Genomic DNA, 115,343 nt, shown 5'->3' with positions numbered 1-115,343 from the left:
AACTCTAGTTTTTTGAGACCATTATAATGCCCTGTTTTTTCTGTCCTGGCTAGGATTTCATCTCTAGCTTGTTTTAAAGTTTTGCCGTTTTTCAATAAATTTGCCATTTTGAACTCCTTTATTTAATTTCTTTCAAGTGGAACAATCGGTGTTTGTCTAGTCTTGTCGCAAAGCCCTTGGGTATCACGAAAGTGGTCGCATCTGATTCTACGATCGCAGGCCCTACGACTTCATTTCCAGGCAGTAATTTTTCCATTTGCCACACATCTGCATCCACCCATTTTTTATGCCGATAGAATTTTCTAACGCCTATTTTGGCTTCTTTTGGGGGCGTAGCACCATGCTCTTTTTCAACCGGAATTACAGGTTTTTGCGTAGCCACAACACCACGCATGATCACGCCGGTCACGCTAAAGCCAAGCTCTGGAGAACACGCTGATTCAGAATAAACGCGAGCGTAGGTTTTTTCATATTCTTTGACAATCTCTTCCCAATCAGCCACGCTTGCAGCTTTTGACACAGGAGAAGTGATCTCTAAATCATTCAATTGCCCCATATACTGCATCCTGTATCCAGGTCTTAAGATCACATCTTTTTCAGAGAATCCATTGATCTTGAACTCTTCAATCACTTTAAGGGTCAATTCATCCCATGCGTCTTGAATGATCTTGCATGCTTCTATTTTGGACTTGTCTGAAGAATACTGCGGAATGGCAATATCCACGCTCTTATCGTATCTGTATTCAAAATCAGCGCAAGCGCAACCAAAAGCGCTAAATCCAGCCGCCCACGCAGGCACTACCACATCCTTAAACCCTAAACCTTCTGTATAGCCATAGGTATGCACAGGCCCCGCGCCACCATATGAAAAGCACACAAAATCAGACGGGCTATACCCTTTAGCGCTAATATTGGATCGCAAGTATTCTTTAAGCTCCAAATCAAGCAACTCAATCACACCCGCAGCCGCATCTTCTACGCTAATGCCTAGCGGATCAGCGATTTGTTCTTTAATGTGTTTTTTAGCCCTATCCACATCTAATTTGATCAAACCGCCTAAGAAATTATCTGGGTTCAAATAGCCTAAAACAATATGGCAATCGGTTACTGAAACCGTGTCTAACCCGCTGTCCTTCCAACAAGTGCCAACTCTATACCCCGCGCTGTCAGGCCCTAGTTTAACCGATTGGCTGTGCGGATCAATGCGCACAAAACTCCCCGCACCAGCACCAACGGAATCCATAGCCACAAGCGGTAGAGATAAAACAAGGCGTGCCATATCAGGGTCAGAAGCGATGTTAAAATTGCTCTTAACGATAAGCGCCATATCAAAGCTCGTGCCGCCAATATCGCTGCATGCAATATTGTCATAACCCAGCGTTTCGCCTAGCAATTTAGATCCAATCACGCCTCCAATAGGGCCACTCACAATAGTCCTAGCGAGTTCTTTAGCTTTCCAGCTAATGGTGCCTCCATGCGTTGCCATCACACGAAGATCAAATTTAGCACCATGCTCTTTGAATCGGTTGCTGACTTTAGAGAGGGTTTGTCTGCTTGGCTCAGCCGCATAAGCTTCTAAGATAGTGGTGTTCATTCTGTGGCTTTCTTTTCTTTGAGGGTAGTAATCCACAGAAGCAAATACAGGAATATTTTTACCCAATTTTTCAATTTCTTTTAACGCTATATCCCTAACGATCCGCTCGCTTTCAGCGTTTTTATGAGATTGCAACAAGCAAATCACAATGGCTTTCGCGCCCGCTTCTAAAAGCTCCTTAACAGCAACTTTAACCTCTTCTTGACGCACTGGGATAACCACTTGCCCCTTGACATCGGTTCTTTCTGTAACGCCTCTAATCCTTTTTAAAGGAATCAGCGGATCATCATACTTGTGCGTGTTGATATGCAACCTTATCTTCTAGCGCATACCCCAAGTAGGATTGCAACGCTCTGCCCATAGAATGCATTTGCTCAAAACCCTTATTGCAAATTAGGCCCACTTCCATTCCGCGCCTTTGGACGACCCGATTGAGCATCGCCGTGCCTGAATACACGCAAGTGACCAACTCTGGATAAACCTTACTGACATCTGATTTCCAATGCGATAAAGCGTCTTGCGAGCTATTATAAATAGCTAAACTCTCATCTTCTGGGTTGCTTTGGGCTTTACCAACTACGAAACTGCCATTTTCTTTCACAAAAAATGTGTCCGTCATGGTGCCACCGGCATCAATACCCATCACCTGAACTCTTGCGTCTTTCATTTTTTAGACTCCTTGTATTAAAGTGTTGCTCAAGGCAACCTATTAGAAGTATAAGGCTGATTTTTAAATGGAAATCATTTATTTCAAAGTTGTTTGTAATAAGGGAAAATTTGGTGTAATAAAGTGAAAAGTAGTAACAAATTCATTCAAAACGCTACCGATATTCATCTTAAATTGCCCAAAAATATCATATAAATATCATATAAGAAGAAAAATATTAAACTGATATTAAATCAAAAGGCGAAATTCAATTCTAAAGTGCCGATCTGATGGTGCTTAGGCTGGGATTGAAAGGTTTTACTAATATCAGTGATCGTAAAAGCCACCCTGAGGCTGCGCCACATCATCGCCGCTCCTATTTCACTGGCATAAACAAAGTATTCCAAATTAGCAATGCCCCTAGTTTCAGGGCTATTGCCTTGAATGAATATGTTAAGGGGTTGGAAGCGCCCAAAAGCCCCTACAAAAAAATAGATGGAAAATTTATCGCTATAAGGCATGCCTCCATCAAAAGCGGTATTGACCTTATTGACCCCATAATCAGTGTCCAAGTTATACCCAGCCCTAAAGAGCGAGCCGAGTTGGAAATAATCCCTCGCATTACCCAATTCCACATTAAACCCAGGCATTAACTCCATAGAAAAAAAACGAGTCTTTAAAAGGGGGACTTTTTTGAGCAATTGGTAGTGCAATTCAAAGATAAATTCGTTTTTGAGCTGTGTGTTCCAGCCATAAAATTGGGGGTCATGGCCCCATTTATGAATGAGATGCTGCGTTTGAGCGGCCAAAGAATCTTGCCCTGTCGTGCCTAAAGAAAGCGTGAATAACTCCATGAAAGTTTTATGGCGGTTATACACATTCAAATTCACCCTCAAATACCCCCCATAAGGGTGGTTGTCATGCAAATGCACCAGTTTTCTGTTTTCAAGTGAAGGGGTGTACATGTCTTGGGCGAGAGAAATGCCAAAACGAGTAACCCTAGGGCTTTTATTGAAAAACCCTAAATACGAAGTCCATTTCATCGCTTTATTTTTAGAAAAATCAAACTCTTTAGTAGAAAAGCCTATTTGGTTGCCTGCGGTATAATACTCATCAATGTAAGGGTTGATATAACCATCATTTTCAGTCATCAAATTGATAGAATAGCGTTTAGAGGGCGTTAATGGGGTTGAAGGGGTGGGAATAATCTCTTTTGCCCATGCAAACGTTCCTAATAATAAACATAAAATAAATTTGAAAAACAAAACACTTCCTTAGGTTATTATGGGGGTTATTGTAACGAAATAAGGCTTAATTACAAGAGCGTTTAAAGGGTAAAAAAAGAAAACTTTACCCATTGAAAAGAGCATGGTTTTAGGCATAAGAAAAACTCACACCAAAAAATAAAACACCCCGCACACCACTAAGCCTACAAAAATTAAAGTCAAAACGCAATAGCCCATAATATCCTTAGCGCCCAAACCCGCAATGGCTAACGCAGGCAAAGCCCAAAAAGGCTGTATCATATTCGTCCAAGCGTCTCCCCAAGCGATAGCCATAGAAACCACGCCCGGATCCACCCCTAAGCTTTGCCCAGCAGGGAGCATGATAGGAGCTTGAATCGCCCATTGCCCTCCGCCAGACGGAATAAAAATATTGACAATCCCCGCGCTCAAAAAAGTCATGAGCACGAAAGTTTTTTCATTAGCGATGTGCGTGAAGGCTAAAGAAAGCATTTGCGCTAAAGAATGCCCCCCCACGCTATGGCTTGCCATCATTCCCATAATCCCAGCGTAAAAAGGGAATTGGAGTAAAATCCCAGCCACGCTCCTAGCGGAATGATTGATCGCTTTCACATAAGCTAAAGGGGTTTTATGGAGCAAAATCCCTAAAAAAAGGAAAATCGTATTGACAATGTTTAAACTAATCCCTCCCCCTTTAAAAAAATAAACACCAAGATACCCAAAACCCAAAAAAACCAAAAGATAAGAAAGCAAAGCGCTGTTTTCTAAAAAATGCGCGATCGTTTTGTCTTGTTGGTGGTCAATGAGTTCAATCTCTTTGTATTCGTCTTTTAAAAGCTTTGAATCAATCTCAACGATTTCTTCTTTTTTAGGGTGGATCATTGCCATTAAAAAGGGTAACCCTATAAGAATGATCCCTATAATGATTAAATTATAAGAAGAAAAAATCGTCTGACTGATAGGAATAGCTTTTTCAATCACCCCAGCGCTTATTTTGGACAGACTTTCATTTTGGGTGGCAACGCTTAAAGGGATAGAGCCTGATAAACCCCCATGCCAGATGACAAAACCCGAATAAGCGCTAGCAATGAGCAACCTGTAATCCACCCCTTTAACATTTTTAGCGATCTCTTTTGCAAAAATCGCACTGATCACTAAGCCAAAACCCCAGTTGATCCAATTAGCGATTAACGATAAAGAAGTAACCAACCATAAAGCCGTGTAATACCCTTTAGGCAAAGACGCCAAGTATTTTAAAAGTTTTTGGACTAATTTAGCGCTAGCTAGAGCCTGACCTAGCACCAAAATAAGGGCCATTTGCATAGAAAAACCTAAAAGCGTCCAAGCACCATTCCCCCAACTAGAAATGACAGACGAAGCGTCCTGCCCTGTCAAACAATAAACAAGAGCAAACACGACAAACGATAAAAGAGCGACCAAGACAAAGGAGTCCGGCAAACATTTAGACGCCAAAAACACGCACGCTGAAGTCAAATGCCTTAATAAAAACATAAACACCCCCTTTTATAAGCTATAGATGCACTTCAAATTCAGCTTCTGTTTTTTCTTTCACTTGATCAAGGCTGACCCCCTCTTGCAATTCCACTAATTTCATGGCGTTATTGGAAAACTCAAACACTGCTAAATCCGTTATCAATTGATGCACCACGCCTTTTCCCGTTAAGGGCAATGAGCATTCTTTTTTCACTTTAGACTCCCCGTATTTGTTACAATGCTCCATGATGACAATCACTTTTTTAGCGCCATGCACCAAATCCATAGCCCCTCCCATGCCTTTTATGAGCTTTTTAGGGATCATCCAATTAGCCAAATCCCCATTTTGTGAGACTTCCATCCCCCCTAAAATCGCTAGATCAATATGCCCCCCACGAATCATCGCAAACGAATCCGCGCTGTTGAAAAACGAAGCGCCCGGCACCACGGTTATGGTTTCCTTTCCTGCGTTGATAAGATCCGCATCAACGCCCCCTTCTAAAGGGTAAGCGCCAATCCCTAATAGCCCGTTCTCGCTTTGGAAAACGATATTCATCCCGCTCACTTCATTAGCCACAAGCGTGGGCAAGCCTATCCCTAAATTCACATACATGCCCTCTTTCAATTCCTTTGCCGCTCGTTTAATGATAGCCTCTCTCATTTCGCGCTCCTTGTCGTGATTTTTTCTATCCGTTTTTCAAATTTCTCGCCCTTATAGATGTGTTGCACATAGATTCCTGGCAAGTGTATTTCATCTGGGTCTAATTCCCCAGCTGGGACAATTTCTTCCACTTCAGCGACGCATATTTTTGCCGCCATCGCGCACAAGGGGTTGAAATTTCTAGCCGTTTTTCTAAACACCAAATTCCCAAGAGTATCGCTTTTATAGGCTTTGATAAGCCCATAATCGCCTGTGATCGCTCTTTCTAAAATATACTCCTTGCCGTTAAACTCCCTTGATTCCTTGCCTTGAGCGATCAAAGTCCCAACACCGGTTGGGGTGTAGTAAGCGGGTATCCCAGCCCCTCCAGCACGCAAGTTTTCAGCCAGAGTGCCTTGCGGTGTCAAAACGACTTCAATTTCTCCATTCAGCATTTGCGATTCAAAAATCTTATTCTCCCCCACATAGGAAGCGATAATCTTTTTAATCTGCTTTTTTTCCAAAAGAATACCCAACCCAAAGTCATCAACGCCGCAATTATTGCTCACGACAATCAAATCCTTAATGCCTTTCTTATAAATGTAATCAATGGCGTATTCGGGTATCCCGCACAGCCCAAAACCGCCCACTAAAATAGTATCCCCATCTTTTAACCCGCTCAACGCTTTGTCTAAATCGGTTATAACCTTGTTCATCTCATTCTCCTTATTTTTGTTCCACTACCACTGATAGCCCTTGCCCGCCGCCCACACACAATGACGCGCAACCCACGCCATGACCACTACGCTTCATCTCGTGTAAGAGAGTAACCAATATCCTAGCGCCGCTCGCGCCAATAGGGTGGCCAATGGCTATTGCGCCTCCATTCACGTTCACGATATTGGGGTTTAATTCAAGCTCTTTTAACACGGCGATGCTTTGCGCGGCAAAAGCTTCATTGAGTTCAAAAAGATTGATGTTATTGAGATTCATTTTGACATTTTTAAGGTTGTTTTTAATCGCAATACTAGGGCATATACCCATTATATCCGGACTGCAACCACCCAAACCAAACCCCTTAATAGTTGCCATGGTTTTTAACCCCAATGCTTGTGCTTTTTTAGCACTACATAAAATGATAATACTCGCGCCATCATTGATCCCTGATGAATTCCCTGCCGTTACCGATCCGTCTTTTTTGAAAGCGGGTTTGAGCTTTGCAAGGGATTCTAGTGTCGTGTCTCTAGGGTATTCGTCTTCTTTAAAAACCACCACGCCTTTTTTGTTCGCTATTTCAATGGGCGTGATTTCTTCTTGGAATTTCCCTGCATTAATGGCGGCTCTTGCTTTGAGTTGCGATTGGAGCGCGAAACTATCTTGATCTTCTCGGCTTATGTGGTATGCTTGAGCGACATTATCAGCGGTGATTCCCATGTGGTAATCATTGAACGCGTCCCATAATCCGTCATGTATCATGGAGTCTATCATGTTCGCATTCCCCATTCTTTTCCCATCTCGCATATCAAACGACAAATAGGGTGCTTTGCTCATGTTCTCCACGCCACCGCACACCACCACTTCATCGCGCCCAAGCATGATGCTGTCATGCGCTAATTGGATAGCTTTCATAGACGATCCGCAAACCATATTGACGCTGAAAGCGTTTTTGTCATTAGGGATGCCAGCGTCTAGTTGGATCTGCCTGGCGATATTTTGACCCAAACCAGCACCTAAAACATTGCCCAAAATGACAGAATCCACATCGCTAGGCTCAAGAGTACTCGCGTTCAAAGCGTCTTTAAGCACGCAAACACCCATTTCTCTAGCACCCACGCTCTTTAAAGAGCCTAGAAAACTCCCCACTGCACTCCGCTTTGCCGCCACTATAACCACTTCATTCATGTCTTTGCCTTTAAGTTGATTTACTCATCATAGTATCACTTTTAAGTGATTGACACCCTAACAGGTTTGATTTTGTTTTAGGTTTTGTTTTGGATTGAGGGAGATCCGTTTATTTTTTTCACAAAAATATTATTTTAGCGTTCAATGATTATTGCATAAGTTTTGATATCCAACACAGATTAGTTTAAAACTATAATTATTAGCTTTTAAGCTATAGCCTGTCTTAATGATAGACTATATATTTATTAAAAACTAAAAGTTTTATTAGTGCGCAAATTAGTATAAATACCTATATTTTCATCTTTATCTTCTACTAATAAATAATGATGGCTTTGCTGATACTTGGTTTTATACTGATTGGTGATTATCCAATAAGGTTTAAGCAAACTCCCTAATCTCTTTCTCTAAAGCGTTAATAAAAACGCTTGAATAGGATTTTTCTTTAGGGAATTTGGCTAAAAAATCATTCAATAGCCCAAGGTATTGCTCCTTATTTAAAGCCCCTTTTAGCACTTCGTATTTTAAAAAAAGCCAGTAAGTGTTAAGCACATCGCTTTGGCAATAGCTATCAATAATCTCTTTTTTCTCCTTTTGGCTTATCTTAGGGTTGTAATAAATCGCATGCACTAAATCCCCGCTCACATCAAATTTACCAGGAATATTCGTCATAGAACAAATGCCATTTAGATTCAACCCCCTAACGGATCCATAATGGCTCAAGCTATCCATTAAATCCAAATGAAACTGCTCGCTATAACGCACGCGGTAATTTTCCCATTTGTTTTCTTGGTTGTAAAAAGCGTCTAAAGTTAAATTGTATTTAAGGGCTTTGAGCGTGAGTAGGGGCATATCAAAACCTCTGCCATTGAAGCTTATTAGGCGCGGTTGCTTTTCGTTAAAGTATCTAAAAAAGTCCTCTAAAAGCTCTTTTTCGCTTGTAAAACCCTCTTTATTCTCGTGTTTTTGACCAAAATTCCCCACTTTGATAAACTGCCCGTAATCATCGCCAATGACTGCTGCAATAGAGATGATTTCATGCAAATAAAGAGGCAAAAACTCGCTCCCGCTTTTTTCTTTTTGCTTTTCAAAACTCCATTCACAGATTTTTAGCGCATCATTTTCTTCTAATTGAAAATGCTCTTTACACAAGCTCACGCTAGGAATGGTTTCTATATCAAACACGCACAACATCACACGCCTCTTTCGCATTTTAATATTCTTGTCTCGCTTTTATTATATAACAATTAGTCTTATAGCGCTATAGTGCTGACTTTTAATCTAAAAACGATATAACTAAAAATTAAAAGGCTTTAATGTGGAGCATTCAAACCCAATGAAAGAAATCACTATCGCCCTTGTGGGCCAGCCTAATGTGGGGAAATCGTCCCTCATCAACGCTTTGAGTAACGCCCATTTGAAAGTGGGGAATTTTGCCGGGGTTACCGTGGATAAAATGGAAGTGGGCTTGATCCATAAAGAGCATCAAATCACTATCATTGATCTACCTGGCACTTACGCGCTCAATGACTTCACCACTGAAGAAAAGGTTACTAAAGATTTTTTAGAAAAAGGGCAATACGATCTCATTCTTAATGTGGTGGATTCCACCAATTTAGAGCGTAATTTAGCCTTAAGCGTGCAGCTATTAGACAATAAAAAAATGCTTCTTGTGCTTAATATGTGGGATGAGGCGCAAAAAGAAGGCGTTAAAATTGATACAGAAAAGCTTTCTAAAGAATTAGGGGTTGTGTGCGTGCCTACAAGCGCAAGATCCAAAGAAGATCGCTTGAATACCGAGCTTTTATTAGACGAAATTGTCAGACTTTATTCTCAAAACACTATAAACAATGAAAACATAAAAGTCCCGTCTCAAAGCTTTAAAGAGTCTTTAAAATACAGCCAGAGCGCTCAAAGAATCGCTAAATCAGTGATCAGTGAAAACCAACAAAACGCGAGCTTTGAACACACTTATAAGATTGATAAGATTTTAATGCATCCGCGTTATGGGATTTTCATTTTTTTAGGGTTTATGTTTATCATTTTTTCCTTGAGCTTTTTAATAGGGGGGGGAGTGCAAAAAGCGCTTGAAACAGGGTTTAAATTTTTGAGCGATGGCATCAAAGAAAATGTGGCTAATGAAGATTTAGCGTCTTTGGTGGGCGATGGCATTATTGGGGGAGTAGGAGCGACGGTTTCATTCTTGCCTTTAATTGTGGTGTTGTATTTTGGGATTTCTTTACTAGAGACGACAGGCTATATGAGTAGGGTAGCGTTTTTACTGGATGGGATCTTGCATAAATTTGGTTTGCATGGGAAGAGTTTTATCCCTTTAATCACCGGTTTTGGCTGCTCAGTTCCCGCTTACATGGCGACAAGAACCTTACAAAATTATAACGAACGATTGATCACGCTTTTTGTGATCGGCTTTATGAGTTGCTCGGCAAGGCTGCCTATTTATGTGCTGTTTGTAGGCTCGTTTTTCCCTTCTTCAAGCGCGGGGTTTGTGCTGTTTTGTATTTATATTTTGGGGGCGGTTGTGGCGTTAGTGATGGCCAAATTACTCAAATTAAGCGTGTTTAAAGGACAAACCGAATCTTTTATCATGGAAATGCCCAAATACCGCTTTCCCAGTTGGAGAATGGTCTATTTCAGTATCTACACCAAATCGCTTTCCTACCTAAAAAAAGCCGGGACTTACATTTTAGTGGGAGCGATTTTAATCTGGTTTATGTCTCAATACCCTAAAAGCGATGCGGCCATGAAAACTTATAAACAAGAAAGCTTGTTAGTGGATAAAAACACCGCTCTTTCAAGCGAAGCTAAAGAAGAAAAATTAAAAGAATTAAAAGCAGAATTGGATAAAAAGAATTTAAAAAATAGCATTGTAGGAAAAGGTGGGGCGTATTTAGAAAAAGTCTTTAGCCCTATGGATTTTGATTGGCGTTTGAGTGTGTCGCTTGTAACCGGATTTATGGCTAAAGAGGTGGTGGTTTCTACTTTGGGCGTGTTGTTTTCTTTAGGGGATCAAAATGAAAAATCTGACGCTTTTAGAGGGATCTTAAGAAAAGAAGTCAGCGTGCCAAGCGGGATCGCTTTTATCGTGTTTGTGATGTTTTATATCCCTTGTTTTGCAGCGACCATTACTTTTGGTAGGGAAGCTGGAGGGATAAAGTTTGTAGCGTATTTATTCATCTTCACAACCGTTGTAGCGTATGCGTTTTCCTTGATAGCTTTTTATGCGACTCAAATTTTGGTTTAAAGGCTAACCATAAAGGGTTTAAAAACCCTTTATTTGTTTAAAATTCCCCCCATTAGAAATATTAAAAAATTTTTATTTTTCTTTATATCCCAATCCTTTCTATCAACATTCGCATTAATCGGCATTTTTGATAAAAAAAGTCATTAATATTATCTAAATAATAATTTTTTAAAAATTTAAGCTAAAACTAATAATGGTTATTATAAATTTCACATTGTTGTAAAAAAGAACATTTTTCATAAAAGGTGGTAAATGAAAAGAATTTTAGCCTCTTTGGTTGTTTTGAGTCATAGCGCGCATGCTGTCAAAACTCATAATTTGGAAAGGGTAGAAGCTTCAGGGGTGGCTAATGATAAAGAAGCGCCTTTAAGCTGGAGGAGCAAGGAAGTTAGAAACTATATGGGTTCTCGCACGGTGATTTCTAACAAACAACTCACTAAAAGTGCGAATCAAAGCATTGAAGAAGCTTTGCAAAATGTGCCGGGCGTACATATTAGAAACTCTACAGGTATTGGAGCTGTGCCTAGCATTTCCATTAGGGGGTTTGGTGCGGGAGGCCCAGGACACTCTAATACGGGAATGATTCTAGTCAATGGGATCCCTATTTATGTCGCACCCTATGTTGAAATTGGCACGGTTATTTTTCCTGTAACCTTTCAATCTGTGGATAGAATCAGTGTAACTAAAGGTGGGGAGAGCGTGCGTTATGGCCCTAACGCTTTTGGCGGTGTGATCAACATTATCACCAAAGGCATTCCTACCAATTGGGAAAGTCAAGTGAGCGAGAGGACCACTTTTTGGGGCAAATCTGAAAATGGGGGGTTTTTCAATCAAAATTCTAAAAACATTGATAAAAGCTTAGTTAATAACATGCTTTTTAACACCTATTTAAGAACGGGGGGTATGATGAATAAGCATTTTGGAATCCAAGCTCAAGTCAATTGGCTCAAAGGGCAAGGGTTTAGATACAACAGCCCTACCAACATTCAAAACTACTTGCTAGATTCGTTGTATCAAATCAATGATAGCAACAAGATCACCGCTTTTTTTCAATATTACAGCTATTTTTTAACAGACCCTGGGTCTTTAGGTATAGCCGCTTATAATCAAAATCGTTTTCAAAACAACCGCCCTAATAACGATAAAAGCGGGAGAGCGAAGCGATGGGGAGCTGTGTATCAAAACTTTTTTGGGGACACGGATAGAGTCGGTGGGGATTTCACTTTCAGTTACTATGGGCATGACATGTCAAGGGATTTTAAATTTGATTCTAACTATTTAAATGTCAATACCAATCCTAAATTAGGCCCTGTTTATACCAATCAAAATTATCCAGGATTTTTTATTTTTGATCATTTAAGGCGTTATGTGATGAACGCTTTTGAGCCTAATTTGAACTTAGTCGTCAATACCAATAAAGTTAAGCAAACTTTTAATGTGGGCATGCGCTTTATGACGATGGACATGTTCATTAGATCCGATCAAAGCACATGCGAAAAATCGGATATTATCAATGGGGTGTGCCATATGCCCCCATATGTTCTTTCTAAAAAGCCTAGTAACAATCAAGAAATGTTTAACAACTATACAGCGGTATGGTTGAGCGATAAAATAGAACTTTTTGATTCTAAATTGGTGATAACTCCAGGGCTTAGATACACCTTTTTAAACTACGATAACAAAGAGCCAGAAAAGAACGATTTTTCCGTATGGACCAGTAAAAAACAGCGTCAAAACGAATGGAGTCCCGCCCTTAACATCGGCTATAAACCTATGGAAAATTGGATATGGTATGCGAACTACCGCCGCAGTTTTATCCCCCCACAACACACAATGGTAGGCATTACTAGGACTAATTACAACCAAATTTTTAATGAAATTGAAGTGGGGCAACGCTATAGTTATAAAAATCTATTGAGCTTTAACACCAATTATTTTGTGATTTTTGCCAAGCGTTACTATGCGGGAGGCTATAGCCCACAGCCTGTGGATGCCAGAAGTCAAGGGGTGGAATTAGAATTGTATTACGCGCCGATTAGGGGTTTGCAATTCCATGTGGCTTACACTTATATTGATGCACGCATCACTTCTAACGCTGATGATATTGCTTATTATTTTACAGGCATTGTCAATAAACCCTTTGACATTAAAGGGAAGCGTTTGCCTTATGTGAGTCCTAACCAATTCATATTTGACATGATGTATACTTACAAGCACACGACTTTTGGTATCAGTAGCTATTTTTATAGTCGCGCTTATAGTTCCATGCTCAATCAAGCCAAAGATCAAACCGTGTGTCTGCCCTTAAACCCAGAATACACAGGGGGGCTAGAGTATGGTTGTAATTCAGTGGGGTTATTGCCCTTGTATTTTGTGTTGAATGTTCAAGTAAGCTCGGTTTTATGGCAAAGCGGTAGGCATAAAATCACAGGGAGTTTGCAAATCAATAACCTTTTCAACATGAAGTATTATTTTAGGGGAATTGGCACAAGCCCTACAGGGAGAGAGCCAGCACCAGGGAGATCCATTACAGCGTATTTGAATTATGAGTTTTAAATTAATTTCAAGCTATCCTTTTATAGCTTGAATGTTTGATATTAAACCATTTTAAAACTCGCTACTAAATTTTCGGTCAATAGATTAAACCCATCTACCAGAATAAACACTAAAATTTTAAAAGGCAGAGAAATCATTACAGGCGGGAGCATCATCATGCCCATCGCCATTAAAATAGAGCTGATCACCATATCAATCACCAAAAAAGGCAAGTAGAGTAAAAAGCCGATTTGAAACGCTGTTTTCAACTCGCTTATCATAAATGCCGGGATTAAAACGCTCAAACTCACCTCATCAGGGGTTTTAGGGTTAGGGAGGTTTCTAATCCTAAAAAAAAGGGCTAGATCCTTTTCTCGTGTGTTTTTAAGCATGAATTCCTTGAAAGGCAGAGCGCTTTTTTCAAACGCTTCGGTGTAAGAAATTTTTTTATCCATATAAGGCTTAATCCCTGTATCATAAGCCTTTTTTAGGCTAGGTTCCATGATAAAAAAAGTCAATATCAAAGAGAGCGAAACTAAAATTTGAGTGGGTGGGGTTTGTTGCGTGCCTAAAGCGGTCCTTAAAAAAGAAAACACCACGATCAAACGGGTGAAACTCGTCATCACTAAAATCAATGACGGGGCTAAAACTAAAAGCGTGAGTAGGGCGATGACATTAAGGGTGGTTACAAGCTGTTTAGGATCATTAGGAGCGTTTAAAGAGAGATTGACGCTGGGTAGCGCGCTATCAGCGCTCATTAAAGGGCATATTAAAGGGCAAATGAGGATTAAAAAAATGAAAAAACGCAAAATTCTAGCCTTAAATCTTTGATGAAACAAAGCCAAATTATAAGATAAGGCATGTTAAAATTCCCTAAAAAAAGGATTTTAATGCTTTCTGTCATCATACTGGCCGCTGGTAAAGGCACTCGCATGCATTCTAGCCTGCCTAAAACTTTACACACGATTTGCGGGGAGCCTATGTTGTTTTACATTTTAGAAACGGCTTTTTCAATCAGCGATGATGTGCATCTTGTCTTGCACCACCAACAAGAACGCATTAAAGAAGCGGTGTTGAAGCGTTTTAAGGGCGTGATTTTTCACACTCAAATCGTGGAAAAATATTCAGGGACAGGTGGGGCCATCATGCAAGAAGATAAAACGCCTATCCCCACTCAACATGAGCGGGTTTTGATTTTGAATGCGGACATGCCCTTAATCACTAAAGACGCTCTCGCCCCTTTATTAGAAAGCCATAATAACGCTATAGGCTTACTCCATTTGGCTGACCCTAAAGGTTATGGGCGCGTTGTTTTAGAAAACCATCAGGTTAAAAAGATTGTAGAAGAAAAGGACGCTAATATCAAAGAAAAAGAAATTAAAAGCGTGAATGCTGGCGTGTATGGGTTTGAAAGGGAGTTTTTAGAAAAATACTTACCCAAGCTCCATGACCAAAACGCCCAAAAAGAATATTATCTCACGGATTTAATCGCTCTAGGAATCAACGAAAACGAAACAATTGACGCTATTTTTTTAGAAGAAGAGTGCTTTTTAGGGGTGAATAGCCAAACAGAAAGGGCGAAAGCTGAAGAAATCATGCTAGAAAGACTGCGAAAAAACGCCATGGGCTTGGGGGTAGTGATGCAATTGCCTAATAGTATTTATTTAGAAAAAGGCGTGAGTTTTAAGGGGGAGTGCGTTTTAGAGCAAGGGGTGCGTTTGAGTGGGAATTGTTTGATAGAAAATGCACGCATTAAGGCTTATAGCGTGATAGAAGAGAGCCAGATCATTAATAGTAGTGTGGGGCCGTTTGCCCATGCGCGTCCTAAAAGCGTGATTTGTAATAGCCATGTGGGGAATTTTGTAGAAACTAAAAACGCTAAACTTCAAGGCGCTAAAGCAGGGCATTTGAGCTATTTAGGGGATTGTGAGATAGGGAAAAACACCAATGTAGGGGCTGGCGTGATCACTTGCAATTACGATGGTAAAAAGAAACACCAAACGATCATCGGTGAAAATGTCTTTATAGGGAGCGATAGCCAACTAGTTGCCCCCATAAATATCGGCTCTAATGTCTTAATCGGCAGCGGCACCACCATCACTAAAGACATTCCTAGCGGTTCGTTGAGCCTTTCACGCGCCCCTCAAACCAACATTGAAAACGGGTATTTTAAGTTTTTTAAGAAATCTTAAAGAGTTTGAAAAATCGCTTTTACAGAAAAAATTGCAATGTTTTAAAAAGTTCTCTTTTTATTCTCAATTATTTACCTTAATCCTGTAATTTGTGTAGAAACAAAACACTTATTGAGCTTTTTGTGATATTTTTATGATCTATAACAATGATTCTAATAGGATTGTGGTATAAATATTCTTATCAAGGTGCGCCAAACATGCCTTGAATCTCAATTTTATGAAAGGATTTGTTATGAATGGATTAAGAACATTTAGTTGTGTAGTGGTTTCATGCGGTGCAATGGCTAATGTGGCTGTAGCTGGTCCTAGAATAGAAGCAAGGGGTGAATTAGGCAGATTTTTAGGAGGAGCTGTTGGGGGTGCAGTGGGTGGTGCAATGGGAGTAGCTGTCGGAGGTGCAGTGGGTGGAGTCGTTGGTGGTCCTGCTGGTAGCACTTGGGGTGGTCGCATTGGTGGAGCTTTTGGTGGTGGAGTAGGGAGAGAATTTGGTCGTGAAATAGGCGATAGGGTAGAAGATTATATCCGTGGCGTTGATAGAGAGCCGCAAGCTCCAAGAGAACCCACCTATGATCGTCATTTCGTGTATGATAGGTAGCTTTGGGCAAGAAAGGAGAGAGCATGAATGTCAAAAATCGTTTGAGCGATTGGGAATATCAATGGGCAGTGGCTCTAGTCTATACGATATGTATCTCCATAAACGCTAGGATTTTTTATGACATAGATGGTTCAGCTAGCGATTCGATTTTTGACCCTAAAAATAGCTATTATATGTGGCTAGTGGGTCTAATAGCGGCTTTGTTGTCTAACCTTTTATTTGACCCACGAGGTAGGGATTGTTATAAATCTTTCCCAGTAAGATACCCTAGGTTTCTCAAAGCCATTTTTAAGGCTAGGTTTTTTGGCGCGTTTTATAATGTTGTGTGGGGAGCAAGACTAAGGGATTTTTATATGATGCTCTTAACGATGCCCTTTATTGCCGCTATCCATGAGGTTTCGGCGTATTGCGGGCATCCTAGCAACTTCCTTGTAGAGGGTTTGGTCATTCTTGGCCTTGTGTGTGTTTTTGGGATTTGTTCTAGGCTTTGCGCTAAATTAGGGTGGTGATTTAACCCAAATGTCATTAAATGGAGGGGTATAAAAAAATTAAAAAACTTTAAAAATCATTCTCATTAATAGAGCAGATCCAACTTGAACTTTTCTTTTTCTTAAGTTTTTTATTGATACAATGCCAAATTTAAAAGAAAATGATTTGATTTAAAGGAAAAATTTTGATTACGGTGGTTAAACGAAACGGGCGCATTGAGCCTTTAGACATTACCAAAATCCAAAAATACACTAAGGACGCCACGGACAATTTAGAGGGCGTGAGCCAAAGTGAGCTGGAAGTGGATGCGAGGTTGCAATTTAGGGACAAGATCACTACTGAAGAAATCCAACAAACTTTGATTAAAACCGCTGTGGATAAGATAGATATTGACACGCCTAATTGGAGCTTTGTCGCCTCAAGGCTTTTTTTGTATGATTTATACCATAAAGTGAGCGGTTTTACAGGGTATAGGCATTTGAAAGAGTATTTTGAAAACGCTGAAGAAAAGGGCCGCATCCTTAAGGGCTTTAAGGAAAAATTTGATCTAGAGTTTTTAAACAGCCAGATTAGGCCTGAAAGGGATTTCCAATTCAATTATTTGGGGATTAAAACCTTGTATGATCGCTATTTGTTAAAAGACGCTAACAACAACCCTATTGAATTGCCCCAGCACATGTTTATGAGCATTGCGATGTTTTTAGCGCAAAACGAACAAGAACCCAATAAAATCGCTTTAGAATTTTATGAAGTTTTAAGCAAGTTTGAAGCGATGTGCGCGACCCCCACTCTAGCGAACGCTCGCACCACCAAACACCAGCTAAGCTCATGCTATATTGGCAGCACGCCGGATAATATTGAGGGGATTTTTGACAGCTATAAGGAAATGGCATTGTTGTCCAAATACGGCGGAGGGATTGGTTGGGATTTTTCTTTGGTGCGCTCTATTGGGAGTTATATTGATGGGCATAAAAATGCGAGCGCTGGCACGATCCCTTTTTTAAAGATCGCTAATGATGTGGCGATTGCGGTGGATCAATTAGGCACACGAAAGGGTGCGATTGCGGTGTATCTGGAAATTTGGCACATTGATGTGATGGAGTTCATTGATTTAAGGAAAAATAGCGGCGATGAAAGGCGAAGAGCGCATGATTTGTTCCCGGCTCTTTGGGTGTGCGATTTGTTTATGAAAAGGGTTTTAGAAGACGCGATGTGGACTTTGTTTGACCCTTATGAGTGTAAAGATTTGACTGAGCTTTATGGGCAGGATTTTGAAAAACGCTATTTAGAGTATGAAAAAGATCCCAAAATCATTAAGGAATACATTAACGCTAAAGATTTATGGAAAAAAATCTTAATGAATTATTTTGAAGCCGGTTTGCCTTTCTTAGCCTTTAAAGATAACGCCAATCGGTGCAATCCAAACGCTCATGCAGGAATCATTCGATCGTCTAATCTATGCACGGAGATTTTTCAAAACACCGCACCCAACCACTACTACATGCAAATAGAATACACCGATGGCGCCATAGATTTTTTTGAAGAAAAAGAGTTGGTAACGACAGATAGTAATATCACTAAATGCGCTAACAAGCTCACTAGCACGGATATTCTTAAGGGCAAGCCAATCTATATCGCTACTAAAGTCGCTAAAGACGGACAAACGGCGGTGTGTAATCTGGCGAGCATCAATTTAAGCAAGATCAACACTGAAGAAGACATTAAAAGGGTTGTGCCGATCATGGTTAGGCTTTTAGACAATGTGATTGATTTGAATTTCTACCCCAACCGCAAAGTCAAAGCCACCAATTTACAAAATAGAGCCATAGGGTTAGGGGTTATGGGTGAAGCGCAAATGCTCGCAGAACATCAAATCGCTTGGGGGTCTAAAGAGCATTTAGAAAAAATTGACGCTTTAATGGAGCAAATCAGCTACCATGCGATTGACACGAGCGCGAATTTAGCGAAAGAAAAAGGGGTTTATAAGGATTTTGAAAATTCAGAATGGAGTAAGGGGATTTTCCCCATTGATAAAGCCAATAATGAAGCCTTAAAGCTCACCGAAAAAGGGCTTTTTAACCACGCTTGCGATTGGCAAGGTTTGAGGGAAAAAGTCAAAGCCAATGGCATGCGTAATGGCTATTTAATGGCGATTGCTCCTACTAGCTCTATTTCTATTTTAGTGGGCACAACCCAAACGATTGAACCCATTTATAAGAAAAAATGGTTTGAAGAAAATTTGAGCGGGCTAATTCCAGTGGTAGTGCCTAATTTGAATTTAGAAACCTGGAATTTTTACACATCAGCCTATGATATTGACGCTAAAGATTTGATTAAAGCAGCGGCCGTACGCCAAAAGTGGATCGATCAAGGCCAAAGCATTAATGTGTTTTTACGCATAGAAAACGCCAGCGGTAAAACCTTGCATGAAATCTACACGCTCGCTTGGAAATTAGGACTCAAATCCACTTATTATTTGCGCAGCGAAAGCCCTAGTATAGATGAAAAAAGCGTGTTGGATCGATCGGTGGAGTGTTTCAATTGCCAATAATATAAGCTTAAATAAGCTAATCTTTGCTAAAATGAGATTCAAAATTATTTAAGGAAGATGAATGCTTTTTGCTATGATTGGTTCAGGGGGGTTTATCGCTCCCAAGCACTTGCAGGCTATTAGAGACACGGGGCATTTTTTGGATTGCTCTTTTGATATTCATGATAGTGTGGGGGTCTTAGATGAGTATTTCCCGCAATCAGAGTTTTTTACCAATATTGAAGATTTTGAAAAGCATTTAGAGCAGTCTAAGGCTATGGGTAAAGAAATCAACTATTTGAGCGTTTGCACGCCCACGCACACGCATTTTGATCACATCCGTTTCGGGTTAAGAAACGGCATGCATGTGATTTGTGAAAAACCCTTAGTTTTAGACCCTAGCGAAATACAGGAATTAAAAGATTTAGAGGTGAAACACCAAAAAAGGGTGTTCAGTCTTTTGCCTTTGCGCTTGCATTGCGACACGCTGGCTTTAAAAGAAAAAATTAAAAGCGAATTAGACAAAAACCCTGAAAAGGTGTTTGACATCACGCTCACTTATATCAGCGTTCAAGGGAAATGGTATTTTTCTTCATGGCGGGCGGATGTGAATAGGAGTGGGGGGCTAGCCACTCAAATGGGAGTGAATATCTTTGATGCTTTATTGTATTTGTTTGGAGGCGTTAAAGACAAGGTTATCAATAGAGAAGAGCCTGATTGCGTGTGCGGGATACTCTTTTTAGAGCATGCCAAAATAAGATGGTTTTTTTCCATCAATCCAGAACACATGGGAGTGGCTAAAGAAAAAGTTTATCATAAAATGATCCTAGAGGGTGAAGAAGTCAATCTCACGCAAAGCTTTGATAACCTGTATATAGAAAGCTACAAACAGATTTTAGCTCAAGGGGGGTTTGGTTTGGATGACGCTGCGGCGTCTATCAAATTGGCTTATGAATTGAGAAACCTCTCTCTTAGCGAACCCAATGATGATTCGCATGCTTTGTGTTGTAAAAACAAAACAGACCAATAAAAGCATGACTTTTAAAAGCGTTGTTTAGGGGGGTTGGTTATTAGCGTTTGATTAGAATAGGGTTATTTTTAATTTTCTTTTAGAGAGGTTTATAGGGGGGTTTTACTTTTTTAAGGGTTTTTATGGATATTTATGCGTTATACATAACGATAGGGCTTTTTACTGGCATTCTATCAGGGATCTTTGGCATTGGTGGGGGGATGATCATTGTCCCTATCATGCTCGCAACCGGGCATTCTTTTGAAGAATCCATCGGCATTTCCATTTTGCAAATGGCGCTTTCATCGTTTGTTGGCTCTGTTTTGAATTTCAAAAAAAAATCGCTTGATTTTTCTTTAGGCTTGTTGATAGGGGCAGGGGGGCTGATAGGGGCGAGTTTTAGCGGTTTCATTTTAAAAATCGTTTCCAGTAAAATTTTAATGGTTATTTTCGCTTTTTTAGTCGTGTATTCTATGATCCAATTTGTTCTAAAACCCAAAAAAAAAGATTTGATAGCGGATACTAAACGCTACCATTTGCAAGGTTTGAAATTATTTTTAATTGGCGCGCTCACAGGGTTTTTTGCTATCACTTTAGGGATTGGTGGGGGGATGCTCATGGTGCCTTTGATGCATTATTTTTTAGGGTATGATTCTAAAAAATGCGTGGCGTTAGGGTTATTTTTTATCTTGTTTTCTTCCATTTCAGGAGCTTTTTCTTTAATGTATCACCACATCATCAATAAAGAAGTGCTTTTAGCAGGGGCGATTGTGGGCTTAGGCTCAGTTATGGGCGTGAGCATTGGGATTAAATGGATCATGGGGCTTTTGAATGAAAAGATGCATAAAGCTTTGATTTTAGGGGTGTATGGTTTGTCGCTATTGATTATTTTATACAAAATCTTTTTTTGATGATTTTATACCACTACTATTTTAAGACCCCTAAGAGTTTCCCTTTAGAGTATTTGCATTTGTGCGCTAATGAGAGCCATTTATTAAGGCTGGACTTTGATGCGACCCATTTTTCTCATAACACCCCTATGAATGCCCCATTAAAACTCAGCGTTCAAGCCTTGGAGCGCTATTTTTTGGGACAACTTTTTGAATTTGATGCGCCTTTAGATTTGATAGGGACTTCTTTTCAAAAACAAGTTTGGTCTGCGTTATTAACTATCCCTTATGGCAAGACAAAAAGTTATGATGAAATCGCAAAGCTCATTAATAACCCTAAATCTTGCAGAGCGATTGGCAACGCTAATCATAATAACCCTATTTCTTTGATCGTGCCTTGTCATAGAGTGGTGCGTAAAAATGGCGCTTTAGGGGGGTATAATGGGGGCATAGAAGTCAAAAAGTGGCTGTTGGAATTTGAAAGCAAAATTTTAAATGAGCGAGCTAAAAATTTTTTAATTTCTTAAAAAATGGGGTTTTGGTTATTCTATGGTAAAAATCCTTTTTTTAAGGGAGTAGGGGGGTGTTTTAATTTTCTTCCCAAATGCTCGCCGCTTCTTCTAAACGCTCTTTGTCAAAATGCGTGTAAATCCTGCTCGTATTCAAGCTCGCATGCCCTAGAGCTTCTTGAACTAAAATCAAATCATGGCGTTTTTGATAAAGCAAGGTCGCAAAAGAATGCCTTAACATGTGCGCCCCATTTTTCTCCCGCCTGAGTCCTGCAAAATTGATGATGCGTTCCACTTGCTTATACAAATACGCTTGCGTTAAAGCCATGCCTTTTTGGTTGCAAAACAATAAATCGTTTTTAACAGGATACAATTCCCTTTCTGTGAGCCATTCTTTTAAAAGGCTCTCAATGTGGAAAGCTTTGAGCATCACCGCTCTGTATTTATCGCCCTTACCTTTAATCAAAATCGTATAACAGCCATTTTCTAAAGTAAAATCCTTTATTTTAAGCTGTAAGGCTTCGTTAGAACGCATGCCTGTAAAAACGATGATTTTAATGAGCAGGCGGTTTCGTGCGCGCACTTTAGCGGACATTTCTATTTTATCAATGCCCTCTAAAAATTTTTCTAATTCTTCATTATTCAAATGAGTAGGGAGCTTGTTGCCTGCGCTTTGATTGACTCCACTGATGTTTTTAAGCGTGATATTATAGATATAAGATTTTTCATTTCCATCTTGATTTTGCTTGTCTATATAGCTAAAAAGCCCTAACAGGGCGATCCTGTAATTTTTCTTAGTAGCTAAACTCAAACCCCCGGTATAAATACTCAAAAATTCAGCCAGCATGACTTCATCAATGCTTTTGAGCGATTTTAAAGAAAGCTTTTGAGCGTATTCGTAAAATTTGAGTAGGGGCAGTGCATAGGTATTGATACCTAATAATCCGGCACTGCGGGCTTTTTTGCAAATTTTTTCTAATTGGCTTGAATTGATGAACGCATGATTGAATTCGTTCAAGCATTCAAAAACCTTGTTTTGGTCTTTCACTTGGGAATTAGACAGGCTTGTGCATTTGTAACGCAAAAAGCGCCCAATCCATAGCAAAAGATTTTCTACAGGGTCTTTTAATTCTTCTAGGGGGTGCTTCATTTAGGGTTTGTTAATAGAGTTATAAAGTTCTTGTTTGCTTTCAAAAAATAGAATTTCTAATTCTTTTTCCCTATGTTTATGTTTCACATTTATATGGCTATGCTCAAAAGCTTTAAGAATTAGTGGTGTTAAACCTTCTTTTTTAAATTGATTTTCTTCTTTTGTGGAATAAGATAGATTATTGTTGTATTTTATGGGAACAAGTTCAATCAAACATTGTTTGTCTTCTTCATTTAAATTGTATTTAATTTCAAAAACAATACGATTGTAATATTTAGTGTTATCACTTATAAAATCTTCTCGAATAAAATCTATATTAACACACTCACAACCTATATGAATAGATAAATTATTATTATCATTAGTAAAAAAAAGATGGAAAGCGTAAGAAAAATTTTTAGGATACCTACTGTCTTTGAGATAACTCTTTAGATTAAGATTGATATTATAAGAGCTATCTTTGAAAAATATAGATAACAGACCGCTATCTAAAAGAGAGTTTTTATAGTAAAAAATTTTATTAGATGGGGTATAGCCTTTATTGTTTAAATATGCTATTAAAAGTTCAGTACCACTTAATTTAGAAAAAAATATTTCGCTATCTTTTTCACTACTAATAATAGGCATAAAACACCCATTATCTGCATTTTCCATTTCTTCAGATCCTACAACCATGATTCCTTTATTTCTTTATCAAAAATTCATTTAGTTATGAAAACCGCACTTTTCAAACTTTTAAATCTAACCATTATACCACGCTACGCCACTAACTACAATATAAAATTCCAAACAAGATTAAAATCCCCCTTTTAAATAAAAATTCTTTTTATCCCTTTGATTTGACAAAGCGAGCGATGCGTTCAATCCCCTTTTCAATCTGCTCTTCTGAGCATGCAAAAGACAAACGAACATAGCCTTCCAATCCAAAAGCCTTTCCAGGCACTAACGCCACGCCTTCTTTTTCTAACAATTCATGGCAAAATCGCATCGAATCCCCCCTACAAAGACCGCCAATGTTGATAAACAGATAAAACGCCCCATCAGGTTTTAAAGCATTCAACCCTCCAATCGCATTGATTTTTGCGTGGGCTAAATCACAGCGCTTCTCAAAAGCCTGACGCATCGTTTCAATTTCCTTATCCACCAACCCATCAAGTGCCACAATAGAAGCCATTTGCGTGATAGAATTGATATTGGAAGTGCATTGGCTTTGCAAGTTATTCATCAATTTGACTAATTTTTTATCCTTGCTCGCCGCATAGCCCATACGCCAACCTGTCATCGCCACTGACTTGCTCAAGCCATTAATGGTAATGGTGCGTTTTTTCATCTCTTCACTCACCGCTGCGCAAGAAACAAACTCCCCATTATAAACAAGCTTTTCATAAATTTCATCGCTAAGCACCCAAACTTTGGTCTCTTTTAAAACTTCGCCCAAAGCCTCTAATTCCGCCTTGCTATAAAGCATGCCGGTAGGGTTTGATGGGGTGGTGAGAATGAGCATTTTTGTTTTGGGGTTTAAGGCGTCTTTAAGCTGTTTGGGAGTGATTTTAAAATGGCTTTTTTCATCGGTTTGAATGAATTGACTCACCCCTCCGCTGTATTTCACAAGCTCAGGGTAAGTTACCCAAAAAGGCACAGGGATAACCACCTCATCGCCCTCCCCTATTAAGGCTTGAATCGCATTGAACAAGCTTTGCTTAGCGCCATTGCTCACCAGAATTTCACTCGGTTCATAATCCAAGTTGTTTTCTTTTTTCAATTTAAAAGCGATCGCTTTTAACAATTCAGGGATACCAGCCACTGGAGTGTATTTCGTAAAGCCGTCATTTAGGGCTTTTATAGCCGCATCTTTGATCGCTTGTGGGGTGTCAAAATCAGGCTCGCCCGCTGAAAAACTTAGAATATCTTTTCCTTGCGATTTTAATTCTTTAGCGAGCGTGCTGATAGCGATCGTTGCGGATTCTGAAAGGGATTGGACTTTAGAAGAATAGGGCATGCTTAATCCTTATTAAATTTTTGGATTATCATAACATGATCAAAAAGGTTTTAATTCTAATTTTCAAAAAACTTTCAAAATGTTTCAAAAGAAAGCGGTGGTCTATGCAAGAAAACTCTAATTGAAAAACTTCAATTAGAGAAAAACAAGCGTTTTAAATCAGAAATTGTAACGATACCCTACGTAAAGGCTGTATTGACGGCGGTAAGTGAAGCTCAAGTTCCCATGGTTAAAATAATAAACATTGATAGTGGGAATCTTCACGCCAAAGTCAAATTCTTGATGCCGGCCAATATGGGTGCGGATCCCTAAATTAAAAAGGAACTGGAAAATCGCCGGATCAAGGCTATAGGAAGTGTGCTTATAAGGGCTTTTAGTTTCCAAAAAGGCCCCTGTCGTATTACCCCAAGAGTTGCCCGCGATTTGAGCCCCAAAAAAGAATCCAAAACTCGCATCCTCTTTATTGATGACATTATACAAAGTGTCAATACCCACACCATAAGTGAACATGTCAGACAGATTGCCCATTGTCCCTACTTTGGTCGCGCATGGCTCATTGAGTTTGCACACCCCACCATTATCTGATGTCAAAGCGTTCGCCCCAAACACGGCATGCCCATAATCCATAAAGCCGTAATAGCGTGCACCAAACCATCTCTTCTCCCCAAAAAACTGCTTATAACCCACAGTAAGCCCTAAGCCTTGCATAACGGCCAGATAGTCGGTTTTACCCACAGGGAACTTAGGATAGTTAAATTCACTGCTTTTGGGGGGGTTTTTAACGCTTTGTGAAGCCTGACCGACTTGATAGCTAATCCCCAAATACCAAGCGTTTTTCTCGCCTTTCACTGCTTTATAATCTTTTGGTTTTTCCAATTGCTTTTGCACTTCTGTGCTACCTTCTGCTGCCAAAAGACTATTACCTAACACTACCGATAAACAGAGCGTTTTAAACACTACAAACTTTTTCATACAACATTTTTCCTTCTAAAAGTCTACATTTCGTATAATAATAACATAATAATCTATAAAAAACCTAAATTCTTAAGAAAAACACCCCTAAAACTTAAAATTTTAAATTTTCTAAGGGGTTTTAGCGGTTTGGCTCTGCGATTTTTTCTGTTTTTGGGGGGATTTTGGGATAAACTTTAAGAAAAAAGGGTAATCCTTCTTTCTTTATAACTTTCAAGCGCTTGTTGCGCAATTTTTAGTATCCATCACTCAAACCTCTTCTTGCTGATCTTTTCAATCAAATCCACGCTTTTTTCAGAGAGTTTGATGACCCTACAAAGGAGTTCAAAAATGTATTTTCCGCGCCGGCGTAATGATTCGGGTTGTTTTCAATCAAGCTGTCTTTATCGGTAGTCTTTTGATAGCGTTCGATCACCCAGTCAATCGCGCTTTTGCCATTCACCACATAGTCAAAGGCTTTTTTGGGGATTTGAGTGATGGTGATATTTTGGTTATAAAGGATGCAATCCCCTTTTTTATCCTTTTTCATTTGAACCACATCATAATAGCCCTCCACTTCGGCGTTCTCTAGTAGGTTATGTTTAACGCTCTTGTGCATTTCCCCATTCTCATAGTTCAGGTGCAATTCGGCCAATTCTTTGCCAAGAATAGAGAGTTCCTTAAAATCTTCGCTCAAAGCGATGCGCGGCGCTTCTTTGGCGAGGGAATTTTTGTATTTTTCCAAATAGCCTTTATGGTGGAAAATCGCATAAATGTAATAAAAAATCTCTTCTTCAGTGATAGCATTATCTTTATAATGCCTCCTAAACAGGTTGAGCGCATAGCCGCTGATAGCATAATGGCGATTCCCCAAATCATCATAATAATACAAGGGATAAGCTTGGGTGTTCGCCATTGTTTGGAAATCAGTAATCTCGTTTGCAATCAAGCAAGAAAAATTTCTTGAAGCCATTGAACTGGTATTAATCACCACATTATGCGCGCTTTTATCCGGGAAAATTTTTTTCATTAAATAAAAACTCCAAGCAAGCTCTCGCTCATAGTAAAAATATTGTTTATTAAAGGGGCGATACAAACTAACAGAGATTTTTTCTTGTGAAAAATCATCAAGTTTTTTCCCTTTTATCAGTTGCATTTTAAGATTTTGAACCCAAGCAATCTTCGTTTTATCGGTGGTGATTTCTTGGTCGTTGAGGTGTTTATAAAGTTTGTCTGATTTGACGCCTTTGGCGCGTTGTTTGAAAGCTTCCCTGAAATGCGCATTAAAGCGCTTCAAATCAGCGTTATAGGTGTCAATGCAGTTTTGCACCGATTGTTTTAAAGCGTTTGGCGAAAAGTTATACACCCAAGGATCATGCCCGCTCACCACACCAATAGAATTGAGATCAAAAATGCTGTCGTTTTGGAGTGTTTTATCTCTTTTTAAAGGGATGAGTTTGTCAAAAGCGTCATTCCTTTGGTTGATCCAATCGCCTTTATTATTCGGAATGATGGTTTCAAAAGCGATTGCCTCTAGGTTTAAAAAGTTAGCGAGCCGATTGAGTTTTTCTTCTCTTTTTAAATAATCCCCAATATCGTAGTAATGGATCGTGCTATTTTTCACGCTTGTGTCTTTGACAAAAAAGATAATCGCTATCGTCGCTCTTGATCCGCTATCAAAAATTTTCCCTCCTTCTTTTTTAAAAGTCTCCCCTGAAGTCCTAGCATTGCCCCTCAAATTCAATACATAAAGATGCGAAAATTCTTTGGCCACGCATTTCCTGAACCCGTCCGCGCTTTTAGAGTCAATAAAACTCCCGTTCACCACAAAGCCTACCACCCCCTTATCTTTTAAAAGATCGCTCGCCATGCGCATACTTTGAATGAGCGTGTCTCGTGTGGTTGCCCCCACTCTGGCGGTGGAATTTTTGCCATAAGTGTCATAAACTAATTTTTCAAGCTTAGGGTGGGTTAGGTTTTGGTTGTTATCGTTTTCGCTTTTGGCACCGGCTGAATAAGGCGGGTTGCCGATGATGACTCTGATGTTTTGCTTTTCCATAGTGGTTTTGATTTCTTGGTTTTCTTTCAAATCTTCAAAGCCAGGGATTACCCCCTTAGCGCTTTTTTCTTCCAAATAATCCAGGCTGTCCGTGAGCGCGATGTTTTTGAAATTTTTTAACGAGCTGTCCCTATTTTGCGCGGCTTGAGTGATATTGATTAAAGCGATGTAATAAGATAAAAGCACGATGTCAAAAGCGAACAGATTTTTTTGAAACTTCTCTTTTAAGGCTTCGTCGCTAATGAGATTATTTTCTTTTGAAAGCAACCGGGCGATAAAACTCCCGGTGCCGGTGAATGGGTCAAAAATCGTGATGCTTTGATCGTTAAAATCCGTATTAAAATGCTTTTTCAAAATGCCGTCAGTGGCCCTTAAGATGAAATCCACCACCTCTATAGGCGTATAAACGATCCCTAGTTTTTCGCTTTGCTTTCTAAAGGCTTCTTTAAAGAAAGTGTTGTAGAGGTTTTTAATGAGTTCTTGTTGGCTTTTTTGGCTTTTGGCACGCATGGCTTCTGTTTTCACGCTTTCATAGAGGTTTTTAAGATCTTTAGTTTCCCCTTCTAGCCCTAGATCGGAGAGTTTTAAAACCATTTTATCTAAGGCTTTTGCGATAGGGTTTTTAATATTGTCCCCAAAAAGCGCATCAAAAATGGGCTTAGTGATGATATGAGAGGTGATCATATCTAAGGCTTCATATTCTTTGATGCTTTGGTGGACATTGCCTCTTAAGGAATCCAAAAAGCCGTGGAAAATTTCAGGGTTTTTTTCAAAAATATCTTTCAAGCGATTATTCAAGGTTCTTGCGATATTGCCCGTTTTTTTGGCGAAATTTTCCCAATAGTTCCTGTCCCCTAATTTAGTGGGCATGACGTTATACACAGCGTCCGCTAGATCTTGCAATAAGATAGCGTCAAAAAGGGTTTTTTGGGCTTGTTTGGGATCGGATTGCTCGGTTTTATCTTTTTGCAACTCTTCCTCATCGTCTAAATTGCTTGCATCATCGCTCCCAAAGATTTTGATTTTTTCTTTGAAAGTGGCTTCATCAACGAGGCTTGAATCATGGCTTCTTAAAGCTTTTATCACTTTCCAAATGTTTTTGAAATTGGTGTTTTTGACGGCTTCATCCAAGTTCTCAATTTCACTCTCTTCTAAAGCGATAGGCAAAATGATATAGCCTCTTTTCTTGTTTTTGGCTTTTCGCATCACCCTACCCACCGCTTGGATAATATCCACCATAGCGCTTTTGCCATCAAAAAAGATAACGCTATCAAGCGCTGGGACATCCACCCCTTCACTCAAACACCTGGCGTTACTTAAAACCTTACAAGTGTTAGGTTTAAACTGGTTCAAGTTTTCTAATTTGTCAAGCCTCTCCTTACAATTCATGGTGCCATCAACATGATCGATTTTGATTTCTAGGTTTTTAAAACTCTTTTTCTTCAGCTCTTCATCATAGCATTCCATGATCGTTTCAAAGGAGTCTTTGATATTCTTGCTCGTTTGTATGCTTTTACAAAAGCTTATGGCTCTTTGAGAAAAAAGGTGTCTCTTTTGTTTTTCAAGTCGTTGTCTTCTTTGTTTTCATCGTCTAAAGCGATCACATCCTGCTTGGCTAGCCCTTTATGCGTGCCAACGATCTTACACACAAATTCGTTATTAATAAGCTTTTTATCTAATTTAGTGCCTTCGGCTTTGAGCTGGCTGATCTTTTTATTCACGCTGTTAGTAACGCCGCTTAAATTTTCTGAACGCACCGCTAAAATGATGACTTTGTAATCGGTTAAGAGATCTAAAGCGATCGCTCTTTCAAAATTGAGCGTATAGATTTCTTCGCCAAAAGTATCCGCATCATCCATGGAATAGATAACGTTATCGCTCTCTTTGGCTTTAGCTTTAGAACTTTCGCTATACACTTTAGGCGTGGCGGTCATATACAGGCGTTTTTTAGCTTTGATATTTTCATCGCTGTGGCAAAGCGTGAAAGCGTTTTTATCGTCCCTTTCATTACTAGAATACATAGCCCCTACCGTTCTGTGGGCTTCATCGCAAATGATGAGATCGATTTCGCCCAAACCCGCTTCTTGCGCTTCTTTAATACGCAACGCGCTTTGATAAGTTGAAAAGATAATGAAGCGCTTGTTTTCTTTTTGCGCTTTTTCATAAACGCTTAAAATGTTTTCAAGGCGGGTGGAGGACTTTATAGGGAGCTCAGAAAATTTAATATCGTCATTGTCTTCGTTCTTACTTTGCCCGACTTTATCATCGCTGCACACGATAGAAGCGTAAAAAGGCTCGCTTTTTTCTTGCGCGTATTCTCTAAAAGTTTGAGAAAGCAAAGCGATGCTTGGCGCTAAAAAAAGCGTGATCTTGGGATCTAAAGCTTCCATGATTTTTAAAGAAGTGTAGGTTTTGCCGGTCCCGCATGCCATAATGAGCTTGCCTCTAGCGTTTTTGGGGTTAGAAAAATACTCTTTAGTCTTTTCAATCGCTTCTGTTTGGTGGGAACGTGGCTTTTTCTTATCGCATAAGGGGATTTCGTCTTCGGTTTTTGTGGGATCAAACTTTTCCCAATCAATGCGAGAATAAATGAAATCCTCTTCAGTGATTTCATCAATGTCAATCCCCATTCCTGTGCTTCTGATTTGTTCAATTGCTTTAAGGGCTTCAGAGGTTAAATGAGAACTGGAGATGATGATCCCTTTTTTAAACCTAACCTCCCCCACCCCGCTTTGCAATTGGGTTAAAAAAGGTGAAATGTCGTTATATGAGATGCTATTTTGATGGAATTTGCATTGCACGGCGATGTATTCTTTGTTTGAGGTCGTAATGACTATATCAATCCCCTTATCGCGCTCCTTCCCTCTTAATTCCCAATCGTTCCAAAGATCAATAGACTCGTATTCGTTAGCGCTGTCATGCTCTTGTAAAAATTGCTTAGAAATTTTTTCAAACAAGCTCCCTTTATGGCGAAGGTTAGGTATGGCGTGCAGTTTTTCTTTAATGAGTTCGTAGGCGCTGATTTCTTGCATTTTTCATTCCTTATAATAGTGTTATAAAGTTTTACATTATATAAAAAGATGTTGGAAAGTGGGGTTAAAAAGGCTTTTTATTCAGCGCTTTTTAAAGCTTTAGCGATGAGTTCTAAAGGGTGTGAAAAAGAGGGGGTGTTAGGGTCATCTAAAGACTTTAAGGCGTTGTTAAGCTGCATGTGGCATGCCCCACATTCTGCGCTCAAAATTCTAGCTTTGGTGTCTATGATTTCTTTAGCCCTAAGAAGCCCCACTTTTAGAGAAAACTCCGCCTTTTCGGTTTGCATCGTAATCCCCCCAAAACCGCAGCAATTGTCTGGCATTTCTTTAATTTCATAATGCGAATTGAGCAAGTTGCGCACTTCTTTGTGAGCGTTTAGGGTTTTTTTAGCATGGCAAGGGTTATGATAAGTGATAACCTCTTTTTTACCTTTAGGGATTTTTTCTAAAAGGTTTTTTAAGGGGGTGTGTTTCTCTAAAAACACGCTCGCCAGATAGATTTTAGGCGTGATCTTTTCCAAGCGCTTCACATACAAATCCTTATCTGTTTCGCCTAAAAACACCTTGTAATAATCATTAATAAGCATGCTCGCACATGTGGCTTCAGGCACAATGATCGCATCCACTTCATCTAAATAGCTTTCAAACCATTCTATGTTTTTTTTCACTAAAAAAAGCGTGGTGTTTTTATCGCCGGTGAAATACGCAGGCGCTGAGCAGCATTCTTGCTTAGGGATGATCGCTTGAATGTTGAGTTTTTCTAAAATATACAACAAGCTTTCCCCCACTTGCTGGTAATGGTAATTGCTCAAGCACCCTATAAAGATCGCCACTTTTTGAATGGGGTTTTCTAAAGGCTTCATTTCTGCATGCTTTTGTAAAAAACTTTTTTGATTTAAGGGAGGCAGAGCGCTTTTTTTAAAGCGTTTGAATAAGCCTTTAAACGCCACTCTAGGCTCTAAACTATCCCCTACTTGCTTAAAAATACAAGGGGCTAAAAAATGCGCCACCGAAAACACCCTATCCATTTTTTTGCGGTTTTTTAAAAGGGAAAAATAGGATTTTTTATACCAAGCGATGCCATGCTTTTGAGCGATTTTTTCTCTGGCTTTTTCTATTAAAGTGTCTATGGGCAAATGAAAGGGGCAAGTTTGAACGCAAGCGGTGCATAAAAAACAAGTTTCTAAAAGGTGTTTTAAATTCGTGTCTAATTTGAGCTTGTTTTGAGCGTTTAGGCGCATCAAATCCAAAAAGCCTCTAGGCGAAGTCGTTTCGTCTTTATGAATGCGGTATATGGTGCAACCTGGCACGCATTTAGCGCATTTAACGCAAGCGTCCCCTACTTCTTCAAAAATATTTTCATTCATAGCGTTTTACTGAAATGTTTTTCGCCCCCACGCAAATACGCGTCAAACTCCATAGCCATGTTTCTTACGAGCATGCCCCCTGTTTTGGTCATCTCAAAGCCTTTAGCGTTAAAAGAAAGCAAGCCCGCTTCTTCATAAGGCTTTAATTTTTCTAATTCTTTTTTAAAATGCGCTTTAAAATCAATAGAAAATTTTTCTTCAATCTTAGAGTAATCCAGTTTTAAATTGCTCATCATCTGCATGATCACTTCTTTTCTTAACACATCTTCTTGACTGAGCGCTACACCCCTTTCTACCGGTAAATGACCCAAATCAAGGGCTTTTTCATACTGGTGCAAGTCTTTATAATTTTGCGTGTAATAATCGCCCCCTTCGCCAATGCTCGTAACGCCAATACCAATGGTTTGAGTGAATTTCTTAGTGGTATAGCCTTGAAAATTACGGTGCAACTCCGCTTTTTGAAGGGCCAGATACAACTCATTATCGCTTTTAGCGAAATGATCCATGCCTATCATTTGGTAGTTGGCTTTTTCTAAAAAACTAATAAGGGATTCTAAAATCTCTAGCTTGTCTCTAGGGCTTGGCAATAGGGTTTCATCAATTTTACGCATCGTTTTTTTCACCCAAGGCACATGCGCGTAATTAAACACCGCTAATCGGTCCGGATTTAGTTTCAAAACTGACTCCAAGGTTTTTAAAAAACTCTCTTTAGTCTGGTTGGGTAAGCCATAAATCAAATCAAAATTAATGGATTTGATGCCGTAATCTCTAGCGAGCTTCACGGATTCTTGAACCATTTCAAAAGGTTGGATCCTGTGAATGGCTTTTTGGACTTCAAAATCAAAATCCTGCACCCCAAAACTCAAGCGGTTGAACCCCCTATCAAACAAGGTTTGCATGTGTTCTTTAGTGAAATGCCTAGGGTCAATCTCACAACTCATTTCAATATCTTTGCTGAAATTAGGGAAAACTTCTTGAATGCTTTGCGTGATTTCATCTAATTGAATGGGCGAAAAAAAGGTCGGCGTGCCGCCGCCATAGTGGAATTGCGCCACTTCTCTGTTAGTGTCCATCGCATTTTTTAAAAGGGCGAGTTCTTTTTTAAGGTAGCTGATATAGCGGACTTTTTTCTCTTCTAAACTGGTGTAAATGACAGAACATGCGCAAAAATAACACGCGCTCCTGCAAAAGGGCAAATGCGTATAAAGCGATAAAGGCATGGGGTTTTTGAGGTTGTCATGGTTAAAAAACGCCGTTTTTAAGCTCTCTTCATTAAAATTTTCTTTAAACTCCACCGCCGTGGGGTAGCTGGTGTATCGCGGCCCGGGCTTGGAGTATTGTGAAAATTTTTCAAAATCAATGGTTTGCATTAAAAATTTTCCTCATCGCTATTGTCAAAATTTTCAAAATTATTCTCATTAAAAGGGGGTTGTTTGAACATGTTGTCAAAATTAAAAAATAAATTAGGGTGTTCTTTTTTGATTTGTTTGACAAAGTTTAAGGTGTTGATATTGGGCAAATTCCCGTCTTTTTGGCGTAAATTTTCTAACAATTGCAAAGAAACTTCGCGCACGTCTTCAAAATCAATCGGCGCTTGGGTGATAATATCCCTTTCTAATTCCGCCCTAAGCCTGGCTTCAAAAGCCTTTCTGGCGTTTTCTGCCAAAAGAGAGATCACATTGTCCGGCACTAAAACGTAATCTTTATCTTCTTCATCAGAAATAAAATAGGCTTCATTTTTTTTAAACGCCCCTTTTTCTAATTCTAAAAGCATTTCATTAGCGCTGATTTTTTTGAGAAAGGCTCTGTTTTTTTGGGTGGTTAGGCTATGGATAAGTTTTTGTGATTTGGTTTTAGAAACTCGTTTTTTAGGTAATTTTTCCACTTTATATCCTTTTTAAGCTGATTGTATCCAATTTCGTTTAATTCTCATTATAAATCGTTTTTAAATACTCTATTTTTGAAGTCAAATTGAGTAATACCATATCAGCTAACACCAATGAAAGCAAACTCTCGCACACCACACTCCCTCTAATCGCAATGCAAGGATCATGCCTGCCCTTTAGCAAGCATTCGCATTCTTGATTGTTAATATCTATGGTTTGTTGAGGTTGGAAAATGCTTGGCGTGGGTTTGAAATGCGCTCTAACAATAATTTCTTCCCCATTGCTCATGCCCCCTAAAACCCCTCCGCTACGATTGCTCAAAAACCCCTTTTGATCCATTAAATCGTTATACTCTGATCCTTTTAGTAAAGAGCTTTTTACCCCCTTGCCTATTTCAACCGCTTTCACCCCGTTAAGCCCCATCATCGCTTCAGCGATTTTAGCGTCTAATTTAGCGTATAGCCCTTGACCTAAGCCAATGGGGAGTTTTTGATTGGTTTTTGTGCCCCTTGCCCTGATCAAAGCCACGCCCCCTATGCTATCGTGGTTTTTGATAGCGTTTTGAATGGCTGTTTTTTGCGCTTCTTCTTGTTCTTCATCTAGGGCAAAAATCTCGCTTTTTAAGGCGTGATTGAAATCATAATTTTTGGCTTTAATGCCCCCTATTTCTATAATCCCGCTTTCACAAACAATACCGATTTCTCTTAAAAGCATTTTAGCAAACGCCCCAGCAGCCACTCTTATAGCGCTCTCTCTGGCCGAACTCCTCCCCCCACCCCTAAAATCTCTGATGCCGTATTTATGAAAATAAGTGAAATCCGCATGGCTAGGCCTAAAAAGGTTTTTAATGTTATCATAATCCTTACTCCTAGCCCTTTGGTTGTGGATTAAAAACCCTATGGGCGTCCCTGTGCTAAAACCTTCAAAAACCCCGCTTGTTATTTCCACTTTATCGTCTTCTTTTCGTGGTGTAGTGAAAACATTCCTCCCCCCTTGGCGGCGCTTCATTTCATTTTCTAATAACGCATAGTCTATTTTAATCCCGCTAGGCATGCCGTCTAACACCCCCCCTATCGCATCCCCATGCGATTCCCCAAAAGTCGTGAGCCTTAAAAAACGCCCCAAAGTGTTCATTTTGCTTCCTTCAGTTTTTGAAGCGCTTGATAAGCGCATTGCTGTTCGGCTTCTTTTTTGCTTTTGCCTTTAGCGGTTGCGTATATTTTATCTTGAATGTATAGAGCCATTTCAAATTCTTTATGGTGATCGGGGCCTTTTTCTTTGAGCAATTGGTAAGTGGGGACCACGCAAAATTGCGCTTGGGTTAATTCCTGTAAAGCGGTTTTATAGTCCATAAACAAATGCTCCAAATCCAAACGCTTGTAAGCGCGATTGAGTAAATTTTGTATGATTTTTTGCACCTTAGCTAACCCCGCTTCTAAATACACCCCAGCCATTAAAGCCTCAAAAGCGCTTGACAGGATAGAGGGTTTTTCTCTCCCCTTAGAAATTTCTTCAGAAGAAGAAACGCGCAAATAATCTTGTAAAGAAATCGCTTTCGCTAATTTCGTAAAACCATGCGCGCTCACAATAGAAGCCCTTAATTTAGAGAGTTTGCCCTCATCGTATTGATAGAATTTATGGTATAGCAACTCCCCTATCACCAAACCCAACACTGCATCGCCCAAAAATTCCAAGCGCTCATTGTTTAAAGCGAGCTTGCATGATTTATGCGTTAAGGCTTGCTCCAATAAACGCTTGTCTTTAAAAGAATACCCCAAAGCTTTTTCTAGCGTTAGATAAGGGTTATTAGGCGTTACATAAGGGCTGTTTTGAGAGCGTTTGTTTTTCATCGTTTTTCCCTTTAAGTGGTCGTTTTGACCCGTTTTTGCGCCTCTAATTTAGCGAGGCTATCGCAGCGTTCATTCTCGGCATGCCCGTTATGCCCCTTGATCCAAACAGCCACAATCAAATGCCCTTTAGAAACTTCTAAAAATTCTTTCCATAAATCCACATTTTTGACTTTAGAAAAATTCTTTTTTTGCCAGTTAGTTAGCCACACATTGATCGCTTGGCACACGTATTGCGAATCGCTATAAAGCGTGATATGGCATGGGCATTTCAAAATTTTTAACGCTTCATTGAGCGCTCTTAATTCCATGCGGTTATTCGTGGTGAAATGTTCGCCCCCACTGACGATTTTTTCTTTATCCTTATAGCGTAAAATCGCCGCATACCCGCCTGGCCCGGGATTGCCTAAAGAAGAACCATCGCAAAAAATTTCAATTTCTTGCATTTAATCCACTCTCATAGCTTTCTTTAGAAATTTTAAGCACCATATCCATAAACGCTAACTGGTAACACACAGGACACCTATGGCTTTCAAAAGGAAAGATTTGTTTGCAATGCTTGCAGCGGTATTCAAAAGTCAGACTCGCTTTCATAGGGCTATTCAATAGAGCGCGTAAAACCTCTAATTCAAAAACTTGGCAAGGTTTGTTGTCCAAAAGCAGCCCTTGAGATCGCGCAATGTCTTGCAAAAGGGCGTGTTTTTCTAAAATAAAAGCAGGGATATTCATATCCCATAAAAGATCGATCACATTTTCTAGCCGTTCGGTTGCATCAATCTCTTGCCAAAAAAGCTTTTCATCATAAGATTTTAAATAATTTAAAGCGATTTTTTTCAAATCTAACGACGCCTTTGAAACATGCAAGATTTTAGCCGCATCTTCTTTGTTCTCTATTAAATGCATGAGATAAAGGTAATTTTTAATCGTTTCAATTTCAGGCACTTCTAATTCTTCCAAACATTCCAAAGTCTCTAAAGCCTTTGAATAATCTTTTTCTAATTCATACGCATGCAAAAGTTTCAACAACGCTCCCACATTCCTTGGGGAAAAGCGCAAAATTTCTTTCACGGTGTCTTTTGTTTTTTGTAAATACCCCACACTAAAATAATTTTCAGCTAATAAATCTAAAACAGCGATTTTTTCTTCATCTTTTAAGGAGCGATTTAAAAGCCCTTTTAAGATTTCAATACTCATTTGTACATCCGCTTTAGAATACGCTCTGGCTAAAAACATCAAACTGGAAATTTTAGCATGCTTTAAAAGCTTGTCTAAATTCTCACTGCTCGCGTAAGCGTTTTGATTTTGGGCGAATTTTTGTAAAAATTTTTTGTTTCTCTTTCGGGTGAAATACGCCCTAGCCTGTTCTAATAGAATGACAAGAGCGATAATGAAAGTGAATAAAGCGATAGAAAATAAAGAATCTTTATAGAGGAAATTGAAGTGTTGCACAATCTAAAAATCACTCTCTAATCATCACAATCCTAGACTTAACGCGCAATTTTTCAAAATGCTCTTCTAAAATCTTATCTTTAGATTCTTCCACTAATTTTTGGGCGATGAATTGCTTGGCCTGACTGAAGCTCACTTCGTTTTTACCCTTTTTTTCTTTGATATAAAAGGTGATGAACTGCCCCCCACCCCCATTCATAACGGGCGTGAAAGAGCCTTGCTCATGCGAAATAAAGACTTGAGCGATTTGAGGGTTTAGGGTTTTCATCTCTATTTTTTCATTAGCCTTACTCACCCCTGGAATTTCCAAATTAGGGTCTGCCATAGCCCTTTCTAAATCTTCTTGACTCGTTGAAGTGTAGCGCACAGTTTCTATTTCTGTGGGGATACTGAATTGCTCCTTGTGTTTGTTGTAATATTCGCGCATTTTGGTTTCAGAGCTAGTATCCACATTGGTGAGCAAAATATTACGCAACAATTCTTGCATTTCTAAATGCTCCTTAAGCTGATCTCTATAGAGTTTATAATGCCCCTCAGCCATAAGCATTTGTTTGAAATGGTCTAAATCCATGCCTTGCTGTTGCGCCATCATCGCCATTTCTTGGTCTAGCTTGTCATCATCTACATGGATTTTCAAGCGCTCAATTTCTTGGTTTTTAATGCGCTCAGCGATCAAACGATCCCTGGCTTGAGCTTTGCTCACTTTAGATTTTTTTTGCTCTTCTTGGATTTGATACAGCGTGATAGGCGAGCCATTAACGAGCAAAGAAATGCCCCCTACGACCTTATCTTCAAGGGTGTTGTTGGTAGCGTTATTAGGATTACCAAAAATGGAATTGAATTGAGAGCTAGGGCTTGTTCCCTTATTTTTTTCAAGAGTTTGAGAGGTTGTCTCTTTTTCTTCAAGTTTTGGCGCGTTATTTTGAACGCCTTGATTTTGCGTGCCTTGATTTTGAACCCCTTTAGCGCCCTCTTTGATTTTAGAAGGCGTTATTTTTTGAGCGGGATTTTTGGAATCCCCATGATGGACTTCTGCTCTGGGCTTTCTTTTGGCTTTTATTTCTTTCTTTTCTTCGGGGTTTTTCTTTTCTTCTTTTTTATTCTTCAAATCCTTATTCTTCAATTCTTGGCGGATTTTTTTATCCAAAGAAGACTCTTGCTTCCTCCCTTCTAAGGCTTCCACTTTAGATTCCGGCTCTGCATAAACGATCCCAATAAACAACAAAGCCTTCAAAACATAAGAAAAAATTTTCCTCATCAACCCAATTTCTCTTTCAAAATAGCATTCACCACGCTAGGATTAGCGCCTTTTAGATTTTTCATCGCTTGCCCTACAAAAAATCCAAAAAGCTTGTCCTTACCGCTTTTGTATTCAAGCACCTTATCAGCGTTGTTTTTAAGCACCTCTTCTACCACTTTAACAATCGCTTCTGTGTCATTGACTTGAGACAAGCCCATTTGTTCAATGAGCGCATCCACATCGCCCCCATGCTCTTCTAAAAGCCTGTCTAACACATCTTTAGCGCTCTTACCTGAAATCTTGCCCTCATCAATGCGTTTGGCTAAAGCGCCTAACACATGAGCGCTAACCCCGCAATTTTCTAAAGTGGTTTCGGCTTTCAAGCGCCCTAATAATTCCACGCAAAGCCATGTCACGCTTGTTTTAGCCTTAACCCCAAGATGGAGCATGCTTTCAAAATACTCCGCCAATAACGGATCGCTCACCAATAAATTCGCATCGTCTTCTTTAAGGTTAAAATCTTTCATGTAGCGGATTTTTTTTGCGCTAGGCAATTCATTGATCTTTTGAGCTTCTTTTAAAAGTTTTTCATCAATAAAAACAGGATACAAATCCGGATCTTTAAAATAGCGGTAATCCGCCGATTCTTCTTTATTGCGCATAGAAAGGGTGATCCCTTTGGCGGTGTCAAAAAGGCGCGTTTCTTGAACCACCTCTTCATTATAGCGCCCCTTCTCCCACGCTGTGCTTTGGCGCTCTATCTCGTATTCAATCGCTTTAGCGATGAATCTAAAGCTATTTAGGTTTTTAATCTCCACCCTCGTGTAAAGCTTTTCATCGCCTTTGGGCCTAATGGACACATTCGCATCGCACCTGAAATTCCCCTCTTGCATGTTCGCATCAGAAATCCCTATAAAACGCACGATGGCATGGAGCTTTTTCAAATACGCTATGGCTTCTTCACTATTTTTCATGTCCGGCTTACTGACAATTTCTAATAAAGGGGTGCAAGCACGGTTCAAATCCACCAAAGAACAGCTACTCTCATGGATATTTTTACCAGCGTCTTCTTCCATGTGGGCTCTTTCAATACGCACGATTTTCGCGCCCTCTTTAGCGTCAATCTCTAATTTCCCATCGCTCACAATGGGGACTTCAAACTGCGAGATTTGATAAGCCTTAGGCAAATCAGGGTAAAAATAATTTTTCCTCGCAAAAAGGGAATACTGGTTGATGTTGGCTTCAATGGCTGTGCCTAATTGGATGGCTTTTTTAACCACTTCTTTATTCAATACCGGCAAAGCTCCCGGTAAGCCCAAACACACAGGGCAGGTGTTAGAATTAGGGGATTCTCCAAAACTTGTAGAGCAAGAGCAAAAGATTTTGGTTTTGGTGTTGAGTTGGACATGGACTTCTAACCCGATTACAGCTTCAAATGGCATTATTTGTCCTTACTCTTTTTATTGCTCACAATGGCAAAAGTCAAGTCGTTGATTTCGGTATGGGCTTTAATGAAATCATTGATCTCTTTCAAACTCATTTTTTGGATTTGATCCAAGAGTGTTTGGTTGAAATTTAAAGGCAAACCTAAATAAAAATAATTGTAAGTGGTGTTCAAGCGGCTAGAGATCGTTTCATTCCTTAAAGGCTCAGAGCCTAGTAAAAACTTTTTAGCGTCGTCTAATTCCTGTTGCGTCATGCCTTTTTCTATAAATTCTTTGACTATTTTTTTAACTAAAGCAACGCTTTTAGCTTGAGTGCTGAGCTTGGTTTGCAAATACCCGCTCGCAAAATGCGCGACCTTAGAAAAATTGGAGCGGATATACACGCTATAAGCCAAGCCCTCTTGAACCCTGATTTTTTCCATCAAACGAGAGCCAAACCCCCCCCCAAGCACAAACATCATGACTTTAGATTTCGCTAAATCCTGTTTTAGATCCTTGATTTTAAAGGGCGCACCAAAATACACGAAAGCCTGCTCAGTGTCTTTATAGAGGACTTTTTCGCTTTTTTTATCGCTCGTTTCAAAATAAGGCTCTTCATACGCTTTACCTTGCGGCAAGAAATTAAGAGCGTTATTCAAACGCTTAAGAGTTTGATCGATTTTCAAATCGCCCCCAAGCACCACTACGAGCTTATTGAGCTCAAAAACCTTAGCAAATTGCTGTTTCAAATCCTCTAGCTTGATTTTTTGGAGACTCTCTTTAGTGCCTAAAGCCACGTTAGCTAAAGGGGTGTTAGCAAAAAGTTCTTGCTTTAAAGTCAATTTAGCCAAATAATCAAAGTCGCTTTCTTTTTGTAAAAGCGCGGCCAACATTTGGGTTTTGACTTTTTCTAAAGTGTTTTGCGTGAAATTAGGGGATTTTAAAAGCTCTTTTAAGCGCGTAATGGCTTCATCTTCGTATTCTTTTAAAAATTCTAAAGTGATTTGCAAATCTTCTGCGCTAGTATCCACATTCAAACTGATCGCTTTTTGCTCTAAAAGTTGCGCAAACCCCACCGCGCCAAGCTCTTTAGTGCCTTCGTTTAAAACTTGCGCGAATAGTTTCGCCAAACCCAACTGGTTTTTATCGCTTAAGCTCCCACCCCCCCTAAAGGCTAAATGGATAAACCCCATAGGCAACAAATGGTTTTCTTCATAAATCACAGGGACTTTAGCTTGATTGATTTCTTGGTGTGTCAAAGCGCTCGCTTGTAACCCCATAAAAACTCCTAATAATAAAGTGATCAAAATTTTTTTCATGCTGTTTATACCTTTGCTTTAGCCGGATAACGCTTTAAGATTTCATAGGCGGTGTTTCGTTTAGCCGCCACGCTCCCAATGTCTTCAATAAGCTCTATCATTTCCGCTTCATTCATGCAAAAACTCGTTCCAGCCGCTTTCACTACATTTTCTTCCATCATCACACTCCCTAAATCATTCGCTCCAAACAATAAGGCTAACTGCCCTATCATAGAACCTTGAGTAACCCATGAACTTTGTATGTTTTGAATGTTATCTAAAAAAATCCTACTGCATGCCAAATAGCGTAAATACCGATTGGAACTCGCTTTTTTAATGCTTGGGATTTCTTCTTTTAAGGGGGTGTTGTTGGGCTGAAAACTCCATAAAATAAAAGCCCTAAAGCCGCCGGTTTCATCTTGCAAATCGCGCACTCTTTGTAAATGCTCCACTACATCTTCTTCATTATCCACGCTCCCAAACATCATGGTAGCCGTGCTTTTAATCCCGCAAAGGTGTGCCATTCTATGCACTTCAATCCACCGATCGCTGCTCAATTTTTTAGGAGCGATCACATCGCGCACCCTATCGCTTAATATTTCTGCTCCCGCTCCTGGAATGGAGCTTAACCCAGCGTTTTTCAACCTTTCTAAAACTTCTTTTAAAGACAATTTAGAGATTTTAGAAATGTAATCAATTTCAACCGCGCTAAAACCATGAATGGTAATGGTGGGGAATTTTTGGGCGATATGGCTGACTAAATTTTCATAATAGTCTATTTTGAGCTGCGGGTGCACCCCTCCTTGAAAAAGGATCTGCGTGCCGCCAATAGCGAGCAATTCTTCAATCTTTTGATCAATTTCTTCATAACTCAACACATAGGCGTCTTTTTCTTTTAAGGTGCGTTTGAACGCGCAAAACTTGCAATCCACAAAACAAATATTGGTGTAATTGATATTCCTATCCACAATAAAAGTCGTCAAGTTTTCAGGGTGCAAGCGTTGCTTCACCCTCAAAGCCCTTTGCCCTAATTCTTTCAAGGGCGCGTTTTTCATTAAATCCAAAATTTCTTCTCTGTTGATGCGCATTTTAAAACCTTGTTCCCATAGAAAATTCAAAGTGTTGCGTGTAATCGTCCATGTTAGGGTTGAAGCATAGCCCTTTACATTTCTTGCCATTGCCATCGCCCCATTGGTTGAAAAACGCTATAGGGAAAATCAACACCAAAGGCCCCATGGGCGAAATCCATTCAATCTGTAAGCCTGTAGAAGCCCTCCAAGTCGCCCTTTCAAACCCAGCCCCTATCACGCCATAATCTTTAAAATTCGCTGTCGTGAGGGGAGCGTTATAGAAGAAACTCCCCCTAGTTGGGGTTTTAAAGGTTAAGAAACCAAAGTCAAAAAACCACGCTAAACGCATTTTAGCCGCTTTTAACACCCCATAGCTCAATTCAGTAGAAGCGGTGAAAATCCCATCGCCTCCAAGCCACAAGCCAAACTCATCTTTAGGCGTAACTGAGCCGTTCCTAAAGCCTCTCACCGTGGTTACGCCCCCCATATAGAAGGTGGAGTTTAAGGGCAAGTAATCATCGGTGTTATACCTAAAGATATAACCCCCTTGCGTTTTAAAGCGAGCGATCAAATCTATCAATAAATATTTTTGCAAATGGTGGTAAGCGGCGAATTTACCATAGACTTTAGTGTTACGGACATTCCCGCCTAACCCGTTCCACGAATTGAGCGTGCCAGAGCTTGGCAAACCAGACATCGTCGCATAAGAGCTAAAGATAACCCCATTTCTAGGGAAATAATAATCATCAGTGTTGTCATAACTCACATCAAGAGTGAAAGAGCTGGTAATAGGCGTATGATAATCCCTATCCCAAATACCTTTTATTTCTGGTGAAGTGGTGATCGCTCCAGGACTAGAACAGCTTTCAGGGACCAATGGAGTTCTACCGCCTGATAAGCGGTTGATAATCACCGATGCGGGTGTGGAACATTGCCTTGGAGAGACCACTTCATTCACAGAGGAATAGTAGCGGTTGTATAAGGGGCTGCTGAAACCAAGGAGCTTGGTAACATTCAAGTTATACCCTAAGCTCACATGGGTTCTGTTACCCAGCATGCGCCCGACATTCACCCCAAAGCCTCCGCCTTGTTGGATGTATTGGTAGCTTATCCTGTAATCCGCATAAAGATTGATCGTAGAGCTATACCAGCTATCAAAAATCCTTGGATTAGTCAAGCTCAAATTCCCGGCAAACATACGCCCCGCTCCTCTTGGCATGCCCGGATAAGATCTACCCCCCCCTGTAGCGATGTTAGCATACAAGCTCATGCTTTGGCCGGTTCCAAAAAGGTTTCTTTCGCTCACGCTCCCATTAAGCATAAGCCCTCCATAAGAGCCATAACCTAACCCAAATTGCAACTGCCCAGTGCGCCCCTCTTCTACGCTCACTAACAAATCCATAAGCGAGCTATTAACTCTTTTTTCTTCAATTTTGACTTTAGAGAAAAACCCTAAACGCCTTAAAGAATTTTCGGAATTTCTCAGTTTGGTCAAGTTGTATTTATCTTTAGGCCCTAGTAACAATTCCCTTCTGATGATCCTATCGCTCGTGCGTTGGTTCCCTGAAATGATGACATCATTGATATACACCATATCGCCCACTTCAATACGATAAATGACTTTCACAAGCCCGTTTTTTTCATCTTTATCCAAGTCTGGCTTCACCACCGCAAACGCATAACCCTTATCGGCGATTTCGGTTTTTAAAATTTGCGCATCCGCTCTTAAATGCTCAATATTAAAGACATCTTTTCTTTTAACTTTAAGGGCTTTTTCTAAGGTTTTTAAGGGGACTACCGGGTTGTCAATCTCTATTAAAATGTCTGAAATCCTGTATTGGATCCCCTCTTTGACTTTATAATGAAGCTTAGCGTCATGGGTAGAAAAATCCGTTTTCAAAAAAGGCGAAGAAATATGAGCGTCTAAATAACCCCTACGCATATACACATCTTGGATACGCAAAGAATCGTATTCTAATTGATCTAGACGCAATTTTCCGTCATTCAAGCCCCACATCCAGCCCATGAAATCTCGTTGCTTGTTCGCGCTCAAAGACTCAATCATGCGGCGTTTTAATTTCGCGCTTCCCTCATAAATGGATTGTTTGATATAAATACTATCCCCCCTATTCACATCAAACACGATTAATAACGCGCCCTCACTGACCTTTTGGGTGCGCACCTCCACCACGCTCCCATAATAGCCCTGACCTTCTAAAGCCGTTTTTAAAGCCGTTTTAGCATGCTCTAATTTTTGCTCATCAAAGGTGTCGCCCTTTTTGATCCCCATTTGGGATTTTAAGCCGTCTTTTTCCTTTTCAGTCCCATAACCCTTGATTTCTACCCCGGCAATCCTGGCTTTTTCATCAAAATGAAACTCTAATATACCGCTTTCAAAAGTGGCATAAACGTCTTTAAAATACCCTTGATTGAACAAAGCCAAAACAGCGGTGTCTATTTTTTTAGAATCCACCATATCGCCCACACGAATCTTTACAATTTCATTAGCGAGCATGTCAGACATGTAAGAAAGCCCGACATAAGAAATGGATTTGACTTTCATTTCTTTAGGCGTTTGATTGGATTGAGAAGTTTCTTTTAGAGCTTCATTTTTTGGAGCTTCTTGAGAGGCTTCTTTTGGTGGAGTCAAATCGTTTGGTTTAGAGCCGTCATTTTCTAAAGCTTCAACGCTGGTATTGATACATGCGAAAACAAGAGAGGATAGAATAAATTTTTTAATACTGATTTCCTTAATAGATTTTAGCTTGAGTGTTGTTAGTAGCATTATTATAACTAATCATTCTTAAAAACGCTAAAAATTATTAAAATTTTTGTATAAAATTATACAAACTATCCCTTTCTACCGCAACAAAACCAGCGTCCTTGATTTTAAATACCAAATCTTCTTTTTCTAAACCATGCCGGCTCTTCGCGCCTGCCGCGCTTTGAATGCTCTCTATTTCTATCGTGCCGTCTAAATCGTTAGCGCCAAATTCTTGAGCCACTAAAGCCAAATTCAAGCCCAAAGTCGCCCAATAGGCTTTAATGTGGGGGATATTGTTTAAAAGAATGCGAGATATAGCGATGGTTTTTAAGATTTCTATCGCGCTAGGGGATTTTTCCACTTTCAAATAATTGTTTTCTTTTTGATACAACAAGGGGATAAAAGCGTTAAAGCCCCCCTCTTTATTTTCTACTTTATTTTTAGGGCTTTGAGTTTTTTTGATCCTTAACATGTGATCGATGCGATGGATTTTATCTTCAATATGCCCAAAAAGCATGGTAGCGTTACTCATTTTGCCTAATTTGTGCCAATAAGCATGGATTTCTAACCACCGAGAAGAGCCCACCTTACCACTACAGATTTTACGCCTAACTTCTTCATCAAAAATCTCCGCCCCCCCACCAGGCATGGAATCTACCCCGGCTTTGAGCATGTCTTCTAGCACCAATTCAAAAGGTTTGTTGAATTTAACGCTTAAAAAATGCACTTCTGCGGCGGTCATGGCTTTTAGGTGTAAGTTAGGCATTTCTTGTTTGATGGTTTCAAACACTTTTAAATACCACTCATAAGAGTAATTAGGGTTATGAGCGCTCACGATATGGACTTCTTTAATCCCCTTGTTGTAGGAATTTTTAACCTTTTCTAGGATTTCTTCTAAGCTCATTTCATAAGGGTTAGGGTTTTTTCTGTGGGCTGAAAAAGCGCAAAATTTGCAAGCGTCCGCGCAAATATTACTGGGGTTTAAATGCCTATTGACATTAAAATACACGATTTTTTGGTGCATGTTTTGGCGCATGTGATCCGCTACTTCCCCTAGCGTGTATAAATCATAATCATAAAGCTTCACTAATTCTTTACTTTCAGTAACTTGATTATCTAATACTTTTTCTAAAAAGTCCATGGTTAAATTGCCCTTTCATTTTAAAGATAAACATTGTAGCATTTTTAGATTGAAGAATGCTTTTTATATATTATATAAAAATATCCCTTTTAATCCCTCCCTATTGATACCAACCCCTTTTTTTACCTAATTCTCATTAAATAGATTTTTATGATAAAATCTAAGCTTTATCAAGCCATTAGCCGGTGTTCTTTCTCATTTTTATAAATTTTTAAAAATTTTCATACTCTTGTTTACTTTTTCATTATCATTTATGCTATAATTATGGGACAACTTAAACCAACACAAAGGAGATACTATGTTATCAAAAGACATCATTAAGTTGCTAAACGAACAAGTGAATAAGGAAATGAACTCTTCCAACTTGTATATGAGCATGAGTTCTTGGTGCTATACCCATAGCTTAGATGGCGCAGGGCTTTTCTTGTTTGACCATGCGGCTGAAGAATACGAGCATGCTAAAAAGCTCATCATCTTCTTGAATGAAAACAATGTGCCTGTGCAATTGACTAGCATCAGCGCACCTGAGCATAAGTTTGAAGGTTTGACTCAAATTTTCCAAAAAGCCTATGAACATGAGCAACACATCAGCGAGTCTATTAATAATATCGTCGATCACGCCATAAAAGGCAAAGATCATGCGACTTTCAATTTCTTGCAATGGTATGTGTCTGAACAGCATGAAGAAGAAGTGCTTTTCAAGGATATTTTGGATAAAATTGAGTTGATTGGTAATGAAAACCATGGCTTGTATTTGGCTGATCAGTATGTCAAAGGGATCGCTAAAAGCAGGAAATCTTAATTTTAGGGTCATTGAGTGCAAAAACTAGCCGTTTTTGATTTTGACTCCACGCTAGTCAATGCTGAGACGATTGAGTCTTTAGCGAGGGCGTGGGGGGTTTTTGATGAAGTGAAAACAATCACTTCGCAAGCCATGAATGGCGAGACAGATTTTCATAAAAGTCTTATTTTAAGGGTTTCTAAACTCAAAAACATGCCCTTAAAACTAGCCAAAGAAGTTTGTGAAAGTCTGCCTTTATTTGATGGGGCGTTTGATCTCATTAGCGCTTTAAAAGAGAAAAATTACAAAGTGGTTTGCTTTAGCGGAGGCTTTGATCTAGCGACGAATCATTACAGGGATTTATTGCATTTAGATGCGGCTTTCAGTAACACGCTGATCGTGGAAAATAACGCCTTAAACGGCTTGGTTACCGGGCATATGATGTTTTCACACTCTAAAGGCGAAATGCTCCTCGCTTTGCAACGCTTGTTGAATATCAGTAAAACGAACACTTTAGTCGTGGGCGATGGAGCGAATGACTTGAGCATGTTCAAACATGCCCATATCAAAATCGCTTTCAACGCTAAAGAAATTTTAAAACAGCACGCCACGCATTGCATCAATGAGCCTAATCTAGCCCTAATCAAGCCTTTGATTTAAAAAAATTTTTTTGTAAAATTCCTTTAAAAGGATAACCATGTTTCAGCCCCTATTAGACGCTTATATAGACAGCACCCAAATAGAAGAGACAACCCATAAGCCCCCATTAAATGCAGCCCTAGCCAATTGGTGGCCTTTGGATAAAAGAGAAAGCAAAGGGTTTAGAAAAAAATTTATTTTATATTTCATCTTAAGCCAACGCTACAAAATCACCCTCCACCAAAACCCCAACGAACCCTCCGATCTCGTCTTTGGCAGTCCTATTGGATCAGCCAGAAAAATCCTATCCTATCAAAACACTAAAAGAGTGTTTTACACCGGTGAAAACGAAGTCCCTAATTTCAACCTCTTTGATTACGCCATAGGCTTTGATGAATTGGACTTTAGAGATCGTTATTTGAGAATGCCTTTATATTATGATAGACTACACCATAAAGCCGAGAGCGTGAATGACACCACCGCACCCTACAAACTCAAATCTGACAGCCTTTATACTTTAAAAAAGCCCTCCCATCATTTTAAAGAAAACCACCCCCATTTATGCGCAGTAGTGAATAATGAGAGCGATCCTTTGAAAAGAGGGTTTGCGAGCTTTGTCGCAAGCAACCCTAACGCTCCTATAAGGAACGCTTTCTATGACGCTTTAAACGCTATTGAGCCAGTTACTGGGGGAGGGAGCGTGAAAAACACTTTAGGCTATAACGTCAAAAACAAGAGCGAGTTTTTAAGCCAATACAAATTCAACCTGTGTTTTGAAAACACTCAAGGCTATGGTTATGTGACTGAAAAAATCATTGACGCTTATTTCAGCCATACCATTCCCATTTATTGGGGGAGTCCTAGCGTGGCGAAAGATTTTAACCCTAAGAGTTTTGTGAACGTTTGTGATTTTAAAAACTTTGATGAAGCGATTGATTACGTGAAATACTTGCACACGCACCCAAACGCCTATTTAGACATGCTCTATGAAAACCCTTTAAATGAAATTGATGGGAAAGCTTACTTTTACCAAGATTTGAGTTTTAAAAAAATCCTAGATTTTTTTAAAACGATTTTAGAAAACGACACGATCTATCATAATAACCCTTTCATTTTCTATCGTGATTTGAATGAGCCTTTAGTATCTATTGATAATTTGAGGGTTAATTATGATGATTTGAGGGTTAATTATGATGATTTGAGGGTTAATTATGATAATTTGAGGGTTAATTATGATGATTTGAGGGTTAATTATGATGATTTGAGGGTTAATTATGATAATTTGAGGGTTAATTATGATGATTTGAGGGTTAATTATGAGCGCCTTTTACAAAACGCTTCACCTTTATTAGAACTCTCTCAAAACACCACTTTTAAAATCTATCGCAAAGCTTATCAAAAATCCTTACCTTTGTTGCGTGCCATAAGGAGATGGGTTAAAAAATAAGGCGTATTTTAAGACTGATTGAGAAATTGGAGCGCTATTTTAAAATGCACTAACGCTTCTTTTTTGAGTGTGGGGTTTTTGAGCATGTTCTCTAAAGCATGGGTGCTTAAAAAATGTTTGGTTTTTAAAGACACGATGCGCCCAAAGGATTCTTCTTTAGAAAGGTTTAAAAGGCGTTTGGGCAAAATCTCGCCAAATACCACAATGACTTTTGAAGCGCTGTTGTCTAATTGCCAGATCAAATGGGGCAGGCATGCGTTGATTTCTTCTTCTAAATTGAGGCTGTTAGAGTCGCATTTAAGGAGCGATAAAATACTGCAATCTTTTAAGGGGTAGTTAAAAACCTTTTGGATAATGCTCTCTAACATGGCTGCTTTTAAATTGTTTAAGAAATGTAATTGGCTATCCAACATGGGGGTGAGCGTGATAAAAGCGAGCTTGGAAGTGGGGTTAAAAAGTCCGATCACCGGTTTTGAATGTTGATGGCGTTTGCACAGATTGCAATTTTCTATACCCTCATGAACTTGTTTGTTAAGGGGCTTATTTTGGGGCTTGGTAAGGCTGGTATTGGTGTAAGTTTCGCCCAAAAGACGCTCCATATAAAGGGAGCGTAAAGTTTGGAGGCGTGAAAGTTGCAAAGCGTTTAATCTTTATGCTTTTTGAAAGCGTGAGGGCTTAGCATGTTTTCTGGCTTGAAAATATCGTCCAGTTGCTCTTTAGTTAAGATTTTCTTTTCTAAAGCGATGTCATAGATAGAACGATCGCTTTTTAAGGCTTCTTTGGCGATCATAGCAGATTTTTCATAGCCGATATGAGGGTTTAGCGCGGTAACAATGCCAATGCTGTTAAAAACATAATCGTGGCAAATCTTTTCATTAGCCGTGATGCCTTCCACGCATTTAGTCGTCAAAGTTTCAATCGCACGCCCTAAAATCACAAAGGAATGGAAAAGCTTGTAAGCGATAACCGGCTCAAACACATTGAGTTGCAATTGCCCTCCTTCTGCGGCTAACGCCACGCTCAAATCGTTCCCAATCACCGCAAAGCACACCTGATTGACCACTTCAGGGATCACCGGATTGACTTTACCGGGCATAATAGAGCTGCCCGGCTGCATTTTAGGCAAATTGATTTCATTCAACCCGGCTCTAGGGCCTGAGCTGAGTAGCCTCAAATCGTTACAAACCTTAGAAAGTTTCACCGCAATACGCTTTAACACCCCACTCACTTGCACATACGCCCCCGTGCTTTGAGTGGCTTCTATCAAGTTATTAGCCATGACAAAGGGGCGGCCCGTTACTTCTTGGATTTTCTTTTCAATCAGACTGCGATAATCCGGGTGCGAATTGATCCCTGTGCCAATGGCCGTGCCGCCTAAATTAAGCTCTCTTACCCAATTCCTAGCGTCTAAAACCTGCTCAATATCCCTATCAACCATCAACGCATAAGTTTCAAACTCTTGGCCTAAAGTCATAGGCACAGCGTCTTGAAGCTGGGTGCGCCCCATTTTAATCACATGGGAAAATTCCTTAGCTTTTTGAGCGAAAGCGTCCCTTAAAGCCTTCATGGGAGCGACTAAATTGCTCAAGCGCTCATAAATCGCAATTTTTAACGCGCTAGGATAGGCGTCATTAGTGGATTGAGAGCGGTTGACATGGTCGTTTGGGTGGCAAAATTGATACTCGCCCTTTTGATGCCCCATGTATTCTAAAGCCAAATTAGCAATCACTTCATTCATGTTCATGTTCGTGCTTGTGCCAGCCCCCCCTTGAATCATATCCACAATGAATTGATCATGGTATTTGCCATCAACCAACAAATCGCACGCATGGCAAATCGCAATTTTAAGCTTTTCATCAATCAAGCCTAATTGCGCGTTCGCTAAAGCAGCCGCTTTTTTGACTTGAGCGAAAGATTTGATAAAAACAGGATAACTGCAAAGCTTGTCGTTGGTGATGAAAAAATTTTCACTCGCTCTTAAAGTCTGGATCCCATAATAAACCTCGTCGCTAATTTCCATTTGCCCAATGAAATCATGCTCAATACGCATAAAAGCTCCTTGTGTAATAATTGAAAAATATTCTAGCTATTGTAACCAAATCTTGGATTATTTTTCTTTTAAGCGCGCAACTTTTGCCCCTAAAGCGTTGATTTTATCCTCTAATCTCTCATAACCCCTATCCAAGTGGTAAATCCTATGCACCCTACTCACGCCCTTAGCCACTAAGGCGGCTAAAATGAGAGCCGAAGAAGCCCTTAAATCGGTCGCCATCACATCGCTTCCGGTAAGCTCTGTGGATCCGCTAATGGTAGCCACATTTGTTTTTAGGCTGATATTAGCCCCCAAGCGTTGCAACTCGCTTGCATGCATGAAGCGGTTTTCAAAAAGCGTTTCTTCAATGATACTAGTCCCCAAACACTGCGTGGCTAACGCCATGAATTGCGCTTGCATGTCTGTGGGAAAGCCTGGGTATTCTTTCGTGGTGATTTCAAAGGCTTGGCGTTTTTTGGCCGGATAAATTTCTATAGAATTTTCTTGAATATCTAGCGAAAAACCAATTTCTATGAGCTTGTCCGTGATCGCTTGAAGGTGGTTAGGGATGATACGATTGATTTTAAGCTGGTTGTTAGTGATAGCCCCCACGCACAAATAAGTGCCTGCTTCAATCCTATCGGGTATGATTTGAATGTCTTTTAAATTCAAAGCGTCATTTTCTACCCCCCTAATCTTTAGCTCACTGCTGCCAACGCCCTCAATTTCTACCCCCCCACTCTGTAAAAACATGCACAATTGAGCGATTTCTGGCTCTTTAGCGGCGTTAATGATGCGCGTGATCCCTTTAGCTAAGCTTGCTGCCATGAGGGCGTTTTCTGTGCCTGTAACGCTGATTTTATCAAATAAAATATCATTCCCTTTCAAGCCTTTAGGGGCTTTTGCATGGATATAGCCTTGCTCAATTTTGATTTCAGCCCCTAATTGTTGCATCGCTTTTAAGTGTAAATCCACTGGCCTTGCTCCTATAGCGCACCCACCGGGCAAACTCACCAAGCATTCTTTAAAGCGCGCTAATAGTGGGCCTAAAACCAAAATAGAAGCGCGCATTTTACGCACCAAATCGTAAGTGGCTTCGGTGTGGCTCAGGGATTTAGCGCTGATTTGAAGCGTATGTGGGTTAAGCCATTCTAATTCTGCACCTAAATTTTGCAACAATAACGCCATCGCCTTTATATCCACCACTTGGGGCAAGAATTTGATTTTGACTTCTTGGCGGCTTAAAAGCGTGGCGGCTAAAATGGGGAGCGCAGAGTTTTTCGCCCCTGAAATTTCTACCCCCCCTTTTAAAGGGACTTGTCCTACAATCTCTAAAAAATCCAATTCTATCCTTTTTCTTTTTTATTCTTAAGGGCTAAGCCGGTAGCGTTAGCGATTTTTTGTCGGTAATTAGGGTTAGCGTTTTCTAATTCTTGCCCAAAATTAATAGCGTCTTCTAATTCAAAAAATTCTGAAGCGACTAATTTTTGGATCGTTTCTAGCCACAGAGTTTCTTTGTCTTTAGGGCAGATTTTAAAACGCTCATTGAAGCGGTTTTTCAGTTTTTCTAAAGCTGGCACGCTTTGAAGGTTTTTGATTTGTTCGTTTAAATTTTCCAAAGAAAGGCTTTTATTAGGAATATTTTGCTTTAAAGGGGGGCGAGTAAGCCTCCAAACAAGCCCCCCTAAAAACACAGGGATCAAACATACAAAAAGGATCAAATACATGCAAGCGTAATAAGTCAAATTGCCCATGTTGATAAGATTTATAAGCGTTTTTTATAATAAGCGTTACTCGCTTCAATATAGCCTTCCACGCTCCCGCAATCGTATCGTTTGCCTTTGAATTGGTAAGCGATGATGCGTTTTCTTTTGGCTTGAGTGAGTAAAGCGTCTGTGATTTGGATTTCATTGTTTTTACCCGGTTTAGTCTCGCTTAAAATTTCAAAAATATCCGGAGTTAAAATGTAGCGCCCTATCACGGCTAGGTTGCTTGGGGCGTCTTCTTGGCTTGGTTTTTCCACCATGTCTTTAATCTCATACACCCCCTCTTCTAACCATTCGCCCCTAATCACGCCGTATTTTGAAACTTCTTCTAACGCCACTTCTTCAATGGCTACAATGGAGCATTGGTATTTTTGATACAATGAAGTCATTTGCTTTAACACGCTAGGATAATCATGGCTTATGCATAAGTCATCGGCTAAAATCACCGCAAAAGGCTCATTGCCTATGAGGGCTTCCCCGGTTAAAATCGCATGCCCTAAGCCTTTCATTTGCTTTTGGCGCACATAGGAAAAACAGCATTTTTCTATAATATTACGAATGCTTTTTAGGGCGTTTTCTTTGTTAGTGCCTTGGATTTGATGCTCTATTTCATAGCTCGTGTCAAAATAATCTTCTAAACTTCGTTTATTCCTGCCTGTAACGATCGCCATCACTTCACAGCCCGCTTCCATCGCTTCTTCTACAGCGTATTGGATTAAAGGTTTATCCACAATGGGCAGCATTTCTTTAGGAATGGTTTTAGTGATCGGCAAAAAGCGCGTGCCATAGCCAGCGGCAGGAAAAAGGCATTTTTTAATCATGGTTTGTCCTTTGAATTAAGAGTTTGTTCTAAAAATCCATCAATAGGGATGAAATTCCCAAAAATTTCTTGATAAATCAAGTAATTGAGCATGACCCTAAAGCCATACATGCGAGTCTCGCTATAAGGCATAAGCTCCATGCTAAGCCATGGCTCAAAATGATTTTTTTCTTTAAATCGTTTGGAGCTTTCTAACCACCTCCTTAAAAACCCAGGCCCAGCGTTATAAGCGTAGGCGACAAAAAGGGGGTGGTTGAATTCTTTTTTCAAATGGTTCAAGTAATAATTCCCAAATTTGAGGGCGATATTGGGGTTAAACATGTCGTTTAGATCAACATTATCCATGCCAAGGCTTTTAGCGAAAGGCCCTACATTAAAGGGCATGATCTGCATAAGCCCTAGAGCAAAGGAGCGAGAGATTAAAGCCGGGAGCAAGAAACTTTCTTGCCTAGCGATCGCATACGCCATAGCCTTTTCATCTGTATTTTGCCATTCAATAATGCCTTCATAAGGGGATAAATAATAATAAATCTTGTCTTTATTGCGTTGGCTTAAAAGATAGGTCAATTCAGGGGCGCTTTTTTCATAATACAGGCTTTTTAGCATCGCATTAAACGCGCTCTCATCTTTCAAACTCAAGGTTTTTTCCTTAAAAATTTGCCACGAAAAAGGATCGTAAGTGTTAAAAGGAGGGTCTTCTTGACTTAAATTTTGGATGTGAGAAATGATGCGGTAACTGGGCGTGGTTTTTAATTTTCGGCTCGCATAAAGACTATAGAGGTTTAAAGCTGGGCTTTGTGAAAGGCGCTCCAAAGTTTTTTTCTTTTTAGAGACTAAATACTGCCAAAAAATCGCTCTGTCTTTTGAAAAATCATCATCTTTAACCACCGCTTCTGAGCGTTCAAAATACTTGAGTGCTTTAGAGGGTTTTTTGCGCAAGATTTCGTTAATCCCTAGGATAAAAAAGGTTTGCGCGTTGCTTTGGGTGGCGTTACTTTTAGCCAGAGCGTCTTTAAAATGATCCAATTTAGGATCTAAGATAACCTGATAGATCAAGCGGTTAAACGCCGGGTAATCTTCATCTAAAAGGCGGTTTAACTCTTTAATAGGGATATGCTCTTCAAAAATTTGGAGCTTTTTTTCATAACTCAAATGATTGAAAAGCGCGCTAAACACTTGCGCGTTAGCTTTAAACAAAGAAGCGCTCACATGCTTACTTTGCAAGATTTCTAACTCTTCATAAAGAACAGGATAAGCCTCTTTGATTTTTTCTTGTAAAGGTTTAAGGGTTTGAAGGGGGATTTTATCAAAATCTCTGATTTTTGATTTTAAAGCGATAGCGATACAGCTATTTTGGAAAGTGTCTGTTGTTTCCAACATGCTTTCTAGAGTAATTTGTTTGCAATAAATATCTTCAGGCAATTTAACATCAGGGCTTTTTTCTGAATTTTCTACGCCTTTTTCTTGCATGGCTTTTTGTAGGGCGTTGTTTTTATTTTGAGTCAATTCATAGGCTTTTTTAGCGTTTTCTAAAGTGGTTTTTTTATCGCTAATATAACGCCATAAATAATAATCCCTAACGATCCCGGCGGGCTTTTTTTCTAAATCTTTTAAACTCAACTCGGTTTGAGAAAAACTAACACCAAGCATACCGATAAAAAACAAGGTAAAAAAACGCATGCGGTTATTTTCTTTAAAGGTTTTTAGCGAGCATGAAAAGCCACTGAATGAGCGTGAGATCCAAGAATTTCAGAACAATGACCACCACTAAAGGAGAGAAATCCAACCCGTTAAACACAAGCTTGAATCTAGAGCGTAAAAAATAAAACACCGGCTCACACAAGCGAGCGAGGATTTGCATGATGGGGTTATTAGGGTTAGGCTGCACGAAGCTGATAAGCACATAAATGATCACCACCCACATATAAATCGTAAGAAGCGCGCTTAAAATCACCGCTACCGCATTGATAAGGGTAGAAAAAATCATGCTTTGAGCCTTAAAACTTCTTGATAATGGCTTTGGATATAGGGGAAAATCAAAGGCAATTCAACGCCATGCGAGTTCCCGGTCAAAAGAATGCGTAAAGGTTTGAAAAAATCCTTACCCTTAAGCTGGCTCAATCGCATGGCTTCTTTTTTAAAACTTTCAAAATCCTTATACGCTTGAAAATCCATGCTTTTTAGAGCGTTAAAAAGCGCTAAACAACGCTCTTTAAAATCTTCGTTCTCGTAAGTTTTAACAATATCTTTTGGCTCTAAAAACAACGAAATTTTTTCTTTCAATTCTAAAAGCGTGCCGCATTCTTCTATAAACAATCTTAAAAGCCCTAGGAGATTTTTATCTTTTATTGAAGTGAGTTCTAATAACTTTTCATCGTCTAAAAGCTTTAAATGCTCGTGGTTTAAGTGTTTTAAATATTTTAAATTAAAATGAGCCGGGGAATTAGAAAGATTTTCTAAACTAAACCATTCTATCGCTTCATCAAGGCTAAAAACTTCCTTGGGCACTTTATTGCCGATAGTGATGAGACAATTCACAATCGCAACCGGTAAAAACCCTTGATTTAAAAGCCATTTCACGCTGGACGCTTCGTCTCTTTTGCTCATCTTTTTACCGCTTACTTCATCTAAAATAATGGGCAAATGCGCATAAACAATCGGATCGTTTGAGCCTAAAGCTTGCCGGATTAAGATTTGTTTAGGGGTGTTACTCACATGATCTTCGCCTCTAATGATCAGACTGATTTCATAGAGCAAATCATCGCATGCGCAAGCGAAATTATAAGTAGGGCTTTTATCCTGTCTCAAAAGCACAAAAGAATCCAATTCATCAGGTTCAAATCTCACTTCTTTTTTAATCGCATCGTTGAAAGACACCGCATGATTTGGGGCTTTTAAACGCACCACAGGGGCATGGTTTTTGTCTTTTTCTAAAGTGGCCCACTCGTCTAAATACCTGAAAGGGCGTTTTTCATTTTTGGCTTTTTCTTTTTCTCTTTCTAAAAACTCCACGCTCGCATAACAATAAAACGCTTTATTTTCTTTCAGTAATTTTTCCGCCATTTCTCTGTGGTAATCTATGTTATGGCTTTGATACACGAGCTTGTCCCAACTTATCCCCATAAGCTTTAAAATTTCTAAAATTTCTTGATCTTTGCCTTCAATGTTACGCTCCTTGTCCGTGTCTTCAATGCGAATGAGAAAGGGTTTGTGTTGCTGTTTGGCTACAATGTAGTTGAAAATGGCTGCCCTTAAATTCCCTATGTGCATATCCCCTGTAGGCGAAGGCGCAAAACGAAGCATAAAAACCCTTTATTTAAAAATAGTTTTTGATTATACCTAAAGAATACTTAATTGTGTTGTGGTAGTTCTGTTTTTATCAAACATGAATAGGCATCATTTAAGAGATTAGCGCTTGGCTAACGCCAAGCTCTTTATGGTTGGTTATCAAAAAGCTAAAAGCGTTTTTATTCAATCACTTCATAAATAACTTCTGTTTTCCAGCGGGTTTTAGGGGTGATTTCTTGGTTGCGATAACCAAAACAAGCCATTACCGACACGCCAAATTCCGCCGTGTTCAGATAGCCTTTTTCCTCTAAATAAGCCTCCACTTTTTCTTGATCATACCCTTCAATCGGGCAAGAATCAATCCCTAACATGGCCGCTGCCATCATCATGTTCGCCATTTGGATATAAGTCTGCTTGCTAGCCCAATCAAACAAAGATCGTTCGCTATTGAGTTTCATATCATTCTCTTGGAAATTTTTGATGATTTGAGCGAACCTGGAATTAGTGTCATAATCCCTTTTTTTAACCTCATGCATCACTTTTTTAACGTAATCGCTGTCATAAGTAACGCCTTTTCGCACAAGATAAATGACAAAATGGCTCGCTCCCTCTAAACCAAAAAGTGCCCCCCAGGCCATCGGTTTTAAATCTTCTTTCATGCGTTCATTTTTTAATAAAAGCATTTTCCATGGTTCAAGCCCGATTGAAGAAGGGGCTAATCTCCCCACTTCAACCAAAGCTTCCCAATCCTTTTGGGAAATACGACGATTAGGATCGTATTTTTTTGCAGCAAATCGTTGGTGCTGTAAAGCAACCACTTGTTCTCTGTCCATTTTAATGATCTCCTTTTTCTAAATAATGATAAACGGCTGCCATATCCAATGCGCCTAAACCGGATTTTTCTGCTTGAGAATAAAGCTCTTGCACTTTAGATAAGAATGGCAATTGAATCGCCTCTCCTGCTTCATTGTTGGCTAAACGAATGTCCTTGAGCATGAGCTTCAAACTGAAAGCGGCCGGATAGCTATCTTGCAGCCACATGCCTTTTTTAGCTTGAAAGAGAGGCGAATTCATGCCAGATTGGCCAATAATTTGCAAAAATGTCTCTGCATCAACCCCTAAATGTTTGGCTAATAACAAAGCTTCTGAATAAGCAACCCCCATTTGAGCCAAAAGGCTATTGATGGATAATTTGGCTTTCATCCCTTGACCAATCTTACCCAAATAAAAGGTTTGACTCCCCAAATGCGCCAAAACAGGTTTGAGTTGAGTGATCACTTCTTTTTCACCTGCCGCTAAAATCAATAACGCCCCAGCTTTGGCCGCACCAACCGATCCCGAAACGGGTGCTTCAAGGTAAGTTACTTGATGCTTTTGAGCGGTTTTTTCTAAAGCCAAGCTCTCCAAAGGAGCGATGGTGCTCATATTCACCACGATTTTTTCAGACATCTGTTCCCAAAATTTTGGCACTAAAACAGCATCAATCGCCGTTTTATCCGAAAGCATGATAAAAACCAGATCAACTTTAGCGGCTAAATCTATAGGGTTAGTATAAACCGCTACGCCTTTTTCTTTTAAAGGGGCCACTTTGCTCTCTGTTCGGTTATAAACCGACACTTCTAAATTTGCATCGCACAAGCGAGTCGCCATAGGAGTCCCCATAGCCCCTAGTCCAATCCATCCGATTTTCATTCAATTCTCACTTATTAGCGTGAATACGCCACTAAACCATCTAACCAAGCTTGATGGCCGTTTAGCATCGCATTAGGCACAGATTTCGCTAAAGCTTTAGCAGGGACTCCTAACTGAGTTTCTTGGGTTAAAATACGCACACGATCATTATCTAATTTTTCAACTAGCCATGCGTGATAGGCTTCAAGATACTCATCGCCTCTAGCTTCATTCCAACCTCTCCAAGCCAAACGCAGTATGGTGTCTTTCAATTCAAACTCTTCCACTTGCGCTTCAATGAGAAAGCCAAAAGTTTCAAAACAAAAACGAGTCTTATCTTTAAGAATAGTATTGTCTTGATTATGCATGTGGACATTCCCTGAATTTTTGTAATACTTTTCCCAATGGGATGCGTCTCTTAAATGTTGCACCACTTTATTAAAGTCCAAACCTTTGACAATGACTTCATTAGACACAAAATTATCAGTCTCTCCTGGTATCCATTTTTCAGGCCATTGAATCGCATTCATCGTTATCATGTTTTCTCTGTTTTTAATTTTTTCTGCCTATTGGCGAATGATTTATAGCATCATTAGGTAAATAATGATCTTTAACCCATTTTATCAGCCATTCTAAAGCGTTGTTTTTAGGATTTTCAATGACTGAATTTAAGCATGCGTTTAAAATTTCGCCGATTTTTTGGTGTTGATAACCCAAGCTTTGGAGCGCGCCGCCCTTAAGGGCTAGGTGTTCTTTTTTAAAAGGCTCGTTAGCGTTAAATATTTCTTTTAACAAGCTTTTAATTTTTAAAGCGTGTTTGGGGTTTTTGAGCGCATAAAAATCTAAAGCTAAATTAAAAGGCTCTAAATCGTAGTTTTTCAATAAAAACTTCAATCCTGTTTTGTTATGAATATTTAAAAAAGCTTTGTGGCATTCTTTAGCTTTTGAAAATAAAACACAAGTTTTTTTAGGGTAGCGTAAATTTTCTAAACTTTTTTGATGCTTGAAAAACCCTAATAATCTTAATTCCAAATTCAAAGGCGCGTTTTTTAAAAACCCTAAATTTTCTATTTTTTCTTGAATAACCAACTCTAAAATTTCTTGATATTCTTTAGCCACTTCATAGGCGTTTTTCCCCATAAGAAGCTTATTCAATTCGCTTTGTAAGCGCTCTTTAGAAAGGTGTTTTAACAAATCCTTACACGCAAAAACCGCTTCTTTAGTGCTTGGCGCTATCTTAAAGCCTAAAGTCGCGCTGAATCGCAGCGCTCTTAAAATCCTTAAAGCGTCTTCAAAAAACCTCAATCGCGCTTCCCCCACGCATTCAATCATCTGATTTTCAATCGCGCTTCGCCCATTAAAAGGATCAATCAGCCCTTTTGTAGGGCTATAAGCGATCGCATTCATGCTAAAATCGCGCCGCTTTAAATCGTCTGTTAAACGCGCGCTAAAAACCAACTCTTTAGGCTTTCGGTGTTTGATATGCCCTTTTTCCATTCTAAAAGTTGTGATTTCATAGCTCTGATGGTTTTTAAGAGCCGTGATCGTGCCATGTTTGATACCGGTTTCTAGCACCCTAAAATGGCGCTTTAAAAGAAGCTCTTTACTTTCATTGACTAAAGCGTTTGAAGTTAAATCGTAATCTTTGGGGGTAATGCCCATTAAACAATCGCGCACGCACCCCCCTACCAAGTAAAGCTCATAAGGGGATTTTTCATAAATGTCAAACAATTCTTTTAATCCTTTTTCTAACTCAAACACGCTTTTTACTCTTAAAATTTCTTTGTGTTATTATATCTTTTTAGAATTTTTAAGGAATGTTGATGGAACAAGAAATTTGCGTGATCGGTTTTAGCGGCGGACAAGACAGCACCACTTTAGCCGTGTGGGCGAAAAAGCGTTTTAAAAAAGTCTGTTTAGTGGGGTTTGATTACGCGCAAAAACACTCTGTGGAATTAGAATGCGCTCAAAAAATCGCTTCTCTTTTACAACTCCCTTATGAAATCATCCCATTAAATTTTTTAGAAAATATCACCCACTCCGCGCTTTTTAAAAACTCTAACGATTTAATGGGGCATTCGCATGCGCAAAATAAAGATTTACCCAACTCTTTTGTGCCTAATCGTAACGCTATTTTTATCACCCTTTTGCATTCTTATGCGCAAAAAATAGGGGCTAGCAACATCGCTTTAGGGGTTTCGCAAGCGGATTTTAGCGGCTATCCGGATTGTAAAGAAGATTTCATTAAAAGCATCGAGCATGCGCTCAATTTAGGATCAAACACGGCGATTAAAATCCTAACGCCTTTAATGTTTTTGAATAAAGCGCAAGAATTTCAAATGGCTAAAGATTTAGGCGTCTTGGATTTAGTCATCAAAGAAACGCACACCTGCTATCAAGGAGAGCGAAAGATTTTGCACGCTTATGGTTATGGCTGCGGTGAATGCCCGGCATGCCAATTGAGAAAAAAAGGCTATGAAGAGTTTCAAGCCATGCTGTAAAAAATAATTTTTTAAAGAATGGGGTTTTTAAAACTTTGTTTTTATAATAAGTTTCTTAAGAGAACAGGGGATTTTGAAATAATTCCCCCTACAACCCCCAACTAAAACCCCTAACCCAAAAAGAGCGTTTTTTTAAGAGTTTGTCGCTTGATTAAGATCAAGCTGTTTTATATTTTTGTTTAAAAAATGCCTTTGAGCGTTTTTACAAAACAATCAAAGAGCGGTAAAAAGCGTGTTTTTAATGTTTGTTTTTAAAATTATATGTATAGTTAAGATAAACGCTCACCACTCTTTTATAATCCAATTTATCCCCGTAATCATCGCTATAATAATTGACTTTAAACGCTGGCACTTTAACCCCTAATTCAACGCTAGAACCCCCAAGATAGTTTTCATCACCATAGCGATCAATATCGTATTCATCATTATTCCAACGAACGCCAAATTTTCCTTGCAACTGAAAAATCGTGTGGCTTTTGACTTGATTGAAAGGGGTGAGATTATTACTCGCAAACCAAGTGCTAGCCCCTAGTTCCATGCCAATCACAAGCCCTGAAGATTTTCTAAATACATGCCTTGATGCTTTTTTTAATGTATCAGCGTCTAGCGTTCTGCCGGTCATGTCTTTGTAAAATATAGAAAGCCCTTTTACCCTTCGTTCAACATATTTTTGGGACGCTCGCTTATCGTTAGTCCAATTAATGAGCAAATCCGTATTGAAACCATAGGGTAAAAAAGCTATTAAACCGCTGCCAGGAACAGAACCAACGCCACCAAGTTGGTAACCGAAAAAAAGAGAGTGCCTAAACCCTATAATCCTTTTTTTACCCAAAAAATATTTATACCCCAAGCTGAGTTCATTAAAGAGACCGCCCGATCCACCATTTCCTGCGAATCGGTTAGCGATCTTTGTTGAATCTTTCACTGCATTTAAGGCGTTTTGTGCATCTTTTATGGCTTTTGTGTTAGGGAATAATGAATTTTTTGCGTTATTGATCGCTTGATTTAAGGCGTTTTCTGCTGAAGCTTTTTCGCCGATGCTACCTTGTCCTTGAATATAGCTTCCTTCTGCAAAATTTAAACCTAAATAAAATCCGTTCCTTTCAGCGTGGAGCCAAAACGAGAGAGACAGAGAGAGTAAGAGAGCTTTTTTCATGGTTTTTCTTTGGTTTAAGATTTGATATTATAATTAGGTAGTTTATCATAAAAATTAAGATTTTAGTTATTGGGTTTTAACGAAAAACAAAATTAAAATGAAATAGCCACAAAACCACCGCTTAATGAATATTAAATTAAAAACATGTTAATCTTTGGTTATTTTTAAATTAGGAAATCCCATGCATCAAAACAATAAAACTTTTTTACCCAACCAATCCGCTCACCTCTCTAAAATCATTCTTTTTTTAAACGCTGGATTTTTAGCCTATCTGTTAAGCGCTTGTGGGGCGAATGTGCCTATAGAAGAAGTGATAGTTAAAGATCCTAAAGAGACTAAAGCCCAAGAAGTCGCTAGAGAAGAAAAAGCCATCCAGCAAGAAAACGCCACTATTGATGCGCACACCACGCCTTTAATCAATCGTTTCACTAATTATAACGCTTATGGTTCTTTAAACGGCTTTTACAATTCAGTGGATAATCTCAATTCGCCCATGCAAAACGGGATGTATGGAGGCTATTACATGCCTTATTATTACATGCCCTATGGTTTCATGCCTTATGGGTATGGAGCGCCTGGATACTTCCCTTACGCTTTTTATTGATTGAGTGGCTTTAGAAAGCGTGGTGGTGTTGGCGTTTTTACTCAGACACGCTTGTGTTTTCTAATGGTTATTTCTAACATGCTAGGGTGGTGTGATAGAAAAAGACTATATTAAGAGGAGATATTCTTATGCGTATAGTTAGAAATTTATTTTTTGTATCGCTTATGGCTTATAGTAGCGCGTTTGCAACAGATTTAGAAACCGAGACTAAAAGCGAAAAAAAAAGCAGTAAGAAGTTTTACAAACTCCATAAAAACCATGGATTAAAAACCGAGGCTAAAAACGACAAAAAGCTTTATGATTTCACTAAAAATAGCACTTTAGAAGGCATAGATTTAGAAAAAAGCCCTAACCTTAAAAGCCATAAAAAAAGCGACAAAAAGTTTTACAAACAACTCGCTAAAAACAATATCGCCGAAGGGGTGAGCGTGCCGATTGTTAATTTCAATAAAGCTCTGTCTTTTGGGCCTTATTTTGAAAGGACTAAAAGCAAAAAAACCCAATACATGGACGGCGGGTTGATGATGCACATCCGCTTTTAAGCCCTTATTCATAATCCAAAAACGCATGCGTTTTAAGAGCAAGGGTTTTAGGGAAATACCGCACAAACAAATCCAAAAACACTTTTTCGCCAAAGAAATCCCCAGCGATCGTTACTTCTTGGACGCTAAAATTCTGCGCATTATCCCAAATGAAATTCCCTAAAAACTCCGCTAAAGAATCCAAAATCCCCAAACTCAAGATTTCATTTTCCACGCCTGCGAGCCTGAAACTCATCGCGCTGTGCATGATCTTTGAAAAGTTTAAAGCCATTTTCAAAGAATCGTCTTTAAGGATTTTATAATCAATCCTAGGGCCTTTAGGGCGTAAGCATTCTTTAGCTAAAGAAATAACGCTATGCGAATGAAAATCCTCGCTATACCCCAAAACAAACCCTAAAATTTGAAAAAAATCCAATAAATTCGCACCCCCTAGATTGTATTGAGAAAGCCCTGCAATGCGCGCGTAAAAATCAGGGAATTTAGCCGCGTAGTTTTGTAGCATTCTGGAGGCTTTTTCATCTTGTTTGAGGAGGTCAAATATTTGATTGAAATCAAAACTAACGCTTAAAAGCGTTTTTAAAGAACCATTAGCATGCAATAACAACCTTGTAGGGTGCTTGAAACTAAAATACAAAACGATAGAATTGGGGGTTGCACTTAAAAACTCTAATTCATCTTTAAAGGGAAGGGTAGAAAGGTTGTTTTCTAACACGAATTTTTTAGTGGGCGTGATCAAGCGTTTAGGGGTTTTAAAAAGCGCTTCATAATGTAACAGCGCTTCACAAGAACGGCTTTCATGCATAAAAACAAATTCTATCCCCTCATCTTGTAAAATATGGCACAATAAATTCAATATGGGGTCAAAGGGTAGTTGGGCTATGATTTCATCGTTTTTAAAAGTGTCCTTAAACACGCTTTTTAAAGAGGCTTTGATGGAGGGTTTTTCCAAACTGGCTAAATATTTAGCGTCCTCTAAAGGCAATTTAGTGCAGGTTAAAACGCTAGAAAGATCGCTAAAAATAACGCTTGGAGAGGGATTTTTTAAAGAAAGGGATAACGCTCCCCTAGAAGTGAAAATAGGGATAAAATCCTGCGTTTTGAGCATGCCTTTTAATTGGGTTAAACAATCTATAAGCTCTTTAGGGCTATGAATCATTTTCCCTTTAAAAGCGGTGTTTTCAATCAAGTCCAGAGTGTCGGCATATAAAGATGAATTGTTGTCTAAAAAATCTTGATGCTCTTTAGCGTTCATAAAAAGGGGCTTTGAAAGGCTTGTTGTTTGGAAAGGATTTTCATCTAAAGGCTCTGTGATTTCCTTTAAAGACAAAAAGCTAAAATCTAAAGAAAAGGGCAGAATTTCGCTGAGTTTTTGCGCGAATTCTAAAGTGATCTCAGCGCTCGCTTGGAGGTAGAAAGAAGTGGTATTATCCTTATAAACGCTATAAAAATGCACTTGCAAATTGCATGCCATTCGCTCTAAAAGGGGCGTAAAATTCAGGCTTGTTTCTTCATTAACGCATTTAAAAAGAAAAACAAACACCAATTCAAAAACCCTTATAAGAGAGTTCAGCGATACAATCTAGGGCGATATGATCGGTGCGTTGCATTTTAACCCCCCATGCGTTGAGTTGGGTTTCTATGGCTTTTAGGGCTGTTTCTAAAGCGTTTAAAATTTCGCTTGAAAGCTTGAAAGTGGTCTCGCTCCCTATCACAAAAGGCACAAGCCCCACGATAAAAGTTTTAGGCAAATCCCCTAAAAACTCCGTGAGCCTTAAAGTGTGTAGCATTTCCACTTCATGCGCGCTCCCAGCCCATGTGATTTCTTTAGGAGCGTCCTTAAAATCAAAAGCATAGACTGATCCAATTTCAACGCCCTTAGCGCTCACGCAATCCAAAATCAAAACCTTTTCATACGAAGTGATCAAAGGAATGAGTTGCTGAGCCATAGTCCCCCCATCCACAATATCCACGCTAGGGAAAAAAGAAAAATTCTTTTTAAGGTAGTGGGCTAGATGCACCCCAATCCCTTCATCGCCAAAAAGGATATTGCCAATGCCTAGAATTAGGATTTTTTGACTCATTCTTTGGTATAACCATAGCCATTAATCATAGAATCCGCCCCTGAACTATCATACCTGATAGAATGGAAAAACACCATATAAACATGCACAGGGACAAACAAAATAAACCCCCAAGTCGCTAAATGGTGGATAAAACGCACATTCGCTAACCCCCCACAAAGCGCTTCAAACCACTTAAAAGCGCTTGCTAAAAACGCCCCAAGCCCCGCATGATAGACATTATAATACAGCACTATCCCGCTCAAACTCATCAACACGATCAAAACAACCAAAGTGAAATAAGCCACGAGTTGGATAGGGTTATACGCTCCTTTAGTATGGGGTTTGCCGCTGATAAGAAAATACGCTTTCATCTGATCGATCCAAGCTTTTGGGCTTAAAAGTTGGCCAAAACTCCTGCGTTCCATCAAGCTTTCTTTCGTGAAAAAAAGATAGGTTCTAAAGATTAATGCGCTAATGAGTAAAAACCCAAACATGACATGAAAAGAGCGCACATAAGCTTGTAAAAGATACACCCCTTTATAAAAGCTTGAATTAGGCTGCAAAAAAGGGTAAGCGATGTAAAACCCCGTAGCGATTAAAGTAAAAATACTCAAAGCCCTAACCCAATGGAAAAAGCGCACAAAACCTGAATACTCTTTGTGCAAAACGACCTTATTCATTTTATCCATGCGTAACCCTTTTAGAATTTAGCGAAATTAGGCTCTACTTTGAACTCGTTTAAAGACTGCCCTTTAAAATCCATCACATGCACCGAGCATGCGATGCATGGGTCAAAAGAATGGATAGTCCTAATGATTTCTAAAGGTTGGGTTAAATCAGCGATTTTAGTGCCAATCAAGCTCATTTCATAAGCCCCCCTTTGGTTTTTGGAATCTCTAGGCCCCGCATTCCAAGTAGAAGGCACTACCGCTTGGTAATTTTCCACCACGCCGTTTTTAATGCGCACCCAATGGCTTAGCATGCCCCTTGGCACTTGACCAATGTAGCGCCCTTTATATTCTTGATTTTTATCAATGCGATAAGGAGTGCAAGTGCTTTGATCGCTTTTTAGATTTTCCACTAACGCATCAAACGCCAAAAGGCCATTATCAGCGATCGTTTTGGCTTCAATGCACCTTGCAGCTGTGCGCCCAAGCGTTGAAAACAACGCCTCTAAAGGCAGTTTAGTGTCTTTTAAAAACTTCGTAGCCACTTCAGTAACATAAGGGTTTTTCGCCGCTAAACCTACCACTACGGAACTTAAAGGGCCTACTTCCATGGGCTTACTATCGTATCTGGGCGATTTGATCCAAGAATATTTATTTTTAGTGTCAAGCACTTTAGCAGGGATGATTTTATTTTCAATCCCCACGCTCTCGCCGTCTTTTAAACCGGTATAATGCGGGTTCGTTTGCCCGTCATAAGGGTGGAGTTGCACCTCTTTAGTGTCTTCATATTGATACCAAGAATGCGTAACTTCTTCTTTAATCAAACTCTCATCAATGGGGTGCAGTTTAGAAATATCCCCATCAAGCACCACCCCACTACTCAAAAGGTATTTATCCTTCCCGAGCAACACTTCTTCATAAGCGATAAAATTCCTTAAGCCGCAGCCTTTAATAACGGATGGTTCGTTAGCGAACATTTCGCCCGCCATCACCAAATCAGGGTAGTAAGCATGGTTGATAAAATTGGCCACCACTTCAAACTTGCTCTTCCATTCAGCCAATCTCGTCGGATCCAATATGTCCATAACACTCGTAACACCCCCCACCGTTAGGCTTTGTGGGTGAGGCTGTTTGGCCCCAAAAATAGCGGTCATTTTCGCCGCTTCCCTTTGGATTTCTAAAAGCTTGAGGTAGTGGCTTAAGACGATTAAATTTTGCTCTGGGCTTAAACGATAGGTTTTATGCCCATAGTAGCCGTTACTGAAAGGCCCCAAAGATCCGCCTTTAGCGAAATCACTCAAGCGTTTTTGAACCGCTTTTAATTCACCGGCACCGGTATTAATGGGATAAGGGCTGTATTTGAAAGAAAGTTTTGAAGCTTCAAAAGGGTCGGCTTTTAAAGCGCTCATAATATCGCACCAATCAAGCCCATGCAAAGTATAGAAATGCACCACATGATCATGAAAGAGTAGTGCCATGTTCATCAAAGATCGCACTAATTGCGCGTTTAATGGGGGGGTGATGCCTAGAGCGTTTTCTACCGCAGTGATACCAGCCTTATAATGCGAATAAGTGCATACCCCGCAAATCCTTTGAGCGATAAAACCCGCATCTCGTGGGTCTCTGCCCTTAATGATCGTCTCTAGCCCCCTAAAAAGCGTAGAAGAAGAAAACGCATCAGTGATCACATTGTCATCATCTACGATCACTTCAATCCTTAAATGCCCCTCAATCCTGGTGATAGGATCGACTATTATTTTTTTTGACATGTTAATCCCTTACTCTTTGTTTTTGATCGCTTTAGAAAGGAGCGCATGCGCAACAATGCCAATAGCAGTTGCACTCAATAAAGTCGTGCCTACTTTATCCGCCACTTTATCAGCCCCTAATCCGTCAAAAGCGGTTTTAATGGAACGATTCGCCAAAGGCTCTTCAAAAGGACTCATCGTGTCCCAAAAATTAGGCTCAGAACACCCTATGCACCCATGCCCTGCGCCTATGGGCCAAGAAGTGTGTGAATTGAAGCGGAGTTTGGAGCAATTGTTGAAAGTGTAAGGCCCTTTACAGCCCATTTTATACAAACAAAAGCCCCTTTTAGCGTTTTCATCGCCAAAATGCTCCACAAATTCGCCCGCATCAAAATGCCCTCTCCTTTCGCACAAATCATGGATCCTGTTCCCATAAGCCCAAGAGGGGCGGTTATACGCATCCAATTTAGGGAGAGCCCCAAACATCAAGTAATAAAGCACATTGCCAACGATATTTTTTTCACTAGGCGGACAACCGGGAACATTGATCACGGGTTTGTCAATGATTTTATGCAAGGGTTGCGCGTTAGAGGGGTTAGGGTAAGCCGCTTGCACGCCCCCAAAACTGGAGCATGTGCCTATGGCAAAAATAGCGGCTGCGTGTTGAGCGGCTTTCCTGCACTCTTCAGCCCCCGTTTCAGCGTTTGGGCCTTGAGTGAGGAAGTATTCGGTGCCTTGGGGGATACCGCCCTCTACCATTAAAATGTAATTGTTTTTATGCTTTTCTATGGCGTCATGCAAACTTTTTTCAGCTTGAAAACCGCTCGCTACCATAATGGTCTCATGGTATTCTAGGTTGATGTAATCAAAGATAATGCTATCAATGGTGGGGTCTGCACTCCTTAACAAGCTCTCGCTGCAGCCGGTGCATTCTGCCATGTGCAACCAAATCACGGGCAATCTGTTAGCCACTTCTACCGCTTTCAAAGTCAAGGGAGCAAAACTAGCCGGCAAAGCTAGAGTCGCACTCATCATGCCCGCCCACTTCAATAAATCGCGCCTAGAAATGCCCGCACCTTTAAACTCATCTTGCAGGTTTTTATGCTCGTTGTGAGCGTTAAACGAACTAATTACTTCAAGGCGTTCTTCAATCTTTTGATAGGTCTTTTTTTCATCGTAGAACATGACCACTCCTTCACTAGAAATTTTCATTATCTTAACATAATAAAAATAATGTAGTGGCAATTGATTATTTTTTAACTTTTATTTTAGATGAAAGGAATTTCTTTAACATTAAGTTTCATTTGGATAGAATGCCACCCTATTTTATTAAAAAAGGAACAAAATGAAAAAAGTACTCATCATTAATGGGGCCAAAGCGTTCGGGAGCTCTGGAGGGAAACTCAATGAAACCTTGACTGACCATGCAAAAAAGACCCTAGAGTCTTTAGGGTTAGAAGTGGATACTACAATCGTGGATAAGGGCTATAATCATAGCCAAGAGGTGGAAAAGATCGTTAGCGCTGATGCGACGATTTGGCAAATGCCTGGCTGGTGGATGGGAGAGCCTTGGATTGTGAAAAAATACATTGATGAAGTCTTCACTTTAGGGCATGGGAAGCTTTATGCTAGCGATGGCAGAAGTTCGCAAAACCCCACTAAAAACTACGGGAAAGGGGGCTTGATGCAAGGCAAAAAATACATGTTGAGCTTGACCTGGAACGCTCCCATTGAAGCCTTTAACGATCCTAGTGAATTTTTTGAAGGGGTGGGTGTGGATGTTGTGTATTTGCATTTGCATAAAGCGTTCCAATTTTTAGGGCTTTCAGCGTTGCCCACTTTTATTTGCAACGATGTGGTGAAAAACCCCCAAGTAGAGCAGTATCTTAACTCCCTCACCACGCATTTGCACCAAGCTTTTGGCAAGTGATTTTAAGGTTTTTTAACCCCCCCCATTTCTTTGGGGGGCTTGTTTATTCTACAATAAAGTTCCTAGGATTGAGATCACAGCCTAAGATAAGATCCCTAAGATTATTGCCCACCGTTTGATAACTCGCATTGCTGACAAAGTAGAATCCGTCTTTTTCAAAAGGCACAACAAGAGTGCCATCTCTATCCCTTAATTGCGCTTTTGCTTTATCCCAACAAATATATCTTGGCTCTTCATCCGTGTAGCTTTCAAAGGCCTCTCTGGCGTTTTCTAGCAAGTAGTCTATGACAGCGCTAGCTAATTCCTTAGCGTTTCTTGCCATGCGCCTTTGGCCATTGGGGAGCTTAACGCTTTGAAGATTATGATTAGTTAAATTATCATCAAGGGTTTTATTAATCTCTCTTTCGCGGTATTCTTTAGGCAAATCTTTAAACAATCCCACTTGACAGAATTGATCCGCTAAATATTCGCTCCTAGCCCTCACTTCCTCTATCCCCCAAGAATGGGTGTTATTGATGAAATAGTCGTTTAAATGCAAGGAGCTGTATTCTTCCATAAGCGCAATTTTTGCCTCGTAAGATTTGTTGCCAAGCTTTTGATTTTGCCCTGATAAGGTTAGATTCCCAAAATTATTGAGATAGTCTTGCTCAAAAGTGAAATAGTCCCCCACCCTATCGCGCCATTCTTGGGTGGGGGTTTTGGGGTAGAAATGCTCTACTTCTAAATTCTCTTCTTTTGGCGGTTCGGCGTTGCTTAATTTTTCAATCTCAAGCAGGATGAATTTGCACACTTGATTTGCTGCATAAGCGTTACGCACAAGAAACGCCGTTTTAATACGATCATCATTAGGGAACACTGTTTGACCAACGCTCTTGCCCAGATACCGCTTCAATGCATCGGCTGAAACATTTTCCCCTAGCTGTCTGTATAAAGGATAAAGAAATTTGTTAAGCGTATTAGAATCTCCGCACACGCTCCGGCGCACGAAGTAGCTGATAAGGATTTGCAAAATTTCGCAGAAGTTTTCATAATCCAATTTGCCTTCTTCAAAGTCTCTCGCGCAACGCAAAACAAAGGGCTTTGCCACGCCAAATTTGATTTTCACAAGATCTTTAATGCGCAGGCGTAAATTCGCTAACTGTTGCGGGTCTCCACGATGTAAAAAATAATGATCTCTGTCTAAAAAGATTTGATAGATTCTGCCATACTCACGCATATCGCTCATAAGACCTTGTATGTCATTAGGGAAATTGTCTCTGTGGTGGTCTTTTAGCGCGTAATACACTTCACGCTCTTCTTTTTTTAATTTATCTTCAAAATAGATTCTCAAATAGGTTAGAATAAATTCATTCAAATCCTTTTCGCCAAGCCAATCTTCTAAAGGAACCCAATAAGTATTATAAAGACGATTCTGGTTGTCAGAATTTTCCCCCATCATCAGGTAGTTGCGGATGAGATCCAACCCTTTTAATTGCACGCCAGTAGCGTTAATGCTTTCAAACACCACTTGCGGATCGTCTTCGCCTAACTCTAAGCCTATAGCTACGATTTTAAGCCGCAAAAACGCGCCATAAATCTCTTCAATGCGATACCCTTTTTCTAGATACTTGTCAAGCTCTTTGGTGAAAGATCTATAATTGTTCCTAATGTGTGATACGCCTTGTATTTCATGCGATCGATTTTGCATGACAAGCTCAAAGGCTTCTTTGTCGCTTTTAATGGGCTTTAGGCGCAGTCTTTGTCCCGAAAGATTGAGTAGTCCGTCAATCTCTTTTTTTATCCCTTCATTTTGTATCTTTATCTCTATGGCTTTAAGCAAAAGCATGATAGTGGTAATCCTTTGCTGCCCGTCAATGATGACAAATTCTTGGAGTTGTCTCAAGCTCTTTTCATCGTCAATCAAATGCAAAATATAAGTAATAGAACCCATGAAATGCGTTTTCTTGTTTTGAGAAATACTGACAATATCTTGCAGTAATTTTTCGCAATTTTCTTCTTCCCAAGTGTAGTTCCTCTGGTATACAGGGATAGAAAATATCGTGCCTGTTAAGGCAAAAAAGTCGTTAACGGTGCTTTCTTTCACTCTCATCGCTTTTCCTTTTGAGTTAAACTACAATCGCACCGAGTATTAAATCAAAAAAAAAAAAAAAAAGATAGCTTAAATTTTTGAAAAAGTCGCAATTTGTGGCTGAATTTATCCAAAAAAATAAAAGAGCTTTGCGCAAAGCAAGTAGTAATCTCTTAAAAATGCGATCTTTAGGGGGTTAAGTTAATGGGAGCGAGAATGATTCAAAATACCCCTACTAGGGTATCTCATAAGAATTGTATGGCATGAACAAGCGCCCGTAATTAGGATTCACGCGCAATAAATGCTCTTTGAAATTCCCGTAATTACGGCAACTTGACTCAAAACCATTATCGCACGCATACGAGAATAAATCCAAAGCCCTTTGATCATCTTGAGGCACGCCTAAGCCTTTTTGATACAGCACGCCTAAATTGTTACAGCTCCCCAAAATCCCCCCATCGCATGCCATTTGAAAATACTTCGCCGCGTAGTGGTTATTTAATGGAGCCCCTAAATCCCCATTCGCATAAATCCAGCCTAAATTCGCGCACCCCATCATGTCCCCAGCGTTACAAGCCAAATAATTCAAATCCACTTGACTGAGTTGCGCCTTATCAATACCATAAATATTATTCACGTTAGACATCAAACCCAAATTATAACACCCCATATCGTTCCCATTTTCGCATGAAAATTTATAATAACTTATCGCTTTGTAATAATCTTTTGGGACCCCACTCCCATTAGCAAACATCCACCCTAAATTATTGCATGCGAGCATGTCCCCCCCTTGACAAGCCACCGCATACAATTGCAAGGCGTTTTCTTTATCGTTTGAATCAGCGTTTTTTTTGTTTTCATACATTTGAGCTAAATTCGCGCAAGCGGTCGCATCGCCCCCACTGCAACCCATTTCATAATAGCGAGCGGCTTTTAATCTGTTGGTTTGGATTCCTACCCCATTAGCATACATCGCCCCTACCGCAAAACACCCGGCCGCATTACCATTATCGCACGATTGGGAAAAAAGCTTAAAAGCCCCTTGATAATCGCCCTTTTTAGCCAGTTCAATACCGGCAGAAAGCTCGGTTTGAGCGTTTTCAGGCGATCCTAATTTGTCTAACAGATTGGAGTTATCGTTTTTAGGGGTGATTTGGGTGTTAGGGTTTGGCGTGCCCTTAGCGTTAGCGGGGTTTAATTCAGGGGGCGTGTTTTTTGGGGCTTGATTGTTTTCTTCAGCGCCGCTAAGCTGTAAGACTAAAAAAACAAGCCATAACAAACTTTTTTTGAGCATTCTTTTAATCCTTAATGCAGGTTTTGATTCAACTCAATTTTTTTCATGCTCCTAAAAGCGATCAGCTTGCCATTTTGGCTATTGGAACGAAAATGCACGCCATTTTTTCCGGAAAGCTCCTTGCCTTTGTAAAGATTGTTGGCATGTTTTTCTAAAGCGCTATTCACTTCTAAAAGCTTTTTAAACTCATTTTCTTCAATTTCTACCACGCTCCCGGCTAATATGGCAACGCCTGCATCCACAATACAGCCATCGCCTAAACTAATACCGGTAACGCTATTAGCCCCTAGCAAACAATTCTTCCCGATGCTAATGGGGTTGTTATTCCCTCCGCTTAAAACGCCTAAAACGCTCGCTCCCCCACCAATATCAGTGCCTGTTCCAACCACCACCGATGAAGAAATACGCCCCTCATTCATGCACACTCCCATAGCCCCTGCGTTAAAATTCACATAACTAGCCCCGGGCATTTGGGTGTAACCTCCGGTCCCTAAATACGCCCCAAAGCGCGTTTTTGAGCTATCCAGTAAGCGGATATTGTCAAACTCAGGGATTAATTGCATCAAATAGCGTGGGAATTTATCTATAAAATCAATACTAGGGAAATGGCCTCGCATTTTTAAAGCCACTTCGTTCATTCTAAGCCATTCTAATTCATAAGGCTTGTTGCCGCTCCAAGCCGCATTAGAAAGCTGGTTAAAAATGCCCTCTAAATTCAAACTCCTTAAAGGGGCTTTCCCTAAAGAGAGCGCTAAAAGTTTCATATACGCGCTCTCCACGCTCTCGCAAGGCTTATCTTCATACAAGATCACCAAGCGATAAAGAGACTCCCCATCGCTATTTTTCAAACGATTTTCTTCTAAAGCTTTTAAAAGCTCTAAAACCACTTGGATGTTTTTATGAGCCATTTTATTGGAATAGGCTTCATTCAAAAAGGGCGTATAAAAATCCAACGCTTTTAACACAAAACTTTCATCAATCTCAATGACGCGCTCGCTCGCGCTCTCTTTTAGGATTTTTTCTTTAGAAAGCGAGTTGCAAAACACCGCATAAGAGCCTAAATTTTCATCTTTCCAGTTCAAAACGGGGTAAGTGGCGCATAAAATCTTTTTGGAAATAGGGGCAATATCCACTCTGGCAATGCCAAAGCCTAAAGGCTCTTTATAGTTATTAGATTGCTGGTAGTTGCTCACAAAATTTTTAAACTTATTCATCATGCCTAATCCTTTAAACTTTTTTCTCTTTCTTTAGCTAAATTTTCCACTTCTATCACAAAAGTTTCAAACAAATCCTTTTCAGCCAATTTGTGGATGACTTTACCCTCTTTAATGATCAAACCGCTGCGATTCCCAAAAGCGATCGCCATGTCTGCATGCTTGGCTTCACCTAAAGCGTTCACCACGCAACCCATCACGCTAATGTCTAAAGGGGTTTTAATGTGGCTTAGGCGTTTTTCTACCTTGCTCGCCATATCCACTAAATTGGCTTCAATCCTCCCGCAAGTGGGGCAAGAAATCAAATTGATCCCCTCTTTCAAACGCCCGCTATGGCGTAAAATCGCTCTGGCCACTTTGATTTCATTTTCTAATTCCCCTGTGATGGATACGCGCATCGTATCCCCAATGCCCTCCATTAAAAGCCCCCCTAAAGCCATGGCGGATTTGATGCTAGAACTGAAAAGATTCCCCGCCTCCGTAACCCCCAAATGGAAAGGATAGATCACAAGAGAGCGAAGCATCCTGTAAGCTTCTATGGTGCGAATCACATCGCTCGCTTTTAAAGAAATCTTAAAATCAGTGAAATCCAAATCTTCTAAAAGTTTGGCGTTATACAAAGCGCTTTCTACCATGCCTTTTGGGGTCGGCCCGTATTTTTGATCAAATTGCTTTTCTAAACTCCCGGCATTCACGCCAATTCTTATAGGAATGTTTTTTTCTTTACAAGCATCAACCACCGCTTTGATTTTGTCTTTAGAGCCGATGTTTCCGGGGTTAATCCTAATTGCATCCACGCTTTGAGCGGCAATGAGAGCGAATTTATAATGGAAATGAATATCAGCGATTAAAGGCAAAGGAGACACTTTTTTCAATTCTTTTAAAGCCAAAGCGTCCTTTTCATTGCTCACCGCCACCCTCACTAAATCAGCCCCAGCGAGTTTGAGTCGGTCAATTTGATTTTTAGTGCTTTCAATATCAGCGGTTTTACTAAAGGTCATGCTTTGCGTGCTTATGGGAGCATCACCCCCTATGGCCACGCCACCGATAAAAATTTGCTTGGTCTTAACTCTATTTTCTAGCATCAAACCTCTTCATCAGTTAAATTCTTATGTGCTATTATACTCTTTCTTGGTGGTTTCATACCATAACGCTTAAATTTTAGGTAAGATCAACTATTCCATTTTAAGATTAAAGTAGCCCTATGACCTTTGAGCCTTATCCTTTTGAACGATTAAGAGCCTTGTTTAAAGAGATCACCCCTAAAAAAAAGGGGCTAGATCTAGGCATCGGCGAGCCGCGATTTGAAACGCCTAAATTCATTCAAGACGCTCTCAAACAGCATGCTCATTCGCTCAATATCTACCCTAAAAGCGCGTTTGAAGAGAGCTTGAGAGAGGCTCAAAGAGGTTTTTTTAAACGCCGTTTCAAGATAGAATTGAAAGAAAACGAATTAGTCTCCACGCTAGGATCTAGGGAAGTGTTATTCAATTTTCCTAGTTTTGTTTTATTTGATCACCAAAACCCCACTATCGCCTACCCTAACCCCTTTTATCAAATCTATGAAGGGGCGGCCAAATTTATCAAATCTAAAAGCCTTTTAATGCCTTTAGTTAAAGAAAATCATTTCACGCCAAGCTTGAATGAAAAAGAGTTGCAAGAAGTGGATTTAGTGATCTTAAATTCCCCTAACAACCCCACTGGAAGAGCCCTTTCTTTAGAAGAGCTGATTAGTTGGGTCAAACTCGCCTTAAAACATGATTTTATTTTAATCAATGATGAATGCTATAGTGAAATTTATGAAAACACGCCCCCCCCTTCGCTTTTAGAAGCTTGCATGCTAGCTGGTAATGAAGCGTTTAAAAATGTTTTAGTGATCCATTCGCTCTCCAAACGCTCTAGCGCTCCAGGACTAAGGAGTGGTTTTATCGCTGGGGATAGCAGCCTTTTAGAAAAATACAAAGCGTTTCGCACCTATTTAGGCTATACGAGCGCTAATGCGATCCAAAAGGCTAGTGAAATCGCTTGGCTAGATGATAGGCATGCAGAATTTTTCCGCAATATTTATGCGAATAATTTGAAACTGGCGCGAAAAATCTTTAAAAACACGCTCATTTATCCTTATAGTTTTTATGTGTATCTGCCCGTTCAAAACGGCGAAAATTTTACCAAAACGCTTTATCAAAACGAAGGCATTATTACTTTACCGGCTTTGTATTTAGGGCGTAATCGTATCGGTGCTGACTGCGTGCGTTTAGCCCTTGTCTATGACACCCCCCTTTTAGAAAAGCCTTTAGAAATCATAGAAACTTATCGAGAAAACCATGCTTGAAACCCCAAAAGTTTTACTCAAAAACTTACAAGATTGCAAGATCCATTTTATCGGTATAGGGGGGATTGGCATTTCAGGCTTAGCCAAATACCTTAAAGTGCAAGGGGCTACAATCAGCGGATCTGATATTGCCATAAGCCCCAGCGTTAAGTATTTGAAAGCTTTAGGCGTAGAAATTAATATCCCGCATGATCCAAAGGCAATCAACAATCAAGATGTCATTATCCATTCAGCCATTATCAAAGAAGACAATACCGAAATACAAAGGGCTAAGGAATTAGAAATCCCTATTTTGTCTCGCAAAGACGCTTTGTATTCTATCCTTAAAGACAAGCGCGTTTTTAGCGTGTGTGGGGCTCATGGAAAAAGCAGTATCACGGCCATGTTGAGCGCGATTTGCCCTACTTTTGGAGCGATTATTGGGGCGCATTCTAAAGAGTTTGATTCCAATGTGCGAGAGAGTGCGGATATGAGCTTAGTTTTTGAAGCCGATGAGAGCGATTCAAGTTTTTTATTTTCTAACCCTTATGCTGCGATTGTGCCTAACACAGAGCCAGAACATTTAGAGCATTATGACCACGATTTAGAGCGTTTTTTCTTCGCTTATGAATATTTTTTAGACCATGCTCAAAAAAGAGTGATCTATAAAGAAGATCCTTTTTTAAAAAACTATTCTAAAGACGCCATTGTTTTAGAAAAAAAAGACATTCGCAACATTCAATACATTTTAAAAGACGGCGAGCCTTACACTTCGTTTGAATTGAAAGACTTGGGGGCTTTTTTGGTGTGGGGGTTAGGCGAACATAACGCTACGAATGCGAGTTTGGCGATTTTAAGCGCTTTAGATGAATTGCATTTAGAAGAAATTAGAAATAATTTATTGAATTTCAAAGGCATTAAAAAACGCTTTGATATTTTGCAAAAAAACGATCTCATTCTCATTGATGATTACGCCCACCACCCTACTGAAATCAACGCCACTTTAAAAAGCGCTAGGATTTATGCTAACTTATTGAACACGCAAGAAAAGATTATTGTGATCTGGCAAGCGCACAAATATTCTCGCTTAATGGATAATTTAGAAGAGTTTAAAAAATGTTTTTTAGAGCATTGCGACAGATTGATCATCTTACCCGTTTATAGCGCGAGTGAAGTCAAAAGAGACATTGATTTGAAAGCCCATTTTAAGCATTATAACCCCACCTTTATAGACAGGGTGCGTAAAAAGGGGGATTTTTTAGAGCTGTTAGTCAATGATAATGTGGTAGAAACGATTGAAAAAGGCTTTGTGATAGGCTTTGGAGCGGGGGATATTACCTATCAATTAAGAGGCGAAATGTAATGGGTGCAGCAGTTGTTTTATTTTTAACGCTGATTTTATTGTTTTTAATGTTAAGGGATTTTGGTTTAGTAAGCCCCAAACAAAAACTTGTAGCTTTTTTAATCGTAGGGATTATAGGGGCAAGCATCAGCGTTTATACTTATCAACAAAACCAACAAAACCAACAAGAAATCGCTTTGCAAAGAGCGTTTTTAAGGGGGGAAACCTTGTTGTGTAAAGGCATTAAAGTCAATAACCAAACTTTTAATTTAGTGAGCGGGACTCTGAGCTTTTTAGGCAAAAAACAAACTCCTATGAAAGACGTTCTTGTGGATTTGGATTCTTGTCAGACGCTTCAAAAAGATCCCTTAATCCAACCCCCAATGAACCCCCAATGAACCCCAATTAACCCCAATGAATAATAATAATAATACCCCACCCAAACCCCTAGAAGAAAGCCTGGATTTAAAAGAGTTTATCGCTCTTTTTAAAACCTTTTTTGCCAAAGAAAGAGATACTATCGCTTTAGAAAACGATCTCAAGCAAACTTTCACTTATTTAAACGAAGTGGATGCGATCGGTTTGCCTACCCCCAAAAGCATGAAAGAAAGCGATCTCATTGTTATCAAACTCACCAAATTAGGGACGCTCCATTTAGATGAAATTTTTGAGATTGTCAAACGATTGCACTACATTGTCGTTTTACAAAACGCTTTTAAACCTTTCACGCATTTAAAATTTCATGAACGCCTTAACGCTATTATTTTACCCCCCTTTTTTAATGATCTGATCGCTTTATTGGATGATGAAGGAAAGATCAAACAAGGAGCTAACGCTACCCTAGACGCTTTGAATGAAAGTTTGAACCGCCTTAAAAAAGAGAGCGCAAAAATCATTCATCATTACGCCCATTCTAAAGAGCTTGCCCCTTATTTAGTGGATACGCAAAGCCACCTTAAGCATGGTTATGAATGCCTTTTATTGAAAAGCGGGTTTTCTAGCGCGATTAAAGGCGTTGTGCTAGAAAGGAGCGCTAATGGTTATTTCTATCTTTTGCCTGAAAGTGCGCAAAAAATCGCCCAAAAAATCGCCCAAATTGATAATGAAATAGATTGCTGTATCGTTGAAATGTGTCAAACTCTAAGCCGTAGCTTGCAAAAACACCTTTTATTTTTAAAATTCCTTTTCAAAGAATTTGATTTTTTGGACAGCTTGCAAGCACGGCTTAATTTTGCTAAAGCTTATAATTTAGAATTTGTCATGCCAAGCTTTACGCAAAAAAAAATGGTTTTAGAAAACTTTTCGCACCCCATTTTGAAAGAGCCAAAGCCCTTAAATTTGAAATTTGAAAAATCCATGCTCGCTGTTACCGGCGTGAATGCGGGCGGGAAAACCATGCTCTTAAAATCGCTTTTAAGCGCGGCGTTTTTGAGCAAGCATCTCATTCCTATGAAAATCAACGCTCATCATTCCATTATCCCCTATTTTAAAGAAATCCACGCCATTATCAACGACCCCCAAAACAGCGCGAACAATATCTCTACTTTTGCAGGCAGAATGAAGCAATTTAGCGCTCTTTTATCCAAAGAAAACATGCTTTTAGGCGTTGATGAAATTGAGCTAGGGACTGACGCTGATGAAGCGAGCAGTTTGTATAAAACCCTGTTAGAAAAATTGCTTAAACAAAACAACCAAATCATTATCACCACGCACCACAAACGCTTGAGCGTGTTGATGGCAGAAAACAAGGAAGTGGAATTACTAGCCGCTCTTTATGACGAAGAAAAAGAACGGCCCACTTACACTTTTTTAAAGGGGGTTATTGGCAAAAGCTATGCGTTTGAAACCGCTTTGCGCTATGGCGTGCCGCCTTTTTTGATTGAAAAAGCGAAAGCCTTCTATGGCGAAGATAAGGAAAAATTGAACGTTTTGATTGAAAATTCCAGCGCGCTAGAAAGAGAATTAAAGCAAAAAAATGAAAGCTTAGAGAACGCTTTAAAAGAGCAAGAAGATTTAAAAAACGCATGGCTTTTGGAAATGGAAAAACAAAAAGAAATCTTTCACCATAAAAAATTGGAATTGGAAAAATCCTACCAACAAGCCCTAAATATCTTAAAAAACGAAGTCGCTTCAAAAGATACCAGCTCAATGCATAAAGAAATCCATAAAGCGAGCGAAATTTTAAACAAGCATAAAACAAACCAAGAGATCCCCCAAACGATAACAAGCTTTCAAATTAACGAAAAAGCGCACTATAAAAATGAAAGCGTGATGGTTATACAAATTTTAGACAAGGGCTATTACTTGGTAGAAACCGAGCTTGGCATGCGTTTGAAAGCGCATGGGAGTTGGTTGAAAAAAATCCAAAAACCCCCTAAAAACAAATTCAAACTCCCTAAAACAACCATCCCCAAACCCAAAGAAGCGAGCTTACGCCTTGATTTAAGGGGGCAACGCAGCGAAGAAGCCCTGGATTTACTAGACGCTTTTTTAAACGACGCGCTTTTAGGGGGCTTTGAAGAAGTACTGATTTGCCACGGCAAGGGGAGCGGGATTTTAGAAAAGTTTGTGAAAGAATTTTTAAAAAACCACCCCAAAGTGGTGAGTTTTAGCGACGCTCCCATTAATTTAGGCGGTAGTGGGGTTAAAATCGTTAAATTGTAGTTTTTGGCACTTTTTATGGGGAATACAAAAATCCGCTTTAAACTACCCTATTTTACACCAACGCCCAATGAGGACAAAGCCTTTTTAAAAGAGCGTTGAAAAAGGGTTTTTATCGCTTAATTGAGCCAAAACCCTTAAATCTTTAGCCTTGATAGGCTTTTATGGCTTTTTCTAAAACTTTAATCGCACTCTCTTTGTTTTCAAACCCCTTGACTTTCACCCATTTATTAGGCTCTAAATCCTTGTAAGTTTCAAAAAAATGTTTGATTTTATCCAAAGTGTGTTTGGATAAATCATCAATATCCTTGACATAGGAATGCGTGGGATCAATCTTGTCTATGGGTAGAGCGAGTAATTTTTCATCCATTCCGCTTTCATCTTCCATGTTCAAAACCCCAACCAAGCGCACTTTCACCACGCTCCCGGCCTGAAAAGCCACATCGCTTAAAACCAGTGCATCTACAGGGTCGCCATCAGATCCTAAAGTGTTAGGCACAAAGCCGTAATTTGCGGGGTAATTTTGCGCTCCATAAAGCACCCTATCCACCATTAAAGCCCCGCTTTCTTTATCCAATTCATACTTGATATTAGAATGCTTGGATATTTCAATCACCACGGACAAAACGCTAGCGTCATGACTTACTTCTAATTTCTCTAAATTCATTGCAATCTCCTTTGAATAAAAAGACTTATTCTAACATAAAGCCCGCTCTTTTTAAATCTCTTTAGGGGTTTTTAAATGAGCGTATTGTTTGCTGTATTTATTAAAGGCTTTTAAGCACTTTTTGGCGTTGAATTTATGATAAAAAAGATTATCAAAATAGGATTTTCTAGGGGGTTTTAATGAAATGTCAGGCTTTTTCGCATTTTGAATGGTGCTATTGAAAGCATGTTTGTTTAAAGAAACAGGGCAAGGCAAATAGGTAAAATTAGCCACATCATGGTAAGTGGGGTTGTTTATGAACATATCCACCGGCTCTATGATTTTAAAACGCTCCGTGGCTTCTATAAAGGTTTTAGCGCCCTTAGGCGTGAGGTAGTAGCCTGCCGTAGTGGCCACATACACGCTGGTGAGGTAAAAATGCTCTAAAAATAGCACTTCTTTTTCATTATCAGCGCGAGATTCCCAAAAGGTCTCTTTGATATTTGTTTCTTTTGCCAATAAGGATTCGTATTTTGTAGTGAGATCATCGTATTTTGTAGTGAGATCATCGTATTTTGATACGAGATTTTTATACACTTCTGTCCGAGCTAAAATATTTCCAATGAAGCGGTTGAGCTTTCTTTTAATTTTTTTAAAAACCACTGGATTAAAAGAGGTTTTTTGGGGCGCTATTTTGCAAGGATTAGATAATTCTTCTTGTTGCGTTTCAATAATACAATCTTGTTGCGCATCTTGTGTGGGATTGGGGGGGGGGGGGGTAACTTCATGATTTTCAATAGGCGTTTCTTCAATAGACGCTTCAGCCTCTTCAGCCTCTGTATAGATAGGGAGAGAGTACAAATTGGTTTTATGGCCTCCCCAATAATGCCCATAGAGTCTCACAAAATCAAAAGGGCTTTTCAAGCAATCTTCTAGGGCTTGCATGAAGTTAGACTCTAGCGTTACATCATCTTCTAAAATGACGACCGGTTGGTTTAATTTGACGCATTCTTTCCACAAAAGATAATGGCTTAAATAGCACCCAAATTCTTGGGGTAATAATTCTTGATAACAATAATCAGAATGGAACCAATCGGATTTTAACATGCTTTGTGCATCATAAAGCTCTTGAACGAATTTTTCAAAATCTTCGTGTTTGGGGCTAATAGCGTCAAAGATTTGAAAAACGCAACGGCCTTTAAACTTTTCATTGGATTCTAAAACGAGTTTTTCAGTATCCAAACGCCTTTGACTTTCTTTTAAAGAAATGATATAGACACCAATCACAGATCATTCTCTTTGGAACGCATTTTAATTCGCAAAAGACAAAATATATTTTTGCATTTCATTCACGATTTCTTCAATGCTTCTCTCCCCATCGATCGCTTTATACACCTTCTTATTCTTGTAAAAATTTTGGATCTCACCCAACGGATCCAAAAACACCCGCATGCGGTTATGAAACACGACCTCATTATCATCAGCCCCCCTAGAGCGCCCTAAAACCCTTTCTTTGGCGGTGTTTTCACTCACTTTTACTTCAATCACGCTTTTTAAAACCACTTCGTTTTGAGCGTTCAATTCCTTATCCAAAGCCTGCATTTGTTCCACGCTCCTAGGATAGCCATCAATTAAAATGATCCCTTTGCTAGAGCTTTTAATCGCTGAAAGGATCGTTTCTACCACAATTTCTAAAGGCACTAATTCGCCTTGAGAAGTGAATTTCTCAATCAATAAGCCTCGCTCAGTCTTTTTAGCGCTCTCAGCCCTTAATAAATCCCCAGTAGAAAAATGAGCGATTTTTTCGCTGTTATTCTTAGCGATAAGCTCTGCATCAGTGGTTTTACCACTCCCTGGGGCTCCAATGATCAAAAATAGTTGTTTCATATCGTATCCTTTTAAATTATTTTCTCAAGCGAATGTGTAATTCTCTTAGTTGCTCTTCATTAATGGGGCTAGGCGCATTCGTCAATAAGCATGAAGCTTTTTGCGTTTTAGGGAAAGCGATCACATCTCTAATGCTGTTAGATTTAGTCATTAGCATGATCAAGCGATCAAAACCTATCGCAAAGCCCCCATGAGGAGGAGCGCCAAACTTTAGCGCTTCTAGCAAAAAGCCAAATTTCTTTTGCGCTTCTTCTTCGTTGATATTGATTTTTTCAAAGACTTTTTTTTGCATTTCTTCTTTATGAATCCTAATGCTTCCCCCACCAAGCTCCACACCATTAAGCACCACATCATACGCATGCGCTTCAATCTCTTCCATATCTTCGCATTCTATATTTTTAGGCATCGTAAAAGGGTGGTGCGCGGCATGATAGCCGTTTTCGGTTTTTTCAAACATGGGGAAATTGACTACCCATAAGAAATTCAAAGCGTCTTTATCAATCAAATCAAGCGTTTCAGCCACTTTCAAGCGCAAGCGCCCCATGTAATCTAACACGATTTTTTTATCCCCAGCTCCAAAAAAGACAATATCTCCAACTTGCGCATCAGTCCTTTCTAAAATATTCTTAAGCCCCTTTTCGCTCAAAAATTTAACTAAAGGCCCTTTAATCCCATCTTCTTTAATCTGCAAATACGCTAAGCCTTTAGCCCCAAATTGGCGCACAAATTCTTCTAATTCTTTTAAAACGCTGCGGCTAAAAAGCGCATCAGCCCCTTTGACGTTCAAAGCTTTGATGCGTTTGTTTTTAGGATCTTTTGCGATATTAGAAAAAATAGCGTTTGAGCTGTCTATAAAACAATCCCCCACTTCTATTAAAGGCAATTCAAAGCGTAAATCCGGCTTGTCGCTCCCGTAATTTTCCATCGCTTCCTTATAAGGCATGCGTTTAAAAGGTTTAGAAATAGTATGCCCAATCGCTTTAAAAATCTCTTGCAACAAATCTTCCACCACGCCCATCACATCATCTTCATCGCAAAAACTCATTTCCGCATCAATTTGCGTGAATTCTGGCTGTCTGTCCGCTCTTAAATCTTCATCTCTAAAGCAACGAGCGATTTGAAAATACCTATCCATTCCCCCCACCATTAAAAGCTGTTTGAATAATTGCGGGCTTTGGGGGAGCGCAAAAAATTCGCCCTCATGCACCCTGCTTGGCACTAAATAATCCCTAGCCCCCTCAGGCGTGGTTTTAGACAAAATGGGGGTTTCAATCTCTAAAAAACCCTTTTGGGCTAGAGTGTTACGAGTGATTAAAGCCACTTCGCTGCGCAATTTAAAGATTTCATAAGCGTTCAAAGAGCGTAAATCCAAATAGCGGTATTTCAAGCGCAAATCTTCATTCACGCTTTTATTGCCAATTTCAATCGGTGGGGTAGCGCTTTTATTTTCAATAACTAACTCTTCTAAAACGATTTCAATTTTACCGGTCTTTAGTTTAGGGTTTTCTAACCCAACGCCCCTTAAACGCACTTTTCCTTTAGCCACTAGCACAAATTCGCTCCTGACTTCTAAAGCCTTTTCATAAGCTTTAGAGCTAGGATCACAGACTAGTTGCACCAAACCGCTTTTATCCCTTAAATCAATAAAAACCACGCCTCCATGGTCTCTATAAGTGTTACACCACCCGGCCACTTTGATGATTTTACCCACATCTTTTTCACTAATTTCTGTGCAGAAATGACTTCGCATGTTTTATCCCTTTAAATTAAAACAAAAATTAAATTTATGAAAGCGTTTTTTTAAGCATTTCATGGATTTCAAGAATGTTAGATTTTACCACAAAACCATCCGCTTCTAAAGATTGGGCTAATTGGCGGTTAGAATCGCTGCTCATGGACGAATTGATAATCACAGGAAGATGCTCAGTTCTATGATCAGCTTTAATGGTTTTTAGCACTTCAAACCCTGAAACGTTAGGCATTTCTAAATCCGTAATAACCACGCCGACTTGTTGGTAATGTTCTTTTTCATACAAATAATCCAACAATTCCCTCCCATTTGGAAAGGCTAAATAACGCAATTCTAAAGTTTGAACGATTTTTTCTAGGGTTTTAAGAGCGCTTAAGGAATCTTCAGCGATTAAAATGAGTTTTTGGCTTTGAATGGCTTCTATGCAACGCAAAGTCAAATCGTCTAAATCTTTCAAGCTAGGGAAAACATCGCTAATCATTTTTTCCACATCTAAGATCTGCACCACTCGTTCTTTATCAAAACGGGTGATAGCGCTAATCTTACCCTCTTCATTAATGCCTTGCTTGTCCCCGGCGCTAATCTCATTCCAATTTTTATGAATGATCCTTTCAATTTTTAAAACTTTTAGAGCGATGGAATGGTTAGAAAAATGGCACACGATCACTAAATTATGGTCATCTTTAACGCTGCATTCTTTTAGATCACGGCTCGGATCATTAGCGTTATAATGCAACCACCTTTTCACATCCACTAAAGGAATGGATTCGCCCCTAACGCTAAGAAACCCAAGCATCACGCCATCGCTCCCTCCAAGAATCTCTGTAACCTCTCCGTCATAATGGATAATTTCTCGGATCTTAAAAATATTCATGCCATAAAGCTGGGCGTCTTTTTCTGCATCTAATCTAAAGCACAGAAATTGCGCTTCATTATTTAAGTGCAACGAAGTCGTTTTGTCAATATCTCTTACCACCTAATTTCCCCTAAAGCCCTATCAAAGATTAAATGTTATAATACTACCCTAATTTAGTTTAAAAGGTTTTTACAAAAATGATAAAAAGCCAAAAAGAATATTTAGAAAGAATTGAATATTTAAACACCCTATCGCACCATTATTACAACCTTGATGAGTCAATCGTAAGCGATGCGGTCTATGATGAACTTTACCAAGAATTAAAAGCTTATGAAGAAGAAAACCCTAATGATATTCAAGCTAATTCCCCTACCCAAAAAGTGGGGGCCACTGCCACCAATTCGTTCAATAAAAACCCCCATTTAATGCGGATGTGGAGCTTAGATGATGTGTTCAATCAAAGTGAATTGCAAGCGTGGTTGCAACGCATTTTAAAAGTTTATCCTAACGCTTCATTCGTGTGCTCGCCCAAACTTGATGGGGTTTCGCTCAATCTTTTGTATCAACATGGCAAGCTAGTGAGTGCGACCACTAGGGGTAATGGCTTAGAAGGGGAGCTTGTTACTAACAACGCTAAACACATCGCTAATATCCCTCATTCTATCGCTTATAATGGAGGAATAGAAATCAGGGGCGAAGTGATCATTTCTAAAGAGGATTTTGACGCTTTAAACAAAGAGCGCCTAGACGCTAATGAACCCCTATTCGCTAACCCTAGAAATGCCGCATCAGGGAGTTTGAGGCAACTTGATAGTGAAATCACTAAAAAGCGTAAATTGCAATTCATTCCTTGGGGCATGGGCAAGCATTCTTTAAATTTTCTAAGCTTTAAGGAGTGTTTGGATTTTATTGTCTCGTTAGGTTTTAGTGCCATTCAATACTTAAGCCTAAACAAAAACCACCAAGAAATAGAAGAAAATTACCACACCCTGATTAGAGAAAGGGAGGGCTTTTTTGCCCTTTTAGACGGCATGGTGATCGTTGTGAATGAGTTGGATATTCAAAAGGAGCTAGGCTACACGCAAAAATCCCCTAAATTCGCTTGCGCTTATAAATTCCCGGCTCTAGAAAAACACACCAAAATTGTAGGAGTCATCAACCAAGTGGGGCGCAGCGGGGCGATAACCCCGGTTGCTCTCTTAGAGCCTATAGAAATTGCTGGAGCTATGATTAATAGAGCGACCTTACACAATTATTCTGAAATTGAAAAAAAGAATATCATGCTCAATGATAGGGTCGTCATCATTAGAAGCGGCGATGTGATCCCTAAAATCATCAAGCCTTTAGAATCTTATAGAGACGGCTCGCAACAAAAAATTGAACGCCCCAAAGTTTGCCCCATATGCTCGCATGAGCTTTTGTGCGAAGAGATTTTTACTTATTGCCAAAACCTTAATTGCCCAGCAAGGTTGAAAGAAAGCTTGATTCATTTCGCTTCTAAGGACGCTTTAAACATTCAAGGCTTGGGCGATAAAGTCATAGAGCAACTTTTTGAAGAAAAGCTCATTGTTAACGCCTTGGATTTGTATGCTTTAAAATTGGAAGATTTAATGCGGCTAGACAAATTCAAAATCAAAAAAGCTCAAAATCTGTTAGACGCTATTTTAAAAAGCAAAAACCCTCCCTTATGGCGTTTGATCAACGCTTTAGGGATTGAGCATATTGGTAAGGGAGCGAGTAAAACGCTAGCCAAATACGGCTTAAATGTGTTAGAAAAAAGCGAAGCCGAGTTTTTAGAAATGGAAGGCTTTGGGGTGGAAATGGCGCGTTCTTTAGTCAATTTTTATGCGAGCAATCAGGAATTTATCCGATCGTTATTTGATTTGTTAAACCCTAAAAACAGCGATATGGCTGAAGAAAAGCAAAAAAGCTCTTCTGTTTTCAGCAATAAAACGATTGTTTTAACCGGCACGCTTTCTAAACCACGGCAAGAATACGCTCAAATGTTAGAAAATTTGGGGGCAAAAATTGCTTCAAGCGTGAGCACTAAAACCGATTTTTTAATCGTTGGAGAAAACCCCGGCTCAAAACTCGCTCTGGCAAAAAAACATGGCGTGAGCGTTTTGAATGAAGAAGAATTGTTGAAGCGCCTTAAAGAATTGGATTGAAATTAAAATCAAATACCCGGTTAAATTCTAAAGAAAAATTCCAATTTTCATTCTTAATGAATTTACTCACAAAATCCTATTTTATAGTAGAATGCGAAAAATAAAGATATTTTAAGGAGCAATGATGGAACACCATAAAGTGCACACAACCATTCAGGCTTTACAAGCCAAACGCAAAAGGTTGCTAACCGAATTAGCCGAGCTAGAAGCAGAAATAAAAGTGAGCAGCGAACGAAGGAGCAGTTTTAACATTTCGCTCTCGCCCAGTTTGTTGGCTGAAATAGAAGAGATAGAATACGAAGAAAAAACAAGTAAAGAGCGAAGAATCAATCATAGCGTTTTACTCTCGCCTAGTTTTATGGCTAAAGTGGATGAATACATGAAAGAGAAAGGTTTTCCTAATCGCTCGCTCCTCTTTGAAAAAGCGTTGGAGTTTTATATGCTAAAACACCCATAAAAGCCAATAGCGGGCAAAAAACGAGAGAATATTTAGGGTTTTGATAATAAGAAATCAAAAAACTCCGTTTCTCTAGCTTTTTAGGGTCTTTCTTATTCAAAGCCTTGATTTTTTCCATTTTTTAGAGCTAAAACGCTTTTTAAAATCGTTCCACTCGCTTGAATCGTGTCTGTCAGTAACGCTTTTGGCTTGTTTTAACAAATATCAGTTAATTTTTTAGTAACACTACGCTCAATAAAACCATCATTTGAATATAATAACCCTAAATAGGGTTTTAAATCATTTCTATTAAAGGGGATTTTATGATTTCTAACATCAGCATACACCCAAAAACCATGTTTAAAAACGCTTTAAATATACAAGATTTTTCTTTTAAAAGTCATACTAGTACAGCCATTATTGGCACAAATGGTGCTGGAAAATCAACGCTTATCAACACTATTCTAGGCATTAGAGAAGACTATAATTTTAAAGCACAAAACAATAATATTCCATACCACGACAATGTTATACCACAACGCAAGCAATTGGGAGTTGTCTCTAACCTATTCAACTACCCACCTGGATTAAACGCAAACGACCTTTTTAAATTCTATCAATTTTTTCACAAAAACTGCACTCCAAATCTATTTGAAAAAAATCTTTTGAATAAAACCTACGAACACCTAATCGATGGACAAAAACAGCGCTTAAAGATTGATTTAGCTCTTAGCCACCACCCCCAATTAATTATTATGGATGAACCAGAAACCAGTTTAGAGCAAAACGCTCTTATAAGACTATCAAATCTCATAAGCTTGCGCAACACCCAACAACTTACAAGTATCATCGCCACTCATGATCCCATTGTTTTAGAAAGTTGCGAATGGGTATTGCTTCTTAATGGTGGCAACATTGCTAAATATGAGACTTTAGATTCTATATTAAAAACTATAACTATATCTTTCAGCCTTAAAGAAAAACCGACCGCAAAAGACTTATTGGCATTACTAAAGGATATTTAATGGGTGCAATTCTATCTATTTTAAAGCTTGAAATCAAATCTTATCTTACCAATACAAGTGCATTATTTTGGACTTTTATTTATCCCATTTTAATGCTCTTACTACTAGTTTTTGTTTTTTCAAAAAATACCACTGAGGTTTTTTATTTTAATAGCATCATAGGTCTAATGGGACTCCTTATTATTTCTAGCGCGATCTTTGGCCTCACTCAAGCTATAACAAGCTCTAGATCGCATAATATATTCTTGTTCTACATGCTATCACCAGCAACTTTCAAACAAATAACTCTAGCATTAATCGCTTCAAGACTAATCGTTGTAATCCTATATGCTTTTATCTTTATTGTTCTCTCTTTTTATGCGCTCAATATCATCACTATTCTTAATTTTAAAGCACTTATTTTGGGGTTTGTTAGTGTTTTTTCAAGCGCATTGTTTTGTTTTTGCTTGGCCATTTTTGTAGCTAGAATTTTTCAAAACGAACAAAGCATCTTAGGATTTTGTAATATCATCAATCTCTATGCGCTAATGTCTTGTAATGTTTTTGTTCCTTTAGAATACCTACCTAATATTGGTCAATTATTTATCAAAACATCTATTTTTTACTACCTTAATCAACTTCTAATCAAAGCTTTTCAAGGGATTGATACTATACTGGTTTTAGCAACTTCAACATTTTTCATTATTGGTGGCATTATTTTATTTTTACTAAGCGCTAATCGCATGTTACTAACACCAAAAGAACGCATGCGTTAAATCCTTAATCCCACCATTTATCAATTGTTTAATGGCTCAAAAAAGGGGTAAGCCCCAACCCCCTAAAACGCTAAACGCATTCCAATATTCCCGGTAATGTTGATCATTTTGTAATCCAATCCAAACCTAGCTCCCACCCCAGCATTCGCATAAAAGCTTTTAAACAACCTCACTTCCCCGCCTGTAGTGATGCTCGCAAAAGTGTTATAAAGCTCGCCTTTCCTATAGCTCAAAGTGTTGTTACCAATAAAACGCACCAATTTATCCCCCATAGACCTTACAAGCAAATCCCTACCAACGCCGCCAATTGCATAAAAATAAGAGTTTGTGTTGAAATAATGGCGGTTCTCCAAAGCAAGATCAATCGTTAAAACGGATTTTTTAGACGGATCAGCGTTCGCTTTAAACCGGTTATAGAGCGCGTTATTCATCACCCCTTCTAAACCGCTCATGCCAATATAGTAATACCTTAAACTAATTTGAGGTTTGATAATCACGCTCTTATTTTTAAACATGAAATCATACCCGTAATTGACTTTCGCGTTCGTCGTCCATGTGCTGTATTGATAAGACTGATTGATCATAGAAAGCAGAGCGTCGTTGGAGCTGATTTGGGTTTTATCAGCCCCCCAAGTTTCATTAACGCTAAAAGTCAGCTCGCTCTTTTTAACAAAGGCTCTCGCATACAAGCCCACATCTACATTATCGGATTTAGAATTAGTGATGCGTTCATAAAACCCGCTATACCCATAAGCCGCATACCCTCCAACAATCACCCCCTTAATGAATCTGTCATAGCCCACATTGACACCATAGAGCGTTCCTGTGCCATTTTCCACAAAGCTCACGCCCCCAACACCGGTCGCCCAAAGGTTGTTTTTTAGTTTATCCCTTTGAGAGTATTTTAAAATCACATCCATCGCGTTAGGGGTCGCATCAGCAAATCTTTGGTTTTTGAGACTGCTCAAGCGTTCGCTAAAATCCGTTGAATCAAAAGAAGCGAAATTAGAAAGCTTGGCTAAACGGCTCATTTGTTGCGTGTAAGTGTTGAGCTGTAAAACATCAGTGGAGTTGTTTTTGAGATTGGAGTTAGAGAGCATTCCTAAAGCGCTGGTAATATCTTTCATTAAAGTAACAATGTGTTCAGTGGGATTGTCTTGCAAATAATAAGGAGCGAACAAGGGATTACCCCCTTTAGCCGCAAAAAGCTCATTCAACCACATAATGGAATTATTGCCCGCAGATTTGATCGCATTCAAACCAGCACTACCTTGAATGCGTTTAACATAATACTCCAAACTAGGGGCTTGAATGCTCATGGGTTTATCAGAGACGGTAACTTGAATTTTATCATAAAGGATAGATGAATACACCATTTGCCCTTGATGGTCCTTAAAGCTTACCACAAGACCCCCATCTTTAATACTGACCGGTTGGTTGTCATAGCTTAACGAATCGCCATTCAATTGCATGCGTTTGCCGTTAAAATCAATGAGGGTGTAAAGTTTGAGGTAATCGCTCAAGCTCCCCCCAAGAATCGTTTGATTATCGTAGCCATAAACCATGCGATTAGCGTTAATAAGCGTATAAGCGCCTTGCTTGAGTTGGGTGCTAAAGTTGATTAAAGCTTGATTGTTATAAGACATGATCGTAGAAGTGCCAGTTACATTGATAATCGTTTGATGGGTGGGGTTATTAAGATTAAAGATTAATGGCCCTTCGCTGTTAAAATTCCCCCCCACATTCAAACCATTTTCATTCGTGCTGAGAGCCGCTCCTTTAAGCACATTGAAATTACCGCTAATATTAGCCCTGTAATTAGAGTTATTATTAAAAGCGTTATTCACGATCAAATTATTCGCTTTAAAAGTAGCGTTTGGCCCTAAATCCAAAGTCCCAATCGTGGTATTTTGCAAGACTTTTGAAAAATCCACCAAGCCATTCGCTTTAATTGATCCTAAGAATGCGAAATTATTCGCATTCACTTCTAGCGTTTCATTAGTTGGGGCTGTCGCGCTTGAAGAATGAGCTTTTTTCTCGCCCATGCAATCTAAGACATTCACGCAAATCTGACCTTTTTGAACGCTAATATCATTTCGTGGCGCATTGAGCGTTAAGCCGTTGGTAGCGTTTAAAGTGTCTAATGAAATATTAGAAAAATCTTTAGATACAAAAGAAAGCTTGCCCTGATATTGCGTGAAATTGATCGTATTTTTCCCGTTAAAAACAATGGACTTGCCCGATACAAAATTCAATTCCCCCCCTGTGGCGTTACTAAAGGAGCTGTTATTGATAAACACATAATCTTTAGCTAAGAAATTGAAATTCCCTTTTTGCCAAAGATTGTGCAACCCCCTAGATCCTAGTAAAGACCCTAAGCCCAATTGCTTCAACTCATCTTGTAAAGATTTAGGCAGTATGGATCCCAAACCTTGATGATAAATGCCTCCAAAGCCCTTATCAGCGACGATTTTATTGATCATTTGCCCTAAAACTTGATTGCTCATGATTTTATTCACTGCGCCTTCGCCTAATAAATCGTTTAACGCTTTTTCGCCTATGCTAGAAATAATGCTAGATAGCTCTTCGCTAGGGTTAGTGATACTATTTAAAGCGATATTCACTAATACGCTCAAATCCTGTGGGCCCAGCCAAGAAATGAGCTTATTGATTAAGGGGGCTTGATTGATCATTTGATTGAGAATATCCCCAAAAGTCGTTTTATCCAAGAAACCCTGTAAGTCTTTGGCATCAGCGCTAGAGCCTATTTTATCCAGGGCTTGATTTAAGCCTCCAGGCACAAAATTATTAGCAAAAGAACTCAAGCTTTGTTTGCCATACCAAGTATTGATGAAATTCTCTACATTTTCAATCCCTAAAGTTTTCACGATGAATTTTTCAAACCCTGAAGAATGGGCTTGGATTTGCTCTAAAAGCATTTGATCGATTTCTTTTCTTTTTATAGGATCTAGCGCATTTAAAAGCCCGTTTTCACCAAAAACATCGCCCACCGTTTTAGAATTTAAAATTTCCATGATCGCATTTTTAAAAGCGCTCACGCCTAAGAGATTATTCACTTCAGTAGGGCTAAGCAAAGAGCTTAAAGTCTTAGATCCCAAATCTTTAGGGATCATGTTGGCTAAATCTTTAGGGATAGCGTTATTATTCAAGCTTTCTTCATAAATAATATTAGAAAGGATATTCCCCAAGCCCTTTTCCCCAAAAAGCTTATCAATGCCCTCTTTGCCTAAATAAGAAAAGAGCTTATCACTCCCTTTAGCGTCAATATTGGCTTGATTGAGCACTAAATTTGTCGCGCTTTCAAAAGACACATTCGCGCTCCCTCCGCTCCCCCAAGCGTTCCCACTGCCGATTGTCCCTGTAATGTAAATGTTTTTAGCCCTAAAATTAGCGTTAATGTAGCCTAAATAAGGCGCGCTAGAATGGAGCAACTGCCCTAAATTAGTCTGCCTGAACATCTGGCAAGTGTTATCCCCAACCGCGCATGGATTTTTATACCCATCGCCTCCAAACCACACCACGCTATTCGTGTTCGTTTGCCCTTCTCTGATCGCCCCCACAACGAGACTGCCTTGAGAAAAATGATAATTAGCCGTGTTAGAAAAATTATTGATGATCTTCAATAAGCTCTTCCAATTCGCTTGGTTTAAAGTAATGCCATATTCTTTTAAGATACTAAAAATCGTTTCAAAGCTATCCGGGCTATTGAGATTGAGATTGTCTAAAGCCCCTGAAGCGATAAGCTTAGCCACTTTAGGCAAAAATTCCTTACCTAAATTAGCGATCACGCTTAAATCCTGCTTAGTAATAGCCTGATTATAGATGTGCAAGGCTTGTAAGGGTTGGTTTTGCGCGTTATAAGTCCCGGGTATTTCATTATTCTTACCAAAGCCTTTGATACTGCTACTCAAATAATAAGTGCCGGCTTTATCGCTTGTGTGATTATAGGAATTAGAGCTTTCATCATAAGAGTTTTTTTGGTAAAAATACAAGCTAGGAGCGAGATTGAACATTGCATTATTAGAAATGCCGTTTTGAGAGATCTGCACTTTCAAGCGGTTATTATGTAAGGTTTCTGTAATCGTTTCAGTCGTGTTGAGCGGGTTAGTGAAGCTCCAAGAATGAACGCCATTATTAAACGAGTAATCAGCCTTTTCAATCTGGATGCCATAAAAACGGATCTTCTCATAGCCGTTATTCCCCATTAAGCCGCTAATATTTTGGGCTTGCAACACATCATAAACGGAAGCTTTTTTATCCCCCCCAAATAGATTCATATAAGACAGATTCAAAATCCCTTGAGATCCAAAACTAAAATTCCCTTTAGCATTAATCGCTAGATTGTTACCGCTATTGCCTAAAAGGTTTAGAGCGCCATTTAAAAGAACGCTTTGAAAATTCAGGGCGCTGTTATTGCCTAAATCAAATGAAGCGTCTGCATTAAAAGTCGCCGAATGAGTGAAAGAAATTTGAGAATTATTAGCGTAGAAATTCACAGGGGCGTTAAAAACGCTGTTACCATTGAAACTCAATAAGCTTGAACCGTTGAGATTGAAATTCGTTTCCCCCTCCACGCTAAGAGCGTTAAAGCTCGCTTGAGAACTTTCAGCCAAATTCATCGTAGAGTTATTTTCAAAAGTGGAAACCCCTTGGAAATTCAAATGGATATTTTTAGCCCTTAAATTGAGCGTGGCTTGATTAAAGTTTGTGTCCCCTTTGAAATTAATAAGGCGTGCAGAGTTGCCAAAATTGGGCGTTTTACCAAATAGCGGAATGCCATAAAAGGTTACATTAGCGTTATTGAAATTCGCTTGATTGAAGCTGACTTGAGCGTTAGGGTTTAAATTCAAGTAAGACACCCCATTAAAAGCGGTCGTGCCGTTAAAATTCGCCACGCTGTTGTTGTAAAAAGAAAGGCTTGAAGCGTTTTCTAAAGTCGTTTGGGTTTGGCTATCCCCAATATTAATAGCAGCGTTGGGCTTGACTGAAAGCCTGGAATGATTGAAAGTAACATTCCCATTCAATGAAGACTGATTCACATTCTTAGACACATCAATAACCATTTGAGAGTTATTGAAAATAATGTTATTAGCTTTCAAATCATAGCGGATACCTCCTCCTAAAATGGAATCAGTGAATATCAAATCCGTATTCGCAACCATGTTCACATACGACGAACCGCTTTCAGTCGCTCCGTTAATATTAGTCCAGCCGCTAAAAGTGGTGTTTTCAAAAACCATGCGCCCTGAATTAAAATTAAAGCCTCCCCATGTGAAATCCCTAAAGTTAGAGTTTTTAATACCCATAGAAAGCCTGGAATTAAAATTCGCCCAAGAATGCTGACTCGCGCTGGTTTGTAAGCCCATAGCCACGGTTTGGAAATTCGTGTAATTCAACCCGTCAGCGTTCAAGGTTTCATCAGCGTTAAAATTGATCGTCGCCCCACCGCCAGCATTAGGGTTGCCAACATTAAAGTTATTCGTTAAAAAGATATTAGTCGCGTTGAAATTGCCATGCAAATACAGCAAATTATTCTTACCAAACCAGATAGATCCGCCATTGTTATTAGCCTTTTCTTGCGCGCTCCCTAAAAGCAAAGTCCCTACCACCGTAGCCCCAAAGTTCAGCGACCACGCAAAGGCGCTAGATCCAATAAGGTCTTGATTTTTATAGGGCGCGATATAGCACACCCCAACGCACACCGGGGTTTTTCCTGGAATGAAATCAAATTGCTTCCTCACCTGACTCCAAATGTCTTTAGAATCAGCGTCTGTGTGGAAAGGTGAAGAATGGATAGTGAAATATTTATAGGTGATAGAACCCGGATTAAAAGTCTCTTCAAAAACAAATTTTTGGCCGTTGCTTTGGGTGAATTGCACAAAAAAAGTGTTGTTATCCGTTCTTAATAGAGTCCCTCGTTCGCCGTCATAATGGATCAAATCCCACAAATTTTTTGAAAAAACACTATCCGCTAAAATTTGATTATTATATTTAATGTTATTCCCGCTTAAAAGCGTGTAAGTGGTTTTATCGGTCAAATCCCTTTCAATGTTAAAGATACTATTATTTTCAATAGAAACTGATCCTTGAAGGCGGCTGAAAGGATCGCTGTTAATGAGTGTGTTTGTGCCTTTAAAAGTAACATTTTTAGTGTCGTTAAACGAATAACTACCGCCATTAAACGAGTTGTTATTGAAAATAAGGTTTTGCGCTTTGGCGTTAATATTATAAGAATTGAAAGTGTTGTTTTCTAGGGTTAAAGAATTTCCGGCGTTGTTTTCACTCCCTTTATAAATCAAAGTGCCGTTATCGCTGAAATTAACATTTTTAATCACTGCATTCCCATTAGCACTAGCGTTATCCACGCCAAAATTCCCCCCCCCACTCACAGAGCCTTTATCCCAAGTGATATTATTGGCTTTAAGGTTAAAGCCCCCATGGGGGGTTTGGTTGCTAAAATTTGCGTTTGTTACATTCAAATTACCATTATTAACAATGAAATTCATCCATGAATTTTGCAAACCGGCTTTATCGTTATTCAAACTAGCGTTAGCGATATTCAAACGCTCTTGAGCGTTAAACACTAGAGTCGCACCCCCACCGGTTTTGGCCCCATTACCAGAGCGAATGGTGCCGGTAATGTCAATTTGATTGGCTTTAAAAACGCCTTGAATATAGCCCACTAGCCCCCATTCAGCCCCTGAAGTTTTCCCAAAACCCACCACGCTATTAGAAGTGGGATTCGCTCCATCAAGAAAAGGGGTGGTCTGATTGAACACTAAAACGCTGTTAGTGCCGCTATAATCTTGCGTGAAAACGCCTGTGCCAGCGATCTTCCAAGTCGTCATGCCATTGAGATAGAACACGGTGTTACTGGCGTTGTTATTGATATTTTTAAGATTAAACGCATCATTATGGATATTCACGCAATGCGTATAGCCTAGAGTGCATAAACGAGTGAGCGTGATCCCGTTATTAAAATTTTCTTTAATGTAGTAAGTCAAGCCGTTATCGGTGAATTGGACATTATAGATTTTAGCACTGTTTGGCGCGGTTTTATTTTCATCCACTAATTTACCGCTAGGGTTTTCCCCACTAATCCAACGCAGCATTTGATACAAAGCGTTATTATCCTTATAATCCACGCTTTTAGCGCTGAGCAATTGATAAGTCGTGCCTACGCTCAAACTGCTCAAAAGCCCTTGCATGTTGAAAACAACGCCCTTACTGAAAGTAAAATCCGTTTGAGCGCCATTTATTTTGAATTGGTTATTCACATTGAAAGTGTCGTTAGTAAAACTGGCTTTAGGGGTATTGTTGAAATTAAACACGCCCCCATTAAAAACATTCCCATTAAAATCCACTCGCTTAGCGTTAAAACTAAACGATCCGCCATTAAACGAGTTGTTATTAAAAGCGTTTGTTTGCTCTGCGTGGTTGAAACTAAACGAACCGCCATTAAATTTGTCTTCAGTAAAAGTGTTATTCGCGCCATCAAAAGTGTAAGAAGCGTCGCTTAAAACGGATTTTTCAATGGTGGTTTTGCCCTGAAATTTGAAATTCCCTGCTAAAAAATTCGTGTTTTTAAAATTGTAAGAATTTTCAGCGCCTTGAAATTTATAATAAGCCTTGTTGAAATTCACGCTATCAAAAACGCCATTACCGGTAAAATCATACCCCCCACCCGTCCAGTCGTAAAAATCAGATTGAGAAACATTGATCTTACCACTCCCAGAGCCATTCCCTAACGCCATAAAAGTCATGTAAGAGTTTTGCGAAGTGGTTTTTAGGTTTTTAAAATCAGCCCCAGCGATATTAACTTCAGTCGCGCCCACAAAATTCAAAGTCACCCCCCCACCGGTTTGAGCGCCATTGCCAGACATCATGTTACCGGTGATATAAACCCTATCGGCTGTGAAAGTGCCGGTGATATAGCCCGTTTTCCCCCAATTGACTCCCTCATACCCCCCAAAACGCACCGTGCTGTTAGATTTAGGGATACTGCCATTAGCCCAAGGGGTCGTAGCGTTAAAGACTAAAGCGCTGTTTTTCCCGCCATAGGTTTGAGCAAATCTCGCATTAGTGTAATTCCAAGTGTTCAAGCCGTTGAGATAAAAAATCGCATCAGCCCTATTATCGTTAATATCTTTTAAATTAAAGACATTGTCATGGATATTCACGCTATTGGTGTAGTAAATATTGTTCGCACCATAATAAACGGATTGTAAAACAATGGAATCAGGGCTAAAAATTTGTCTGAAATTATAGAGCGTGCCGCCTAAATTGTAGGTTACATAGTAAGTGTGGGTGTTGTTATTTGAGCTTGTATGATTTTTATCAGCGTCTTTTGTGGCTTGCGTGTTTTTAAGCCTGATGATATTCCATAAATTATTCACATCATTGTAAGCGATAGAGCCATTTTTCATGCTAAAAAGCGTGTAAGTGCTCCCTATGCTAGGCGTGTAATTTTGAATATTAAAAATCGCATTAGGATTAATGGTAATTTTAGCGCTCATATTGACAAAGGGTGAAGTGGGGTTATTGATCGTGGTTGTGCCTTGAAAATTAACATGAGCATCAGATCTATTAAAAACGAACCAACCCCCATTAAAGGTCAAGTTATTAAAGGTAATATTATTTGCATTAAGAATATAGGCATTCCCTATGGTGCTAGCGTTGCCATTAGGCATGCTCCCCAGAGTGCTGTTATTAAAAGTAACGCTATTGGCGTTAAGATTGAGCTTATAATGATTGATATTAGAGTTAGTGAAAGTGATGCTCCCCCCAATACCATTCCCACCCTTATAAGTGAGCACGCCATTATTATTGAAAGTTACCCCGCTAATGGTGGTTGCGCCATTGCTATCCACATTATCAAAGCCAAAATTCCCACCATTGATTGTTCCGCCATTATAAGTAATCTTTCGCCCCATAACATTAAAGCCCCCATTAGGGGTTTGGTTGCCAAAATCCGTGTTTGTCAAATTCACGCTATTGTTGGAAATCAAATTGATCCAAGAAGTTTGTGTCCCAGCTCTGTTATTTTGAAAATAAGCCCCATTAGTGTTTAGTTCGTTTGAGCTTTCAAAAACCAGTATCGCACCCCCACCGGTTTTCCACTCATTACCTGAGCCAACAGCCCCTGTGATAAAAATATCTCTTGCCTTAAAAACCCCTGTAATAAAACCTACATAGCCCTTTTCCCCAAACCATATAGAAGAATTGTTGGGCGTTGCGGACGCATTTTTTGTCCCTATATATAATTTGCTATTGTTATAGTTTTGCGTAAAACTCCTATTCCCCCCAGCCCAAGTGCGTAAGGGGCTGATATAGTAGGATTTGTTGTTATTGTTTTCATTCACGCTGTTGAGCCAATACACCGAACTATTATAATCTTCACTTTGAGCACTCAAAGCTGAAACAAACCCAAGCCCTAAGAAGATTTTTTTATTAATGGATAGAGAAGGATTTGAATGCGTTTTTAAGGAATAAATTATCAAAGGCGAGTTTTTGATCGTGTATTTTTTAGCGATTTTCTTTTTAATGCCCTTAAAAGAGCGGTTTTTACTAAAGCGTTCATTCTTTAAATCTATTTTGCTATTTCTATAAGTCATATTTTGAACCCTTTCATATTATATAATTACATTTCTTAACACTATCTACAATAAAAAGATCATTTTATCAATTAAAAGAAAACAAAACAACTCCTTTTACATGTTAGTAACCAATCTCATTATAAAACCCATCAGTCAGTTACTTTCTATAATATACCTCTCTTAAAACATATAACTATAAGCCGCATGGATAAAAACGCTCTCTAAAAAATAAGAATTTTTAAAAGAATTTCTGGTGTTTGAAAAAGGGATTTTAGCCCCAAGCTCTATGCGGTGGTGATGAGCAATCGTGCTGCCAAGCCCCACATTAAACAAGCCGTTATAACCCATAAACGAACTATTTTTCATGCCTAAATGGTTGCTTTGATAAAAATACCCTATCCCAAGCCCCCCATACACCCCAAAGCTGTATTTTTTGTAAGTGTAAAAATCGCTCAACACATCCATATTTAAGCTCAATAAAGAAGTGTTAATCGTGTGCAATGCGGTGGGTTTGATCGCCATAAGGTAGGAAAATTCACCCCTTAACGCTAGAGCTTTAAAAAAAGCGAATTGATACCCCCCTTTAGCCCCCCATAAAAAAGCCGTGTAAGAAGAATCGCTAACGGGTTTTGGGGTTATTTCAATAGGGGCTAAACCCACCATAGCCCCAAAATAAATATGACTTTTTTTAGGCTCAAACGCCCCTAACAAGCCCACCCATAAAGCCAAAATGAAAACAATCTTTTTCATTCTAAAGTTTTTTGGTTTTGATAAAACCGCTTGAGTTTGTCATCTATGGGAGCGAGCAAACGATAAAACACCGGCACAATGAGTAGGCTTAACACCATAGAAATCATCAAGCCCCCACTCATCGCAATCCCTATAGGGGATTTCATCGCCGCTCCATCCCCACTCGCCAACGCTAAAGGCAACATGCCGCAAACCATCGCAATGGTCGTCATTAAAATCGGTCTTAAACGGGTTTTGCCGGCAAACAAAATGGCTTCTTGGATATTCAAACCTTTTTTACGCTCTTCATTCGCCACATCAATTAAAAGCGTGGCGTTTTTACCCACCATACCAATGAGCAAGATCAAGCCTATCATAGAGAACATGCTCAAAGGCTGATGGACTAAACCTAGAGCAAAAAACGCCCCTGAAAAGCTTAAAGGCATGGTAACCATGATGATAAAAGGCTCTAAAATGGATTCATACAACGCCGCTAAAATCATATAAATCAACACAAACGCTGTCGCTAAAGCGACTAAAAACTCCCCATTAGTCTCTTTAGCGTTGTCCGCTTCACCGGTAAATCTGTAATTCGCCCCCTCAACCAGCCATTCTTTAGTGTTTTTACTCACTTGCGTTAAAATTTCCCCTAAAGAGATACCCGCTTTAGGTTGAGCGAGCACCGTAACGCTGCGTTGGCGGTTATAGCGAGAAATACTGGACGGGCTTTTAGTTTCTGTGATTTCCACTAAAGCGTCTAAAAACATCAATTTATCGTATTTGTTACGCACTTGCAAGCGTTTGATGTCTTCTACAGAAACGCGCTTGTCATCAGGCACTCTGATGATCATGTCGTATTCTTTGCCATCTTCTTTGAACACGCTCGCTTGAGAAGTCCCAGAGAAAGCAGAGCTCACCACTGAACCGATGGTTTGAGCGCTCACGCCGTATTTGTTGGCGTTTTGTCTTAAAATTTTGAGTTGCAATTGCGGTTGCGATTCGCTCGTGCTCGTATGATAGCCTTCAATCTTGCCTTTTAATTCAGGGCTTTCTAATAAGAATTTTCTCAAATTCGCCACGCTTTTATCCACCGCTTCTTGAGAATGGGAGAATACGAAGGTTTGGAAGGGCGAACTATCCCCACCGCCGCCTAAAAGCGAGACTTCAGAAAGATTAATACTCTCTAAACCTTTAGCTTCAGGCATGCTTTTTAACTCTTTCCTTAAAGCGCTCATCAACTCAAATTGCCCCAATTCACCCTCTTTTTTGCGCTCTTTTAAAGGCTTGAGTTGCACAAAAATTTTAGCCTTAAAAGGGTTTTGTGTGGTGCCATAACCCACTTGCAAGGTGGTAAATTCCACCTCAGCATGCTTTTCAATCGCTTTTTGAAAGATCTTACTCTTTTGTGTCATGTAATCTATGCTCACGCCCGGTTTAGCCCTAAGCCACACTAAAAACCTCCCCCTATCTTCTTTCAGCATGAACTCCATACCGATCTTAGAAGCCACAAAAAGCGAACCCACAAACACCAAAACCACCGCTATAAAGATAATGAGCTTGTGGTTTAACACCCATTGGAGCAATCTGGTGTAATAAGACTCTAAAGCCTTAAAAAAAGGCTCACTCCACACATAAAAACGAGAATGCCTGGGATTGACCACGACTGAGCTTACCATGGGGATAATCGTAACGACCACCACATACGATAAAGCGATCGCTAAAGCCACCGTGATCCCAAAGCTTTGGAAAAAGCGCCCGATAATGCCTTTCATGTTCCCTATAGGCACAAAAACAGAGAGCAGCATCGCTGAAATCGCCACTAGAGCAAAGCCAATTTCCCTCACCCCCTCATAGCTTGCTTTGCGTTTGTTCATGCCCATTTCTAGCTTTTTATGGATGTTTTCAATCACCACGATCGCATCATCAATGATAATCCCTATCGCTAGCGTTAAAGCCACCATGGTGAGCATGTTTAATGAAAAGCCCATCCATTGAATGAGCGCAAAAGTCCCCATGATAGAAATAGGGATAGAGATCGCTGAAACTAAAGTGATCGTGCCGTTACGCAAGAACGCAAACACCACTAAAACCGCCAAAATCGCCCCTAAGACTAAGTCAAATTTCACATCTTCAATAGAGGTGCGGATATAGCTCGTAGTGTCTAAAAAGGGTCTGATTTCATAGCTGGGGCTAATGGCTTGAATGCGCTTTAAAGCTTCATACACCCTATCCACGATTTCAATTTCATTCGCTCCGGCAATCTTTTGGATTTCTAAAATCACACCGGGTTTGTCTTTAAAACTCGCAAAAGTGTTGTCTTCTTCCAAACCGATTTCAATTTTTGCAATATCGCCAAGACGCACATGATTACCCACTTGAATCTTTTCCACATCCGCAACGCTATAACTATTCGCATTCACTAAGATAGACAATTCCCTTTGGCTATTGACAATGCGCCCCCCATCAATTTCCACATTCTCCGCTTTAAGCGTGCTGAAAAGATCCGCATAAGTCAGGTTGTATTTATTCATCAAAGTGGGATCGGCATAAATCCTAATCTGGCGCTCCCTAAAGCCGTTAAGCTGCACGCCCCCTACCCCATTGATTTTTTGGAGCATGGGCTTAATGGTGTTTTTAGCGTAGTCATTAAGGGTTGTAGCTGGCACGCTTGAACTGCTCACAAACAATGAAATAATGGCTTGACTATCGGTATCAAATTTATTGACAGAGGGTTTTTTAATGTTGGAATCATCAAAACGCACCGAAGAAATTTTATTGACCACATCGTTTAAGGCTTCTTCATTAGGTTTTTCTAACTCAAATTCAATGACGACGATACTCACATTTTTAGAACTCGTAGAAGTAACCTTTTTGATCCCATCAATCCCCATAACCGCTTCTTCAATCTTATCGGTTACCTTACTCTCTATGATTTCAGCGCTAGCCCCAGGATAAGTCGTAGTAACCACCACCGTAGGCAGATCAATTTTAGGGAAAAGCGCCACGCTCAGTTTTTTAAACCCCATCACCCCAAAAAAGACGATCGCCAAAGCGAACATCAAGGTCGTAATAGGACGATTAATCGCTGTTTTATACATCAAAATACCCTATCACTTCGTTTGGATAAACCCATCGCCAAAAAGCCCCACTGCCATAGGCTTAGATAAAAGGGCTTCAGCGCTCACTTTCCTGGTGTTTTCATCAACCGTGGGGTAAATCTTAGTGATTTTGGCTTCATGCTGATTGGAATCCCCGTCTATAGAATAAGTGTAAGTATCCCCCACTTTGACTGCATTAATATATTTAGAATCAAATTCAATAACCAATTTCCTGGCATGGCTGACTAATCTCAATAACACCGTGTTATTCGCGCTCACCCCTTCGCCCACTTGAATGTTTTTACTCGCTATCACGCCATCAAAAGGGGCTCTTAAAATGGTTTTATTCAATACCGCAATAGAATAAGCGTAATCCGATTCCAAACGCCTGTAAGTGAACTCATAACCCTCTAGAGTGTTTTTATCCACAGCGCCCCCAATTTTGCTGTATCGTTGGTATTGCTTTTTAGCGAAAATGAGTTGTTGCTCGGTGGAATCGCTTTGAGCCTGTTTGTCTTGATTATACAAAAGCAACAAAACATCGCCCTTTTTGACCACGCTCCCCTCAGTAACCTTAATGCTATCCACAATCCCTGTGCTATCCAAGGTGAGTTTGGAATCTTGTATCGCTTTCACATTGAAAATCGCATACACTTTCTCGCCAGCTTCCAAACTCAAAAGACTCAAAAAAAGTCCCATTAAAATCTTTCGTATCATTTCCACTCCCTTAATGCACATAGTCGTCTATTTTATGCCCGCTATTGAAAATGTAGTTGGCTTTTTGCACTTCATAGTTGTTGAGCGCTAAATTGTAAGCCACTTCCGCATCAAAGCGCGTGGTTAAGCCCCTTAAATAGGTGGTGAAATCCACTAAATTAGCGTCGTATTTCCTCTTAATATTGGCAAAAGAAAGATTGGCCGCATCCAAACTGGCCTTTGAAGATTCAATCTTGGCTCTGGCAATATCAAGCGATTTTCTATAAAGCTGTTCGTCTTTTTCTTGCTCTAGCTTTTTATACGCTAAATTCTTTTCATTCGCTAATCGGCCTAGCATGATGGATTGTTTTTGCAAGCTCAACCCTATATCATCAAAAATATTCAAAGTCGCAGTAACCCCAGCCGTGTTTTGCTGGCCCGGGAATAAGTTCCCAAAACCCCCCAAAGCGTAAGCGGGTTTTTGGATCCAAAAAAGCCATGAGTCAAACACATCTATCTTGGGGTAATAGTTGAGTTGTTTGTTTTGGTATTTGAGCGCAGAAATTTGCTCCCTTAAAGAGACTAAATCTTTTCGTTCTCTTAGTTGCAAATTAGGTACATCAATCGTGGTCTTTTTTAAATTTTTCACATTGAGATTAGTGAGATACTCCAAAGTCAAGCGGTTTTGCTCCAAAGCGAATTGCATGTCCAAAATATCGTATTCGCTCAAATTCCCTTGCGCTTTTAGGCTTTGCAAATCATCAATGGTGGTTAGCCCTTTGTCATAGAGTTTGGTAACCCTTTTAATGTCCGTTTGGATTTGCTCTAATTTTTTTTGTAAAGCGATCATGCGAGCGAGGTTATTAAAATACTCATAGTATTGTTGCACCACTTGCAAAAATATGCTTTGGCGGCTATACTCTAAAGTGGCTACATTAGAGCGATAAGTCGCAGACTTTTCTTTGACATTATTCACATCGCTAAAACCATTAAACACGTTCAATGTGGCTTGAGCTTGGAGTTGTTGCGTGTTATAATGCTTAAAGTTTGGGGTATCCCTGTTTTCATTTTTAAAGTTATAACTCGCGTTCAAAGTAGGCAAAAACATCGCTTTTGCGATAGTGTGGTTTTTCATTGCTTGCTTGACACTGAGTTCTTGCGCTTGCAAACTGAGATTAGTGGTAGCCCCTTTTAGCAATTCATAAAGCCCCAAAGCGGCTTTATCGCTTTTTTCATGGTATTTAGCGATCTCTTGATTGATCGTGGTCGCTGTTTCTTTGGGCGAGGGCAAAAAACTCGGTGTCGCTTCTAAAGAACTTGTCGGCGGATCAATGAGTTTTAAATTCTTATGGCTATAATTGTTAAGGATTTGCTTGATTTCATCTGGGGTTTTAGAGGGGGTTTGGGCTAGAGTTAGAGTAACACACAAACCTAATAAGCTCATGCATCTTATAATGGTATTCATAAGTCCCCCTATCGTCTGGTTTTAGCATGCACTAATTGCACTAAATATTTTGCGTTTTCTCTGGGTAAATCCGGTAGCATCCCATGCCCTAAATTAAAAATATGCCCTTGATTGCCCATGACCTTTAGAATCTTTTCAACCCCTTCTTCTAAAGCGTTTTTATCATAAAGGCGGGTGGGTTCTAAATTCCCTTGCAAAACATACTTACCGCCTAAAATCTTTTTTGCCACCTCTAAAGGCGTGCCCCAATCCACGCCAAACACATCAAATTCCCCATCTATGCTGTCCAAATAAGTGCCAATCCCTTTAGGGAAAAGGATAACCGGGACATGCGCATAGCGTTTTTTAAGCTCTTTAGAGATTTTTTTCAAATAATCCCAACTGAATTCCAAATACGCTTCTTTTTCTAAAGCGCTAGCCCATGAGTCAAAAATCATCACTGCATTGACCCCTACTTGGATTTGAAGGCTCAAATACTCTATCAATTCAAGGCTTAATTTTTCTAAAAGCGCTTTTAAAACTTCAGGCTCGCTATAAAGCATTTTCTTGCTTTTGGCATACGATTTGCTCCCCTCGCCTTCTATCATGTAAGTCGCTAAAGTCCAAGGCGATCCGCAAAAACCGATTAGTGCTTTCTCTTTAGAAAGCTTTTGGCGCGTTTGAGAAATCGTATCATAGACATAGTTTAGTTGTTTATAAGCCCCTACTTTTAGGCTTTCCACGCTTTTTAAATCCGTAATCGTCTCTAAAAAATGCGGCCCCTTTTTGGGGATAAACTCCAAATTCAAGCCCATTTCCAAAGGCACTACTAAAATATCGCTAAACAAAATAGCCGCATCCACGCCCAAAATCTCTACCGGCTGTAGGGTAACTTCTGTGGCTAAATCGCTATTTTTACACAATTCCAAGAAGCTCCCCGCTTTTTTACGGCTCTCTTGGTATTCGCTAAGGTAACGCCCCGCTTGCCTCATCATCCAAATGGGCGTGTAAGGTGTTTCTTTTTTAAAACATGCATCAATGAAAATCATCATAAATCCTTAAAGGTTTGTCTAATTATGGTTTTTATACTCTATAGTTGTCTTTTAAAATGAATATTTTACCCTAAAAATCTAGTAAAGTCATAAAAAGTGAATGTGATACCAACAGAATAGATATTCAATCGTGGCGTGCCGAAAGCCTTAGAAAATTTGCTTTGGATGAAATAAAAAGGGATACCGCCCCTTGCTTCTATACTCAAGCCAAAATTTTTAGCCGCATTGAAAAACAAACCCACACTCCCCACCGCTGATTGGATATTGAATTGATATTTATCAATCTTAGCCCCTAAAAAAGGCGATCCGCAAAAACCGATTAGTGCTTTCTCTTTAGAAAGCTTTTGGCGCGTTTGAGAAATCGTATCATAGACATAGTTTAGTTGTTTATAAGCCCCTACTTTTAGGCTTTCCACGCTTTTTAAATCCGTAATCGTCTCTAAAAAATGCGGCCCCTTTTTGGGGATAAACTCCAAATTCAAGCCCATTTCCAAAGGCACTACTAAAATATCGCTAAACAAAATAGCCGCATCCACGCCCAAAATCTCTACCGGCTGTAGGGTAACTTCTGTGGCTAAATCGCTATTTTTACACAATTCCAAGAAGCTCCCCGCTTTTTTACGGCTCTCTTGGTATTCGCTAAGGTAACGCCCCGCTTGCCTCATCATCCAAATGGGCGTGTAAGGTGTTTCTTTTTTAAAACATGCATCAATGAAAATCATCATAAATCCTTAAAGGTTTGTCTAATTATGGTTTTTATACTCTATAGTTGTCTTTTAAAATGAATATTTTACCCTAAAAATCTAGTAAAGTCATAAAAAGTGAATGTGATACCAACAGAATAGATATTCAATCGTGGCGTGCCGAAAGCCTTAGAAAATTTGCTTTGGATGAAATAAAAAGGGATACCGCCCCTTGCTTCTATACTCAAGCCAAAATTTTTAGCCGCATTGAAAAACAAACCCACACTCCCCACCGCTGATTGGATATTGAATTGATATTTATCAATCTTAGCCCCTAAAATTTGAAGCTGATAGCCTAAGGCGATTTTAGGGATAACCCACCCCTTAAAAAGCCTAACCCCAGCCATAAACCCAGCGCTCATGAAATACGAATCGCCCATTCCAGCATCCAAATACCCCCCTAATAAAGCTTTCTTTTTTAAAACGAACCCTGCTTGAAAGCCTAAAGAAGCGTCATGGTAAGTTTTATCCATTAAAATAGGCGGGCGGTTTTTAGGGCGGATGGGGGATCTTTTAGTCGTTTCTGCATGCTGATAAAGATAGCCGATTTTAAAAGAGCCAAAATATTTTTTAGTAGGCTCTAAAGGTTTGAAAAAATTCCAATCCTTTTTGGCCAATAAAACGCCTTTTAAAAGGCTTAAGATTAAGAAAAATCTAAAAATCAAAGCTTTAATTCCAATTTTTGTTTGGAAAATTCTACAATCTTTCCATGGAATCTCGCATAAAGTTGCGCTAAAGAAATGGTGTTTTCATAAAGCGCTAAAGCGGAATTTAAATTCTCTTGAACGCCTTTTTCAAAAAAATGTTGCAATTCGTCATAATCTTCTATCTCTATGCCTATTTTTTTTAAAAAAAGATAGCTGTATTTATCCACCACCATCACTTCTTTAGCGCACGCATAGCATAAAATCGCATCCGCGCTTTCTTTGCCAATACCCTTTTGGTCTAAAAGCCACTCTCTGGTTACTTCTTGTTTAAAATTTTCAAAACTTTGAAAGTCTTTTAAAATATTCCCGCTCAAATCAATCAACCGTTTGGCTTTTTGGTTATAAAACCCGCTAGGGCGGACACACTCTGCAAGCTTTGAAAACTCTATATAAGCGATTTTTTTAAGATTGATTTCATCATCATTTTCTAAAATGCGAGCGTTTTTTAAATTTTCTAAAGATTTCAAAACGGCTTCAAATTTAGTGTTTTGCGTTAAAACCGCTCCTAGTAGAGCTTCAAATTTCAAAGCGTTAGGCCACCACCAAGTAGGGGCGTTTTTCAATAAATCCAAGCTCTTTAAAGCCTTTAAAATCTCAAAACTATCTAACACAATAACCGCCTATAATTAAAGTATAAATAAAGAAATCAAAAAGAGTACTTTATTAAAAAAGAAGCAAAAATTAAAGCGAAAAGCCAACGCTTAAAGCGTTAGCCCCATACAAACACCTTTCTTAAAACTAAGTTAAAAGCCTTAAGATATTTTGTTGAACGGTATTGGCTTGACTCATCGCATAGCTACCTGATTGCGCCAAAATGTTGTTTTTGTTGAAATTCGCGCTCTCTTCAGCGAAATCCACATCCCTGATTTGAGATTCAGCCGCTTTAACATTCACTTGAGTGATGCTGATATTATTCACGGTGCTAATCATTTGATTTTGCACAGAACCTAAATCAGAGCGGACTTTATCCAACATTTTCATCGCTGATTCGGCAATATCAATCACCACCATCGCGCCTCTTAAGGTAGTTACCCCAGATCCCAAGCTTTGGTTACCGCTAGCGATCACGGCGTTATAGTTCGCGCCACTGGCTGATTTGACATTAGCGTTAAAATTCCCGGTAACATCGCGCAAATTCACCGTGGTTTCTGCCACTTGAGATTCCCCAAAACCAATCGCCGTGAAGCCTAAATGTTGCGAGTCAGAAGCCGAAACGACATTGATACTCTTAGCGTCTAATCGTGTGAGAGAAAGTCTCCCATAGTTAGTAGAACCTTTTGTTAAATCCTGACCGCCATTGACCATCGTTAAAGCGCTAGGCCCATTACTGACGCTGTCGGTTTTGATTTCAATCCCACGACCATCTATACTGCGCAAATTCAAGCGCCCTTTTTGATCCGTATAAGCTTCCACACCGGTTTCTGAAGTGACCGCATTGATCGCTGCGACTAACCTTCCGTCTGAGTCGTTTTTCTTAATATCTGCGATATTACCCAAATGGATCCCATTTAAGGTTAAATTACTCAAACTTCCTGACTGGACCGCCACATCGCTCGTGGTGATAACGCTCGCATAGGCTTTAACGCCTGTTCGGTTAGAGTTTTTGTTGATCACTTCCGCTAACACGCCAATCCCTGTGCCTGCTGAACTAGAAACTTTTACGCTCTCTAAAGTTACATCATTCACGCCATCCACTTGTTTAAAAGTCAAGCTAATATCCCCAGAAGCCGTGATTAACGCACCCGTAGCGATACGAACCTGACCGATTTTATCGGAAGTGGTAGAGCCGATAGAAGCCTTAATGCTTTGGTTAGAATAAGCCCCTACTTGGAATTCTTTGTTAGTGAATTGACCAGACAATAACGCTTGCCCGTTATAAGTCGTTGTGTTACCGATATTGTCTAAACCTTGAATCAAACGAACGATGTCAGATTGAATCGCTTTACGAGATTCCGTGGTTTGCCCGTCTTGAGCCGCTTGAGTCGCTTTAACCTTAACGGTGTCTAAGATTTTCAACTGCTCATCCATAGCCTTATCTGCAACCTGGATAATCCCCATGCCGTCATTCGTGTTGGCAATCGCTTGACCCAAACTGCTCGCTTGTGAACGCAAAGAATCCGCCACCGTCATGCCTGATGCGTCATCAGCCGCTTTATTAATCCTTAAACCTGAACTCAATCGCTCCAATGAAGTTTTAAGCGCATTTTGAGTGAGTGCGGATTGCACATGTGCATTCATCGCATTGATATTTGTATTGACCTGAAAAGCCATTGTTGTAACTCCTTGTTATAAAAAACCCAAAGGCATCCTTGCTTTTGGTTGGAACTATTATCGGTTAAAGTTTGAAATTTTAAAGGGCTTTATTTTCAAAGCAAAATTTAAAGGAGCATGAAAATGGGCTATAATAAAGAAAATTTATACCAAATCTTATTGAATGCAAACACCGAATGCAAACACCAATGGATACCATAAAAAACATTCCCCTAAGGACTTTCATTTTACTCTATAAAAGCTCACCAAAAAGGTATTGAAGTGAAAAAAGCATTATACATAACAAGCAAAATAACTCTTTGGTTATTGGCGCTTTTAGGTGTTTATGCTTTAGTGATCTTTGTTGCACTTAAAACCTATTATCAAAATAAAGGCTATAGTATTTTAACATTTGGAGTAATTATAATGACAGAAGAAACCTATGAAGCCTATCTTGATACGAATATTAAACAATTGGAAGAGATAAGAAATCAAAAGCTTAACAAAGCATTGGAATTGTGTAAACAATCAGGTCTTGTCCTTAGAGCGTTTGACGGAAAAAATTTTTCATTTGAATGCGATGAACCAAATCGCTCTAAACCCTAACGAAAAGATAGATCCTTAGAGTTTGAATTTTATGCACTAGTCGGCAAGAATGCTAGCGGAAAAAGCACGCTGATTAATTTATTGTTAGGTTTTTATACCCCAAATTCAGGTCAAATTATCATTAATAACAAATACCCATTGCAAGACTTGGAACTAAATAGCTACCATCAACAAATGAGTGCCATATTTCAAGATTTTTCTCTTTATGCTGGGTATAGCATTGATGATAATCTTTTTATGCAAAACAATATCACTAAAGAGCAATTAAAGCAAAAAAGAGAAATACTAAAATCTTTTGATGAAAATTTTCAAAATTGTCTTAATGATTATAGCAACGCATTATTTGGAACACAGTATAATGGGATAGATTTTTCTCTGGGTCAAAAGCAACGCATAGCTACCATAAGAGCCTTTTTAAAACCAAGTCATTGTGTTGTTTTAGATGAGCCAAGCAGTACTATTGACCCCATTATAGAAAAAGAGTTTTTGGATTTTATTTTTAAAAAATCGCAATCTAAGATGGCTTTAATTATTACACACCGCATGAATAGTGTCAAGCAAGCTGATGAAATTATCGTTTTAGATCAAGGCAAACTAATAGAACAGGGCAACTTTGAAACCCTTATAAAGAAACAGGGCTTATTTTCTGAATTGTTTTTGAAACAACAATACTAGCGAGCGCTTAAATTGTTTGGTAATTTTGGGTATAATCTCAAAAGATTCAAATTTAAATAAGGAATGCCACCATGTTTGGGAATAAGCAGTTACAGCTTCAAATCAGTCAAAAAGATTCTGAAATTACGGAGTTAAAAAAGGAAGTCAATCTCTATCAAAGCCTTTTAAATTTGTGCTTGCATGAGGGTTTTGTAGGTATTAAAAACAATAAAGTCGTTTTTAAAAGCGGGAATCTTGCAAGCTTAAACAATTTAGAAGAACAAAGCGTTCATTTTAAAGAAAATGCAGAGAGCGTTGATTTGCAAGGGGTTTCTTATTCTTTAAAAAGCCAAAACATTGATGGCGTGCAGTATTTTTCCCTAGCCAAAAAAACAGGGGGTGTGGGGGAATACCATAAAAATGATTTGTTTAAGACTTTTTGCGCGAGCTTAAAAGAGGGCTTAGAGAATGCGCAAGAAAGCATGCAGTATTTCCATCAAGAAACAGGCTTGCTCTTGAATGCGGCTAAAAATGGCGAAGTGCATTCTACTGAAGGATTAGGGACTGTTAATAAAACGAGTCAAGACATTGAATCGCTTTATGAAAAGATGCAAAACGCCACTTCGCTAGCGGACTCTCTCAACCAACGGAGCAATGAAATCACTCAAGTCATTTCTTTGATTGATGATATTGCAGAACAAACCAATCTCTTAGCCCTAAACGCCGCTATTGAGGCCGCACGAGCGGGCGAGCATGGGAGAGGGTTTGCGGTGGTGGCTGATGAGGTGAGAAAACTCGCTGAAAAAACCCAGAAAGCCACTAAAGAAATCGCCGTTGTCGTTAAAAGCATGCAACAAGAAGCGAACGACATTCAAACCAACACCCACGATATTAATTCTATTGTAGGCTCTATTAAGGGCGATGTAGAAGAGCTTAAATCCACCGTAAAAAACAACATGATTGTCGCGCAAGCGGCAAAATACACCATCTACAATATCAATAACCGGGTGTTTTGCGGTCTGGCTAAATTGGATCATGTGGTCTTTAAAAACAATCTTTATGGCATGGTCTTTGGTCTCAACTCCTTTGATATTACCAGCCATAAGAGTTGCCGCTTAGGCAAATGGTATTATGAGGGTGCGGGTAAAGAAAACTTTGCTAACACTTCAGGCTATAGAGCTTTAGAAAGCCACCATGCGAGCGTGCATGCTGAAGCTAATGATTTGGTTAAAGCCGTTCAAGAAGATCATGTTACCGATTCAAAATACCTAGAACATAAAGTGCATTTAATGGAAGATAGCGCTAAGCATGTCAAAGAAAATATTGATAAGATGTTTTATGAAAAACAAGACGAACTCAATAAAATCATTGAAAAAATTCAAAAAGGCGAATGATTCCATTCAATGAAGTGTTTTGATGTTTTCTAAATCCTTAGAAGCCCTACGCCATGCCAAACGCTACCGCAAAAGAGAGCTGTTTGACCCTTTATTAAAGGATTACGCTTCTAATGATTATTTGGGTTTGAGCGTTAAAAAAGATTTGCTTCAAAACGCTTTTAATAAGCTCCAATCCTTTGGTGCTCATTCCCCCAAGGCTTCCATGCTAGTGAATGGCTACCACCCTTTGCATGCAGAATTAGAAGAACGACTAGCGGATTTGTTGGGGTTTGAAAGCGCTCTTTTAGTGGGGAGTGGTTTTTTGGGCAATCTGGCTTTAATAGACACCCTTTTAGTCAAAAACGCTCTCTTATTCATGGACGAACACTACCATGCAAGCGGGATTTTTAGCACCAAAACGAAGCCTAATCAAGTGGTTTTTTTCTCGCACAATGACGCTAAGGATTTACAACAAAAACTCTTTAACGCTCCTAAAAATAAGCTCAAATTCATCGCCATTGAGGGGGTTTATTCTATGGATGCGAGTATCGCTCCTTATGATTTTTATGCAATCACTCAAGAGATCCCTAACGCTTTTTTAATCGTTGATGAAGCCCATAGTTTTGGGACTATCGGCGAGAATTTATTGGGTTTTTTAGAATATCATCGCATCAAAGAAAAAGACAAAATCATTAAGCTCAGCACTTTTTCTAAAGCGCTTGCGAGCTATGGGGCGTGTGTTTTAGCCCCTTTACAAGTCATAGAGTTTTTAACCAATCGCGCTAAAAGCGTGATTTACACCACCGCTTTAAGCCTGTTAGACACCGCTTTGACTTTGGCTCATTTAGAATACTTTATCGCGCAAAAACAAGAATTGAAAAAAGAGCTTAGCAAACACCAACAGATTATTTTTGAAACTTTAGGTATTAGAACGCTCGCAGGATTTTTTACCCTAGAATTTGAAAGCAATCCCGCTCTTTTAAACGCCCATCATTTTTTGAAAGAAAAGGGGTTTTTAGTGGGAGCTATCCGCCCCCCAACAGTTTCTAAACCCCTTTTACGAGTTTCTTTATCCCTCAAAAACAGCTTAGAAGACACTAAAGATCTTGCGAACACCCTTTTAAATTATTCTAAAATACAATCTTCTTTTAAGAGTGATTAAATGCTAAAAAAGATTTTTTATGGTTTTATCGTTTTATTTTTAATTATCATAGGGTTGTTAGCCATTCTTATCGCTCAAGTTTGGGTAACTACGGATAAAGATATTGCTAAAATTAAAGATTATCGTCCGAGTGTCGCTTCACAGATTTTAGACCGAAAAGGGCGTTTGATCGCTAATATTTATGATAAGGAATTTCGTTTTTATGCACGTTTTGAAGAAATCCCCCCACGATTTATTGAAAGCCTTTTAGCGGTAGAAGACACCCTCTTTTTTGAGCATGGGGGGATCAATTTGGACGCTATCATGCGTGCTATGATTAAAAACGCTAAAAGCGGTCGTTACACCGAAGGGGGTAGCACTCTAACCCAACAACTCGTTAAAAACATGGTGCTCACGCGAGAAAAAACATTAACCAGAAAGCTCAAAGAAGCCATCATTTCCATACGCATTGAAAAAGTCTTAAGCAAAGAAGAAATTTTAGAGCGTTATTTGAACCAAACTTTTTTTGGGCATGGGTATTATGGCGTGAAAACCGCAAGTTTAGGGTATTTTAAAAAACCCCTTGACAAACTCACGCTTAAAGAAATCGCCATGTTAGTCGCCTTACCCAGAGCCCCAAGTTTTTATGATCCTACCAAAAATTTAGAATTTTCACTCTCTAGGGCTAATGATATTTTAAGGCGGTTGTATTCTTTAGGCTGGATTTCTTCTAACGAGCTCAAAGGCGCTCTCAATGAAGTGCCAATCGTCTATAACCAAACTTCCACACAAAATATCGCTCCCTATGTCGTGGATGAAGTGTTGAAACAATTGGATCAATTAGATGGGCTAAAAACTCAAGGCTATACCATAAAGCTCACGATAGATTTGGATTACCAACGCTTGGCGTTAGAGTCCTTGCGTTTTGGGTATCAAAAAATCTTAGAAAAAATCGC

The 115,343-nt window shown here is 39.4% G+C and carries 88 protein-coding genes and 6 pseudogenes (2 of these 94 running past the window's edge); 30 read left to right on the top strand and 64 right to left on the bottom strand.

The features are described from left to right. The 8 genes and pseudogenes from H7N67_RS01015 to H7N67_RS00980 form a co-directional block, all read right to left on the bottom strand. Nucleotides 1-107: the 5' end (the start) of a hydantoinase B/oxoprolinase family protein gene (locus H7N67_RS01015; protein ID WP_001285085.1), read on the bottom strand. It extends 2,191 nt beyond the left edge of the window; the window shows 107 of its 2,298 coding nt (coding positions 1-107); it begins with the start codon at nucleotides 105-107; the stop codon falls past the left edge of the window. A gap of 11 nt (nucleotides 108-118) precedes the next feature. After that, nucleotides 119-2,261, bottom strand: a pseudogene (locus H7N67_RS01010) (hydantoinase/oxoprolinase family protein). Nucleotides 2,262-2,494: 233 nt separating this feature from the next. Next, complete coding sequence (locus tag H7N67_RS01005) at nucleotides 2,495-3,505, bottom strand: lipid A deacylase LpxR family protein (protein ID WP_187938759.1); 1,011 nt, start codon at nucleotides 3,503-3,505, stop codon at nucleotides 2,495-2,497. A 126-nt stretch (nucleotides 3,506-3,631) separates the two neighbouring features. Beyond that, nucleotides 3,632-4,996, bottom strand: coding sequence for a TIGR00366 family protein (locus H7N67_RS01000; RefSeq protein ID WP_187938758.1), 1,365 nt, complete (start codon nucleotides 4,994-4,996; stop codon nucleotides 3,632-3,634). Nucleotides 4,997-5,015: 19 nt separating this feature from the next. Then, on the bottom strand, nucleotides 5,016-5,639 hold the full coding sequence (locus H7N67_RS00995; protein WP_001206235.1) for a 3-oxoacid CoA-transferase subunit B: 624 nt from the start codon (nucleotides 5,637-5,639) through the stop codon (nucleotides 5,016-5,018). After that, nucleotides 5,636-6,334, bottom strand: a complete 699-nt coding sequence (locus H7N67_RS00990) for a CoA transferase subunit A (protein WP_001045174.1) — start codon at nucleotides 6,332-6,334, stop codon at nucleotides 5,636-5,638. The genes H7N67_RS00995 and H7N67_RS00990 overlap by 4 nt, the downstream gene beginning before the upstream one ends. 10 nt (nucleotides 6,335-6,344) lie before the next feature. Beyond that, on the bottom strand, nucleotides 6,345-7,520 hold the full coding sequence (locus H7N67_RS00985) for an acetyl-CoA C-acetyltransferase (protein ID WP_079375601.1): 1,176 nt from the start codon (nucleotides 7,518-7,520) through the stop codon (nucleotides 6,345-6,347). A 378-nt stretch (nucleotides 7,521-7,898) separates the two neighbouring features. Continuing rightward, nucleotides 7,899-8,711, bottom strand: coding sequence for a 3'-5' exonuclease (locus H7N67_RS00980; RefSeq protein WP_187938782.1), 813 nt, complete (start codon nucleotides 8,709-8,711; stop codon nucleotides 7,899-7,901). 142 nt (nucleotides 8,712-8,853) lie between these two features. On the opposite strand from H7N67_RS00980, the gene feoB reads away from it, so the two are divergent. Both feoB and H7N67_RS00970 read left to right on the top strand, forming a co-directional pair. Next, complete coding sequence (feoB, locus tag H7N67_RS00975; RefSeq protein WP_187938781.1) at nucleotides 8,854-10,779, top strand: ferrous iron transport protein B; 1,926 nt, start codon at nucleotides 8,854-8,856, stop codon at nucleotides 10,777-10,779. A gap of 252 nt (nucleotides 10,780-11,031) precedes the next feature. After that, complete coding sequence (locus tag H7N67_RS00970) at nucleotides 11,032-13,335, top strand: TonB-dependent receptor family protein (RefSeq protein ID WP_187938757.1); 2,304 nt, start codon at nucleotides 11,032-11,034, stop codon at nucleotides 13,333-13,335. 41 nt (nucleotides 13,336-13,376) lie between these two features. Here H7N67_RS00970 and fliP read toward each other — a convergent pair whose 3' ends face one another. Continuing rightward, nucleotides 13,377-14,123: a flagellar type III secretion system pore protein FliP gene (gene fliP / locus H7N67_RS00965; protein WP_001210287.1), complete on the bottom strand. Its 747-nt coding sequence runs from the start codon at nucleotides 14,121-14,123 to the stop codon at nucleotides 13,377-13,379. A gap of 81 nt (nucleotides 14,124-14,204) precedes the next feature. Here fliP and glmU point away from each other — a divergent pair, with 81 nt between their 5' ends. The 7 genes from glmU (at nucleotide 14,205) to H7N67_RS00930 (ending at nucleotide 21,546) form a co-directional block, all read left to right on the top strand. Then, the gene (gene glmU, locus H7N67_RS00960) at nucleotides 14,205-15,506 is read left to right on the top strand and encodes a bifunctional UDP-N-acetylglucosamine diphosphorylase/glucosamine-1-phosphate N-acetyltransferase GlmU (RefSeq protein ID WP_187938756.1); all 1,302 of its coding nucleotides are present in this window, start codon (nucleotides 14,205-14,207) and stop codon (nucleotides 15,504-15,506) included. Between the two features lie 217 nt (nucleotides 15,507-15,723). After that, nucleotides 15,724-16,101: a pantothenate kinase gene (locus H7N67_RS00955; protein ID WP_187938780.1), complete on the top strand. Its 378-nt coding sequence runs from the start codon at nucleotides 15,724-15,726 to the stop codon at nucleotides 16,099-16,101. Between the two features lie 23 nt (nucleotides 16,102-16,124). After that, nucleotides 16,125-16,610 carry a hypothetical protein gene (locus tag H7N67_RS00950; RefSeq protein ID WP_187938755.1) on the top strand — a complete coding sequence of 162 codons (486 nt, stop codon included), beginning with the start codon at nucleotides 16,125-16,127 and terminating at the stop codon, nucleotides 16,608-16,610. 164 nt (nucleotides 16,611-16,774) lie between these two features. Further along, nucleotides 16,775-19,141, top strand: a complete 2,367-nt coding sequence (locus H7N67_RS00945) for a ribonucleoside-diphosphate reductase subunit alpha (protein ID WP_187938754.1) — start codon at nucleotides 16,775-16,777, stop codon at nucleotides 19,139-19,141. A 61-nt stretch (nucleotides 19,142-19,202) separates the two neighbouring features. Continuing rightward, nucleotides 19,203-20,150, top strand: coding sequence for a Gfo/Idh/MocA family protein (locus H7N67_RS00940; RefSeq protein ID WP_187938753.1), 948 nt, complete (start codon nucleotides 19,203-19,205; stop codon nucleotides 20,148-20,150). Nucleotides 20,151-20,272: 122 nt separating this feature from the next. Beyond that, on the top strand, nucleotides 20,273-21,040 hold the full coding sequence (locus tag H7N67_RS00935) for a sulfite exporter TauE/SafE family protein (protein WP_187938752.1): 768 nt from the start codon (nucleotides 20,273-20,275) through the stop codon (nucleotides 21,038-21,040). Further along, nucleotides 21,040-21,546 carry a methylated-DNA--[protein]-cysteine S-methyltransferase gene (locus tag H7N67_RS00930; RefSeq protein WP_187938751.1) on the top strand — a complete coding sequence of 169 codons (507 nt, stop codon included), beginning with the start codon at nucleotides 21,040-21,042 and terminating at the stop codon, nucleotides 21,544-21,546. The genes H7N67_RS00935 and H7N67_RS00930 overlap by 1 nt, the downstream gene beginning before the upstream one ends. 61 nt (nucleotides 21,547-21,607) lie before the next feature. Here the strand turns inward: H7N67_RS00930 and xerH are convergent, their stop codons facing one another. The 18 genes and pseudogenes from xerH to mqnE form a co-directional block, all read right to left on the bottom strand. Then, nucleotides 21,608-22,678 (bottom strand): tyrosine recombinase XerH, encoded by a 1,071-nt coding sequence (gene xerH / locus H7N67_RS00925; protein ID WP_187938750.1) that lies wholly within the window; start codon nucleotides 22,676-22,678, stop codon nucleotides 21,608-21,610. Continuing rightward, nucleotides 22,679-23,332 carry a hypothetical protein gene (locus H7N67_RS00920; protein WP_042636614.1) on the bottom strand — a complete coding sequence of 218 codons (654 nt, stop codon included), beginning with the start codon at nucleotides 23,330-23,332 and terminating at the stop codon, nucleotides 22,679-22,681. 172 nt (nucleotides 23,333-23,504) lie between these two features. Beyond that, nucleotides 23,505-24,677, bottom strand: coding sequence for a pyridoxal phosphate-dependent aminotransferase (locus tag H7N67_RS00915; RefSeq protein WP_187938749.1), 1,173 nt, complete (start codon nucleotides 24,675-24,677; stop codon nucleotides 23,505-23,507). A 159-nt stretch (nucleotides 24,678-24,836) separates the two neighbouring features. Then, on the bottom strand, nucleotides 24,837-25,649 hold the full coding sequence (locus H7N67_RS00910) for an outer membrane protein (RefSeq protein ID WP_000714983.1): 813 nt from the start codon (nucleotides 25,647-25,649) through the stop codon (nucleotides 24,837-24,839). A gap of 245 nt (nucleotides 25,650-25,894) precedes the next feature. Continuing rightward, a pseudogene (locus H7N67_RS00905) lies at nucleotides 25,895-30,719 on the bottom strand (type ISP restriction/modification enzyme). A 77-nt stretch (nucleotides 30,720-30,796) separates the two neighbouring features. Continuing rightward, nucleotides 30,797-32,086 carry a (Fe-S)-binding protein gene (locus tag H7N67_RS00900; protein WP_187938748.1) on the bottom strand — a complete coding sequence of 430 codons (1,290 nt, stop codon included), beginning with the start codon at nucleotides 32,084-32,086 and terminating at the stop codon, nucleotides 30,797-30,799. After that, nucleotides 32,083-33,456: an oxygen-independent coproporphyrinogen III oxidase gene (gene hemN / locus H7N67_RS00895; RefSeq protein WP_187938747.1), complete on the bottom strand. Its 1,374-nt coding sequence runs from the start codon at nucleotides 33,454-33,456 to the stop codon at nucleotides 32,083-32,085. The genes H7N67_RS00900 and hemN overlap by 4 nt, the downstream gene beginning before the upstream one ends. Then, the gene (locus H7N67_RS00890; protein ID WP_187938746.1) at nucleotides 33,456-33,971 is read right to left on the bottom strand and encodes a DUF2603 domain-containing protein; all 516 of its coding nucleotides are present in this window, start codon (nucleotides 33,969-33,971) and stop codon (nucleotides 33,456-33,458) included. Before H7N67_RS00890 ends, hemN begins: the two co-directional genes overlap by 1 nt. Nucleotides 33,972-34,008: 37 nt before the next feature. Next, on the bottom strand, nucleotides 34,009-35,106 hold the full coding sequence (gene aroC / locus H7N67_RS00885) for a chorismate synthase (protein WP_187938745.1): 1,098 nt from the start codon (nucleotides 35,104-35,106) through the stop codon (nucleotides 34,009-34,011). Beyond that, complete coding sequence (gene rnc / locus H7N67_RS00880; protein WP_187938744.1) at nucleotides 35,103-35,822, bottom strand: ribonuclease III; 720 nt, start codon at nucleotides 35,820-35,822, stop codon at nucleotides 35,103-35,105. Before rnc ends, aroC begins: the two co-directional genes overlap by 4 nt. Further along, a pseudogene (gene rnhA / locus H7N67_RS00875) lies at nucleotides 35,779-36,265 on the bottom strand (ribonuclease HI). The gene rnc and the pseudogene rnhA overlap by 44 nt, the downstream one beginning before the upstream one ends. After that, on the bottom strand, nucleotides 36,252-37,268 hold the full coding sequence (locus H7N67_RS00870) for a tetratricopeptide repeat protein (protein ID WP_187938742.1): 1,017 nt from the start codon (nucleotides 37,266-37,268) through the stop codon (nucleotides 36,252-36,254). Before H7N67_RS00870 ends, rnhA begins: the two are co-directional and overlap by 14 nt. A 10-nt stretch (nucleotides 37,269-37,278) precedes the next feature. Next, on the bottom strand, nucleotides 37,279-38,526 hold the full coding sequence (locus H7N67_RS00865; RefSeq protein WP_187938741.1) for a SurA N-terminal domain-containing protein: 1,248 nt from the start codon (nucleotides 38,524-38,526) through the stop codon (nucleotides 37,279-37,281). Then, nucleotides 38,526-39,950, bottom strand: coding sequence for an Asp-tRNA(Asn)/Glu-tRNA(Gln) amidotransferase subunit GatB (gene gatB / locus H7N67_RS00860; RefSeq protein WP_187938740.1), 1,425 nt, complete (start codon nucleotides 39,948-39,950; stop codon nucleotides 38,526-38,528). The genes H7N67_RS00865 and gatB overlap by 1 nt, the downstream gene beginning before the upstream one ends. Beyond that, nucleotides 39,950-41,251, bottom strand: coding sequence for a M16 family metallopeptidase (locus H7N67_RS00855; RefSeq protein WP_187938739.1), 1,302 nt, complete (start codon nucleotides 41,249-41,251; stop codon nucleotides 39,950-39,952). Before H7N67_RS00855 ends, gatB begins: the two co-directional genes overlap by 1 nt. Before the next feature lie 5 nt (nucleotides 41,252-41,256). Continuing rightward, the gene (locus H7N67_RS00850; protein WP_001876133.1) at nucleotides 41,257-42,318 is read right to left on the bottom strand and encodes a dehypoxanthine futalosine cyclase; all 1,062 of its coding nucleotides are present in this window, start codon (nucleotides 42,316-42,318) and stop codon (nucleotides 41,257-41,259) included. Between the two features lies 1 nt (nucleotide 42,319). After that, on the bottom strand, nucleotides 42,320-45,085 hold the full coding sequence (bamA, locus tag H7N67_RS00845) for an outer membrane protein assembly factor BamA (protein WP_187938738.1): 2,766 nt from the start codon (nucleotides 45,083-45,085) through the stop codon (nucleotides 42,320-42,322). Between the two features lie 37 nt (nucleotides 45,086-45,122). After that, entirely contained in the window at nucleotides 45,123-46,205 is a 1,083-nt protein-coding gene (gene mqnE, locus H7N67_RS00840; protein ID WP_187938737.1) for an aminofutalosine synthase MqnE, read from the bottom strand. Nucleotides 46,206-46,503: 298 nt separating this feature from the next. Between mqnE and H7N67_RS00835 the strand changes: the two genes are divergently transcribed. Genes H7N67_RS00835 through H7N67_RS00825 form a run of 3 tightly spaced genes read left to right on the top strand, consistent with a single transcriptional unit; the run spans nucleotide 46,504 to nucleotide 49,072 of the window. Next, entirely contained in the window at nucleotides 46,504-47,007 is a 504-nt protein-coding gene (locus H7N67_RS00835) for a ferritin (RefSeq protein ID WP_000949189.1), read from the top strand. Nucleotides 47,008-47,022: 15 nt separating this feature from the next. Next, a complete protein-coding gene (serB, locus tag H7N67_RS00830) occupies nucleotides 47,023-47,646 on the top strand; it encodes a phosphoserine phosphatase SerB (RefSeq protein ID WP_187938736.1) in 624 nt (207 codons plus the stop codon). Between the two features lie 37 nt (nucleotides 47,647-47,683). Next, entirely contained in the window at nucleotides 47,684-49,072 is a 1,389-nt protein-coding gene (locus tag H7N67_RS00825) for a glycosyltransferase family 10 domain-containing protein (protein WP_187938735.1), read from the top strand. 8 nt (nucleotides 49,073-49,080) lie between these two features. Here H7N67_RS00825 and H7N67_RS00820 read toward each other — a convergent pair whose 3' ends face one another. The 12 genes from H7N67_RS00820 to H7N67_RS00770 form a co-directional block, all read right to left on the bottom strand. Continuing rightward, complete coding sequence (locus H7N67_RS00820) at nucleotides 49,081-49,671, bottom strand: uracil-DNA glycosylase family protein (protein ID WP_187938779.1); 591 nt, start codon at nucleotides 49,669-49,671, stop codon at nucleotides 49,081-49,083. A gap of 44 nt (nucleotides 49,672-49,715) precedes the next feature. Next, nucleotides 49,716-51,122 carry an aspartate ammonia-lyase gene (gene aspA, locus H7N67_RS00815; RefSeq protein ID WP_001217509.1) on the bottom strand — a complete coding sequence of 469 codons (1,407 nt, stop codon included), beginning with the start codon at nucleotides 51,120-51,122 and terminating at the stop codon, nucleotides 49,716-49,718. Nucleotides 51,123-51,179: 57 nt separating this feature from the next. Then, nucleotides 51,180-52,448, bottom strand: coding sequence for a UDP-N-acetylglucosamine 1-carboxyvinyltransferase (gene murA / locus H7N67_RS00810; RefSeq protein ID WP_187938734.1), 1,269 nt, complete (start codon nucleotides 52,446-52,448; stop codon nucleotides 51,180-51,182). A 2-nt stretch (nucleotides 52,449-52,450) separates the two neighbouring features. Next, nucleotides 52,451-52,858: a hypothetical protein gene (locus tag H7N67_RS00805; RefSeq protein ID WP_187938733.1), complete on the bottom strand. Its 408-nt coding sequence runs from the start codon at nucleotides 52,856-52,858 to the stop codon at nucleotides 52,451-52,453. A gap of 11 nt (nucleotides 52,859-52,869) precedes the next feature. Next, nucleotides 52,870-53,691, bottom strand: coding sequence for a UTP--glucose-1-phosphate uridylyltransferase GalU (gene galU / locus H7N67_RS00800; RefSeq protein ID WP_000591498.1), 822 nt, complete (start codon nucleotides 53,689-53,691; stop codon nucleotides 52,870-52,872). Then, nucleotides 53,688-55,370, bottom strand: coding sequence for a lytic transglycosylase domain-containing protein (locus tag H7N67_RS00795; protein WP_187938732.1), 1,683 nt, complete (start codon nucleotides 55,368-55,370; stop codon nucleotides 53,688-53,690). Before H7N67_RS00795 ends, galU begins: the two co-directional genes overlap by 4 nt. A 13-nt stretch (nucleotides 55,371-55,383) precedes the next feature. Further along, nucleotides 55,384-55,677, bottom strand: a complete 294-nt coding sequence (locus H7N67_RS00790; RefSeq protein ID WP_187938731.1) for a YggT family protein — start codon at nucleotides 55,675-55,677, stop codon at nucleotides 55,384-55,386. Continuing rightward, a complete protein-coding gene (gene gltX / locus H7N67_RS00785; protein WP_187938730.1) occupies nucleotides 55,674-56,993 on the bottom strand; it encodes a glutamate--tRNA ligase in 1,320 nt (439 codons plus the stop codon). The genes H7N67_RS00790 and gltX overlap by 4 nt, the downstream gene beginning before the upstream one ends. A gap of 164 nt (nucleotides 56,994-57,157) precedes the next feature. After that, on the bottom strand, nucleotides 57,158-57,811 hold the full coding sequence (gene frxA / locus H7N67_RS00780; RefSeq protein ID WP_078284070.1) for an NAD(P)H-dependent flavin oxidoreductase FrxA: 654 nt from the start codon (nucleotides 57,809-57,811) through the stop codon (nucleotides 57,158-57,160). A gap of 1 nt (nucleotide 57,812) precedes the next feature. Further along, nucleotides 57,813-58,670 carry an NAD(P)-dependent oxidoreductase gene (locus H7N67_RS00775; RefSeq protein ID WP_187938729.1) on the bottom strand — a complete coding sequence of 286 codons (858 nt, stop codon included), beginning with the start codon at nucleotides 58,668-58,670 and terminating at the stop codon, nucleotides 57,813-57,815. Nucleotides 58,671-58,684: 14 nt separating this feature from the next. Next, nucleotides 58,685-59,188: an SRPBCC family protein gene (locus H7N67_RS07925; protein WP_232262979.1), complete on the bottom strand. Its 504-nt coding sequence runs from the start codon at nucleotides 59,186-59,188 to the stop codon at nucleotides 58,685-58,687. A 13-nt stretch (nucleotides 59,189-59,201) separates the two neighbouring features. Further along, nucleotides 59,202-60,410 (bottom strand): CCA tRNA nucleotidyltransferase, encoded by a 1,209-nt coding sequence (locus H7N67_RS00770; protein WP_332258173.1) that lies wholly within the window; start codon nucleotides 60,408-60,410, stop codon nucleotides 59,202-59,204. A gap of 62 nt (nucleotides 60,411-60,472) precedes the next feature. Between H7N67_RS00770 and queC the strand changes: the two genes are divergently transcribed. Then, entirely contained in the window at nucleotides 60,473-61,150 is a 678-nt protein-coding gene (gene queC / locus H7N67_RS00765; protein WP_187938728.1) for a 7-cyano-7-deazaguanine synthase QueC, read from the top strand. 238 nt (nucleotides 61,151-61,388) lie between these two features. Here the strand turns inward: queC and oipA are convergent, their stop codons facing one another. Next, on the bottom strand, nucleotides 61,389-62,306 hold the full coding sequence (gene oipA / locus H7N67_RS00760) for an outer inflammatory protein OipA (RefSeq protein WP_187938727.1): 918 nt from the start codon (nucleotides 62,304-62,306) through the stop codon (nucleotides 61,389-61,391). Between the two features lie 181 nt (nucleotides 62,307-62,487). Here oipA and H7N67_RS00755 point away from each other — a divergent pair, with 181 nt between their 5' ends. Both H7N67_RS00755 and H7N67_RS00750 read left to right on the top strand, forming a co-directional pair. Further along, nucleotides 62,488-62,910 (top strand): hypothetical protein, encoded by a 423-nt coding sequence (locus H7N67_RS00755; RefSeq protein ID WP_187938726.1) that lies wholly within the window; start codon nucleotides 62,488-62,490, stop codon nucleotides 62,908-62,910. Nucleotides 62,911-63,038: 128 nt separating this feature from the next. Then, nucleotides 63,039-63,452, top strand: a complete 414-nt coding sequence (locus H7N67_RS00750) for a hypothetical protein (RefSeq protein WP_079373825.1) — start codon at nucleotides 63,039-63,041, stop codon at nucleotides 63,450-63,452. 4 nt (nucleotides 63,453-63,456) lie between these two features. Here the strand turns inward: H7N67_RS00750 and hydE are convergent, their stop codons facing one another. From hydE to H7N67_RS00725, 5 genes are read right to left on the bottom strand one after another with little or no spacing between them, the layout of a single operon-like run. Further along, nucleotides 63,457-64,995: a hydrogenase biosynthesis protein HydE gene (gene hydE, locus H7N67_RS00745; protein WP_187938725.1), complete on the bottom strand. Its 1,539-nt coding sequence runs from the start codon at nucleotides 64,993-64,995 to the stop codon at nucleotides 63,457-63,459. 1 nt (nucleotide 64,996) lies between these two features. Next, nucleotides 64,997-65,533, bottom strand: coding sequence for a hydrogenase biosynthesis protein HydD (gene hydD / locus H7N67_RS00740; RefSeq protein WP_127985817.1), 537 nt, complete (start codon nucleotides 65,531-65,533; stop codon nucleotides 64,997-64,999). Beyond that, nucleotides 65,530-66,204: a Ni/Fe-hydrogenase, b-type cytochrome subunit gene (gene cybH, locus H7N67_RS00735; protein ID WP_000359925.1), complete on the bottom strand. Its 675-nt coding sequence runs from the start codon at nucleotides 66,202-66,204 to the stop codon at nucleotides 65,530-65,532. Before cybH ends, hydD begins: the two co-directional genes overlap by 4 nt. A gap of 11 nt (nucleotides 66,205-66,215) precedes the next feature. Further along, the gene (locus H7N67_RS00730; protein ID WP_187938724.1) at nucleotides 66,216-67,952 is read right to left on the bottom strand and encodes a nickel-dependent hydrogenase large subunit; all 1,737 of its coding nucleotides are present in this window, start codon (nucleotides 67,950-67,952) and stop codon (nucleotides 66,216-66,218) included. 9 nt (nucleotides 67,953-67,961) lie between these two features. Beyond that, nucleotides 67,962-69,116 carry a hydrogenase 1 small subunit gene (locus tag H7N67_RS00725; protein WP_078245520.1) on the bottom strand — a complete coding sequence of 385 codons (1,155 nt, stop codon included), beginning with the start codon at nucleotides 69,114-69,116 and terminating at the stop codon, nucleotides 67,962-67,964. Between the two features lie 160 nt (nucleotides 69,117-69,276). Between H7N67_RS00725 and mdaB the strand changes: the two genes are divergently transcribed. Beyond that, complete coding sequence (gene mdaB, locus H7N67_RS00720) at nucleotides 69,277-69,861, top strand: NADPH:quinone oxidoreductase MdaB (protein ID WP_000756710.1); 585 nt, start codon at nucleotides 69,277-69,279, stop codon at nucleotides 69,859-69,861. A gap of 43 nt (nucleotides 69,862-69,904) precedes the next feature. On the opposite strand, the gene H7N67_RS00715 is transcribed toward mdaB, so the two are convergent. The 4 genes from H7N67_RS00715 to ispG all read right to left on the bottom strand — a co-directional run bounded on the left by H7N67_RS00715 (nucleotide 69,905) and on the right by ispG (nucleotide 75,522). Then, nucleotides 69,905-71,950: a DUF262 domain-containing protein gene (locus H7N67_RS00715; protein WP_187938723.1), complete on the bottom strand. Its 2,046-nt coding sequence runs from the start codon at nucleotides 71,948-71,950 to the stop codon at nucleotides 69,905-69,907. A gap of 214 nt (nucleotides 71,951-72,164) precedes the next feature. Beyond that, entirely contained in the window at nucleotides 72,165-73,223 is a 1,059-nt protein-coding gene (locus H7N67_RS00710) for a tetratricopeptide repeat protein (RefSeq protein WP_187938722.1), read from the bottom strand. A gap of 11 nt (nucleotides 73,224-73,234) precedes the next feature. Further along, nucleotides 73,235-74,440 (bottom strand): 2,3,4,5-tetrahydropyridine-2,6-carboxylate N-succinyltransferase, encoded by a 1,206-nt coding sequence (locus tag H7N67_RS00705; RefSeq protein ID WP_187938721.1) that lies wholly within the window; start codon nucleotides 74,438-74,440, stop codon nucleotides 73,235-73,237. Nucleotides 74,441-74,442: 2 nt separating this feature from the next. Next, complete coding sequence (gene ispG, locus H7N67_RS00700) at nucleotides 74,443-75,522, bottom strand: flavodoxin-dependent (E)-4-hydroxy-3-methylbut-2-enyl-diphosphate synthase (protein WP_187938720.1); 1,080 nt, start codon at nucleotides 75,520-75,522, stop codon at nucleotides 74,443-74,445. 119 nt (nucleotides 75,523-75,641) lie between these two features. Here ispG and H7N67_RS00695 point away from each other — a divergent pair, with 119 nt between their 5' ends. The 4 genes from H7N67_RS00695 to H7N67_RS00680 are packed head-to-tail and all read left to right on the top strand — an operon-like array spanning nucleotide 75,642 to nucleotide 80,754. Further along, nucleotides 75,642-76,769, top strand: coding sequence for a succinyldiaminopimelate transaminase (locus tag H7N67_RS00695; protein WP_187938719.1), 1,128 nt, complete (start codon nucleotides 75,642-75,644; stop codon nucleotides 76,767-76,769). Beyond that, nucleotides 76,762-78,111 (top strand): UDP-N-acetylmuramate--L-alanine ligase, encoded by a 1,350-nt coding sequence (gene murC / locus H7N67_RS00690; protein WP_187938718.1) that lies wholly within the window; start codon nucleotides 76,762-76,764, stop codon nucleotides 78,109-78,111. The genes H7N67_RS00695 and murC overlap by 8 nt, the downstream gene beginning before the upstream one ends. Continuing rightward, on the top strand, nucleotides 78,111-78,488 hold the full coding sequence (locus H7N67_RS00685; RefSeq protein ID WP_187938717.1) for a hypothetical protein: 378 nt from the start codon (nucleotides 78,111-78,113) through the stop codon (nucleotides 78,486-78,488). The genes murC and H7N67_RS00685 overlap by 1 nt, the downstream gene beginning before the upstream one ends. Nucleotides 78,489-78,504: 16 nt before the next feature. After that, nucleotides 78,505-80,754 (top strand): endonuclease MutS2, encoded by a 2,250-nt coding sequence (locus H7N67_RS00680; protein ID WP_187938716.1) that lies wholly within the window; start codon nucleotides 78,505-78,507, stop codon nucleotides 80,752-80,754. A 142-nt stretch (nucleotides 80,755-80,896) separates the two neighbouring features. Here H7N67_RS00680 and ppa read toward each other — a convergent pair whose 3' ends face one another. The 5 genes from ppa to H7N67_RS00655 are packed head-to-tail and all read right to left on the bottom strand — an operon-like array spanning nucleotide 80,897 to nucleotide 86,010. Continuing rightward, nucleotides 80,897-81,418 carry an inorganic diphosphatase gene (gene ppa, locus H7N67_RS00675; RefSeq protein ID WP_079295504.1) on the bottom strand — a complete coding sequence of 174 codons (522 nt, stop codon included), beginning with the start codon at nucleotides 81,416-81,418 and terminating at the stop codon, nucleotides 80,897-80,899. A 51-nt stretch (nucleotides 81,419-81,469) separates the two neighbouring features. Next, the gene (locus H7N67_RS00670; protein ID WP_187938715.1) at nucleotides 81,470-82,684 is read right to left on the bottom strand and encodes a glycosyltransferase family 25 protein; all 1,215 of its coding nucleotides are present in this window, start codon (nucleotides 82,682-82,684) and stop codon (nucleotides 81,470-81,472) included. 24 nt (nucleotides 82,685-82,708) lie between these two features. Next, a complete protein-coding gene (locus tag H7N67_RS00665) occupies nucleotides 82,709-83,284 on the bottom strand; it encodes an adenylate kinase (RefSeq protein WP_187938714.1) in 576 nt (191 codons plus the stop codon). A 16-nt stretch (nucleotides 83,285-83,300) separates the two neighbouring features. Beyond that, the gene (gene aspS / locus H7N67_RS00660; protein WP_187938713.1) at nucleotides 83,301-85,034 is read right to left on the bottom strand and encodes an aspartate--tRNA ligase; all 1,734 of its coding nucleotides are present in this window, start codon (nucleotides 85,032-85,034) and stop codon (nucleotides 83,301-83,303) included. 34 nt (nucleotides 85,035-85,068) lie between these two features. Continuing rightward, a complete protein-coding gene (locus H7N67_RS00655) occupies nucleotides 85,069-86,010 on the bottom strand; it encodes a chemotaxis protein CheW (RefSeq protein ID WP_187938712.1) in 942 nt (313 codons plus the stop codon). A 77-nt stretch (nucleotides 86,011-86,087) separates the two neighbouring features. On the opposite strand from H7N67_RS00655, the gene ligA reads away from it, so the two are divergent. The 4 genes from ligA (at nucleotide 86,088) to H7N67_RS00635 (ending at nucleotide 90,274) form a co-directional block, all read left to right on the top strand. Further along, nucleotides 86,088-88,058: an NAD-dependent DNA ligase LigA gene (gene ligA / locus H7N67_RS00650; protein ID WP_187938711.1), complete on the top strand. Its 1,971-nt coding sequence runs from the start codon at nucleotides 86,088-86,090 to the stop codon at nucleotides 88,056-88,058. A 124-nt stretch (nucleotides 88,059-88,182) separates the two neighbouring features. Beyond that, a complete protein-coding gene (locus H7N67_RS00645; RefSeq protein WP_000399944.1) occupies nucleotides 88,183-88,515 on the top strand; it encodes a hypothetical protein in 333 nt (110 codons plus the stop codon). Nucleotides 88,516-88,817: 302 nt separating this feature from the next. Beyond that, nucleotides 88,818-89,519 (top strand): ATP-binding cassette domain-containing protein, encoded by a 702-nt coding sequence (locus tag H7N67_RS00640; protein WP_187938710.1) that lies wholly within the window; start codon nucleotides 88,818-88,820, stop codon nucleotides 89,517-89,519. Then, nucleotides 89,519-90,274: an ABC transporter permease gene (locus tag H7N67_RS00635; RefSeq protein ID WP_187938709.1), complete on the top strand. Its 756-nt coding sequence runs from the start codon at nucleotides 89,519-89,521 to the stop codon at nucleotides 90,272-90,274. Before H7N67_RS00640 ends, H7N67_RS00635 begins: the two co-directional genes overlap by 1 nt. Before the next feature lie 62 nt (nucleotides 90,275-90,336). Here H7N67_RS00635 and H7N67_RS00630 read toward each other — a convergent pair whose 3' ends face one another. The 10 genes and pseudogenes from H7N67_RS00630 to H7N67_RS00585 form a co-directional block, all read right to left on the bottom strand. Continuing rightward, a complete protein-coding gene (locus tag H7N67_RS00630; RefSeq protein ID WP_187938708.1) occupies nucleotides 90,337-99,909 on the bottom strand; it encodes a vacuolating cytotoxin domain-containing protein in 9,573 nt (3,190 codons plus the stop codon). A gap of 162 nt (nucleotides 99,910-100,071) precedes the next feature. Continuing rightward, nucleotides 100,072-100,641: an outer membrane beta-barrel protein gene (locus H7N67_RS00625; protein WP_187938707.1), complete on the bottom strand. Its 570-nt coding sequence runs from the start codon at nucleotides 100,639-100,641 to the stop codon at nucleotides 100,072-100,074. After that, complete coding sequence (gene hefC / locus H7N67_RS00620) at nucleotides 100,638-103,718, bottom strand: efflux RND transporter permease subunit HefC (protein ID WP_187938706.1); 3,081 nt, start codon at nucleotides 103,716-103,718, stop codon at nucleotides 100,638-100,640. The genes H7N67_RS00625 and hefC overlap by 4 nt, the downstream gene beginning before the upstream one ends. A 12-nt stretch (nucleotides 103,719-103,730) precedes the next feature. After that, entirely contained in the window at nucleotides 103,731-104,435 is a 705-nt protein-coding gene (gene hefB, locus H7N67_RS00615) for an efflux RND transporter periplasmic adaptor subunit HefB (protein ID WP_097713070.1), read from the bottom strand. 10 nt (nucleotides 104,436-104,445) lie between these two features. Beyond that, nucleotides 104,446-105,879, bottom strand: coding sequence for an efflux RND transporter outer membrane subunit HefA (gene hefA / locus H7N67_RS00610; protein WP_187938705.1), 1,434 nt, complete (start codon nucleotides 105,877-105,879; stop codon nucleotides 104,446-104,448). A gap of 8 nt (nucleotides 105,880-105,887) precedes the next feature. Next, nucleotides 105,888-106,907, bottom strand: a complete 1,020-nt coding sequence (gene hemE / locus H7N67_RS00605; protein ID WP_187938704.1) for a uroporphyrinogen decarboxylase — start codon at nucleotides 106,905-106,907, stop codon at nucleotides 105,888-105,890. A 299-nt stretch (nucleotides 106,908-107,206) separates the two neighbouring features. Beyond that, nucleotides 107,207-107,632: pseudogene (locus H7N67_RS00600) on the bottom strand (uroporphyrinogen decarboxylase family protein); the annotation flags it as partial. 68 nt (nucleotides 107,633-107,700) lie between these two features. Continuing rightward, the gene (locus tag H7N67_RS00595) at nucleotides 107,701-108,318 is read right to left on the bottom strand and encodes a hypothetical protein (RefSeq protein WP_047418614.1); all 618 of its coding nucleotides are present in this window, start codon (nucleotides 108,316-108,318) and stop codon (nucleotides 107,701-107,703) included. Further along, a complete protein-coding gene (locus tag H7N67_RS00590) occupies nucleotides 108,315-108,971 on the bottom strand; it encodes a 3-methyladenine DNA glycosylase (RefSeq protein ID WP_187938703.1) in 657 nt (218 codons plus the stop codon). The genes H7N67_RS00595 and H7N67_RS00590 overlap by 4 nt, the downstream gene beginning before the upstream one ends. A 127-nt stretch (nucleotides 108,972-109,098) precedes the next feature. Continuing rightward, nucleotides 109,099-110,631, bottom strand: a complete 1,533-nt coding sequence (locus H7N67_RS00585; RefSeq protein WP_000885496.1) for a flagellin A — start codon at nucleotides 110,629-110,631, stop codon at nucleotides 109,099-109,101. A gap of 176 nt (nucleotides 110,632-110,807) precedes the next feature. On the opposite strand from H7N67_RS00585, the pseudogene H7N67_RS07915 reads away from it, so the two are divergent. The 6 genes and pseudogenes from H7N67_RS07915 to pbp1a all read left to right on the top strand — a co-directional run. Next, nucleotides 110,808-110,882, top strand: a pseudogene (locus H7N67_RS07915) (ABC transporter ATP-binding protein); the annotation flags it as partial. A gap of 10 nt (nucleotides 110,883-110,892) precedes the next feature. Next, nucleotides 110,893-111,216 carry a hypothetical protein gene (locus tag H7N67_RS00580; RefSeq protein ID WP_042636186.1) on the top strand — a complete coding sequence of 108 codons (324 nt, stop codon included), beginning with the start codon at nucleotides 110,893-110,895 and terminating at the stop codon, nucleotides 111,214-111,216. Between the two features lie 24 nt (nucleotides 111,217-111,240). Further along, nucleotides 111,241-111,891 (top strand): annotated as a pseudogene (locus H7N67_RS00575) (ATP-binding cassette domain-containing protein); the annotation flags it as partial. Nucleotides 111,892-111,962: 71 nt separating this feature from the next. Then, nucleotides 111,963-113,264, top strand: coding sequence for a chemotaxis chemoreceptor TlpD (gene tlpD, locus H7N67_RS00570; protein WP_187938702.1), 1,302 nt, complete (start codon nucleotides 111,963-111,965; stop codon nucleotides 113,262-113,264). 22 nt (nucleotides 113,265-113,286) lie between these two features. After that, complete coding sequence (locus tag H7N67_RS00565; RefSeq protein ID WP_187938701.1) at nucleotides 113,287-114,408, top strand: aminotransferase class I/II-fold pyridoxal phosphate-dependent enzyme; 1,122 nt, start codon at nucleotides 113,287-113,289, stop codon at nucleotides 114,406-114,408. Next, a protein-coding gene (pbp1a, locus tag H7N67_RS00560) for a penicillin-binding protein 1A (RefSeq protein WP_187938700.1) crosses the window boundary here: on the top strand, nucleotides 114,409-115,343 show its start. 1,048 nt of this gene lie beyond the right edge of the window; 935 of the gene's 1,983 nt are visible here — the first part of the coding sequence; its start codon is at nucleotides 114,409-114,411; its stop codon lies off the right edge, out of view.

It is taken from the genome of Helicobacter pylori, assembly GCF_014498195.1.
Classification (GTDB): domain Bacteria; phylum Campylobacterota; class Campylobacteria; order Campylobacterales; family Helicobacteraceae; genus Helicobacter; species Helicobacter pylori_DO.
Note: the sequence above shows the minus strand (reverse complement) of the source record. Positions and strands in the feature narration are given on the sequence as shown.

What these genes read in the sequence shown, in the direction of transcription:
- H7N67_RS01000 (WP_187938758.1), bottom strand. Translation starts at nt 4,996, where the DNA reads ATGTTTTTATTAAGGCATTTGACTTCAGCGTGCGTGTTTTTGGCGTCT.
- H7N67_RS00995 (WP_001206235.1), bottom strand. Translation starts at nt 5,639, where the DNA reads ATGAGAGAGGCTATCATTAAACGAGCGGCAAAGGAATTGAAAGAGGGC.
- H7N67_RS00990 (WP_001045174.1), bottom strand. Translation starts at nt 6,334, where the DNA reads ATGAACAAGGTTATAACCGATTTAGACAAAGCGTTGAGCGGGTTAAAA.
- H7N67_RS00985 (WP_079375601.1), bottom strand. Translation starts at nt 7,520, where the DNA reads ATGAATGAAGTGGTTATAGTGGCGGCAAAGCGGAGTGCAGTGGGGAGT.
- H7N67_RS00980 (WP_187938782.1), bottom strand. Translation starts at nt 8,711, where the DNA reads ATGTTGTGCGTGTTTGATATAGAAACCATTCCTAGCGTGAGCTTGTGT.
- feoB (WP_187938781.1), top strand. Translation starts at nt 8,854, where the DNA reads ATGAAAGAAATCACTATCGCCCTTGTGGGCCAGCCTAATGTGGGGAAA.
- H7N67_RS00970 (WP_187938757.1), top strand. Translation starts at nt 11,032, where the DNA reads ATGAAAAGAATTTTAGCCTCTTTGGTTGTTTTGAGTCATAGCGCGCAT.
- glmU (WP_187938756.1), top strand. Translation starts at nt 14,205, where the DNA reads ATGCTTTCTGTCATCATACTGGCCGCTGGTAAAGGCACTCGCATGCAT.
- H7N67_RS00955 (WP_187938780.1), top strand. Translation starts at nt 15,724, where the DNA reads ATGAAAGGATTTGTTATGAATGGATTAAGAACATTTAGTTGTGTAGTG.
- H7N67_RS00950 (WP_187938755.1), top strand. Translation starts at nt 16,125, where the DNA reads ATGAATGTCAAAAATCGTTTGAGCGATTGGGAATATCAATGGGCAGTG.
- H7N67_RS00940 (WP_187938753.1), top strand. Translation starts at nt 19,203, where the DNA reads ATGCTTTTTGCTATGATTGGTTCAGGGGGGTTTATCGCTCCCAAGCAC.
- H7N67_RS00935 (WP_187938752.1), top strand. Translation starts at nt 20,273, where the DNA reads ATGGATATTTATGCGTTATACATAACGATAGGGCTTTTTACTGGCATT.
- H7N67_RS00930 (WP_187938751.1), top strand. Translation starts at nt 21,040, where the DNA reads ATGATTTTATACCACTACTATTTTAAGACCCCTAAGAGTTTCCCTTTA.
- xerH (WP_187938750.1), bottom strand. Translation starts at nt 22,678, where the DNA reads ATGAAGCACCCCCTAGAAGAATTAAAAGACCCTGTAGAAAATCTTTTG.
- H7N67_RS00920 (WP_042636614.1), bottom strand. Translation starts at nt 23,332, where the DNA reads ATGGAAAATGCAGATAATGGGTGTTTTATGCCTATTATTAGTAGTGAA.
- H7N67_RS00915 (WP_187938749.1), bottom strand. Translation starts at nt 24,677, where the DNA reads ATGCCCTATTCTTCTAAAGTCCAATCCCTTTCAGAATCCGCAACGATC.
- H7N67_RS00910 (WP_000714983.1), bottom strand. Translation starts at nt 25,649, where the DNA reads ATGAAAAAGTTTGTAGTGTTTAAAACGCTCTGTTTATCGGTAGTGTTA.
- H7N67_RS00900 (WP_187938748.1), bottom strand. Translation starts at nt 32,086, where the DNA reads ATGAATGAAAATATTTTTGAAGAAGTAGGGGACGCTTGCGTTAAATGC.
- hemN (WP_187938747.1), bottom strand. Translation starts at nt 33,456, where the DNA reads ATGCAAACCATTGATTTTGAAAAATTTTCACAATACTCCAAGCCCGGG.
- aroC (WP_187938745.1), bottom strand. Translation starts at nt 35,106, where the DNA reads ATGAACACTTTGGGGCGTTTTTTAAGGCTCACGACTTTTGGGGAATCG.
- rnc (WP_187938744.1), bottom strand. Translation starts at nt 35,822, where the DNA reads ATGAAAAACAAACGCTCTCAAAACAGCCCTTATGTAACGCCTAATAAC.
- H7N67_RS00865 (WP_187938741.1), bottom strand. Translation starts at nt 38,526, where the DNA reads ATGAGGAAAATTTTTTCTTATGTTTTGAAGGCTTTGTTGTTTATTGGG.
- gatB (WP_187938740.1), bottom strand. Translation starts at nt 39,950, where the DNA reads ATGCCATTTGAAGCTGTAATCGGGTTAGAAGTCCATGTCCAACTCAAC.
- H7N67_RS00855 (WP_187938739.1), bottom strand. Translation starts at nt 41,251, where the DNA reads ATGAAAAAAATTTTGATCACTTTATTATTAGGAGTTTTTATGGGGTTA.
- H7N67_RS00850 (WP_001876133.1), bottom strand. Translation starts at nt 42,318, where the DNA reads ATGCGCATCAACAGAGAAGAAATTTTGGATTTAATGAAAAACGCGCCC.
- bamA (WP_187938738.1), bottom strand. Translation starts at nt 45,085, where the DNA reads ATGCTACTAACAACACTCAAGCTAAAATCTATTAAGGAAATCAGTATT.
- mqnE (WP_187938737.1), bottom strand. Translation starts at nt 46,205, where the DNA reads ATGGACTTTTTAGAAAAAGTATTAGATAATCAAGTTACTGAAAGTAAA.
- H7N67_RS00835 (WP_000949189.1), top strand. Translation starts at nt 46,504, where the DNA reads ATGTTATCAAAAGACATCATTAAGTTGCTAAACGAACAAGTGAATAAG.
- H7N67_RS00825 (WP_187938735.1), top strand. Translation starts at nt 47,684, where the DNA reads ATGTTTCAGCCCCTATTAGACGCTTATATAGACAGCACCCAAATAGAA.
- H7N67_RS00820 (WP_187938779.1), bottom strand. Translation starts at nt 49,671, where the DNA reads ATGGAGCGTCTTTTGGGCGAAACTTACACCAATACCAGCCTTACCAAG.
- aspA (WP_001217509.1), bottom strand. Translation starts at nt 51,122, where the DNA reads ATGCGTATTGAGCATGATTTCATTGGGCAAATGGAAATTAGCGACGAG.
- H7N67_RS00805 (WP_187938733.1), bottom strand. Translation starts at nt 52,858, where the DNA reads ATGGGCAATTTGACTTATTACGCTTGCATGTATTTGATCCTTTTTGTA.
- galU (WP_000591498.1), bottom strand. Translation starts at nt 53,691, where the DNA reads ATGATTAAAAAATGCCTTTTTCCTGCCGCTGGCTATGGCACGCGCTTT.
- H7N67_RS00795 (WP_187938732.1), bottom strand. Translation starts at nt 55,370, where the DNA reads ATGCGTTTTTTTACCTTGTTTTTTATCGGTATGCTTGGTGTTAGTTTT.
- H7N67_RS00790 (WP_187938731.1), bottom strand. Translation starts at nt 55,677, where the DNA reads ATGATTTTTTCTACCCTTATCAATGCGGTAGCGGTGATTTTAAGCGCG.
- gltX (WP_187938730.1), bottom strand. Translation starts at nt 56,993, where the DNA reads ATGCTTCGTTTTGCGCCTTCGCCTACAGGGGATATGCACATAGGGAAT.
- frxA (WP_078284070.1), bottom strand. Translation starts at nt 57,811, where the DNA reads ATGGACAGAGAACAAGTGGTTGCTTTACAGCACCAACGATTTGCTGCA.
- H7N67_RS00775 (WP_187938729.1), bottom strand. Translation starts at nt 58,670, where the DNA reads ATGAAAATCGGATGGATTGGACTAGGGGCTATGGGGACTCCTATGGCG.
- H7N67_RS07925 (WP_232262979.1), bottom strand. Translation starts at nt 59,188, where the DNA reads ATGATAACGATGAATGCGATTCAATGGCCTGAAAAATGGATACCAGGA.
- queC (WP_187938728.1), top strand. Translation starts at nt 60,473, where the DNA reads ATGGAACAAGAAATTTGCGTGATCGGTTTTAGCGGCGGACAAGACAGC.
- oipA (WP_187938727.1), bottom strand. Translation starts at nt 62,306, where the DNA reads ATGAAAAAAGCTCTCTTACTCTCTCTGTCTCTCTCGTTTTGGCTCCAC.
- H7N67_RS00755 (WP_187938726.1), top strand. Translation starts at nt 62,488, where the DNA reads ATGCATCAAAACAATAAAACTTTTTTACCCAACCAATCCGCTCACCTC.
- H7N67_RS00750 (WP_079373825.1), top strand. Translation starts at nt 63,039, where the DNA reads ATGCGTATAGTTAGAAATTTATTTTTTGTATCGCTTATGGCTTATAGT.
- hydD (WP_127985817.1), bottom strand. Translation starts at nt 65,533, where the DNA reads ATGAGTCAAAAAATCCTAATTCTAGGCATTGGCAATATCCTTTTTGGC.
- cybH (WP_000359925.1), bottom strand. Translation starts at nt 66,204, where the DNA reads ATGGATAAAATGAATAAGGTCGTTTTGCACAAAGAGTATTCAGGTTTT.
- H7N67_RS00730 (WP_187938724.1), bottom strand. Translation starts at nt 67,952, where the DNA reads ATGTCAAAAAAAATAATAGTCGATCCTATCACCAGGATTGAGGGGCAT.
- H7N67_RS00725 (WP_078245520.1), bottom strand. Translation starts at nt 69,116, where the DNA reads ATGTTCTACGATGAAAAAAAGACCTATCAAAAGATTGAAGAACGCCTT.
- mdaB (WP_000756710.1), top strand. Translation starts at nt 69,277, where the DNA reads ATGAAAAAAGTACTCATCATTAATGGGGCCAAAGCGTTCGGGAGCTCT.
- H7N67_RS00715 (WP_187938723.1), bottom strand. Translation starts at nt 71,950, where the DNA reads ATGAGAGTGAAAGAAAGCACCGTTAACGACTTTTTTGCCTTAACAGGC.
- H7N67_RS00710 (WP_187938722.1), bottom strand. Translation starts at nt 73,223, where the DNA reads ATGCTCAAAAAAAGTTTGTTATGGCTTGTTTTTTTAGTCTTACAGCTT.
- H7N67_RS00705 (WP_187938721.1), bottom strand. Translation starts at nt 74,440, where the DNA reads ATGATGAATAAGTTTAAAAATTTTGTGAGCAACTACCAGCAATCTAAT.
- ispG (WP_187938720.1), bottom strand. Translation starts at nt 75,522, where the DNA reads ATGCTAGAAAATAGAGTTAAGACCAAGCAAATTTTTATCGGTGGCGTG.
- H7N67_RS00695 (WP_187938719.1), top strand. Translation starts at nt 75,642, where the DNA reads ATGACCTTTGAGCCTTATCCTTTTGAACGATTAAGAGCCTTGTTTAAA.
- murC (WP_187938718.1), top strand. Translation starts at nt 76,762, where the DNA reads ATGCTTGAAACCCCAAAAGTTTTACTCAAAAACTTACAAGATTGCAAG.
- H7N67_RS00685 (WP_187938717.1), top strand. Translation starts at nt 78,111, where the DNA reads ATGGGTGCAGCAGTTGTTTTATTTTTAACGCTGATTTTATTGTTTTTA.
- H7N67_RS00680 (WP_187938716.1), top strand. Translation starts at nt 78,505, where the DNA reads ATGAATAATAATAATAATACCCCACCCAAACCCCTAGAAGAAAGCCTG.
- ppa (WP_079295504.1), bottom strand. Translation starts at nt 81,418, where the DNA reads ATGAATTTAGAGAAATTAGAAGTAAGTCATGACGCTAGCGTTTTGTCC.
- H7N67_RS00665 (WP_187938714.1), bottom strand. Translation starts at nt 83,284, where the DNA reads ATGAAACAACTATTTTTGATCATTGGAGCCCCAGGGAGTGGTAAAACC.
- aspS (WP_187938713.1), bottom strand. Translation starts at nt 85,034, where the DNA reads ATGCGAAGTCATTTCTGCACAGAAATTAGTGAAAAAGATGTGGGTAAA.
- ligA (WP_187938711.1), top strand. Translation starts at nt 86,088, where the DNA reads ATGATAAAAAGCCAAAAAGAATATTTAGAAAGAATTGAATATTTAAAC.
- H7N67_RS00645 (WP_000399944.1), top strand. Translation starts at nt 88,183, where the DNA reads ATGGAACACCATAAAGTGCACACAACCATTCAGGCTTTACAAGCCAAA.
- H7N67_RS00640 (WP_187938710.1), top strand. Translation starts at nt 88,818, where the DNA reads ATGATTTCTAACATCAGCATACACCCAAAAACCATGTTTAAAAACGCT.
- H7N67_RS00635 (WP_187938709.1), top strand. Translation starts at nt 89,519, where the DNA reads ATGGGTGCAATTCTATCTATTTTAAAGCTTGAAATCAAATCTTATCTT.
- H7N67_RS00630 (WP_187938708.1), bottom strand. Translation starts at nt 99,909, where the DNA reads ATGACTTATAGAAATAGCAAAATAGATTTAAAGAATGAACGCTTTAGT.
- H7N67_RS00625 (WP_187938707.1), bottom strand. Translation starts at nt 100,641, where the DNA reads ATGAAAAAGATTGTTTTCATTTTGGCTTTATGGGTGGGCTTGTTAGGG.
- hefC (WP_187938706.1), bottom strand. Translation starts at nt 103,718, where the DNA reads ATGTATAAAACAGCGATTAATCGTCCTATTACGACCTTGATGTTCGCT.
- hefB (WP_097713070.1), bottom strand. Translation starts at nt 104,435, where the DNA reads ATGATACGAAAGATTTTAATGGGACTTTTTTTGAGTCTTTTGAGTTTG.
- hefA (WP_187938705.1), bottom strand. Translation starts at nt 105,879, where the DNA reads ATGAATACCATTATAAGATGCATGAGCTTATTAGGTTTGTGTGTTACT.
- hemE (WP_187938704.1), bottom strand. Translation starts at nt 106,907, where the DNA reads ATGATTTTCATTGATGCATGTTTTAAAAAAGAAACACCTTACACGCCC.
- H7N67_RS00585 (WP_000885496.1), bottom strand. Translation starts at nt 110,631, where the DNA reads ATGGCTTTTCAGGTCAATACAAATATCAATGCGATGAATGCACATGTG.
- tlpD (WP_187938702.1), top strand. Translation starts at nt 111,963, where the DNA reads ATGTTTGGGAATAAGCAGTTACAGCTTCAAATCAGTCAAAAAGATTCT.
- H7N67_RS00565 (WP_187938701.1), top strand. Translation starts at nt 113,287, where the DNA reads ATGTTTTCTAAATCCTTAGAAGCCCTACGCCATGCCAAACGCTACCGC.